The 115,343-nt window shown below is 63.3% G+C and carries 92 protein-coding genes and 4 pseudogenes (1 of these 96 cut by a window edge); 28 read left to right on the top strand and 68 right to left on the bottom strand.

Features of this window, described 5'->3' with window-relative positions:
• Positions 1–74 precede the first annotated feature (74 nt).
• From AB4Y44_RS09490 to AB4Y44_RS09470, 5 genes and pseudogenes are all read left to right on the top strand, one after another.
• The gene (locus tag AB4Y44_RS09490; RefSeq protein ID WP_368699316.1) at positions 75–1,658 is read left to right on the top strand and encodes a tetratricopeptide repeat protein; all 1,584 of its coding nucleotides are present in this window, start codon (positions 75–77) and stop codon (positions 1,656–1,658) included.
• A gap of 233 nt (positions 1,659–1,891) precedes the next feature.
• On the top strand, positions 1,892–2,092 hold the full coding sequence (locus tag AB4Y44_RS09485; protein WP_368699315.1) for a hypothetical protein: 201 nt from the start codon (positions 1,892–1,894) through the stop codon (positions 2,090–2,092).
• A gap of 43 nt (positions 2,093–2,135) precedes the next feature.
• Positions 2,136–2,384 carry a hypothetical protein gene (locus AB4Y44_RS09480; protein ID WP_368699314.1) on the top strand — a complete coding sequence of 83 codons (249 nt, stop codon included), beginning with the start codon at positions 2,136–2,138 and terminating at the stop codon, positions 2,382–2,384.
• Positions 2,385–2,488: 104 nt separating this feature from the next.
• Positions 2,489–2,794: a DUF4148 domain-containing protein gene (locus AB4Y44_RS09475; protein ID WP_342920733.1), complete on the top strand. Its 306-nt coding sequence runs from the start codon at positions 2,489–2,491 to the stop codon at positions 2,792–2,794.
• A 321-nt stretch (positions 2,795–3,115) separates the two neighbouring features.
• A pseudogene (locus AB4Y44_RS09470) lies at positions 3,116–3,457 on the top strand (septal ring lytic transglycosylase RlpA family protein); the annotation flags it as partial.
• Between the two features lie 80 nt (positions 3,458–3,537).
• Here AB4Y44_RS09470 and AB4Y44_RS09465 read toward each other — a convergent pair.
• The 3 genes and pseudogenes from AB4Y44_RS09465 to AB4Y44_RS09455 all read right to left on the bottom strand — a co-directional run bounded on the left by AB4Y44_RS09465 (position 3,538) and on the right by AB4Y44_RS09455 (position 5,408).
• Positions 3,538–3,996, bottom strand: a complete 459-nt coding sequence (locus AB4Y44_RS09465; protein WP_368699331.1) for an MFS transporter — start codon at positions 3,994–3,996, stop codon at positions 3,538–3,540.
• Positions 3,997–4,102: 106 nt separating this feature from the next.
• Positions 4,103–4,399: pseudogene (locus AB4Y44_RS09460) on the bottom strand (FAD-dependent oxidoreductase); the annotation flags it as partial.
• A 31-nt stretch (positions 4,400–4,430) separates the two neighbouring features.
• The gene (locus AB4Y44_RS09455; RefSeq protein WP_368699313.1) at positions 4,431–5,408 is read right to left on the bottom strand and encodes a LysR family transcriptional regulator; all 978 of its coding nucleotides are present in this window, start codon (positions 5,406–5,408) and stop codon (positions 4,431–4,433) included.
• A 1,051-nt stretch (positions 5,409–6,459) separates the two neighbouring features.
• Between AB4Y44_RS09455 and AB4Y44_RS09450 the strand changes: the two genes are divergently transcribed.
• From AB4Y44_RS09450 to AB4Y44_RS09435, 4 genes are all read left to right on the top strand, one after another.
• The gene (locus tag AB4Y44_RS09450) at positions 6,460–7,746 is read left to right on the top strand and encodes an efflux RND transporter periplasmic adaptor subunit (protein WP_368699312.1); all 1,287 of its coding nucleotides are present in this window, start codon (positions 6,460–6,462) and stop codon (positions 7,744–7,746) included.
• Between the two features lie 11 nt (positions 7,747–7,757).
• Complete coding sequence (locus AB4Y44_RS09445; RefSeq protein WP_342920737.1) at positions 7,758–10,976, top strand: multidrug efflux RND transporter permease subunit; 3,219 nt, start codon at positions 7,758–7,760, stop codon at positions 10,974–10,976.
• Between the two features lies 1 nt (position 10,977).
• Entirely contained in the window at positions 10,978–12,471 is a 1,494-nt protein-coding gene (locus tag AB4Y44_RS09440) for an efflux transporter outer membrane subunit (RefSeq protein WP_368699311.1), read from the top strand.
• Between the two features lie 77 nt (positions 12,472–12,548).
• Entirely contained in the window at positions 12,549–15,275 is a 2,727-nt protein-coding gene (locus AB4Y44_RS09435) for a glucosidase (RefSeq protein ID WP_368699310.1), read from the top strand.
• Between the two features lie 214 nt (positions 15,276–15,489).
• On the opposite strand, the gene AB4Y44_RS09430 is transcribed toward AB4Y44_RS09435, so the two are convergent.
• Both AB4Y44_RS09430 and bktB read right to left on the bottom strand, forming a co-directional pair.
• A complete protein-coding gene (locus tag AB4Y44_RS09430) occupies positions 15,490–16,341 on the bottom strand; it encodes a 3-hydroxybutyryl-CoA dehydrogenase (RefSeq protein WP_342920740.1) in 852 nt (283 codons plus the stop codon).
• 34 nt (positions 16,342–16,375) lie between these two features.
• Positions 16,376–17,563 (bottom strand): beta-ketothiolase BktB, encoded by a 1,188-nt coding sequence (gene bktB, locus AB4Y44_RS09425; RefSeq protein WP_368699309.1) that lies wholly within the window; start codon positions 17,561–17,563, stop codon positions 16,376–16,378.
• Between the two features lie 321 nt (positions 17,564–17,884).
• On the opposite strand from bktB, the gene AB4Y44_RS09420 reads away from it, so the two are divergent.
• Positions 17,885–18,487: a phosphatase PAP2 family protein gene (locus tag AB4Y44_RS09420; RefSeq protein ID WP_342920742.1), complete on the top strand. Its 603-nt coding sequence runs from the start codon at positions 17,885–17,887 to the stop codon at positions 18,485–18,487.
• Positions 18,488–18,552: 65 nt separating this feature from the next.
• Here AB4Y44_RS09420 and AB4Y44_RS09415 read toward each other — a convergent pair whose 3' ends face one another.
• Both AB4Y44_RS09415 and AB4Y44_RS09410 read right to left on the bottom strand, forming a co-directional pair.
• Positions 18,553–18,996, bottom strand: coding sequence for a hypothetical protein (locus tag AB4Y44_RS09415; RefSeq protein WP_368699308.1), 444 nt, complete (start codon positions 18,994–18,996; stop codon positions 18,553–18,555).
• A gap of 14 nt (positions 18,997–19,010) precedes the next feature.
• Positions 19,011–19,159: pseudogene (locus AB4Y44_RS09410) on the bottom strand (carbonic anhydrase); the annotation flags it as partial.
• 280 nt (positions 19,160–19,439) lie between these two features.
• Here AB4Y44_RS09410 and AB4Y44_RS09405 point away from each other — a divergent pair.
• On the top strand, positions 19,440–21,146 hold the full coding sequence (locus AB4Y44_RS09405) for a phage integrase family protein (RefSeq protein WP_368699307.1): 1,707 nt from the start codon (positions 19,440–19,442) through the stop codon (positions 21,144–21,146).
• 316 nt (positions 21,147–21,462) lie between these two features.
• On the opposite strand, the gene bfr is transcribed toward AB4Y44_RS09405, so the two are convergent.
• Entirely contained in the window at positions 21,463–21,939 is a 477-nt protein-coding gene (bfr, locus tag AB4Y44_RS09400) for a bacterioferritin (protein ID WP_342920745.1), read from the bottom strand.
• Positions 21,940–22,226: 287 nt separating this feature from the next.
• On the opposite strand from bfr, the gene chrA reads away from it, so the two are divergent.
• The gene (chrA, locus tag AB4Y44_RS09395; RefSeq protein WP_368699306.1) at positions 22,227–23,450 is read left to right on the top strand and encodes a chromate efflux transporter; all 1,224 of its coding nucleotides are present in this window, start codon (positions 22,227–22,229) and stop codon (positions 23,448–23,450) included.
• 15 nt (positions 23,451–23,465) lie between these two features.
• Here the strand turns inward: chrA and AB4Y44_RS09390 are convergent, their stop codons facing one another.
• The 10 genes from AB4Y44_RS09390 to AB4Y44_RS09345 all read right to left on the bottom strand — a co-directional run bounded on the left by AB4Y44_RS09390 (position 23,466) and on the right by AB4Y44_RS09345 (position 33,770).
• Positions 23,466–24,086 carry a DAK2 domain-containing protein gene (locus AB4Y44_RS09390; protein ID WP_342920747.1) on the bottom strand — a complete coding sequence of 207 codons (621 nt, stop codon included), beginning with the start codon at positions 24,084–24,086 and terminating at the stop codon, positions 23,466–23,468.
• Complete coding sequence (locus tag AB4Y44_RS09385) at positions 24,083–25,111, bottom strand: dihydroxyacetone kinase subunit DhaK (RefSeq protein ID WP_368699305.1); 1,029 nt, start codon at positions 25,109–25,111, stop codon at positions 24,083–24,085. Before AB4Y44_RS09385 ends, AB4Y44_RS09390 begins: the two co-directional genes overlap by 4 nt.
• A 59-nt stretch (positions 25,112–25,170) precedes the next feature.
• A complete protein-coding gene (locus tag AB4Y44_RS09380) occupies positions 25,171–26,175 on the bottom strand; it encodes an ABC transporter permease (RefSeq protein ID WP_368699304.1) in 1,005 nt (334 codons plus the stop codon).
• Positions 26,172–27,710, bottom strand: a complete 1,539-nt coding sequence (locus tag AB4Y44_RS09375) for a sugar ABC transporter ATP-binding protein (RefSeq protein WP_368699330.1) — start codon at positions 27,708–27,710, stop codon at positions 26,172–26,174. Before AB4Y44_RS09375 ends, AB4Y44_RS09380 begins: the two co-directional genes overlap by 4 nt.
• Before the next feature lie 82 nt (positions 27,711–27,792).
• The gene (locus AB4Y44_RS09370) at positions 27,793–28,908 is read right to left on the bottom strand and encodes a sugar ABC transporter substrate-binding protein (RefSeq protein WP_342920750.1); all 1,116 of its coding nucleotides are present in this window, start codon (positions 28,906–28,908) and stop codon (positions 27,793–27,795) included.
• A 126-nt stretch (positions 28,909–29,034) separates the two neighbouring features.
• Positions 29,035–29,670, bottom strand: coding sequence for a class II aldolase/adducin family protein (locus AB4Y44_RS09365; RefSeq protein ID WP_368687115.1), 636 nt, complete (start codon positions 29,668–29,670; stop codon positions 29,035–29,037).
• Between the two features lie 71 nt (positions 29,671–29,741).
• Positions 29,742–30,818: an S-methyl-5-thioribose-1-phosphate isomerase gene (mtnA, locus tag AB4Y44_RS09360; protein WP_368699303.1), complete on the bottom strand. Its 1,077-nt coding sequence runs from the start codon at positions 30,816–30,818 to the stop codon at positions 29,742–29,744.
• Positions 30,819–30,878: 60 nt separating this feature from the next.
• A complete protein-coding gene (gene mtnK / locus AB4Y44_RS09355) occupies positions 30,879–32,138 on the bottom strand; it encodes an S-methyl-5-thioribose kinase (RefSeq protein WP_368699302.1) in 1,260 nt (419 codons plus the stop codon).
• Positions 32,139–32,174: 36 nt separating this feature from the next.
• On the bottom strand, positions 32,175–32,864 hold the full coding sequence (locus AB4Y44_RS09350) for a GntR family transcriptional regulator (protein ID WP_342920753.1): 690 nt from the start codon (positions 32,862–32,864) through the stop codon (positions 32,175–32,177).
• A gap of 138 nt (positions 32,865–33,002) precedes the next feature.
• Positions 33,003–33,770, bottom strand: a complete 768-nt coding sequence (locus tag AB4Y44_RS09345; RefSeq protein WP_368699301.1) for a MarC family protein — start codon at positions 33,768–33,770, stop codon at positions 33,003–33,005.
• Between the two features lie 101 nt (positions 33,771–33,871).
• Between AB4Y44_RS09345 and AB4Y44_RS09340 the strand changes: the two genes are divergently transcribed.
• Positions 33,872–34,951, top strand: coding sequence for a serine hydrolase (locus AB4Y44_RS09340; RefSeq protein WP_368699300.1), 1,080 nt, complete (start codon positions 33,872–33,874; stop codon positions 34,949–34,951).
• Between the two features lie 20 nt (positions 34,952–34,971).
• On the opposite strand, the gene AB4Y44_RS09335 is transcribed toward AB4Y44_RS09340, so the two are convergent.
• The 15 genes from AB4Y44_RS09335 to AB4Y44_RS09265 form a co-directional block, all read right to left on the bottom strand.
• Positions 34,972–35,589, bottom strand: coding sequence for a histidine phosphatase family protein (locus tag AB4Y44_RS09335; protein WP_368699299.1), 618 nt, complete (start codon positions 35,587–35,589; stop codon positions 34,972–34,974).
• A 183-nt stretch (positions 35,590–35,772) separates the two neighbouring features.
• Positions 35,773–36,894 (bottom strand): porin, encoded by a 1,122-nt coding sequence (locus AB4Y44_RS09330; protein ID WP_368699298.1) that lies wholly within the window; start codon positions 36,892–36,894, stop codon positions 35,773–35,775.
• Between the two features lie 112 nt (positions 36,895–37,006).
• Positions 37,007–38,290: an MFS transporter gene (locus tag AB4Y44_RS09325; protein ID WP_368699297.1), complete on the bottom strand. Its 1,284-nt coding sequence runs from the start codon at positions 38,288–38,290 to the stop codon at positions 37,007–37,009.
• A 91-nt stretch (positions 38,291–38,381) separates the two neighbouring features.
• Positions 38,382–40,037 carry a GMC family oxidoreductase gene (locus tag AB4Y44_RS09320; RefSeq protein ID WP_368699296.1) on the bottom strand — a complete coding sequence of 552 codons (1,656 nt, stop codon included), beginning with the start codon at positions 40,035–40,037 and terminating at the stop codon, positions 38,382–38,384.
• Entirely contained in the window at positions 40,034–41,464 is a 1,431-nt protein-coding gene (locus AB4Y44_RS09315; protein WP_368699295.1) for an aldehyde dehydrogenase family protein, read from the bottom strand. Before AB4Y44_RS09315 ends, AB4Y44_RS09320 begins: the two co-directional genes overlap by 4 nt.
• 48 nt (positions 41,465–41,512) lie before the next feature.
• Positions 41,513–42,409, bottom strand: a complete 897-nt coding sequence (locus AB4Y44_RS09310; protein ID WP_342920760.1) for a TauD/TfdA family dioxygenase — start codon at positions 42,407–42,409, stop codon at positions 41,513–41,515.
• A 183-nt stretch (positions 42,410–42,592) separates the two neighbouring features.
• Positions 42,593–43,381 carry an enoyl-CoA hydratase/isomerase family protein gene (locus AB4Y44_RS09305; RefSeq protein ID WP_342920761.1) on the bottom strand — a complete coding sequence of 263 codons (789 nt, stop codon included), beginning with the start codon at positions 43,379–43,381 and terminating at the stop codon, positions 42,593–42,595.
• A 63-nt stretch (positions 43,382–43,444) separates the two neighbouring features.
• Complete coding sequence (locus AB4Y44_RS09300) at positions 43,445–44,578, bottom strand: acyl-CoA dehydrogenase family protein (protein ID WP_368699294.1); 1,134 nt, start codon at positions 44,576–44,578, stop codon at positions 43,445–43,447.
• A gap of 9 nt (positions 44,579–44,587) precedes the next feature.
• On the bottom strand, positions 44,588–45,784 hold the full coding sequence (locus tag AB4Y44_RS09295; protein WP_368699293.1) for an acyl-CoA dehydrogenase family protein: 1,197 nt from the start codon (positions 45,782–45,784) through the stop codon (positions 44,588–44,590).
• A 22-nt stretch (positions 45,785–45,806) separates the two neighbouring features.
• Positions 45,807–46,955, bottom strand: coding sequence for an acyl-CoA dehydrogenase family protein (locus AB4Y44_RS09290; RefSeq protein WP_342920764.1), 1,149 nt, complete (start codon positions 46,953–46,955; stop codon positions 45,807–45,809).
• Positions 46,956–46,983: 28 nt separating this feature from the next.
• The gene (locus AB4Y44_RS09285; protein ID WP_342920765.1) at positions 46,984–47,814 is read right to left on the bottom strand and encodes an SDR family oxidoreductase; all 831 of its coding nucleotides are present in this window, start codon (positions 47,812–47,814) and stop codon (positions 46,984–46,986) included.
• A gap of 32 nt (positions 47,815–47,846) precedes the next feature.
• Complete coding sequence (locus tag AB4Y44_RS09280; protein ID WP_368699292.1) at positions 47,847–48,263, bottom strand: MaoC family dehydratase; 417 nt, start codon at positions 48,261–48,263, stop codon at positions 47,847–47,849.
• Between the two features lie 25 nt (positions 48,264–48,288).
• Entirely contained in the window at positions 48,289–48,735 is a 447-nt protein-coding gene (locus AB4Y44_RS09275) for a MaoC family dehydratase N-terminal domain-containing protein (protein WP_342920767.1), read from the bottom strand.
• 14 nt (positions 48,736–48,749) lie between these two features.
• The gene (locus AB4Y44_RS09270) at positions 48,750–49,934 is read right to left on the bottom strand and encodes a lipid-transfer protein (protein ID WP_368699291.1); all 1,185 of its coding nucleotides are present in this window, start codon (positions 49,932–49,934) and stop codon (positions 48,750–48,752) included.
• Between the two features lie 59 nt (positions 49,935–49,993).
• Positions 49,994–51,550: a long-chain-fatty-acid--CoA ligase gene (locus tag AB4Y44_RS09265; RefSeq protein WP_368699290.1), complete on the bottom strand. Its 1,557-nt coding sequence runs from the start codon at positions 51,548–51,550 to the stop codon at positions 49,994–49,996.
• A gap of 364 nt (positions 51,551–51,914) precedes the next feature.
• Between AB4Y44_RS09265 and AB4Y44_RS09260 the strand changes: the two genes are divergently transcribed.
• Both AB4Y44_RS09260 and AB4Y44_RS09255 read left to right on the top strand, forming a co-directional pair.
• Positions 51,915–54,656 carry a LuxR C-terminal-related transcriptional regulator gene (locus AB4Y44_RS09260; protein ID WP_368699289.1) on the top strand — a complete coding sequence of 914 codons (2,742 nt, stop codon included), beginning with the start codon at positions 51,915–51,917 and terminating at the stop codon, positions 54,654–54,656.
• 16 nt (positions 54,657–54,672) lie between these two features.
• A complete protein-coding gene (locus AB4Y44_RS09255) occupies positions 54,673–55,143 on the top strand; it encodes a PaaI family thioesterase (RefSeq protein WP_342920771.1) in 471 nt (156 codons plus the stop codon).
• Positions 55,144–55,223: 80 nt separating this feature from the next.
• On the opposite strand, the gene AB4Y44_RS09250 is transcribed toward AB4Y44_RS09255, so the two are convergent.
• From AB4Y44_RS09250 to cyoA, 5 genes are all read right to left on the bottom strand, one after another.
• Entirely contained in the window at positions 55,224–55,421 is a 198-nt protein-coding gene (locus AB4Y44_RS09250; RefSeq protein ID WP_342920772.1) for a CsbD family protein, read from the bottom strand.
• A gap of 106 nt (positions 55,422–55,527) precedes the next feature.
• A complete protein-coding gene (cyoD, locus tag AB4Y44_RS09245) occupies positions 55,528–55,902 on the bottom strand; it encodes a cytochrome o ubiquinol oxidase subunit IV (protein ID WP_368699288.1) in 375 nt (124 codons plus the stop codon).
• Positions 55,899–56,510: a cytochrome o ubiquinol oxidase subunit III gene (gene cyoC / locus AB4Y44_RS09240; RefSeq protein WP_368699287.1), complete on the bottom strand. Its 612-nt coding sequence runs from the start codon at positions 56,508–56,510 to the stop codon at positions 55,899–55,901. Before cyoC ends, cyoD begins: the two co-directional genes overlap by 4 nt.
• 3 nt (positions 56,511–56,513) lie before the next feature.
• Positions 56,514–58,523, bottom strand: a complete 2,010-nt coding sequence (cyoB, locus tag AB4Y44_RS09235; protein ID WP_342920775.1) for a cytochrome o ubiquinol oxidase subunit I — start codon at positions 58,521–58,523, stop codon at positions 56,514–56,516.
• A 7-nt stretch (positions 58,524–58,530) separates the two neighbouring features.
• A complete protein-coding gene (cyoA, locus tag AB4Y44_RS09230) occupies positions 58,531–59,553 on the bottom strand; it encodes a ubiquinol oxidase subunit II (protein WP_368699286.1) in 1,023 nt (340 codons plus the stop codon).
• 172 nt (positions 59,554–59,725) lie between these two features.
• On the opposite strand from cyoA, the gene AB4Y44_RS09225 reads away from it, so the two are divergent.
• The 3 genes from AB4Y44_RS09225 to AB4Y44_RS09215 all read left to right on the top strand — a co-directional run bounded on the left by AB4Y44_RS09225 (position 59,726) and on the right by AB4Y44_RS09215 (position 63,098).
• On the top strand, positions 59,726–61,120 hold the full coding sequence (locus AB4Y44_RS09225) for a PLP-dependent aminotransferase family protein (protein WP_368699285.1): 1,395 nt from the start codon (positions 59,726–59,728) through the stop codon (positions 61,118–61,120).
• A 195-nt stretch (positions 61,121–61,315) separates the two neighbouring features.
• Positions 61,316–62,212, top strand: a complete 897-nt coding sequence (locus AB4Y44_RS09220) for a fructose bisphosphate aldolase (RefSeq protein ID WP_368699284.1) — start codon at positions 61,316–61,318, stop codon at positions 62,210–62,212.
• Between the two features lie 148 nt (positions 62,213–62,360).
• Complete coding sequence (locus AB4Y44_RS09215; RefSeq protein ID WP_342920779.1) at positions 62,361–63,098, top strand: transglycosylase SLT domain-containing protein; 738 nt, start codon at positions 62,361–62,363, stop codon at positions 63,096–63,098.
• Positions 63,099–63,314: 216 nt separating this feature from the next.
• Here the strand turns inward: AB4Y44_RS09215 and AB4Y44_RS09210 are convergent, their stop codons facing one another.
• Positions 63,315–64,271, bottom strand: a complete 957-nt coding sequence (locus tag AB4Y44_RS09210) for a ProQ/FINO family protein (RefSeq protein WP_368699283.1) — start codon at positions 64,269–64,271, stop codon at positions 63,315–63,317.
• Positions 64,272–64,482: 211 nt separating this feature from the next.
• On the opposite strand from AB4Y44_RS09210, the gene AB4Y44_RS09205 reads away from it, so the two are divergent.
• A complete protein-coding gene (locus tag AB4Y44_RS09205) occupies positions 64,483–65,259 on the top strand; it encodes an SDR family oxidoreductase (RefSeq protein WP_368699282.1) in 777 nt (258 codons plus the stop codon).
• Positions 65,260–65,292: 33 nt separating this feature from the next.
• Here AB4Y44_RS09205 and AB4Y44_RS09200 read toward each other — a convergent pair whose 3' ends face one another.
• The 8 genes and pseudogenes from AB4Y44_RS09200 to AB4Y44_RS09165 all read right to left on the bottom strand — a co-directional run.
• Complete coding sequence (locus AB4Y44_RS09200) at positions 65,293–66,381, bottom strand: OpgC domain-containing protein (RefSeq protein WP_342920782.1); 1,089 nt, start codon at positions 66,379–66,381, stop codon at positions 65,293–65,295.
• A gap of 1,711 nt (positions 66,382–68,092) precedes the next feature.
• Positions 68,093–68,560: a hypothetical protein gene (locus tag AB4Y44_RS09195; protein WP_368699281.1), complete on the bottom strand. Its 468-nt coding sequence runs from the start codon at positions 68,558–68,560 to the stop codon at positions 68,093–68,095.
• A 237-nt stretch (positions 68,561–68,797) separates the two neighbouring features.
• Positions 68,798–69,031, bottom strand: coding sequence for a hypothetical protein (locus AB4Y44_RS09190; protein WP_342920785.1), 234 nt, complete (start codon positions 69,029–69,031; stop codon positions 68,798–68,800).
• 132 nt (positions 69,032–69,163) lie between these two features.
• Positions 69,164–70,405 carry a helix-turn-helix domain-containing protein gene (locus AB4Y44_RS09185; RefSeq protein WP_342920786.1) on the bottom strand — a complete coding sequence of 414 codons (1,242 nt, stop codon included), beginning with the start codon at positions 70,403–70,405 and terminating at the stop codon, positions 69,164–69,166.
• A gap of 53 nt (positions 70,406–70,458) precedes the next feature.
• A complete protein-coding gene (locus AB4Y44_RS09180) occupies positions 70,459–72,012 on the bottom strand; it encodes a PAS domain-containing protein (protein ID WP_368699280.1) in 1,554 nt (517 codons plus the stop codon).
• Positions 72,009–72,461, bottom strand: coding sequence for a response regulator (locus AB4Y44_RS09175; protein ID WP_342920788.1), 453 nt, complete (start codon positions 72,459–72,461; stop codon positions 72,009–72,011). The genes AB4Y44_RS09180 and AB4Y44_RS09175 overlap by 4 nt, the downstream gene beginning before the upstream one ends.
• A 28-nt stretch (positions 72,462–72,489) precedes the next feature.
• Positions 72,490–73,959, bottom strand: a complete 1,470-nt coding sequence (locus AB4Y44_RS09170; RefSeq protein WP_342920903.1) for a PAS domain S-box protein — start codon at positions 73,957–73,959, stop codon at positions 72,490–72,492.
• Positions 73,942–74,334: pseudogene (locus AB4Y44_RS09165) on the bottom strand (PAS domain S-box protein); the annotation flags it as partial. The pseudogene AB4Y44_RS09165 and the gene AB4Y44_RS09170, both read right to left, overlap by 18 nt.
• A gap of 428 nt (positions 74,335–74,762) precedes the next feature.
• Between AB4Y44_RS09165 and AB4Y44_RS09160 the strand changes: the two are divergent.
• Positions 74,763–75,152 (top strand): response regulator, encoded by a 390-nt coding sequence (locus AB4Y44_RS09160; protein WP_342920789.1) that lies wholly within the window; start codon positions 74,763–74,765, stop codon positions 75,150–75,152.
• Positions 75,153–75,213: 61 nt separating this feature from the next.
• Here AB4Y44_RS09160 and AB4Y44_RS09155 read toward each other — a convergent pair whose 3' ends face one another.
• Positions 75,214–75,831 (bottom strand): response regulator, encoded by a 618-nt coding sequence (locus tag AB4Y44_RS09155; RefSeq protein ID WP_342920904.1) that lies wholly within the window; start codon positions 75,829–75,831, stop codon positions 75,214–75,216.
• 588 nt (positions 75,832–76,419) lie between these two features.
• Between AB4Y44_RS09155 and AB4Y44_RS09150 the strand changes: the two genes are divergently transcribed.
• The 3 genes from AB4Y44_RS09150 to AB4Y44_RS09140 all read left to right on the top strand — a co-directional run bounded on the left by AB4Y44_RS09150 (position 76,420) and on the right by AB4Y44_RS09140 (position 79,961).
• A complete protein-coding gene (locus AB4Y44_RS09150; protein ID WP_342920790.1) occupies positions 76,420–76,608 on the top strand; it encodes a hypothetical protein in 189 nt (62 codons plus the stop codon).
• A gap of 157 nt (positions 76,609–76,765) precedes the next feature.
• On the top strand, positions 76,766–78,457 hold the full coding sequence (aspT, locus tag AB4Y44_RS09145) for an aspartate-alanine antiporter (protein WP_342920791.1): 1,692 nt from the start codon (positions 76,766–76,768) through the stop codon (positions 78,455–78,457).
• A 124-nt stretch (positions 78,458–78,581) separates the two neighbouring features.
• A complete protein-coding gene (locus AB4Y44_RS09140) occupies positions 78,582–79,961 on the top strand; it encodes a glutamate decarboxylase (protein ID WP_342920792.1) in 1,380 nt (459 codons plus the stop codon).
• A gap of 82 nt (positions 79,962–80,043) precedes the next feature.
• On the opposite strand, the gene AB4Y44_RS09135 is transcribed toward AB4Y44_RS09140, so the two are convergent.
• From AB4Y44_RS09135 to AB4Y44_RS09100, 8 genes are all read right to left on the bottom strand, one after another.
• Positions 80,044–81,531: an MdtP family multidrug efflux transporter outer membrane subunit gene (locus tag AB4Y44_RS09135; RefSeq protein WP_368699279.1), complete on the bottom strand. Its 1,488-nt coding sequence runs from the start codon at positions 81,529–81,531 to the stop codon at positions 80,044–80,046.
• The gene (locus AB4Y44_RS09130) at positions 81,528–83,654 is read right to left on the bottom strand and encodes an FUSC family protein (RefSeq protein ID WP_368699278.1); all 2,127 of its coding nucleotides are present in this window, start codon (positions 83,652–83,654) and stop codon (positions 81,528–81,530) included. The genes AB4Y44_RS09135 and AB4Y44_RS09130 overlap by 4 nt, the downstream gene beginning before the upstream one ends.
• A 9-nt stretch (positions 83,655–83,663) precedes the next feature.
• Complete coding sequence (gene mdtN, locus AB4Y44_RS09125) at positions 83,664–84,722, bottom strand: multidrug transporter subunit MdtN (protein ID WP_342920795.1); 1,059 nt, start codon at positions 84,720–84,722, stop codon at positions 83,664–83,666.
• 19 nt (positions 84,723–84,741) lie between these two features.
• Positions 84,742–85,029: a YtcA family lipoprotein gene (locus tag AB4Y44_RS09120; protein WP_342920796.1), complete on the bottom strand. Its 288-nt coding sequence runs from the start codon at positions 85,027–85,029 to the stop codon at positions 84,742–84,744.
• Positions 85,030–85,458: 429 nt separating this feature from the next.
• Entirely contained in the window at positions 85,459–85,899 is a 441-nt protein-coding gene (locus tag AB4Y44_RS09115; RefSeq protein WP_342920797.1) for a hypothetical protein, read from the bottom strand.
• Between the two features lie 241 nt (positions 85,900–86,140).
• A complete protein-coding gene (locus AB4Y44_RS09110) occupies positions 86,141–87,094 on the bottom strand; it encodes a 3-hydroxyacyl-CoA dehydrogenase NAD-binding domain-containing protein (protein ID WP_342920798.1) in 954 nt (317 codons plus the stop codon).
• A gap of 307 nt (positions 87,095–87,401) precedes the next feature.
• Positions 87,402–90,002, bottom strand: a complete 2,601-nt coding sequence (locus AB4Y44_RS09105) for an ATP-binding protein (RefSeq protein ID WP_342920799.1) — start codon at positions 90,000–90,002, stop codon at positions 87,402–87,404.
• A 33-nt stretch (positions 90,003–90,035) separates the two neighbouring features.
• A complete protein-coding gene (locus AB4Y44_RS09100; RefSeq protein ID WP_342920800.1) occupies positions 90,036–90,698 on the bottom strand; it encodes a response regulator in 663 nt (220 codons plus the stop codon).
• A 567-nt stretch (positions 90,699–91,265) separates the two neighbouring features.
• Here AB4Y44_RS09100 and AB4Y44_RS09095 point away from each other — a divergent pair.
• A complete protein-coding gene (locus tag AB4Y44_RS09095; RefSeq protein ID WP_368699277.1) occupies positions 91,266–96,815 on the top strand; it encodes an AAA family ATPase in 5,550 nt (1,849 codons plus the stop codon).
• Here AB4Y44_RS09095 and AB4Y44_RS09090 read toward each other — a convergent pair.
• The 9 genes from AB4Y44_RS09090 to AB4Y44_RS09050 all read right to left on the bottom strand — a co-directional run bounded on the left by AB4Y44_RS09090 (position 96,806) and on the right by AB4Y44_RS09050 (position 107,687).
• Positions 96,806–98,257, bottom strand: a complete 1,452-nt coding sequence (locus AB4Y44_RS09090) for a DUF2252 domain-containing protein (RefSeq protein ID WP_368699276.1) — start codon at positions 98,255–98,257, stop codon at positions 96,806–96,808. The two genes, AB4Y44_RS09095 and AB4Y44_RS09090, sit on opposite strands and share 10 nt — an antisense overlap.
• Before the next feature lie 65 nt (positions 98,258–98,322).
• Positions 98,323–100,074, bottom strand: coding sequence for a SulP family inorganic anion transporter (locus tag AB4Y44_RS09085; RefSeq protein WP_368699275.1), 1,752 nt, complete (start codon positions 100,072–100,074; stop codon positions 98,323–98,325).
• Positions 100,071–100,871: an NAD(P)-binding protein gene (locus AB4Y44_RS09080; RefSeq protein WP_342920804.1), complete on the bottom strand. Its 801-nt coding sequence runs from the start codon at positions 100,869–100,871 to the stop codon at positions 100,071–100,073. The genes AB4Y44_RS09085 and AB4Y44_RS09080 overlap by 4 nt, the downstream gene beginning before the upstream one ends.
• A gap of 59 nt (positions 100,872–100,930) precedes the next feature.
• The gene (locus AB4Y44_RS09075; RefSeq protein ID WP_368699329.1) at positions 100,931–102,484 is read right to left on the bottom strand and encodes a phospholipase D family protein; all 1,554 of its coding nucleotides are present in this window, start codon (positions 102,482–102,484) and stop codon (positions 100,931–100,933) included.
• A gap of 38 nt (positions 102,485–102,522) precedes the next feature.
• Complete coding sequence (locus tag AB4Y44_RS09070) at positions 102,523–103,455, bottom strand: 3-hydroxyacyl-CoA dehydrogenase NAD-binding domain-containing protein (protein ID WP_342920805.1); 933 nt, start codon at positions 103,453–103,455, stop codon at positions 102,523–102,525.
• An 18-nt stretch (positions 103,456–103,473) separates the two neighbouring features.
• Positions 103,474–104,676 carry an acyl-CoA dehydrogenase family protein gene (locus AB4Y44_RS09065; RefSeq protein WP_368699274.1) on the bottom strand — a complete coding sequence of 401 codons (1,203 nt, stop codon included), beginning with the start codon at positions 104,674–104,676 and terminating at the stop codon, positions 103,474–103,476.
• 21 nt (positions 104,677–104,697) lie between these two features.
• On the bottom strand, positions 104,698–105,447 hold the full coding sequence (locus AB4Y44_RS09060; RefSeq protein ID WP_342920807.1) for an acetoacetate decarboxylase: 750 nt from the start codon (positions 105,445–105,447) through the stop codon (positions 104,698–104,700).
• A gap of 47 nt (positions 105,448–105,494) precedes the next feature.
• Complete coding sequence (locus tag AB4Y44_RS09055; protein ID WP_368699273.1) at positions 105,495–106,724, bottom strand: CaiB/BaiF CoA transferase family protein; 1,230 nt, start codon at positions 106,722–106,724, stop codon at positions 105,495–105,497.
• 90 nt (positions 106,725–106,814) lie between these two features.
• A complete protein-coding gene (locus AB4Y44_RS09050; RefSeq protein WP_342920809.1) occupies positions 106,815–107,687 on the bottom strand; it encodes an enoyl-CoA hydratase-related protein in 873 nt (290 codons plus the stop codon).
• A gap of 257 nt (positions 107,688–107,944) precedes the next feature.
• Between AB4Y44_RS09050 and AB4Y44_RS09045 the strand changes: the two genes are divergently transcribed.
• Together AB4Y44_RS09045 and AB4Y44_RS09040 are read left to right on the top strand one after the other, a co-directional pair.
• Entirely contained in the window at positions 107,945–108,316 is a 372-nt protein-coding gene (locus AB4Y44_RS09045; protein ID WP_342920810.1) for a response regulator, read from the top strand.
• 134 nt (positions 108,317–108,450) lie between these two features.
• Complete coding sequence (locus AB4Y44_RS09040) at positions 108,451–109,470, top strand: AraC family transcriptional regulator (protein ID WP_342920811.1); 1,020 nt, start codon at positions 108,451–108,453, stop codon at positions 109,468–109,470.
• On the opposite strand, the gene AB4Y44_RS09035 is transcribed toward AB4Y44_RS09040, so the two are convergent.
• Positions 109,464–110,171, bottom strand: coding sequence for a response regulator (locus AB4Y44_RS09035; protein WP_342920812.1), 708 nt, complete (start codon positions 110,169–110,171; stop codon positions 109,464–109,466). The genes AB4Y44_RS09040 and AB4Y44_RS09035 overlap by 7 nt on opposite strands.
• Positions 110,172–110,616: 445 nt before the next feature.
• Between AB4Y44_RS09035 and AB4Y44_RS09030 the strand changes: the two genes are divergently transcribed.
• Positions 110,617–111,561, top strand: coding sequence for a LysR family transcriptional regulator (locus AB4Y44_RS09030; RefSeq protein WP_342920813.1), 945 nt, complete (start codon positions 110,617–110,619; stop codon positions 111,559–111,561).
• Between the two features lie 60 nt (positions 111,562–111,621).
• On the opposite strand, the gene AB4Y44_RS09025 is transcribed toward AB4Y44_RS09030, so the two are convergent.
• Complete coding sequence (locus AB4Y44_RS09025) at positions 111,622–111,864, bottom strand: hypothetical protein (protein ID WP_342920814.1); 243 nt, start codon at positions 111,862–111,864, stop codon at positions 111,622–111,624.
• 466 nt (positions 111,865–112,330) lie between these two features.
• On the opposite strand from AB4Y44_RS09025, the gene AB4Y44_RS09020 reads away from it, so the two are divergent.
• Positions 112,331–114,658, top strand: coding sequence for a nitric-oxide reductase large subunit (locus AB4Y44_RS09020; RefSeq protein WP_368699272.1), 2,328 nt, complete (start codon positions 112,331–112,333; stop codon positions 114,656–114,658).
• Positions 114,659–115,037: 379 nt separating this feature from the next.
• On the opposite strand, the gene AB4Y44_RS09015 is transcribed toward AB4Y44_RS09020, so the two are convergent.
• Positions 115,038–115,343, bottom strand: partial view of a hypothetical protein gene (locus AB4Y44_RS09015; protein ID WP_342920816.1) — the 3' portion only. Its footprint extends 132 nt past the window's final position; only the last 306 of its 438 coding nucleotides appear in the window; the start codon falls outside the window, past its right edge — the gene reads right to left on this strand; it ends in the stop codon at positions 115,038–115,040.

Genomic DNA, 115,343 nt, shown 5'->3' with positions numbered 1-115,343 from the left:
GCGGGCGCGGCTGAGGTAAAATGCCGGCTTGAGTCCTCACCCCATGCATTCGGGCGCGAGCGCCCCGCGTTCCCATGACTGACACCATCGTCGCGCTGCTCGCCCAGGCGAAGCAGCATTTCACCGCCGGCCGCATCGACGCCGCAGAGCTCGACCTGCAATCGATCCTGCAAGCGCATCCCAATCACGCGGGTGCGCTGGAAGCAATGTCCTTTGTCTACGCCACGCGCGAGGATTACGCGGGCGCCGCCGAATACGCGTGGCGCGCGGCACAGCCGGCCGCAACGGTTCCAGAGCAGTTGCAGCAGGCCGCCCGCATTTGCCAGCTCGCGCAACGTCACAGCCAGGCCGTCGCACTCTACGAACGCCTGCTGGCGCTCGCGCCTGATCACGTCGAAGCGCTGCATGGCGCGGCCATGTCGCTTATCCAGCTGGAGGAGGCCGAGGCCGCGCTCGCGTATCTCGCGCGCCTCGCGCGCCGTTATCCGCTTTCGGCAGAAGTGCACTACAACCGCGGCACGCTGCTCGGCGAGCTGGGCCGTTACGACGAGGAACTCGACGCGTATCGGCGGGCAATCGAACTCAAGCCGAATTTCGTCGCCGCGTACGTGAACCTGGGCGTCGCGTTGCGCGACCTGCATCGCTTCGACGACGCGCTGCGCCACTTCAAGAAGGCGCTGTCGATCGACACGAACGACGCGGGTGCGCGCACCAATCGCGCGCAGACCAATCTGCTGCTCGGCGAATTCGAGCACGGCTGGCGCGAATACGAATGGCGCTGGCGCGACGGCACGATGACGCACGATTTCCCCGACGCGACGCAATGGAAGGGCCAGCCGCTCGCGGGCAAGACCGTGCTCGTGCACGCGGAACAAGGTCTCGGCGACACGCTGCAGTTCGTGCGCTTCGTCGACCGCCTGCATGCGAAGGGCGCGAACGTGATCGTGCGCGTGCAGGACGTACTGCTGCCGTTGTTGCAGAACGTAGCGGGTGCGTCGAACGTCATCGGCGATTCGTCGGAACTGCCTGCGTTCGACTACCACGTGCCGATGTTGAGCCTGCCGCACGCACTCGCGCTGCGCGAAGCAGATTTCGTGACTTCGGGCGCGTATCTCGACGCGGACGCCGACGCTGCCGCGCGCGCGTCGTGGTCCGATGTGATCGGCCCCGATCAGAATGGCGACCGGCGGCTGCGTGTGGGGCTGGTCTGGTCGGGCAGCACGACGCATGTGAACGATCGCAATCGCTCGATGCCGCTTGCGGAACTCCTGCCGCTGTTCGACGCCGATGTGCGCTTCGTGTCGCTTCAAAAAGAGCTGCGCGAGCGCGACCGCGCGTGCATGGACGAACTCGTGCAGCGCGGCCGGCTGATCGACGCCGGCGCGCGCCTGACGACGGTTTCGGCAACTGCTGCGCTCGTCGCGCAACTCGATCTCGTGATCGCCGTCGATACGGCTGTCGCGCATCTTGCGGGCGCGCTCGGCAAGCCCATGTGGATTGCACTCCCGTTCACACCGGACTGGCGCTGGCAGCTGAATCGCGACGACAGCCCGTGGTACGCCGATGCGCGTCTGTTCCGCCAAACGCGCCGCGGCGAATGGGCCGACGTGGTGAGCGCATTGCGCACGGCGCTCGATGCGCGGATCGCCGGGCGTTAGACAACCGACGAACGATCACAACAGACCGGCTGACGCGCGAAGCGGCCAGCCTGTTGGCAATTGCCCAACATCCCCCGGCCAGGTGATGGTCTCGCCCAGACTCGCATCATCGCGATGCGCGCGGGGAAGGGCGCCGCGCAGAGCGCTCCCGTATGGCATGACATCTGCATAGCGTGCTGCAAGCGGCTTGCCGCTTGCCGTTCCTGCAACCGTCCTGCTCGAGGAGACCCATCATGACCACGCTCACCATCCGCGATCTTCAAAAGTTGGTGGAACTCGATCACCGGGAAATGGCCAGGTTCCAGGGCGGCCGGATCAAAATCCTCGGTCAGCACCCCGGCTCGCTGCTCACATCCGCCGATGGCGACCCCGTCGGCGTGTATGTCGACGGCGTGCTGGAGAACTCCGTCGGCGACGGCTACTACCACGGTTGAGTGTCCAACGGCACATGAAGCGCAGAGGCGCTGGGAGGCTGACGTGGACCCAACCTGGCTGGGCACGACTGCCGGCACGATCGTGCTTGCGATCGCTGTGGCCGGCGTGGCGGCGCACTACCTCCGTGAGCGCCGCCGCGCCGATTTTCTGCGCAATTTCGATCACCACGCATGGTGGCAGCGGACCCACGGTGCCGCCTGCGCTTCGGGTGGATTCGACACAGGCCGCTGGGCAGTGCAAACAAAAACGTGGCGGACACAACAAGCGGGGATTCAAGCCTCCGTCAAGTAATGGGGGCCGCCGGGGGCGCAGGAAAAATTGCGAGAGCGTATAGAGCCTGCGCACCGGTTCAAGCTTTTCGCACCCTACGTGGCAATCGTTAGAGGAATCTCATCATGAAATCTCTTGGTCAAACCTTCGTTATCCTTACCGTCATGGCTGCGCCGGTCGTCTCGTTCGCACAATCGAACAGCGCCGTAACGCCTGAGCAGGTCCGTGCCGAACTGGTTCAGCTCGAACAGGCCGGCTACCGCCCAGGCGACGGCGACAACACCAACTATCCGGCCGATATCCAGGCGGCCGAAGCACGCGTGGCCGCGCAGAACGGCGCGAGCGGTTACGGCGGGATGGCAGGCAGTACGACGGCGTCCGGCGCACCCGCCGCCGGTGACAGCATGAAGCCGATTTACTTCGGTCAGTAAGTCGAGGAGTTGACGAGCCCTTCCTCCGCATCGAGGGGGCTCGTTTCGGGGGACCTGCCACGAAATGAGGGCCGGACTTATCTGCCCATTGCATGAAACCCGAAAAGTTGCCAGGATTTTATGTCGGCCGGGAACGCGGTATGCTAGCCACCTTTGAAAACGTTGAGCCATCGCTCATTGACTGACATGTGGTTCATGACGCCATCACTGCGCTATTTGAGCGTTTTCGCAATCTGTGCGTTATTCACAGCGTGCGGACAGATGGCGCCCCGGCAAGCCGCGTGCCGGGGTGAATCCTGCCATATGCGGCACGAGGTGGTGCAATCCGGCGAGGCATCCTGGTACGCGGAGAAGTTCCAGGGGCATGAGACCGCAAACGGAGAACGCTTCAATACCGGCGCATTCACGGCTGCCCATCGAACCTTGCCGCTCGGCAGCTATGTGCGCGTCAGATCGGTGGCAACCGGGAAGTCGGTCGTGGTGCGCATCAATGATCGCGGCCCCTACGTGAAAGGCCGGATCATCGATCTCTCTTATGCCGCGGCGAAAGCGCTGGGGCTGACCGACGCACGGTCGATGCAAGTGCAGATCGAACGGGTAGGCAACGCGTCGAGCGCACAGACGGAATCCGACGGCGACGGAATCCTGACGACAGCAAGGTGACGTGAGGGGGCCGCGTCACGGCATGCTCCAGTCGCCACATGCTCGACTTCACCCCCTTCAACCTGGAAGAGCCCGCTGCCTCACCCGGTGGTTTGCGCGGCGCTTGCACTGCCCCGCCTGAAATGGCCCGGCTTCAGCGCCACAACGGCCACGAGACTGAGCGCGATGCCGATCATCACATAGAGCACCGGCGCCAGCGGCGAGCCCGTGAGCATGATGAGCCAGGTCACGAACGTCTGCGCAAAGCCGCCAAAGATCAGAACGACGACGTTATTGACCACTGCGAGCGGGGTCGCGCGCGTGCGCTTGGGGAACATCTCGGCCAGCGTCGTGCAGTAGACGCCGAGGAAGGTCGCACTCACCACGCCGATCACGATCTGCGCGACGAGGAGCCGGGAGACGGACGGCGCCGCCACGATCCAGGCATAGAGCGGATAGATCGCCACCAGGTAGGCGCCCAGCGAGCCGACCAACAGCGTCTTGCGGTCGTAGCGGTCGGATAGCGCGCCCGCGATCGGCGTGACGATGGCCGCGATCATTTGCACCATGAAGCTTTCCGAAACGGGCAGCTTGAGCACCTGCTTCGCATAGGTGACGGTGTAGCCGAACGTGACGTAGAACGTCCATCGCCGATGCGCCCGGCGTGATCGCGGTAACCCGGTGTTCGTTGCGCACGTCGATGTCGAGCACATCGCGATGCCAGCGCAGATAGTCCATCCATTGCAGGCGCGGGATCTTGTCGAGCGCGTCCCACGCCTGCCCGCCGAACTGCGCTTCGAACCACGCGCGGAACGTGAGCGAGGGCAGGCCCAAGGCAGGGCCCGTCAGCTGCTTCGGAGAACGTAATGTTTCCATGCGCGCGGTGGTAGCCCATGGACCTTCGAAACCGCGTGGCGACTGATCGTAGATGACGGCGTCGATGCCGAGATGGCCGAGCGCGGCGAGACCTGCGGACGATGGGTGGTCGGATTCATTACGGCAACGATTCCTTGGTGGCGGGCAGATCGCCATACAGCGACTGCAGGACTTGGGCGTGTTCGGCGCTCGCGCGCAGCGCGAAATCGGGCAGCACGGCGCGGGCTGCGTCGGCGAGCGCATCGATGAGCGTCACAGCCGAGGGGGGCAGCGCAATGGCATCGCGCGAGATCACGCCGAAGAAATACGGAATGTCGGCGTCGATCGGGCGGATCGCGACGCCGGCCAGCGGCATGCCGTAGGCCGTGACCGGTTCTAGCACCGAGATGCCGAGACCGGCGCGAACCGCGGTCAGCGCGTTCATCGACGAATTCGTCTCGATGAGTCCCGCTGGGGAAACATCTGCTTGTGCGAACGCATGATCGAGCCGGCGGCGCAGGCGATACGGGTTCTGCATCGTGACGATGCGCCGGCCCTCGCAGGCCGACAGCTTCAGCCGCTCGGAGCGGGCTAGCGGATCGTCGTCGCGCAGCGCAGCAACGCACGCGGATTGCCCGATCCAGTGCACGACCACGCCGCGATGTTCGAGCGGCAGGCTCGCCACGCCGATATCGGCCGCGCCGGTGAGGACATCGTGCACGACCTGTTCGGGGGGCAGGCTGCGCAGCTGGACCGTCTGCGCGGTGGCAGCGAGATCGGTGCGCGCGAGCGCGACGGGCACAAGGCCGGAGGCGAGGGCGGAAGTCGCCGCGATGCGCAGCGGCCGGTTTTCGCCGCGGCCGATTTCGCCGGCACGCTTGCGTATCTGTTGCACGCCCGTCAGCACGTGCTCGACGTCCTCGTAGAGCAGGATGCCTTGCTCGGTCGGCGTGACGCGTGGGCCGTTGCGCGTGAACAGCGCATAGCCGACCTCCGTTTCGAGCTCCTGGATCAGCCGCGTGATCGCTGGCTGCGAGCGCCCCAGCAAGCGTCCGGCGGCGGTGACGCTGCCGGACGTGATCACTGCGGCGAAGGCTTCGAGCTGGCGTAGTTCCATCTTCCGGTTGATGTTGGGATGCACAAGAATGCGTAATTCGCATTCTGATGTGGTAAGAATGCGCTTTTCAAATAATTGATCTTGATATCGTGGTTCCGGTAGAGGGGTTTCCCCTAGCGCCACGGTTCCTGTCGTAACGTGGGCGGCAAGACTCGGGCACCCGTTCTCAACGTGTGCCCGGAGGAAGAGGCTGTGGTATCGCCATGAAGATCGTGTTGCTAGTGGCATGCTTAATGATCAGTTCAAGCGCATTTGCGGAATGCGCGACCAACAACCGTGGACAAACAGTCTGTGGTAATGGCTCTTCCGCGGGCGGTTACAACAGGAATACGGGTACCGCCTGGACATCTCAGACGAATCAGAATGGTGTCCGGACGACCCAGAACAATCGGGGCGGCGAGGCGAAGACGGCGAACGGAAAAGGCGTCGTGCGTGGGCCCGGCGGCACGACCTGTTATCGCACAGCGAGTAGTCACGGTTGCAATTGACAGCGACCGGCCACGCTCCCCGCGTGGCTTTCAACTTCAACGGTTGAGCAAAAGTCCCATAGCCGGTTCTCGCCGGCCCTGACGTGGGCATACCGCGTGGCGGTTGCCCTGGCAACCGCTGCGTCCCTGCCGTGCACAGCAAAAGGCGTGCTCGGCGGAATATCGGACCAAAGTCTCATTGTTTTTGCCCTGGACGGCTACCACACTTGACGACTACGAGCGCCGTGACAGGACGGCGCCGATACCAACGCGCCGGGCAGCGCGGGTGGCGCTTCGAGCGCGCCGTATGCGCGGCACCCCAGCCAGCGACCCAAAGATCATTCCGGTCTTCGCGCGAATCATCCGGGCACGTTGTATCGAAGAAGTCATAACCGGCGTGGGCAATCGTCCGGGAGCGGCAAGTCGGCTGGCCCCGTCATGCTTCAGCCGGCGCCGTGTCCAGCGCAGTGTGCAGATCCTTGCTGATCCAATTCGCGAACAGTGGGAGCGGGCAACGCAGAGGTGACCATGGCGCGCGCGTACCGGGGCGATGCGCAGGTCCGGCGCGTTGCGGGAGGCCATTCATGAGCGGACCGTTCTTTCCCGAGCATCGACCGTTACCCCGGGTTGCGGCACGCCGGGACCGCCTGCCGCTAATCTTCGTCGTCATTGCGCTGACGCTCTTCGCCGGCTGCAAGAAGGCATCGGGGCCGCCAGCGCTCGGCGCACCGGAAGTCACGGTGATGACGGTCACGGCTCAGGACACCCCGGTTCAGCTCGAGTTCACCGCACAGACGCAGAGTTCACGTGAAGTCGAAATTCGTGCGCGCGTGGACGGCTTTCTCGACCGGCGGACGTACTCCGAAGGCGACAAGGTGAAGGCCGGCCAGACGATGTTCCTGATGGATCCGAAGCCGTTTCAGGCCGCGCTGCAGACGGCGCGGGGCGAGCTTGCGCAGCAGCAGGCGCGGCTCACGGTAGCGCAGCAGAATCTTGCCCGCGTCAAGCCGCTCGCCGCGCAACAGGCATTGAGCCAGAAGGATCTCGACGACGCGATTGGCAACGAGAAGCAGGCCCAGGCCGCGGTGATTTCCGCCCAAGGTCAGGTCGAGACCGCGGAACTCAACCTCGGCTACACGACAATCAAGTCGCCGCTGGATGGCCTCGCGAGCTATGCAAGACAGCAGGACGGCAGCTATCTGATCGCCAATTCATCTGGTCTCCTTACGTTTGTCTATCAGCTCGATCCGATCTGGGTGAACTTCAGCATTTCCGAAAACGAAATGCTCCACTTTCAGGACGAGATTTCGGCGGGCAAGCTGATCTTCCCGCCGAATAGCGAATTCGTCGTGGTAGTGCTACTTGCGGACGGCACGGAATTTCCGCAGCACGGCACCATCAGTTTTGCGAATCCGGCGTTCAGCACCGACACGGGCACGTTCCTCGTACGGGCCTCGCTTGCGAACCCGAAGGGCACGTTGCGGCCGGGGCAGTTCGTGCGCGCGCGCGTGACGGGCGCCACGCGGCCGAATGCCATTCTCGTACCGCAACGGGCGGTGCTGCAGGGCGCGAAGAGCCACTTCGTATGGGTCGTGGACAATGAGTCGAAGGCGAAGCAGCGCGTGGTGGAAGTTGGCGACTGGAGCGGTGACAACTGGTTCATTAACGATGGCCTGAAGGCCGGCGAGCGCATCGTGGTAGACGGCGCGATCCGCGTCGTGCCCGACGTACCGCTCAAGATTGCCGGAACGCTCCCTTCGACGCAGACCGGCGGCAAGGCGGTCGTCGAGAAAGGCGGGGCGTCAGCGCCGCAGGTGAGTGCGGCCACGCGCGCGACGGCGCCTGCCGCAAGCAGCGGCGCGTCGCAGTAAGGGGCGACTCGATGAACATCTCGCACTTCTGCATCGACCGGCCCATCTTCGCGTCCGTCATCTCGATCGTGATCACGCTCGGCGGCGCATTGACGTTGTTCTCTCTTCCTATCGCGCAGTATCCAGACGTCACGCCGCCGCAGATCACGGTCTCCGCGACCTACCCGGGGGCCAGCGCGGACGTCGTGTCGAACAACGTGGCGGCGCCGATCGAGCAACAAGTCAACGGCGCGGACAACATGATCTACATGTATTCGTCCGGTTCGTCTACGGGCAACTACACGCTCAACGTCTTCTTCGGGATCGGCACCAATCCGGAACTTGCCCAGGTCGACGTGCAGAACCGCGTAAACCTCGCGCTGCCGCAACTGCCGCAGCAGGTGCAGTCGCAGGGTGTCCAGGTCCAGAAGAAGTCGAACGCTTTCATGATGGTGATCGCGATCTACTCCCCGGACGACCGCTTCGATCCGACCTATATCGCGAACTACGCAAACGTCTATGTGCTCGACACGCTCAAGCGGATTCCAGGCGCGAACCAGTCGTCGATATTTGGCACTCCAGATTATGCGATGCGGATCTGGTTGAAGCCCGATCGCATGGCGCAACTCGGCATCACCGCCGGCGACGTGCAAAACGCCGTGCGCGCCCAGAACCAGCAATTCGCTGTCGGCACGGTCGGCCAGGCGCCAACCGGCAACCCGGTCGAGCAGTCGTTTGCGGTGACGACAACCGGGCGGCTCGCGACGGCCGCCGAATTCGACAACATCATCATCCGCGCAGCGAGCAACGGCGCGGCGATCGTCCGCCTGAAAGACATTGGCCGGTCCGAACTGGGTCAAAAGAGCTATTCGAATCGCACCACCTACCAGGGCAAGCCCGCGACGATCATCGCGGTCTACCAGCAACCGGGTGCGAACGCGCTCGACGTTTCGAAGCAGGTACACGAGACGCTCGCGCAACTCAAGACGTCGTTTCCTGAGGGGCTCGACTATCAGATCGCGTTGGACACGACGGATTTCACGCGTGCTTCGATCGCAGACGTGATTCATACGTTCTTCGAAGCGCTCGTGCTGGTGGTGATCGTGGTGTACGTGTTCCTGCAGAGCCTGCGCGCGACGCTCATTCCGGTGCTGGCCGTACCGGTGTCGATCGTCGGCACGGCGATGGGGATGGCGGCACTGGGCTTTTCGATCAATATGCTGACCTTGTTCGGCATGGTGCTCGCAATCGGCATCGTCGTGGACGACGCGATTGTCGTGATCGAGAACGTCGAGCGCAACATGACCGTATTCAAGCTGAGTCCGAAAGACGCGGCCAAGCGGGCGATGGACGAGGTGTCGGGCCCGGTCATCGCGATCGTGCTCGTCATGTGCGCCGTGTTCGTCCCGGTTGCGTTCCTGGGCGGGATCACCGGACAGTTGTACAAGCAGTTCGCAATCACGATCGCGATCTCGGTGGTGTTCTCGGGCATCGTGGCGCTCACGCTGTCTCCGGCACTGGCCGCCATTCTGCTCAAGCCCACGCACCATGAGAAAAAGGGCTTCTTCCGGTGGTTCGACAACCAGTTCGCGCGGATGACCGCCGGCTACGGGCGCGCCGTGCAGTTCATCATCCGGCGTTACGTGTTGGGCCTGCTTGTTTTCGGCGCCGTGATCGTGCTTGCGGTCCTCATGGGCAAGTCGATCCCCGGCGCTTTCCTGCCACCCGAGGACCAGGGTTATCTGCTTGGCGCGATCATCATGCCGGACGCCGCGAGTCTCGACCGCACCGCTGCCGTGGGCGACAAGGTCACCGACCATTTCATGAAGCAGCCCGCGGTCAGCAGCATCACGATCGTGAGCGGCTACAGCTTGCTCGACAGCCAGAACAAGAACAACGCGGGCACATTCTTCGTCGGACTGAAGGGGTTCGACGAGCGGTACAAGTTCTCGAACATCAGGGAGCAAAACGCACGTGCCGTGCTGATTAACGCATACAAAACGCTCTCGAAGATTCAGGAGGGCATCGTCGTACCGGTGAATCCGCCGTCCATTCCAGGTCTCGGTACGACGGGCGGCAGCGAAATGTGGATCGAAAGCCACGGAGACGGCTCCATCCAGCAGCTCGCGGGCGTCGTGCAGGACTTCATGACGAAGGCGAGGGCGCGCCCCGAACTGACCGGCGTGACCACGACGTTCAACGCAAGCTCGCAGCAGTTGCTCGTGAACGTGGACCGCGACCAGGCGGAGACGCTCGGCGTGCCGGTCGAAGAGGTCTACAGCGCGATGCAGACGATGTTCGGCTCGCTTTACGTGTCGCAGTTCAACAAGGACGCGCGGCTATGGCAGGTGATCGTTCAGGCGGATCCACGCTACCGGCTCACGCCCGCCGACCTCGACCAGATCTACGTGCGCAGCCGCTCGAACAACATGGTGCCGATCAAGGCCGTGATGACTTACAAGTACGTCACGGGACCCGACCTGATCACGCGCTTCAACAACTTCCCGGCGGTGAAAATTACCGCGAACGCGGCCCCGGGCTACAGTTCGGGCCAGGTGATCGATACCCTGAAGGAACTCGCCGCGCAGATGCCGCCGGGCTACGCCGTCGGATGGAGCGGCGAGGCGTTCGAGGAGATCAAGTCGGGCTCGACCGGGGGGCTCGTGTTCGTGTTCGGGATCATCATGGTGTTCCTGATCCTCGCGGCGCAATACGAGAAGTGGTCGCTGCCACTCGGCGTGCTCATGGCGGTGCCATTCGCGCTGTTCGGCGCGCTGCTCGCGATCCTGCTGCGCGGCCTGAACAACGACGTGTACTTCCAGATCGGGCTGACCATGCTGATCGCGCTCGCCGCGAAGAACGCGATCCTGATCTTCGAGTTCGCGGTCCTGAACCGGGAAACCGGCAAGACGCCGTACGACGCCGCGCTCGTCGCCGCGGAAGAGCGCCTGCGGCCGATCGTGATGACGTCGCTTGCGTTCATCCTCGGCTGTGTGCCGCTAGCCATTGCGCTTGGCGCTTCGCAAAACAGCCGCCATTCTATCGGCACCGGCGTGATCGGCGGGATGCTCGGTGCGACCGCGATCGCCGTGTTCTTCATTCCGATGTTCTACTGGGGGATCGAGACGCTTGGCTCGCGCAAGGGCGGCGGCAAGGAAACGCCCAAGCCGGATAGCGAAGCGCCGCCACCAGCCTCGGGCGGCGCTGGCTCGCCGACCGTCACGCCGTCCGCGCGGCACGAGGGCGACTGACATGCGTGCCGCAGCCTTCACGCGCGTCGCCGCGCCAGTCCTGCTCATCGGCTTGCTGAACGGCTGTCTGCTCGGCCCCAATTACGAGCGGCCGAAATTGGACGTGCCGGCAACGTACCGGTTTGCGTACCCGGATGTGGCCGACGTCGCCAACACGACGTGGTGGGAGCAGTTCGAAGACCCGGTGCTGAACGACCTGGTGAAGACCGCGCTGGAAAACAACCTCAACGTGAAACAGGCGGCCGCGCGTGTCGACGAATTCATGGGACAGTTCGTGAGCACGCGCTCGGCACTGTTCCCGCAGGCGAGTGCCAATTTCAGCGCGGCGCGCGAGCGCGCATCGCAGAACGGGCCGACGCCGATACCGCCCGGCGTCTCGCCGGTCTTCAACGAGTTCCAGCCGAATCTGTCTGCCTTCTGGACCATCGATCTGTTTGGCCAGGTGCGGCGTGAAACCGAGGCGGCACGTGCCAACGTGAACGCGGCCGAACAGAGCCGCCGCGCGACGATCCTGACGCTCGTCGCGTCGGTCGCAACGTCCTATATCACGCTGCGCAGTCTCGACGCGCAGCTCGAAATCGCGAAGAGCACAACGGAAAGCCGCGCCGATTCCGTGCATGTGTTCACGCTGCGCCAGCAGTTCGGGCAGACCTCGGATATGGAGCTTGCGCAGAGCCAGTCCGACTATGCGGCGACGAAGGCGACCATCCCGCAATTCGAGCAGCAGATCGCTCAGCAGGAAGACGCGATTGCGGTACTGCTCGGCAGCAATCCCGAGCCGATCCTGCGCGGGCGCGCACTGGTGGATCTGTCGACGCCGGCCGTGCCTGCGGGCATGCCGTCGGACCTGCTCGAACGCCGCCCGGACCTGCTGCAGGCCGAGCAGAATCTGGTTGCGCAAAATGCGCTGATCGGTGCGGCGCGCGCGCTGTATTTCCCACAGATCTCGCTCACGGGGCTCTTCGGATCAGTGAGTACGCAGTTCTCCAGTCTTTTCACCGGACCTGCTCGGGTATGGGCGTTCGCCGGCTCGGCAACGATGCCGCTCTTTACGGGCGGCAACATCTACGGTCAGAACAAGCAGGCCGACGCGCGTCAGCAGGAGGCGCTGTTCGCCTACGAAAATGCGATAAAGATCGCGTTCCAGCAGGTTGACGACGCGCTGATCTCGACGCAAAAGTCGCGTGAGCAGCTCGAGATTCAGAACGATCAGGTCGCGTCGCTGCGCAAGTATCTGCGGCTCGCGCGGCTGCGCTACGAGGGGGGGTATACGAGCTACCTGGAGGTGCTCGATGCCGAGCGCAATCTGTTCAACGCGGAACTGCAGCAGACGCAGACCCGGGCCGCGACGCTGACGAACCTCGTCAACCTCTACATGGCGATGGGCGGCGGGTGGGTCGTGCAGGCCGAGCAGATGAGCGTGCCGCAACCGGCGAGCGGACCGCCTCCCGCACAGCCCGCAACGGCGGAACCCGTTGCACAGGTGCCGCAATGACCCTCGGGGGGCTTGATGCGAGCGCCGGCCCATCGCTACGGTAATTCACGACCATCTCGCGGATCGGGAGGCGAGGCATGTGCCCTGCAAACGTCGACGCAGCGGAGGAAAGGCGTCTGAACGAGTCGCGTACCGCGCAGCTGCCGTGGAAGAAGTGGGGCCCGTATCTCAGTGAGCGCCAGTGGGGGACGGTCCGCGAGGACTATAGCGGCGACGGCGACGCCTGGCATTATTTCACCCATGATCAATCGCGCTCGCGTGCCTACCGATGGGGAGAGGATGGCATCGGCGGTCTCTGCGACGACAAGCAACGGTTGTGTTTCGCGCTTGCCCTCTGGAACGAACACGATCCCATCCTGAAGGAGCGTCTCTTCGGTCTGACCAATAGCGAAGGCAATCATGGCGAGGACGTGAAGGAATACTACTTCTATGTCGACAGCACGCCCACGCACTCGTACATGAAGTATCTGTACAAATATCCGCAGCGGGAATTTCCCTATCGGGATCTGGTCGAGACAAACGGAAAGCGTTCGCGCGGTGAGCTCGAGTACGAACTGCTCGATACAGGCGTATTCGATGACGACCGGTATTTCGACGTGTTCGTCGAATACGCGAAGGCGGCCCCAGAAGACATCTTCATACGCGTAACCGTGCACAACCGGGCAAGGGAAGAGGCGCGGCTTCGCGTTCTGCCAACGCTGTGGTTTCGCAATACCTGGTCGTGGGGCTACGACGAATACAGGCCTTCGCTCTGCGAAGCGGACTCAGGCGTCATTCGCGCGACGCATCAGGAACTGGGCGAGTACTGGCTCTATTGCGACGGGGCAACGGAACTGCTCTTCACGGAAAACGAAAGCAACGCACGGCGTCTGTGGAACCAACCCAACGCTTCCCCTTATGTGAAGGACGCGTTCCACGCGTATGTCATTGACGGGCAGGGCGACGCCGTGAATCCGGCGAAAGCGGGAACCAAAGCTGCGGCCCATTACATATGCGAGGTATCCGCGGGCGGCACTGCGACCATCAGGCTGCGCCTGAGCACTGTCAAGCTCGACAACGCCTTCGATGACTTCGAGAGGACTTTCGACGTTCGCGTGACCGAAGCGGACGCGTTCTACGAACGTATAGCGCCAACGGTACTGACCGACGATGAGCGACGCGTACACCGGCAGGCATTGGCAGGCATGTTGTGGAGCAAGCAGTATTACTACTTCGATCTCGAGCGGTGGTTGCGCGAGCACCAGAGCCATCCATTGCTCGAAGCGAGCGGCCACGCGGTGCGCAATACTCAGTGGTTCCATATGCTGAATGCCGACGTGATCTCCATGCCGGACAAATGGGAGTACCCCTGGTTCGCAGCATGGGATCTGGCTTTTCATACGATCGCACTGGCTCCAGTCGATTTCGATTTTGCCAAGGAGCAGCTGCTGTTGATGCTGCGCATCCTGTATCTTCACCCAAGCGGGCAGATCCCGGCCTACGAGTGGAACTTCAGTGACGTGAATCCCCCCGTGCATGCCGCTGCCACGCTCTGGCTCTACAAGTATGAGAAAGCGTTGGGACGCGCCGATCCGCGCTTTCTCGAGCGCTCGTTCCAGGGCTTGATGCTCAATTTCAACTGGTGGGTCAACCGTAAGGACCCCTCGGGTCGAAGCGTCTTCGCCGGTGGCTTTCTCGGGCTCGACAACATTGGCGTGTTCGATCGCAGCGCTCAGCTTCCCACAGGCGGTTCGCTCGAGCAGGCGGACGGCACCGCGTGGATGGCGTTTTATTGCCAGAGCATGCTGGAGATGGCTATCATCCTGGCCGAGCACGACCCCATGTACGAAGAGATCGCCTTCAAGTTCGTCCAGCATTTCATGTGGATTGCCTACGCAATGAACCGGCTCGGAGACCAACCGGACGACATGTGGGACGAGCAGGACGGATTCTTCTATGACCTGTTGCGACTGCCCGACGGTCAGACGATGCGCTTGAAAGTGAGGTCGATGGTCGGCTTGCTGCCGCTGTGCGCGTCGACGGTTTTCGAAGCCGATTCAGTCTCGCGCTGCCCGAGACTCATGGAGCTGATCGCACAATTTCGAAGCCGTTACCCGGAGTTGCTTGCGCACGTGGCACCAACCGATGCTGGCTTTATCGGCCATAGAGAGCGCAGACTCCTGTCGATCCTGAATACGCGGAAACTGGAGCGTGTGCTCGGATATCTGCTCGACGAGAACGAATTCCTGGGACCGTACGGCATCCGTTCGCTGTCTCGCTACCATCTCGACCACCCGTACACACTCGAGGTGGGCGGACAGGAATACAAGGTCCAGTATCTGCCTGCGGAGTCGAATACCGGCATGTTCGGCGGCAACTCGAACTGGAGGGGGCCGGTGTGGATGCCGGTGAATCTTCTGATCGTCAGGGCGCTGACGAATCTATACGGCTTTTTCGGCGACGAGTTCAAGGTTCAATGCCCGACGGGATCCGGGCAGATGATGACGCTGTTCGAGGTGGCGCAGGAGATCGTCCGACGTCTGACGGCTACGTTTCTTCGCGGCGAGGATGGTCGGCGCCCGGTTTATGGCGGGACAGGCAAGTTCCAGGACGACCCGCATTGGCGTGACCTGATCCTGTTCTACGAGTATTTCCACGGCGACAACGGCGCGGGGCTCGGTGCAAGTCACCAGACCGGTTGGACCGGGCTCGTCGCGCCGCTCCTGGATATGTTCAGGCGCATGGACGCACAGACCGTTCTGGCAAGCGATCGCTGGCGTGTGATGGCGGGTGTCGTTGGCCAGCAAATGGATGAGGGGCGCTGAGGGAGGCGGATCGCGCTGACCGTGGTGCTGGAGATGTGGTTATCTTTTATTTAACATAATGCTATCTATTTACGATGGCTATTGGATTTAACATAATGCAAATTATCGCAGTTTTTATGATGTTCGCAAACATCAGAATCCACCGCATCACATCTCGACAATCACCTTCAACGCCCGCGGGCTGACCGCCCGCGGAACCTCCGCCGCAATCCTTCTAGCTGTAACTAAAGACGCCGCGCCCAGTCTTGCGGCCCAGACGTCCGGCGGCCACCAGTTCACGAAGCAGCGGGCACGCGCGGTATTTCGAATCGCCGAAGTCCTTGTAAAAGACGTCCATGACCGAAAGCACCACGTCGAGCCCAACGAGGTCGGCAAGCGCCAGCGGCCCAATCGGCTGATTCGCGCCGAGACGCATGCCGGTATCGATATCCTCGGCTGGCGCGACGCCTTCGGCGAGCAGGAAGAAAGCCTCGTTGATCATCGGCACGAGAATGCGGTTGACCACGAACCCCGGCGAATTGCGCACGCTGATCGGCGACTTGCCGAGCCGCAGCGTCAGTTCGTGGACCATCTCCGCTGCGGCGCTACCGGTTTCGAGGCCCCGGATGATCTCAACGAGCGGCATCAACGGCACCGGATTGAAGAAGTGCATGCCGACGAGGCGCGACGGGTCGGCAAGCGCGGCGCCAAGCGTGGTGATCGAGATTGAGGACGTATTGGAAGCGAGAATGGCGTCGGGACGCGCGACCGCTTCAATCTGCTTCAAGATGCGCAGCTTCAGATCGAGGTTTTCGGTGGCGGCTTCGATGATCAGCCCGGCAGCACCGAGCCGCTGATAGTCGGTGCACGTCTCGATGCGCGCGAGCGCGGCATCGCTCGCCGCCGCGTCCAGCTTGTCTTTCGCGATGAGCCGGTCGAGGCTTCCCTTCAGCGCGGTGAGCCCCCTGTCGAGCGCGGCCTCGCTGACGTCGACCACGACCACGCGCAGGCCAGCGAGCGCGGCGACCTGCGCGATGCCGGAACCCATCGTCCCGGCGCCCACGATTCCCAATGTGTCGATTTGCATGGCTTTATGTGGCGCGCCCGAAGGCGCACACAATTTACTGGACATTTTCGAAAATGGCGGCGATCCCCTGCCCGCCCCCGATGCACATCGTGACGAGCGCGTAACGGCCACCAACGCGCTTGAGTTCGTGCAGCGCCTTCACGGCGATCAGTGCGCCAGTCGCGCCAATGGGATGGCCGAGCGAAATGCCCGAGCCGTTGGGGTTCACCTTTTCAGGGTCCAGACCCAACTCCTGCGTGACCGCGCATGCCTGGGCGGCAAAGGCCTCGTTCGACTCGATCACATCGAGGTCCGCGACGGACAGCCCCGCGCGCTGCAACGCAAGACGCGTAGCCGGCACCGGGCCGATACCCATGTAAAGCGGATCGACACCCGCGTGTGCATATGCCACGAGTTTCGCCATCGGCGCGAGACCGCGTGCCTCGGCCGCTGCGCGCGACATCAGCAGGACGGCCGCGCCTGCGTCGTTGATGCCGGAAGCGTTGCCCGCCGTGACCGTACCGTTCTCCTTCGCGAATACGGGCTTGAGCTTCGCGAAGTCGTCGATCGTTGCATCGTGACGCAAATGTTCGTCGGTGTCGAAGATGGTCTCGCGCCCTTTCACCGTGCGCTTGACCGGCACGATCTGGCTGGCGAACCGGCCCTCTGCGATCGCTCGCGCCGCGCGACGATGCGACTCGAGCGCGAGGTTGTCCTGCTGCTCGCGCGTGATGCCGTAACGGCCCGCGACATTTTCGGCCGTCACGCCCATCGGCACGGTGTGGAACGGATCATTGAGCGCACCCAGCATCATGTCGATGAGGCGCGCGTCGCCCATGCGTGCGCCGAAGCGCGCCTCGGTCGTGATGTACGGTGCGCGGCTCATGTTCTCGGCGCCAGCGCCGATCGCCACGTCTGCATCGCCGAGCAGAATGGTCTGGGCAGCGGAAACGATTGCCTGCAGGCCCGAACCGCACAGCCGGTTGACGTTGAACGCAGGCGTCGATTCGGGAATGCCAGCGTTGATCGCCGCGACGCGAGACAGGTAAAAATCCCGCGGCTCGGTGGCGATCACATTGCCGAACACCACATGCCCCACGTCCTTTGCCTCGACATGGCTTCGCGCGAGCAGTTCGCGCACGACGATTGAACCGAGTTCGGTTGGCGGCACGTCTTTCAGGCGGCCGCCGAATTTGCCGATCGCGGTCCGCACACCGCCCACCACCACGACTTCCCTGCTCATATGGATTCCTCACTTATCTGTTTTGCCGCCTGTGAAGCGGCGGCGCAGCCTGTTTCTACGCCTGGTCCCGACCTGTTCAGGAAGTCGCCAGGGCGCGCCGTGGCAATCCTAGCGCCAACATGCGCCGGACAGACTGGTCAAACCGGCCGACATACTGACAAAACTGGCCATGTCATGCCGTCCACGCGGCCTGACGGTGGATTCCAGTCGCCCCTGTTAAGGTTTCGTTAAGGGGCCGGTGCGTAGAATCGCCTCTGACAACACATCCGGAACCGCCTTCCAGCGGTGACGCAAGAACGGGCGTGAAAAAAGAGGGCCCCTATGGATGCAGTCGAAACATTGAACCGAACCATTTTTCTCGCACTCAATGCCACACCCGCAACGCCGCATTGGCTCATTGCTGCGGGCACGCTGATCGCGGACTATGCGATCCTGCTGGTCCCGGCCATGCTGGCGGCACTATGGTTGACAGGTTCGGACGAGCGCCGCGCGTTGGCCGTGCGCGCCTGTTTTGCCGGCTTGCTGGCCCTCGGCATCAACCAGCTGATCGGTCTGGCGTGGTATCACCCCCGCCCTTTCGCTAGCGCAACGGGCCATACGTTTCTCGCCCATGCTCCCGATTCTTCGTTTCCTAGCGATCATGTGACGCTGCTTTCCGCAGTCTCGTTCACCTTCCTGTACGGCGGGAAGCGGGGAATCGGCTTGCTTGCCTTGATCGTCGATATTGCCGTTGCGTGGGCTCGCATCTTTGTCGGCGTGCACTGGCCCTTCGACATGATCGGCGCGGCGATCGTCGCCTGGCTGGCCTGCATGATTGGCAGCCCGATCTGGCGCCTCGCGGGCATGGCGGTGACCGGCGCGCTGATCGCGCTATACAGGAAGGTTCTCGCTGTGCCGATCAGCCTGCGGTGGCTACGGCCGTAGTGAGCCCTCGTCAAGCGCGTCTCAACGCGTGCGGCTGCCAGACTAGTCTTTTGAAGCACTCTGGTCTAAGGCTCATCGGCCCCAACCTGTTCGAGTGCATTCAGGTCATCAAAGAAATTGTCAGGCGTCCCAGCAGCGGTTTCATGGGTGCGCGGCGGAGACTTCACGACCGGCGGCGGCGTTGCGCCCATCCCTTCATCGATACGCTGCAGCAAATAAGGAAAGTACGGATTCGACGCGATGCGGAACATCGAATCGAGCGTCAGGATCAGGGTGCCGCGCTCGCCGCGCGGCGCAAGCGTGCCGAGGTGCTCATTGAAGTTTTCCGAATCGTCCGGCGCAATGCCATACAGCGGGTCCGTGATCGGGAACGGAATCGCGACATGCGACAAGGAGAAGATTTCCTGCGGATAATCGATATCCAGCGGTTTGATTCTCGTCTGCACTTCACCCGCGTAGGTGCTGCGCTCGACAGTATGCGCCGAGCCTGGCGAAGCGTTGGCAATCACCGTCGTGCGATAGTGTCCTGGTTTGCGACGTTTCCCGCGATCCTTGCATTGAAGGTGTCGCCGATTCCCATGTCGAGAATGATCTCGGCCGGCGCGCGCGCGAGTCGATACAACTGAGGACGATTGCTGCTGGATACTGGCCGCTGGCGCTCGCTCTCTTCTGCGCCGTTCGCTAACAACCTCAGATCAGCGTGAAGGCAATGTGAAGATGGTCAGTCAGAGTATAGGCGGCGCGAGAAATCGTGAAATCTGGCTGCGCCGCCGTCATGGGGAATGAGCCGAGTTCTGGCGTTCGCCTTCGGCGGCAACTACGCGACGCCAGCGTACCTGGGCCGCCACTTGCGGGAGCATCTCGCGTTTTTGCTGAAAATCCATACCGTTTGCATCTATGAAGATAATCCTTCTTATCACTATACATCTATTTCTACGCTAAACTTCGTCGCATGAAAACGCGTCACCCTCCCCTTCCCGCACCCGCTTCCGCCGAACCGGCCGGGTTCCCCGACGCCGACGAACTCGCCATGCTGCGCGCGTGGTATGCAGGCCTCGCCGTGCGGGCCGCCGTCGAGCGTTATCTCCCCTCGGCGCTCGGCGACGGGAAGTCGGCGCGTGGCGTGCTCGGGCGCATCCGGCGCAGGCTCGTCGCCCTCGCGCGCGTGGCGCATCGCGACGATCTGGCGGCGTTGTTCGAGCACCCGGTGGCGGAACGCGAGCGGCACGCCAAGGCTGTCGCGCAGGCAATCGACAGCCTGCGCACCGCCCGCCCTCCCGAACCCCAGATCGCCGACGACATCGCACAGTGGTTTGCGCCGCGTGCCGTGCGGGTGCTGTACGCGCACGGCATCACCACGCTCGCCGACCTGACCGTGCGCATCCCGCGCCGCCGCCAGTGGTGGAAAGCGGTGCCGGGCCTCGGGATGGCGAGCGCCCGCGCAATCGAGGCGTTCTTTGCGGCCTGGCCGGCACTCACGGAAAAGGCGCGCGCACTCATCGCGGCGAGCCAGCGCGGCGACATCGCACCGTGGGAGTCCCTGAAGCTGCCGCACGAAGTCGACGGCTCCGAGGGCACGTTCCGTGCACCGCGCGCGACCTGCACGCTGGACGCGTCGAACGACTATGAAGCGATCCAGACCTGGCTCGCGCTGCACGAATCGCCCGCCACGCAGCGTACCTACCGGAAGGAAGCCGAACGCCTGATCCTCTGGGCGATCGTCGAGCGTGGCCGCGCGCTCTCGTCGCTCTCGACCGAGGACGCCATCGCCTACCGCGCGTTCCTGCGCCATCCGTCTCCGCGCGGTCGCTGGGTCGGCCCCGTGCGAGCGCGCACCTCGCCGGACTGGCGGCCGTTCAACGGCAGCCTCTCGGCGCGCTCGGTCGCGCATGCGCTGTCGATCCTCGGCGCGCTGTTCCGCTGGCTCATCGAGCAGCGTTACGTGCTCGCCAATCCGTTTTCCGGCGTGAAAGTGCGCGGCGCGAGCGGCGTGCAGGCGCTCGACACTTCGCACGCATTCAGCGAAGGGGAATGGGCGCTCGTGCGCACGATCGCCGACGGCCTCGAGTGGTCGTACGGCTGGTCAGCGCCAGCGGCACAACGGCTGCGCTTCCTGCTGGATTTCGGCTACGCGACCGGCCTGCGCGCGAGCGAGCTGGTCGGGGCCACGCTCGGCCACGTCGAGACGGACGCACGCGGCGATCATTGGCTGCGCGTGACGGGCAAGGGAAAGAAGCTCGCGCGCGTCGCCTTGCCGCCGCTCGCGTGGGACGCGCTCGCGCACTATCTGGCCGAACGCGACTTGCCTGTCGTGTCCGTGCGCTGGAATCCGGCGACTCCGGTCATCGGCAGTCTCGAGGCCGACAGCGACGCCGCGATCAGCAGCGTGCGTTTGTGGGGCGTGCTGCGGCGCTTCTTCCTGCTGGCCGCCAAAGCCATCGAGGCCGATCACGCGCCGCTTGCGGAGAAGCTGCGCCGCGCGAGTCCGCACTGGATGCGCCACACGCACGCCACGCACGCGCTCGGGCGCGGCGCGGAACTGACCACGGTGCGCGACAACCTGCGGCACGCTTCTGTTTCGACCACCTCGATCTATCTGCACAGCGACGAAGTCAAGCGCGCGCGGCAGATCGCGGATGCGTTTGGCAAAGCGAAATGAATCCGCGTCCACCGGATCATTCGCAACTCGGTAGGCGACAAATACGCGTAGGCCGGCCGTCGAGTCCCGCTGCTGGCGGAGGCTTAGCGGAGATGCCGGAGTTCCATGGTGGGAAGGCAGAAAACGTCGGATGCTGATGGTAACGCATCGCATACGCTTACCGGCTACGGTGAGGAACCGGCGCAAGCCCCGCCAGGCCCGGCCGTTCGGCACTCGCCCAAGCATCGTGAACAATCATGGGCGCGGCATCGATCAGCGCCAGTCATTCACGCTGGCACCGTACGCCCGGAAGGAAACGCCCACGCCGGATTGCGTATCAGCTGGCCGAGCCCATCGCCGATTGCTGATAGTTTTCAAGGCCGATCTTGTCGATCAACCCGAGCTGGATTTCCAGCCAGTCGATGTGATCCTCGGTGTCGTCCAGGATCTCGACGAAGATTTCCCGCGACACGAAGTCCCGCACGGATTCGCAGTACGCAATGGCTTCCTTGCACTGTGCCTGCGCCGTGCGTTCGAGCTTGAGGTCGCACTCGAGCACTTCACGAACGTCTTCGCCGATCAGAAGTTTGCCAAGATCCTGCAAATTGGGCAGGCCGTCGAGCATGAGAATCCGCTCGATCAGTTTGTCGGCATGCTTCATCTCGTCGATCGATTCGTCATATTCGTGTTTGCCGAGTCCTGCGAGACCCCAGTGTCCGTAAAGTCGTGCGTGCAAAAAGTACTGATTAATCGCCGTCAGCTCGTTCTTCAGTTCCGCATTGAGATATTCAATGACTTTTGGATCGGCTTGCATCACTCCCTCCGGGGCACTGTGTCGGGACAATTACAACGAGCATAGACATTTGACGCGTGCAGCGCACGAACGAGAGCATCAATGAGAAGAGTTCAGCGTCTTATCGGCTCGATTTACGCAGAGGAATGACGCTTTAAGCGGTCCATTGGCCGTGTGTTGTTTGCGAACCACCGGATCAGCGCTGTGAAAGCATCCCGTCCTGCGCTCGTGCCAGCAGATCGGGTATGATCGCGGCAGCCTCGACCGATGTTCGCATTCCTTACGACAGAATTTCCATGGAAACAGATATGTCGACCTCAGAGCCGGACCATGCGGGCTCCGTGTTCGAAGTGCTGTGGGTTTTTCTGAAGCTGGGCCTGACATCCTTTGGCGGCCCCATTGCCCATATCGGCTACTTCCGTCGCGAGTTCGTCGACCGGCGTCGCTGGCTCGACGACGAAACCTTCACGGATCTGGTCGGTCTCTGCCAGTTTCTCCCGGGTCCCGCCAGTAGTCAGACCGGTTTTTCGATTGGGCTGCTGCGCGCCGGCTGGCCAGGGGGCCTGGCCGCCTGGTGCGGCTTCACGTTGCCATCCGTCGCGCTATTGATCGCGTTTGCCAGCATCGCGCCTGAACTCGGCGGCCCCGTGGGAAGCGGGCTGATTCACGGACTGAAACTCGTCGCCGTGGCGGTCGTCGCGCAAGCCGTCTCGGACATGGCGCGCCGCCTGTGCCCCGACCACCGCCGCGCCGGCATTGCACTCGTTGCGGTCGTGCTTCTCTCTGTCATGACGACGGCGTATGCACAGTTGATCGTCATCGTGCTGGGCGCCGCGCTCGGTATCGTGCTGTGCCGATCCACGACTTCGGGAACCATCGCCGGCACGCGTCAGCACACGCAGGAGTTTCGCGTGTCGCGTACCGCCGGTCTGGTCGCGCTCGTCCTCTTTTGCGTCCTGCTTTTCGGGCTTCCGGCGCTTGCCGCATTCGACACGACGCACACCGTCCACGTGTTCGACGCTTTCTACCGCTCAGGCGCCCTCGTGTTCGGTGGCGGTCACGTGGTGCTGCCGCTGCTGCAGCGTGAGACCGTGGCAACGGGCTGGGTCTCGCCGAACGACTTTCTTGCGGGCTACGGAGCCGCCCAGGCCGTGCCCGGCCCGCTCTTTACGTTCGCGGCTTTTCTTGGATGGATCATGAGCGGTCCATCGAGTCATGCGCTGGGCGCCTGCGTGGCGCTGGCAGGCATCTTCTTGCCAGGCCTGCTTCTCGTGCTCGCCGCACTGCCCTACTGGCAAGCGCTTCGCGCCCATCCCTCCATGGCGGCGATGCTGGCTGGCGTGAATGCAGCCGTGGTCGGGCTGCTCGCCATGGCGCTCTATTCGCCGGTGTGGACGAGCGCCGTCCAGTCGCGGATCGACTTTGCGGTTGCGGTCATCGGTTTCTTTTTGCTCACGCGCTGGAAGGTGCCGCCGCTCGTTGTCGTCGTGTTTTCGGCGGCGGCCGGCGTGGCCGAGATGCTTGTTCGTTGAGTTGAGTGGCGAAGCTCACCTTCGCCACGCTTGAAGAAACCTGAGCCACGCAGTCGCGCCAGGATCGGCGTGACCGATGCTGCGTTCCTGCACCCACGCCGCGCGCCCTTTCTTCGACTGCAACGCGGCCGTGGCGCGCACCTGGTGCTCCGCCGTGTCGATCATCGCGTCGAGCAGCGCGCGCTCGTCGCCGCCTGATTCGAACGCTTCGAGCGTATCGAGACTCGGCACGAGTGCATCGAGCACCGTCTTGTCGCCGAGCTGCGACTTGCCTCGCTCGACTATGCGCGCGGCCACCGCGCGACCCATGGCGAGCGCTTCGGCTCGGCCCGCTGCATGGCTGCCCGTCACGGTCTTCGCCGCAGCGAGCAGGCCGCCGCCCACGAGCGCGCCGAACGTTGAGGGGTTCGCCGTCGAGAACGCCTTGCCCGTGGCGATCAGCACGTCGCCCAGCGCGGCGTCGGGCGGCAGCTTCGCAATGGCATCGGCTGCTGCGAGCGAGCCCGCCTTCACCGTGACGCCCAGATCGCCATCGCCGAGCGCGGCATCGAGTTCGCGCAGTTCCTCCGCGCTGGCGGGCATCGCGTTCAACGCGTCGATGAGCCGTGCCCTGACTTCGCTGACCGAAAGACTCATCGCGCACCTCCCTCGTCCACGCGCCATCCTTCGCGCCAGAACGGCGAGCGCACCGGCGCGTCGAGCAGCGTGTCGAGTTCCTCGTCGAGTTGCGTCACGGAAATCGAGGCGCCCGCCATTTCGAGGCTCGTCACGTACTCGCCCACATAGGCGCGCGCCACGCGCAGCCCCGCAGCGGCAACGGTCTGCGCGGCGCGCCGGTACAGCAGATACAGCTCTTCGAGCGGCGTCGCGCCGAGTCCATTGACGAGCAGCGCAACGCTCGAACCGGCCGTGGCCTGCAAGTCGCCGAGGATCGCGCCCGCAAGGCGGTCGGCGATGGCGTCCGCGCTCTCCAGTTTGCCGCGGTGCGTGCCCGGCTCGCCATGAATGCCGATGCCGATCTCCATTTCGCCATCGGGCAGCGTGAAGGTCGGCTTGCCGGCCGCCGGCAGGATCGTCGGCGAAAGGCCCACGCCCATCGTGCGCGTCGCGCCGTTCGCCTTCGCGGCAATGCGCGCGACTTCGTCGAGCGTGTCGCCGCGTTCGGCCGCCGCGCCCGCGCACTTGAAGCCGAACACCATGCCCGCCACGCCGCGGCGATCCGAGGCCCGCTCGGGCGGCGCAGAAGCGACATCGTCGGCAACGAGTACGGTGCGCGTATCGATGCCGTCGGCGTCGGCCAGATCCGCAGCGAGATCGAAGTTGAACACGTCGCCGCCGTAGTTGCCGTACAGGTAGAGCACGCCCGCGCCGCCGTGCACCGCCTTGGTGGCCTCGTAGATCTGCTCCGACGACGGCGACGAAAATACGTTGCCCACCGCCACGCCGCTTGCGAGCCCCTTGCCCACGTAGCCGAGAAAGCCCGGCAGGTGCCCGGAGCCGCCGCCCGTCACGATGCCGACCTTGCCCACGTTCGGCGCGTCGGCGCGCACGAGTGCGCGGCGGTCGGCCGTGACCGGCTTGACCCAGCCCGGATGGGCGAGCAGCAAGGCGTCGATCATCTCGTCGACAAAATGATCAGGATGATTAATGATCTTTTTCACGTGTCGCGTCTCCAGTAATGGGGTGGCCTTCGCACCACCGCTCACGTTGACTTCTCCGTTCAAAGCTTGCGCCGTTGGCTCAGCGCATCGAGCAAAACGGCCGCGAGAATCACGCCGCCCTGGATGAACTGCGTCCAGAACGGATTGACGCCCAGCAGCGAGAGTCCGACATTGATCACGCCGATCAGCACCACGCCAATGAAGGTGCCGACGATCGAGCCGCGCCCGCCCGCGAGCGAGGTGCCGCCGATCACGACGCCTGCGATCACCTGCAGCTCCAGCCCGTTGGCCGCCGATGGCAACGCCGAGTTGAGCCGCCCCGCAAGCACGATGCCCGCAATGGCCGCGGTCACGCCCGCGAACATGTAGGTGAGAAAGATCACGCGGCTCACCGGAATGCCCGCGAGCCGCGCCGCTTCCTTGTTGCCGCCCACGGCGAACACCTGGTGGCCGAATTCGGTCTTGCGCAGCAATACGTGGCCAATGACGAACACGGCCAGCATCACGAGCATCGGCGCGGGCAGGCCCGCAAACGTCTTCGCGCCGAACGCGGTAAACACGGCGGGAAAGTCGAATTTCGTGCGCCCGTCCGAAATCGCGAGCGTGAGGCCGCGTCCCATCGCCATCATCGCGAGCGTGACGATGAACGGCACGAGCCGCAGCCACGCAATCCCGAAGCCGTTGAGCGCGCCCACCGCCGCGCCGGTTAAGAGCGCGATGACGAGCCCCGCCACGCCGAGCCCGACCGCGTCCGGGTTCGCGCCAGCCATGACGGTCGCGGCCACCATGCCGCTCAGCGCGACGAGCGAGCCCACGGAGAGGTCGATCCCCGACGTGATGATCACGAACGTGCCGCCCACTGCCGCGATGCCGACCACGGACACCTGCACCATGATGTTGGTGAGCGTGCTCGTGGTGAGAAATTCGGGCGACGCCAGCGAGAGCGCGATACAGATCAGCACGAGCGCCGCGATGAGCGGCCCGAGCCCGCTGCGCAGCTGGCGCAGCACGCGCTGTTGCAGGGTTTGCGTTTCTTCGCGCGGTCGAACCGTGGTGGACGTCATGCTGCAACTCCGGTGGTAGCCCATTGAATGATCGTCTCCGAGCTGGCGTGCTCGCGCGCGACTTCGCCGACGATGCTGCCGCGATACATCACGAGCACGCGGTCCGACATGCCGAGCAGCTCGGGCAGTTCTGAGCTCACGAGCACGACGGCCGCGCCCGCGCGCGCCATCGCGACGATATGCGCATAGATCTCGGTCTTCGCGCCGACGTCAATGCCGCGCGTGGGCTCGTCGAGCAGGATCACGGCTGGCGACGTCGCGCTCGCGCGCCCGAGAATTACCTTCTGCTGATTGCCGCCCGAAAGATTGCCGGTGAGCGACGTGACCGAGGGCGCGCGCACCGCGAAGCGCTCGACCGCCTCGCGCGCGAGCCGGCGCTTTCTCGCCGCGCTCACGAAGCCACCGCGCACCAGCGCCCGCAAGCTCGAAAGCGCGACGTTTTCTTCGATGCTCGCGTCGAGCACGAGCCCTTCGAGCTTGCGGTCCTCGGCGGTGTAGACAATGCCCGCACGCATGCCTTGCGCGGGCGAGTGCAGCGCGAGCCTGCGCCCGCGCAGCCGCAGTTCGCCGCCGCTGAGCGGCAGCGCGCCGCAAAGCGTCTTCAGAAGCTCGGTCCGTCCCGCGCCCGCGATGCCGCCAATGCCCACGATCTCGCCCGCGCGAATGCTGAAGCTCGCGTCGCGCAGCACGGGCGCGCTCGCCACGTTGTGCGCTTCCAGCACGACGTCGCCGTAGGGGCGCGCCTCCCACGGATAGAACGAGTCGAGATTGCGCGCGACCATCGCCTGCACGAGCGCCGGTTCGTTCCATTCCGACATGGGCCGCGCGCCGACCGTCGCGCCGTCGCGCATCACCACGGCCGAATCGGCCAGTTCGAAGACCTCTTCGAGATGGTGCGAGATGAAGATGATGCCCATGCCCGCCGCACGCAGTCGCCGCACGACGGCGTAGAGATGCTCGATGTCGTAATGCTGGAGCGCGGCCGTGGGCTCGTCCATCACGAGAATGCGCGCGTCGCGCGCGAGCGCCTTGGCGACCTCCACGAGCTGGCGCTTGTTGAGCGGCAGATCGCCCAGGCGCATGGCGGGCGGCACGCCTTCCAGCCCGACCTGGGCCAGCGCCTCGTGCGCCATGGCGTTGGCGCTGCAATGATCGACGAGGCCGTAGCGCCGCGGCATGCGGCCAAGAAAGAGGTTTTCGGCCACCGTCATGTCGTTGACGAGCGAAAGCTCCTGATAGATCACGGCCACGCCCGCGTCGATCGCGGCCTGGGTGCCGCGCGCGAGGCGCACGCCGTCGATCTCGACCGTGCCTTCGTCCGGCTCGTAAGCCCCGGAGAGCGTCTTGATGAGCGACGACTTGCCCGCGCCATTCTCGCCGACGATCGCCATCACGTGCCCCGCACGGAGCTCGAGGCTCACGCCTCGCAGCGCCTTCACGCCGGGAAAGCTCTTCACGATGCCGCTCATGCGCAACAGCGGCGGCGAGCCTGGGCTGCCGCCCGCGCTGGTGTTCTCCTGCTGCGATACGTCCATTGCCGAACCTGATTCGCGTTTCATCCGTTCATCCCGGGCGCCGGCGCACGCGTCGCGCACAGCCGGCGCTTACGACCGCCCGTTACTGCTTGACTTCGAGAGCCCACAGACCGTATTGCTTCGCGCCTTCCGAATCGATGTTGGACTTGTCGATCAGATAGGTCGGCCACGCGTAGTTCGCGGGCACGTCTTTCTTCGCCTCATAGTCGGTGATGAACGTCATCGCCTTGGCGGACATGCCGATCGGGTTCTGCGAGATCGTCGCGTCCTGCTTGCCCGCGCGGATCGCCGAAAGCGCCTGCGCCGTGCCGTCCGCGCCGATCACCATGATGTGGCCTGGGTCGCCGAGCGGCTTGTAGCGGCCCGCATTGTCGATGGCTTTTTCCGCGCCGACCGTGTTGTCGTCGTTCGCGCCGAATACCGCGTCGATCTGCGGATACTTCTGCAGAATGCTCGTCATCGCGTTGAGCGACTTCTCCTGATCGAAGCCGCCTTCCTGGCGCGCGACGACCTTGATGTCGGGATACTTCGCGATCTCTTCCGAGAAGCCCTTCTCGCGATCGGTCGCCGCCGTGGTGCCGATGAGGCCGATCAGATCGACCACGTTGCCCTTGGGCGAGCCGTAACGCTTGCTCAACTGGTCGGCGATCCACTTCGCGCCGGTGGCGCCGAGCGCTACGTTGTCCGAGGCGACGAACGAGGTCACCTTGCCGCCGTCCGAACCCCGGTCGAGCATGAAGACCGGCACGTTCATCGAATTGGCCTTCTCGACCGCCGGGATGATCGCCTTCGAATCGATCGGATTGAGCACGATCGCCTGCACGCCCTGGCTCAGCAGATTGAGCGTGTCGTTGACCTGCTGCTGCGCGTCGCCGTTCGCGTTGGTCTGCACGAGATCGAAGCCCTGCTTTTCCGCGCCGCGCTCCACACCGTTCTTCAGGCCGACGAAGAACGCGTTATTGAGCGTGGCGATCGAGAAGCCGACCTTGACCTTCGTGACGGCCGGCGCCGCCGCCGCGGCCTGCGCCGGCGCACTCGCGGCGGCGGCGTCGGACGCGGCCGCCGTGGTCGAGGGCGACTCGCTCTTCGAGCAGCCTGCCAGCATTGCCGCGGCGGCGAACATCGTCACGCCGGCCGTGGCTCCCATGCGCGCGCTGCGCGCCACCCATCTGTCGAACCCTGCTGAACTCCACGCCATCACCGTCTCCTGTCTTTGATCTGCTGGTTTTTGACTGACCTGCGAACCGCCAACCGACTGCGTAATCGTGTTTACCGTGTGTGCTGTGCATTGCAACGACTGCCTGGACGCGAGCGCGCGCGCGTATTACCTGCGCGGGCCGTAGCCCTTGAACTTCTCGATGACTTCCTCCATTTGCGCGTCGGAAAGCAGCGGCGGCTCCCCGAGCTGGCAGGCCAGCAAATACTGCCTGGCGAGCACCTCCACCTCGTTCGCCAGCCACAACGCCCGCGCGAGATCGCGGCCGAGCGCGATGACGCCGTGATGCGCGAGCAGGCACGCGAGCCGCTCGTCGAGCGCTTCGAGCGCGTGATCGGAGAGCGCCTGGCTGCCGAAGGTCGCATACGGCGCGCAGCGAATCGAATTGCCGCCCGCCGCTGCCACCATGTAGTGATGCGCGGGTATGCCGCGACTGTGAATCGCGAGCGCCGTCGCGGCCTGCGAATGCGTATGGACCACGGCGTTCACGTCAGCGCGCGCACGCAGGATGTCGCGATGAAAACGCCACTCCGACGAGGGGCGTTGTGCTTCGAAGAGCGGATCGTCGTCGCGCACGTCGAGCGGCATCCAGACGATGCGCTCACGCGTGAGCGCGGCGCTCGGCACGCCGCTCGGCGTCACCAGGAGTCCGTCATGCCAGCGCGCACTCACGTTGCCCGACGTGCCCTGATTGATGCCGAGGCGCTCCATCTCGCGCGCTGTATCGACGATCTGCTGGCGCATTTCGGTTTCCGCGCGCGCGTCGCGTGCGCGTTCCGCCGTCTCGCCCGCACGGCGGCCATCGCTCGCGCCGCTCACAGTGCCGCTCCGGTCGCGAACAGCGCGGCAAGACTGGCCTCGAAGGGCGCGCGCACGATGCCCCGCTCCGTCACGATGCCGGTCACGAGCGTATGGGGCGTGACGTCGAACGCAGGGTTGCGCACCTGAATGCCCTCGGGCGCGGTCCGTTGCCCCGCGAGATGCGTCACCTCCGCGGAGCCGCGCTCCTCGATCACGATGTCTGCGCCGCTGGCGGTGCGCAAATCCAGCGTGGACGACGGACACGCCACATAAAAGGGAATGCCGAAGTGCTTCGCCGCGATCGCCACGCCGAGCGTGCCGATCTTGTTCGCGACGTCGCCGTTCGCGGCCACGCGATCCGTGCCGACGATCACGAGGTCGATAAGCCCTTGGGCCATCAGGGTCGGCGCCATGCTGTCGGTGATCAGCGTGACGTCGAGCCCCGCCTGCTGCAGTTCGTAAGCGGTGAGCCGCGCGCCTTGCAGGAGCGGTCGCGTCTCGTCCGCATAGACGCGAAACGCCACGCCGTCGCGATGCGCGCAATAGAGCGGCGCGGTCGCCGTGCCGATGCCCGCCGTGGCCAGCGCACCGGCATTGCAGTGCGTGAGCACGCCGCTGCCGGCCGCGATCAGCGTGCGCCCGGCTGCGCCGATGCGCGCGCACAGCTCGATATCCTCTTGATGTATACGCGTCGCCTCGGCAACGAGCGTTTCATATAGCGCCGCGCCCGTCGCGCCGGACTCGGCGCGTGCGTGTGAGAGCATCCGCTCGAGCGCCCAGCGCAAATTCACCGCGGTGGGCCGCGCGCTGTCCAGATACGCGGCGTGCGCTGCGAGACGGGCGAGGAACGTATCGCGCGAATCGGTTGGTTCGTGCCGCATCGCCACACACAGGCCATAGGCGGCCGCCACGCCGATCGCCGGTGCGCCGCGAACGCGCAGCTCGTGGATCGCGCGCCAGACCGCCTCGACACTGTCCACGGCCTCGACCACGCATTCGCGCGGCAAACGTGTCTGGTCGAGCAGATAAAGGGCGTCGTCGCGCCACTCGATGGTGGGCGGAAGACTCGATTGCTGCGCCTGCAACGTCATACGTTCTCCGTCGATGCCGGTTGTCCGGGCGCTGCCGCTCATGCGGCAGCCTGTATTCGTTTAAACCGATTCGGTGAGCACCTGTGCGGCCAGCGCCGTGACCGCCTCGATCGACGCCAGCTCGCGCCGCCGTACCAGCAGCGCTTCGGCGAGCTTCAGGCAGCGCACTTCCACGCGCGCGCGCACCGCATCGTCCTTGATGCTCGTAATTTCCGCCACCTTCGCCATGCCGACGATGCGGCGGATCATCTTGCAGCCCGCGAAACCGAGCGTATCGGCGAAGAGGCGATTGATGAAATCGTCGCGGAAGACCTCCGCCGCACGCGTGCCCGCCGGGCCGCCGATATACGCGTGGCCGGTCTCGCGCTCGTGCAGCCGCCAGATCTGCGCGAACTTCTGCGCGAAGGCGTTCCACACGGCCTCCACCTGCTCGAGCAGCCAGCCCTGGTAGGCTGCCGGGTCGCGTCCTGCCTCGCGGTCGTGCCAGTCGCGCGCGTAATACGCCAGCAGCAGGTTCGCAATGAACGCGCCCGTGTCGAAGCCCATCGGCCCATAGAACGCGAACTCGGGGTCGATCACATACGTCTCGTGCTCGTTCGCCATGATCGAGCCCGTATGCAGGTCGCCGTGCACGAGCGTTTCCGCATGATTCATGAAAGCCCACTTCATCTCGCCTGCCGCGAGCCGTAGCGGCTCGTGCGTGCGCAGCCGTTCGATCGCAGCCGCGGGCAGCGCGGGGCTGTAGACATTCGAGGGATGATCTTCGAATGGAAACGTGAAGACGAGTTCCTCGGTAATCTTGCACAATTCGGTGTTGATGTCGCCGCCGACGGCCGCTTTCTTGGCATCCGGCGCAAGATAGAGATCGGAGCCGTGAAAGAGCGTGCGGGCCAGAAACGTGGAAATGTGATCGGCGAGCCGCGGATACACGATGCCGTCGATCAGCCCCCCGCGCAGCACACGATGCGAATCGAGCCGCTGCATCACCATCAGGAACTTCTCGCTATCCGCGTGGAAGACGCTCGGCACGTGCTCGGGGCACAGCGCGCCGAAGCGGCGCAACGCCGCCACTTCGCGCTCCATGCGCTCGCGCGGCAAGGGCCATGCCTCGCCCACCAGCCGCAGGTACGGCGGCGCCTGTTTCACCACGACGCTCAGGCGCGGGTCGCGCGTGCTGCTCACGAAGTAGACGTAGTTCAGATTGCCGTCGCCCACTTCGACGACCTGCAACTCCCTGTCGTCGCCAAGCCTTGCGCAAACGGCCGGAACGCCCAGCAGATAGTCGGTCAATTCGGCAGAACTGAAAGCTTCGAAGTGCATACGTTCTTCCTGTCCGGAAATGGGCCGCCGGCCCGCCTAACGTCGCTTGCGCACGAGATCGAACTTGAAAATGCTGGCGTTGTAATAGTCGTTGCTGTAGCAGACCGCGCGGCCGGTCTCGTCGAAATCCACTTCGTCGATCAGCAGGAACATGCCGATGTTCTCCTGCAGTTCCGGCAAATCCCGCGGGGTGAGAACGGTCGGCTGGATCGAACTATGGGTGTGGGAGAGCCGCACGCCCGCGCGCTCCAGCGTGCCGAACAGCGACTCGCCCAGTTCCTGCCCTTCGAGCAGCGCCTTGGGCACGATGTCGATGCAGTAAGCGGCGATCGCATCGTCGGCACGCCGCACGCGTTCGAAGCGCACGCACGGATCGCCTTCGGCGAGGCCGAGCTTTTGCGCGAGGCTGCCCGAAGCCGCGATCGTCCTCACCTGCAAGCGGCTCGTGGAAGGCACCGCACCGACACTGCGTATCATGTCCGTCACAGACATCAGATCATCCAGACCGCCTTGCAGCTTGAGCGTGATTTGTCTGACGAAGGTCCCCTTGCCGTGAACGCGCGTGAGCAGACCGTGGGAAATCATCTGCGCGACTGCCTCGCGCAAGCTGGAGCGGCCCACGCCCAACAACTCGCAAAGCTCCGGCTCCGGGGGGATTTGATCGCCCGGCTTGAGCGAGCGCTCGCGGATCATTTCCAGCAGCGAATCCTGGATTCGCTCGCACATCGACTGATCGACGCTCAGGCGCATGGCTTCCGCAAGATTGCGTGGTTGGCTACATTGGGCTCCAATCTACATCAGACGTCTGATGTTATGGGCTCGTGGTTTTCCCTTTCATGCGGCGCAACATGGCGACGGCTGCGGTTATTTAACGCTCACCGAAAGCGGCACCGACTCGAGCAGATCCTCGATCCCGAGCCACAGGATCTGCAGGCCGATGCACAGCAGCACGAAGGCGAGCAGGCGCATGAGCACCTCGGTCCCGACCGGCCCGAGCCGCCTGCCGACATGGCCCGCGAAACGCACACAGAGATAGATGCAGCAGCAAAGAACGATCAAGGCGAGCAGCACGCCGACGACATTGACGAGTTGCACGTGACCGCGCGGCCGGCCCGTGCCCAGCGCAATCGCGACCGCGATCGAACCCGGCCCGACGGTAACCGGCAGCGTGAGCGGATAAAACGCCATGGCGCGCAGCGTCGCCTGGCGCGCCGAATCCGGCGGCGTCTGCGATTGTGCCGCCTCCGCGCCATCGGGCGATTTGTGCAGCAGGTTCCAGCCGGCAAAAGCGATGACCAGCCCGCCCGCCACCCGCAACACCGGGATCGATATGCCGAAGAACGAGAGCACGCCCCGAGCAGAATAAACAGGCTGTTGATGGCAATGATCCGCGCGAGAAAGGCGCGTTCGCTGGCCGTCGCATGCGGCAGCATGCTCAGTACGATGAACCCCGCCGCGGGCGGATTGATAACGGGAAAGAGTCCTGCGAAGACGAGCAGGAAGGTGTCGGAGAGTTGATTGAGCATCCCTGTTCCCCCTTGGCATCACGGAGTATACGGACCCGCTCGCCGCCCGTTCAATACGACGATGGTCCCACTGGGTGACGATTATGGAACCGGAATGGAACTTCATCGGCCGATGCGGCTCGAACAATGCCGCCAGAATCTCGACGCGCGCCGCGCAGACCCAACGTACAAGCCCATCTGTCGATGCCTTTCGCTTCCCGACTTCGATTGCTGCCCAGCCTGCTCGCCCTGATCGTCGCGGGCCTCGCGGCCGGCGCGGCTCCGGTCTGCGCCCATGCAGTTGCTCATCACACCGCGGCAGAAAGAACCGTTCACGCCACGCCCAAAAAGAAAAAGAAAGTCGCGCACAAGGCCAAGCCCGCGCACCGTTCGATGCCCGCTGATGCGCCCTCCACCAAGCTCTCCGGGACGAAGCGCCGCACCAAACGCGCGAAGCCCAGACACGGCCCGCCGCGGGCGCCGCATCACGCCGCGCACGCGGGCGCCAAAAGCGCGCACGCCCCTCGCCTGCTCGCCCGCTGCGGCTTTACACCGGCATCGCGCAAGCAGCTCTTTTCGCATGCGATCTACGTCGTCGACGAAAACACCCACACGCCGCTCTACGCGCGCCATGCCGACACGGTGGCGCCCATCGCATCGGTGTCGAAGCTCATGACGGCCATCGTCTGGCTCGATAGCGCGCATGCGCCGCTGCAACAGCGGCTTTCGGTCACGACCGCCGATCTCGACACGCTCAAGTTCACGCATTCGCGCCTCGGCGTGGGAGCCTCGCTCACCCGCGCGAACATGCTGCACGTTGCGCTGATGTCCTCGGAAAACCGTGCGGCTTCGGCGCTCAGCCGCGACTATCCGGGCGGCCAGCCTGCGTTCATCGCGGCCATGAACGCGAAAGCGCAGCGTCTTGGCATGAAGCACACGCATTTCGTCAACGCGACGGGGCTGTCGCCGCAGAACGTCTCAACCGCGCGCGAGCTGGCGAGCCTCGTGCGTGCAGCCAATGGCTACCCGCTGATTCGCCGCTATTCGATCGACCATCAGGAACGCGTGACCACGGGCCGCGGGCAGTTGCAGTATGTGAACAGCAATCGGCTGGTGCGCTACGGGCAGGTGCGCGCGAGCGTGCAGAAAACCGGCTTCATCAACGAGTCCGGCCACAATATGGTGATGCGCGTGATGGTGCACGGCCGGCGGCCCGTGATCGTCACGATGCTAGGGAGCGCGACGCCCGAGGGTTCGCGCCTGGACGGCGTGCGAATCGCGCACTGGCTGTCGTGCTCTTTGCGCTGAGCGTGCGTGACAGCGCGTCTTCACATCAACGCCCTGCGCTCGCCGAGCGCATTCCAGCGGCGGATGGCGCGGCTTTCGTGGTCGAAGCCGAGAATGCTGACCGAAGCCGTGTCGAGATACAGATGCTCGCCGAGCGCCGCCGAACCGGAAGCCCAGCAGCCCCCCAACGCGCGCAGGAAATGCGCGTGCGAAAAAAGCGCCACGCGGCCCCGCATCGCCAGCAGCCCCTCGATCACTGCCGCGGCGCGCGCCTGAACCCGCGCGAGATCCTCGCCATGCGCAATGGGCGAATGCCACACGCTCCAGTCGGGTTCGGTCTTGCGGATATCCGCTGTCTTGAGGCCTTCGTAAATCCCGTAGTCCCACTCGTGCAAGTCGGCCGAAATCGTCATCTCGTCGCCGAGTCCCGCAAGCTGGCACGTCTCGATGGCGCGCGCCATCGGGCTGCACAGCACCGCGTCGAAGCGCTGTGCGGCGAGCGACGGCGCCAGCGAGCGCGCCTGCTCGCGCCCGTGCCCGGTGAGCGCGATATCGGTGCGGCCGGTGTGCTGCCCGGAGAGGCTCCATTCCGTTTCACCATGACGGATCAACCAGACTTCGCGCAGTCCGGAGGACACACTGGCAGGATTGGCAGACATCGGGAACTCCACGTTCGTGCCCCGCGCGGGACACGCGGGATGTCCCCAGCATACCTGTTTTGGGGGCATCTGGCCGTGCCGCTACCCTGTTGTTCCACATGGCAAAATGAAGGCATATCGAAAGCGACGAGGCTGTCATGCCGCACCGCCTCGTCATTCATTTGCAGTCCGTAGTAACCGGCTTCAGAAAAGATGCGAGATACCGAGTACGGCAAGCGTTTGCGACGATTGCGGGGCCGTGACCGAAATGCCGGGCCAGCTCATCGTCGCCTGGCCGTGGTTCTTCAGATACCCCGCGCGTGCGTACAGGCTCGTGCGCTTCGATATCTGCCGATCGTAGCCAAGCTCGATGCCGAGCGTTTCGTCGTTGACGCCGTGTATGTTGCGCTGAATACCGGCGATCTGGATCGCGTCGAACGAGGTGGCCTGAATCGTCGCGCCAACCTCCGTCACGTTATACGCATGCGCGGAGCCGAGCGCGGCCGCGAGAGAATGCGTGGGCGGTGTCTTCGGCCTCGCATAGGAATAATTCGCCTGCAGGTTGACAATGCCGATACGGTAGGCGAGCGCCGCCGTGTAATGCTCCGTGCCCACGAGCGTAAGGGCGGCCGGCAGGCCCGGCACGGTTTCCGTGCCTGCATGTTCGTTCATGTAGGCCAGGCCGACGAAGAGGCCATAGCCGGTATAGGTCGCGGAAACGTCGAGAATGTTGCCCGTGGTCGCCGGCACCGGCTGCGTGACGGTCGCAGCGAATCCATACATGGCGTTGAGCTGGAACCCGGCCAGTTTCGGCGAGACATACAGGATCGAGTTGCTCGTGCGGCCCGCGGCGTACTGCGTGGAGAGCGTATTGCGATCGGTCGCGAGCACGGCGGCCGATAGCGGCGAAAGCACCTCGTTGGCGCGAAACGGATCGCTCGGGTAGACGGCCCGGAAGCTCGGCTGGTACTGCCTGCCGAACGTGAGCGCGCCGTAGTCGCCGTGTGCCACGCCGACCCACGCCTGGCGATAGAACAAGGCGGTCGTGTCCGCAAAACCCGCGCCGTTGTTGATGTTGTAGCCGTTTTCAAGCGCGAAATTGGCCTTGAACCCGTTGCCCAGGTCTTCGGAACCCTTCAGGCCGAACATCGAGCCCGTCGAACCGCCGCTGCGCTGGGAAACCGACGCAGTGCCGCCGTTGTTCAGGTACTGGAAGAACGTGTCGGCCACACCGTAGAGCGTCACACTCGTCTGGGCGCAAGCGGCGCTCGCGGCCATTGCGAACATCGCGCCCATCACACCCTGGCTAATCAGCTTCAAACGCATGCATGTCTCCTCTTCTGTTGTCGGTATCCGCTCGTTGGCGGAATGGATCGCACTGCGAATTACCAAAGAACCCGTCCCAATAAAGCTTCCGGTTGAATCGGGTACACGAACCTCAGCGCGTCTCGCGGCCCTCCTTTGCGGGCTGCAGCCACAGAAAGCCCGCCATGCCCGCTACGGCAAGCAGCGCGCCCATTGCGCCGAAACCCGCTTCGTAGCCGCGTGGGCCCGCCGTCGAAGCGACGAGGTGTCCCATGAGCGCCGGCGCGAACAAGCCGGCCGTCGTCGCGAGCGCATGAACGGTCGAGAGCATGGCTGCGCGGTTCGCGCCCGGCACGACTTCGGCCACGAGTTGCGGCCCGAACGTGAACGCCTGCGTGGCGAATGCGCAGGCCAGGCCCACCAGCGCCACCTTCGCGAGCGGCGGCCACGATGCAAACGAGACGCACAGCAAGATCCCGCCGACCGTGCAGCACGCGCTCACGAGCACGCCTCGCGCGATGCGCGTCGAGACGCTGCGCCTGAGCAGCGCGTGCGAGAGCGTGGCCAGCGCGAACCCCACCGGCACCTGCAAAAGCACCTGCAGACCGAACAGCCACCCTGCACGCGCGGGGGGCATGCCCAGCCCGAGGCGGAAATACACGGGCATCCACGTGATGCCGCAGGCGACGACCGCATAGCCCGCGAACGACTGGAACAGGACGGTCAGCACCGTGGCGCTGCCGAAGTGCGAGCGCAACACACGCCAGCCGGGCGTGACGGCGCGCGGGGCGGCCGCTGCCCGAACGCGCATCCGTGGCGCCCCCGCGAATCGCACCGCGAGCCATAGCGCGACCCACGCCACGCCGGCTACGCCGAGTGCGAGGAACGTGGCGCGCCAGTGCCAGCGCTGCTCGACATAGGTCAACGCGGGCCCGGCCAGCACGAGCCCCGCCGTCGCGCCGAGCTGCACGATCAGCGTAGGCAGGCTGCGCCGCCGGTCGTCGAAGGCCTCATAGGTCACGTGCATCGCGAGCGGCAACGCGGGGCCCTCGCCCGCGCCCAGCACGATGCGGCACAGCACGAGCGTCGCGAAGCTGGCTGGCCAGATCATCGGCAACTGCGCGGCCACCCAGACGAGCGCAAGCCCGGCGAGCAGCCACGTGGGATCGAGGCGGCCCGCGATCCAGCCGACGCCGATGGCCGACACGGCGAACAGCACAAAAAATGCGCTGCCGACGATGCCAAGCTGCGCCGGGCTCAATCCCATGTCCCGCATCATCGGCACCGCGACGAGCCCGACCACGGCTTTATCGGCGAAATTGAGCGCCATGAACAGAAACAGCGCGGCGACCGTGGCCCAGCCGTTACGCGCACGCGCAGCGTGCGTGGCGGCCACGGTTTGTTCGATCTGAAGCATGAGTCTTGACCTCGGGGTTCTAACGCGGCGCGTTTCGATTCGTTATCCAAATCAACCAGAAAGAAACTGAAAGCGTAACGACAGGCGCCGTCTACATGCCGGTGCGCATCAGGTCCGCCGCCTTTTCCGCGATCATGATTGCAGCGGCATTGGTATTTCCGCCCACGAGTGTCGGCATGATCGACGCGTCCACGACGCGCAGCCCCGTCACCCCGCGCACGCGCAACTGCGGATCGACGACCGATTGCGCATCGGCGCCCATGCGGCAGGTCCCCACCGGGTGATAGACCGTGTCGGCGTTGCGGCGCACGAACGCGCGGATCGCCTCGTCGCCCTCCGTCTCCCGCGCGATGTCGTCCGTGAACAATTCGCGGCCGCCATGGCGCGCGAGCGCGTGCTGCGCGAAGATCCGGCGCATCAGCTTCACGCCCGCGACCATGCCTTCCATATCGCGTTCGTCGGCGAGAAAACGCGGATCGATCGACGGGGCATCGTGCACGTGAGGCGAGCGCAATGTCACCGCGCCGCGGCTGTGCGGGCGCAGCACGCAGGCATGGCACGAGTAGCCATGTCCGCGCGGCGGCTTGCCTTCGCCGCGGTTGCCGAGCATCGCGGGCACGAAATGCAGTTGCAGGTCGGGTGCCGCGAGGCCCGGCGCACTCCGCACGAATGCGCCCGCCTCGGCGAGGTTCGACGTGACCATGCCGGTGCGCTCGCGCCGGTAGCGGTGAATCTCGCGCGCGAGCCGCATCAGGCCCGGCACGGAGCGCCCGAACAGCTCGGTCGACGCGACCTGCTTGTTCACGATGATGTCCAGATGGTCCTGCAGATTCTGGCCCACCTGCGGCGCGTCATACACGACCTCGATGCCGAATGCGCGCAGATGCGCCGCCGGTCCGACGCCCGAGGCCATGAGCAGTTGCGGGGAATGAAACGCTCCGGCGCTCGCCACGATCTCGCGGCGCACTCGCACGGTTTGCGCAACGCCGTCACGCCATATCTCGACCGCCGCGGCGCGCGCCCCTTCGAACACGATGCGCTGCGCCCGCGCCCCGGTCAGCACCGTGAGCCATTCGCGGCCGCCGTTGTGCGCCGTATCGCCGCGATAGCCGCCGTGCAGCCAGGCGCGCGCCGTGTTCCAGCGTTCGCCGTCACGTTGTGTGACCTGATAGAGGCCGACGCCCTCCTGGTCCACGCCATTGAAGTCGGGGTTCGGCTTCAGGCCCGCCTGCAATGCTGCTGCGATAAAGTGCTGCGAGAATGGATTAGGCGAGCGCAATTCGCTCACATGCAACGGGCCGCGCGAACCGTGAAAGCGATCGTCGTCACGGCCGGCGCAACGCTCGTTCGACTCGCTGCGGCGGAAATACGGCAGCACGTCTTCGTAGCCCCAGCCGGTACAGCCCGCTTTCGCCCACGCGTCGAAGTCCACGCGATGCCCGCGAATGTAGACCATGCCGTTGATCGACGAACTGCCGCCGAGACCCCGCCCTCGCGGCTGATACGAGCGGCGCCCGAGCAGGCCGGCTTGCGGCTCGGTATGAAACGCGTAGTTGCGTGGCCCTTCGCGCGGCACCGTGGCCGCGATACCGAGCGGCGCCCACACCGTATAGTGGTGATCGCTCGGTCCTGCTTCGATGAGCGCGACGCTCGCGCCGGCGCTTTCGGCAAGACGCGCGGCGATCGCGCAGCCCGCCGACCCCGCACCGATCACGACGTAGTCGAATTCCTGTGCGGGTCGGTTCATGCCGCGCAGCCCGTGATCTGCTTGTATTCGAGGAACTCGGCGAGACCATACGCGCCGTGCTCCCGACCATTGCCGGACGCCTTCATGCCGCCGAACGGCGCCGCGAGATCCATCTTGGCGCCGTTGATCTGCACGCTGCCCGCGCGAAGCCGTGCCGCCACGCGCCGAACGCGCGCCGCGTCGCCGGACCACACGTAGGCGGCGAGGCCATACGGCGTGTCGTTCGCGATCGCGACGGCCTCTTCCTCCGTATCGAACGGAAGGATCGCGAGCACCGGACCGAAGATCTCTTCACGCGCGATCGTCATGTCATTGCGCACGTCGGCGAACACGGTGGGCCGCGCGAAGAAACCGCGTGACAGGTGAGCGGGCCTGCCCTCGCCGCCCGCCACGAGACGCGCCCCCTCTTCGATGCCGATCGCGATCATCCGCAGGACTTTCTCGTACTGGGCTCGATTGGAAATCGGGCCGAGGATCGTGTCCGCCGCGGCCGGATCGCCGACCTTCAGCGCGTTGACCGCCGCGCAGGCGACTTCGATGGCCGCATCGTACTGGCTGCGTTGTACGAGCAGGCGCGTGGGCGCGATACAGGTTTGCCCCGAATTCAGCATGCAGGCCAGCACGCTCGCCTTCACCGCGGTCGGCAGATCGGCGTCTTCGAAGATGAGGCTGGGCGACTTGCCGCCCAGTTCCTGCGCCACGCGCTTGACCGTGCCCGCCGCGCTCGAGGCGACCTGCGCGCCCGCTCGCGTCGAGCCCGTGATCGACACCATGTCAATGTCGGGATGGCCGGACAGTGCCGCGCCCACTGTCGCGCCGTCGCCGTAGACCAGGTTGAATACGCCGGGCGGCACGCCCGCCTCGTCGACTATCTCTGCGAACAGACGCGCGTCGAGCGGTGCGATCTCCGAAGGCTTGAGCACGACCGTGCAGCCCGCCGCAAGCGCCGGCGCGACCTTGGCCGCGATCTGGTTGAGCGGCCAGTTCCACGGCGTGATGAGCGCGACCACGCCCACGGCTTCGCGCACGATCCCGGTCGTGCCGCGCCGCTCGGTGAATTCGAACGACTCCAGTGCGGCGCGCACGCTTTGCAGTTGTGCGAGGCCCACGCGCGCCTGAAGTTCGTGGCTCAACTTGATCGGCGCGCCAATTTCAGCGCTCACCGCACGCGCGAGTTCGTCATAGCGCGCGGTATAGCGCTCGATGATGCGCGTGAGGAGCGCCACGCGGCTCGCCACGCTCGTGGCCGACCACGCGGGCCACGCGGCGCGGGCCGCGGCAACGGAGCGCTCGACATCGGCGTGCGTGCCGAGGAGCACGGTTCCCGTCACCGCCTCCGTAACAGGACAGACCATCTCATGAACACTCGCCCCTGGCGCGGGCGCGACCCACTGGCCACCTATGTAGTACTGATCGATCTTGTGCACGTCTAACGGTTCCTGTCGATTGGGATGCGCAGTGAATTACCCGAGGCATCAGAACGGCTTGTCGCCGATGATCGTTGCGCGCATCATGCGCCGCACGGCCGGGAAATAGTCCTGGATCGCGTAGTGCTGGGTCGAGCGGTTGTCCCAGAACGCAATGGTGTTGGGCGCCCACCGCAGCCGAACCTGGTACTCGGGAATGGCGGCCTGGCGAAACAAATACTGGAGCAACTCGAGTTCGCCGTAGCGGAAATCGAAGCCCACGCGAAACGTGCCCGTGCTCAGAAAGTTGGCGAGATGGGTCGTGAAGCCTTCGTTCACGTACAGGATCTTTTCGCCGCTTTCCGGATGCGTGCGCACCACAGGATGAATCACGGCGGGGAATTTCACGCGATTTGCCGCGCGTTCCTCGGCCGACATGCGCGAGCCGAATGACGGCATGATGTCGTGCACGGCTTCGAGGTCGGCGATTTGCTCCTTCACGGCCTGCGGCAGATCCGCATAGGCCTTCGCCATGTTCACCCAGATCGTGTCGCCGCCGCTGCGCGGGCATTCCACGCAACGCAGCATCGACGCCATCGAGGGAATCTCGCGCCAGGACACGTCCGAGTGATAGATGTTCTCGCGTGCCTTCGCGGCCTGCGTGCCGCCCAGCAGGACAAGTTCGGGATGATCGGCGTGATGCTGGAACACGGGATGCACTTCGAGCTGACCGAACCGCCGGGCAAGTGCCACGTGCTGTACGGGCGTAATGTCCTGATCCCGGAAGAACAGCACCTTGTGCTGCACAAGCGCGTCGCGCAGCGCAGCGACAGTGGCGTCGTCCAGCGTGTCGCGCAGGTCGATGCCGCTCACTTCCGCACCGATGGCCGGCGAAACCGTGTCCAGCGTAAAGTGGGCGTGCGCAGGGGGCGGGCTCGCCTCGGGCGTGGCGATCGCGTTCGTCATGTCTTGTCTCCGTTGTTGGGTGCCGGCGTCGGGGCCGGCTCTTTCCGATAGGTGTTAACTTAGGGCTGACACAAATCGCTGTCGTGGTTCTAAAGCAGGAAGTGGCAGGCAGCGTGGGTGTGTGTCGCGGTGCTTCGAACGGAGCAAGGGTTTGCCCGCAGGCTCCTCCATTCGATCGTGCGCTCAGCCTTCGCGGTCGTTGCGTGGCCAGCGGAACAACGGCGCTTCCTTGCGCGCGAAGCGTGCCGCCGCCTCGCGCAGGTACGGGGAGGTCAACGCAATGGCCTGGACGCCTGCCTCCGCGTCGAGGAGCGCACCGAAGTCGCGTTCGAACGTCTGGGCGAGCAAACGCTTGGTCATCGCAAACGCATCCGGCGACTGCACGCTCATGGCAAGCGCTAGTTCGTGCGCTCGCGCGCCCAGCGCTTCGCCTGGTACCACCTCCAGCACGATGCCCAACGCGTGCGCTTCGCGCGCCGCAAGCTCGCGGGCCGAGTAAACGAGTTCGCGCGTGCGTTGCGTGCCGATGATGCGCGGCAGCGTATGCAACGCGCCCAGATCGGGCACGAGCCCCATCCGCGCAAAAGCGAGGCAAAAGCGCGCCCGCTCGCTCGCGACGATGAAGTCGGCCATCAACGCAATACTGAAACCCGCGCCGTACGCCACGCCATCCACCGCTGCGATCACCGGCTTGTCGAACGTCGCCAACGCGGCGCATGGCCGCTGGCTCTCGATCATGCGGCGGCGCACTGCGGCCGTATCGGCGGGGCCTTGCATCGCGCTCACGTCGCCGCCAGAGCAGAAATCGCTGCCTGCGCCGGTCAGGATCACCGCGCGCACCATGGTGTCGCAGCGCAATGCTTCGATGGCATCCGCGAACGCGGCGAGCGCCGCAGCGCTCATGGCGTTCTTGCGCTCGGCGTTGCCGAGTGTCAGCGTGGCTACGCCATTTTCAATGGTAGTACTGATCATTTATGGGGGAGTCGAACATTCGAAGAGGAACCGCCCCGCGTCATGCGGGGCGGCGTGTGAGGCTCAGTCGTCCATCGCCTCGACATAGCTCGCGAGATGATGGTCGATGTCGCCGAGGAGCGGATCGAACATCGTCAGGCGCTTGAAATAGTCGCCCACTTCCAGCTCGTCGGTCATGCCCATCCCACCGTGCAGCTGCACCGCCTGCTGACCAACGAAGCGCCCCGCCTCGGCGACGGTCACTTTTGCGGCGGCGAGCATGCGGCGGCGCTTGCGCGCATCGGGCTCGCCCAGTGCCTGCGCGGCGACGTAGGCCATGGAAAGCGCGAGCTCCTTGTGCATGAGCATGTCCGCCATGCGATGCTGAAGCGACTGGAACGCGGCGAGCGGCTGGCCGAACTGGCGGCGCGTGCGCAAATACTCGGCGGTGATCTCGATCAGGCGCTCCATCGCGCCCGCCGCTTCCGCGCACAGCGCCGCGATCCCGCAATCCACACCGTGCCCGAGTGCAACCACGCCTGCGCCGGGCGCGCCGATCAGGGCTTCCGCGCCCACTGCGACCGCCTCGAGCGATACGTCGGCGGCGCGCTGGCCGTCCATGGTCGGATAGCCGGCCACCCTCACGCCCCGGCTCTCGCGCGGAACAAGGAAGAGCGCGATGTCACCGGTGACCGCGTCACCCACGCGTGCGCTGACGATGTACGCATCCGCAGCCTCGCCATGCCAGACCAGCGCTTTCGCGCCATCGAGCACGTAGCCGCGCCCAACGGGCGTCGCGCGTGTGCCGACCGCATCGAGCCGGTAGCGCGACGCGGTTTCCGCGAAGGCCGGCACGACGACCTGCTGCCCCGTGGCGATCGCGCCCAGCCAGTGGTCCTGCTGCGCGGCGCTGCCGTATGCCGCGAGTATCGCGGTCGCCATGACGCTGCACGGGACGACCGGTTCGAGCACCAGCGCACACCCCAGTTCGCGTTGCACCACGAGCCGGCTCGCCGCGCCTTCGCCGAAGCCGCCGTATTCGGCGGGCGCCGTGAGGCCGAGCACGCCCATTTCCGCAAGCCGCGTCCAGATGGCGCGATCGAAGCTCGCGCCCTCGCGCGCGCGCCGGCGCCGTTGCGCGAACGTGTATTCGCTTTCGACGAAACGGCGCAGGCTATCCGCGAGCATTTGCTGCTCTTCGCTATACGTGAAGTCCATGTGCGTGTCCTAAAAGCCGATGATCATCCTGGCGATGATGTTCTTCTGCACCTCGGTCGCGCCGCCGTAAATCGAGGTCTTGCGCATGTCGAAATAGGTGGACGCAGCGGGCGCCGCCCATTGCGGCCCGCTCACGGGGGCATGCGCCCCGGGTTCGAGCCATTGCGGCGCGTACGGCCAGCCGTGCGGCCCGGCCACTTCCTGCTGAAGCATGGCGATGTCCTGCTGCAGTTCCGAGCCGCGAATCTTCACGATCGATGCCTCGGGGCCGGGCCCGCGCCCGCCGTCTGCCGTCGCCACGCGCAGCAGCAGCATTTCCAGCGCCATGAGGTTCATTTCGAGGCGGGCGATCTTGTCGCGCATGCGCGCGTCGTCGAGCATGCGGCCGCCCTTGCCGTCCGCGGCCTGTGCCGCGTAATGCTTCACCTGCCGCAACTCGCGATAGCAATGGCCGATGCCCGCAATCGCCGTGCGCTCGTGCCCGAGCAGATACTTCGCGTAAGTCCAGCCGCGATTCTCCTCGCCCACGAGATTTTCCACAGGCACTTCCACGTCCTCGAACCATGTCTCGTTCACGTCGTGACCGCCGTCGAGCGTGACGATCGGCCGGACGGTGACGCCCGGTGATTTCATGTCGATCAGCAACATCGAAATGCCTTCTTGCGGCTTCGCGTCGGAATCCGTTCTCACGAGGCAGAAGATCCAGTCCGCGAAATGCGCCATCGTGGTCCACGTTTTCTGGCCGTTCACGATGTACTTGTCGCCCTTGCGCACCGCGCGCGTTTTCAGCGAGGCGAGATCGGAGCCCGAACCGGGCTCGGAATAGCCCTGGCACCAGAAGTCGTCGACGTTCGGAATGCGCGGCAGGAAGCGCGCCTGCATCTGCGGGCTCGCGTACTTCATGATCACCGGGCCGATCATCGTGAGGCCGAACGGCAACAGACGCGGCGCGCCCGCGCCGAGCGTCTCGATCTCGAAGATCAGGCGCTGCAGCGCGTTCCAGCCCGTACCGCCGAATGACTTGGGCCAGGTGGGCGCACCCCAGCCATGCGCATTGAGGATGCGGTGCCAGCGCACGTAGTCGTCCTTCTCCACCCGCTGATGCGCGAGCACTTTCTCGCGGATATCGCCAGGCAGGTTCTCCCGCACGAACGCCCGCACTTCTTCGCGGAACGCCTGTTCCGCTTCGGTATAACGCAAATCCATCTGGTGCTCCCAAGTAGCGACGTCACAGCGCGCGGGCGATCAGTTCCTTCATGATTTCGTTGGAGCCGCCGAAGATCTTGCTCACGCGCGCATTCACGTAGAGCCGCGCGATCGGATACTCCATCATGTAGCCGTAGCCGCCGTGCAGTTGCAGGCATTCGTCGATGATTTCGCAGCTACGTTGCGTGCACCACCATTTCGCCATCGCGGCCGTTTCGGCGTCGAGTTCGCCGCGCAGCACCTTCGCCATGCAGTCGTCGATGAAGGTGCGCGCGATGGTCGCGTGGGTCTTGCACTCGGCGAGCTTGAAACGCGTGTTCTGCATGTCCAGCAGGCTCATGCCGAACACCTTGCGCTCGCGCACGTAGGCCGTGGTGACATCGAGTGCCTTTTCCATCGCGCTCAGCGCGCCGAGCGCGATGATCATGCGTTCCTGCGGCAGCTGCTGCATCAGCTGATAGAAGCCCTTACCCTCTTCCGTGCCGAGCAGGTTGGCGCACGGCACGCGCACGTCGTCGAAGAACAGCTCGGCGGTGTCCTGGCCTTTCTGCCCCATCTTTTCGAGTACGCGACCGCGCCGGAAGCCGGGCAGATCGCCCGTTTCCACGACGACGATCGACACGCCTTTCGCGCCCTGCGCGGGGGCCGTCTTGACGACCACGCAGATCAGGTCGGCGAGCAGGCCGTTCGAAATAAAGGTCTTCGAACCGTTGATGACATAGTGATCGCCGTCACGCACGGCACGCGTCTTGATGCTCTTGAGGTCCGATCCCGCGCCCGGCTCGGACATCGCGATCGCCGCCACGCGCTCGCCGCTCGCCATTTTCGGCAGCCACCTGTGCTTTTGCTCCTCGGTGCCGTAGCGCAGGATATAGTGCGCGACGATGCCGCTATGCACGTTCGTGCCGAGGCTCGACACCATCGCGCGCGACTGCTCGAGCGCGATGATGGCCTCGTGCGCGAAGGTGCCGCCACCGCCGCCGTATTCCTCGGGAATGCTCGCGCAGAGCATGCCGAACTCGCCGGCCTTGCGCCACACCTCGCGGTCCACGTGCTGCTGCTTCCACCAGCGCTCCTCGTGTGGCACGAGTTCGCGCTCGATGAACTTGCGGATCGAGTCCTGGAACAGCACGAGATCGTCCGTGATCCACGGACTGCGGTATTCAGCCATGTTCGACTCCTTCCTCGCGAGCCACGTATTACGGACGGCCGCCGCCGACCACCAGCACCTGCCCCGTCACGTAGTTCGATTCGGGAATGCACATGAGATACACCGCGCCCGCCGCTTCCTCCGGCGTGCCGCCGCGGCCGATGGGAATCATCGCCTCGATGTTCTTCATGAGCTGCGCGTTGACGCCCACCTTGATGGACTGGCCCGCGATGTCGATGGTCGAGCTGTTGCCCTCGCCCGCCACCGCCTCGGTGAGCCGCGTCTTGATGAGGCCGAACGCCACGCTGTTCACGTTGACCTTGTAGCGGCCCCACTCTTTCGCGAGCGCCTTCGTGAGGCCGTTGATCGCGGCTTTCGCGGCCGAATAGTTCGCCTGGCCCGCGTTGCCCATCACGCCCGAAACGGACGAGATGTTCACGACTTTGCGGAACACTTCCTGGCCCGCATCGCCTTCGGCCTTCGCGCTTTCGCGGAAGTAGTCGGCGGCGGCGCGAAGGATACGGAACGGCGCGCTCACGTGCACGTCAATGATGGCGTTCCACTGCTCGTCGCTCATCTTCTGGATCACGTTGTCCCACGTGTAGCCCGCGTTGTTGACGATGATGTCGAGACGCCCGAATTCCTTGAGCGCCGTGCCGACGAAGCGCGTGCCGAAGTCCGCGTCCGTCACGCTGCCCGTGCACGCCACGGCCTTGCCGCCCGCGGCGACGATCTCGGCCACCACGCTCTGCGCGGGTTCGGCGTCCAGATCGTTCACCACGACTGCCGCGCCTTCGCCCGCGAGCTTCAGTGCGATTTCCCGGCCGATGCCGCGGCCCGAACCCGATACGATGGCGACCTTGCCAACCAGCTTGCTCATCTTCTGTCTACTCCGTGTATGTGATGGATCGTTCAGGCGTCGAGCGCGATGAGCGCCTCGCCTGAGAGCTTGATTTCGCCGTGTGCGTCGCGCGTGGTGAGCGCGACTTTGACGGTGCGTGCTGTCTCGTCACGCTCGGTGACGACGCCGCTGCAGGTAATGGCATCGCCCACGTGCGTAATCGCCGCGAAGCGCACCGAGAACTCGCGGATGGCCTGCTGCGGCACCCAGTTCGTGAGGAGCCGCCCCAGATACGCCATGGACAGCATGCCGTGCGCGAACACGTCGGGCATGCCGGCGCGGCGCGCGAAGTCCTGATCGACGTGAATCGGGTTGTGGTCGCCGGACGCGCCCGCGTAAAGCGCGAGCGTGAGGCGCGTGAGCGGCGCCGCAACGAACGGCGGCAACGCACTGCCTACGGCCAGGTCGTTCAAACGAATCGATTGCATGTTGGCTCCTGCTTCTGCTTTTCTATCAACCGTTGCGCACGACGATCACGCTGCGCAGGTCTGCAACGGGCGCGTCGTCTTGCGCGTTTGTCACGCGCGTTTCGCGCACGACGAATTCGAGCGCGCCGCCCTTCTTGTCATAGATGTCCGCGATGCGCGTTTCGAACGCGAGGCGTTCGCCCGCAAACGCCATGCGGTGATAGCGGAAGCGCTGCTCGCCGTGCAGCACGCGGCCGATGTCGATATTCAGGCGCTCGACGGTCGCGCGCGGATTGGGCGATTCCATTTCGAGGCAGAACAGGAACGTCGGCGGCACGGGCAGCGCGGGATATCCGGCTTCTCTCGCGGCTTCGTCGTCGACGTAACGACTGTCCGTCTGGCCGGTCGCCTTCGCGAAGAAGCGCAGGCGGCCAGCCTCGACGAGTGCCGTGTGGCGCGAGATCAGTGCGCCGATATGGCTTTTGTCAATCATCGTCGGGCCTCGCGTTACAGGCGCTCGTAGAGCGTGACCACGCACGCGCCGCCGAGTCCGAGGTTGTGCTGGAGGCCGAAGCGTGCGCCGGCGACCTGGCGGTCCTGCGCCTGTCCGCGCAGTTGCCACACGAGTTCGGTGCATTGTGCAAGACCTGTTGCGCCCAACGGATGACCCTTCGAAAGCAGGCCGCCCGAGGGGTTCGTGACGACACGGCCGCCGTAGGTGTTGTCGCCATCGAGAATGAACTTCTCAGCCGTGCCTTCGGGCGTGAGGCCGAGCCCTTCGTAGGTGATCAATTCGTTTGCCGTGAAGCAGTCGTGCAGTTCGACCACCTGAATATCTTCGGGGCCGACGCCCGCCTTTTCATACACCTGTTGCGCGGCGGCACGCGTCATGTCGTAACCCACCACCTTGCGCATGTCGCCTTCGTCGAACGTGCTGTTGCGGTCCGTCGTCATCGCCTGGGCCTTGATGACCACGCGCGTGTCGAGTCCGTGCTTCTTCGCGAACCCTTCCGAGCACACGATCGCCGCCGCCGCACCGCACGTGGGCGGGCAGCACTGCAGGCGCGTGAGCGGATCGAAGACGACGGGCGAAGCCATCACCTCTTCGAGCGTCACCGTGTTGCGAAACACGGCAAAGGGATTGCGCGCAGCGTGCTGGCGCGCTTTCACGGAAATACGCCCGAACGTTTCCGGCTTGATGTCGTATTCCTTCATGTAGGCACGGCCGCCGCCGCCGAAGAATTGCGCCGCGCGCGGCGCGGTTTCGTCGAAGCCCTGCACCTCGAGCATGGTCTTGACGAAGCGCTCCATCGGCGTCGGGCGATCGGTGTACGCACCCTTGAGCGCGCCGGGCACCATCTGCTCGAAGCCGAGTGCAATGGCACATTCCACGGCCCCGCTTTCCACGGCCTGGCGCGCGAGGAAGAGCGCGGTGGACCCGGTCGCGCAGTTGTTGTTGACGTTCACGACCGGAATGCCGGTGAGCCCCACACCATAAATGGCGGCCTGCCCGGAGGTCGAATCGCCGAACACGTAGCCGACGTAGGCCTGCTCGACGAGCGCATAGTCGATGCGCGCATCGGCGAGCGCTGCCTTCGCGGCATTGGCGCCCATCGTTGCGTAGTCGTCGCTCGCGCCGGGCTTGGTGAACGGAATCATGCCGACGCCGGCTACCACAACCTTGTTGCTCATTTTGGATACCTGATTAAGTAAGATTGCAAGTTGACGATGACGATGCCCGCCCGTGCGGATCAGCCCACCTGGCGGGATTGGCTCTGCCAGTACGGCGCGCGCAGATCGCGCTTGAGAATCTTGCCGGCGGCCGACAGCGGCAGCGCCTCGCGGAACTCGATGCTCTTCGGGCACTTGTAGCCGGCGATGAACTGGCGGCAGTGCTCGCGCAGCGCGGCTTCGTCCACATCGCTGCCGCTGCGCGCGACGACCACGGCGTGTACGGCTTCACCCCAGCGGGCATCGGGGATGCCGATCACGGCGCATTGCGCAACGGCGGGATGGCGCGAGAGCACGTTCTCGACTTCGGCCGAATAGACGTTCTCGCCGCCCGTCACGATCATGTCCTTCATGCGGTCGACGATGAAGAGGTAGCCGTTTTCGTCCATATAGGCGCCGTCGCCGGTATGCAGCCAGCCGTCGCGCAGCGCCTGGCGCGTTTCTTCGGGCTTGTTCCAGTAGCCGAGCATGACGTTCGCGCCGCGCACGGCGATCTCGCCCACGGTATTGCGCGGCACTTCCACGCCCGTGGCATCGACGATCTTCACGGTCACGCCGTAGCCCGCACGCCCAGCCGAGCGGTAAAGACCGCTCGCGCGCCCTTCGGGGCCGTGATTCGCGGGCGGATTGACCGACACCACGGGCGAAGCCTCCGTGAGACCGTAAGCGTGAAAGAATTCGATGCCGGGCAGCGCGGCGAGCGCGGCGTCGAGCACGCCCGCGGCGATCGGCGACGCGCCGTAATAGATGCGCTTGAGCGACGACAGATCGCGCCGCTTGAAGTCGGGGTGCTCCAGCACGGCCTGCAGCATGGTCGGCACGAGCAGGATTTCGTCCACGCGGTCGCGCTCGATCGCTTCGAGCACCGCGCGCGGCTCGAAAGTGGGCAACACCACGTGCGTATCGCCGGCCACGAAATGGCCCACCGCGCGCGCCATCGCCGCCGTGTGGAAAAGCGGCGCCGCATGCAGCGAAATGGCGTGCGCGTAGGCGCGGAACTCCGCCATGCGCGAAGTCGCCGACGACCACAGGTTCAGGTGCGACTGCATCACGCCCTTGGGCCGGCCCGTCGTGCCGCCCGTGTACATGATGGTCGCGAGATCGTTGCCGCCGCGAAATGCGTCGGCCACAGGCTGCGCTTCGGCGATCAGCGCCTCGTAAGCGAGCATGCCGGACGGTACGTCACGCTCGCCGGTGTAGACGAGCGTCGGGCGATGCGCAGCGCTCGCCGCGATGTCCCCGGCGAGCGGCAGGAAGTGGTCGTCCACCAGCAGGATGCGCGTGTCGCAGTCGTCGAGCGAATAGACGATCTCGGGCACGCTCCAGCGGATATTCACGGGGTTGAGCACGCCGCCGCCCCACCACACGCCGAGCATGTATTCGAGATAGCGGTCGGAATTGAGCGCGAGCATGCCTACGCGGTCGCCTGCGCCCATGCCGAGCGACTGGAGCGCGCCGGCTAGCCGCGCCACGCGTTCGCCCAGCTGCGCGAAAGTACGCGAGCGTCCGCCGAAGCGGATCGCGACTTCCGCCGGGTGTTGCTGCACGCAGCGGTGCAGGCCTTGTGTGAGGTACATGGTGTCTCCGGGCTTCTTTATGTCGTTCTGGCTGCGCCGGGTGATCGTCGGTCGATTGCCGGTTGGTCGATCGTGGCGCGGATGCCGTGAAGTCAGTATCACTTTAGGCGCACGCCGGCCCGCTGTCCTGAACCGAAGGGAGGATTTTAGGATGGGCAAGCGAATCGTTCGAAAGGAGTACGACGTCGGCCAGCCGCTGTGGAACAATAGCCTGACGGTTGCACAAGCAACGCAAAAACAGGGCGCGACCATTCGCCCCAGCAATAACGACCCGAGTGAGACAGGTCCGCCGCCCGGCCAACCCGCGCGGCCGGCGGGCCCGCCTGGCGCGCCGCCGCGCGCGCCGCAGAAGGAAACAGCGCCTGTGAACATCGTCGATGCCCACGCCGCAAGCGGCCATCAGAATCCCCCCCGCGGGATCGTCGCGTCGAAGCTGACGCCGCCCGCAGACAGCCCTTCACATCTGTTGCGCACGCAACTGATCGAAGCGATTGCAGGCGCCCACACGGCGCGGCTCGTGCTGATCCGCGCATCGGCGGGCTTCGGCAAGACCACGCTCTTGCAGCAATACGCCGCGCACTGCCGCGCCCACCGCCGCGAGGTGGCCTGGCTGCGCCTCGACGCCGCCGACAACGACTTCGCGCGCTTCCTGCTGCATCTCGACGCCGCGTTGCCCGGCACACGCACGCCGCGCGCGCTCACGCTCGACCCGGACACCTTCGCGTCGAGCCTGATCGAGCGCGTCGCGGCGCACGGCAAGCCGCTCGCCATTCTGCTCGACGACTTCGAGTCGCTCCAGAGCCCCGCAGTGCTCGCCTTCATGCAGGACCTGATCGCCGCCCTGCCGCCTGGCAACCCGCTCGTGGCCGCCTCGCGGGTGACGCCCGAGCTCGGCGTCGGGCGCATCCGCGCGCGTGGCGAACTGCTCGACATCAATCCCGCCGCGCTGCGCTTCTCGCTCGCGGAGGCGAGCGCGTTCATCCGCGAGAAATGCGCGCTGCCGCTGCGCGAGGCCGATATCGCCACGCTGCATCGCTGCACCGAAGGCTGGGCCACGGCCATTTATCTGGCCACGCTCTCGCTGCGCACGCGCACCGACCATGCGGCCTTCGTCGCCTCGTTTTCGGGCACGAACCTCGAACTCGCGGAATATCTCGCCGAGGACATCCTCGCCCGGCAATCCGAAGCATGCCGCTCGTTTCTGCTGGAGACGAGCGCGCTGCCGCAGTTCTGCGCCGCGCTTTGCGACGCCGCCACCGGCCGCAACGACAGCCGCGAGATGTTGGACTATCTGGAGCGCGCGAATCTCTTTCTCGTGCCGCTCGACGGCGAGCGCAGCTGGTATCGCTATCACCGGCTGTTCGCGAGCTTCCTGCAGCACCGGTTGCGTGCCGCGCAACCGGAACGTGAACGCGAAGTGCACGGCGCGGCCGCGCACTGGTATCTCGATGCGCAACGCCCCATCCCCGCCATCGACCATCTGCTCGACGCGGGCGACGAGGGCGGCGCGCTCGCCGAAATCGCGCGCCATTCGCGGGCATTGCTCGGCAGCGGCCGGCTGCGCCTGCTGATGCGCTGGCTCGACCGCATCGGCGCCGCGCGGCTCGCCACGCGGCCCGACGTCGGTCTCACATATGCGTGGGTGCTGCTCTTGAACCGCCGCTATGCGGACGCCATGCGTACGACACAAAGCATTGTCGAAAGCAGCGTCGGGCAGCCCAACCAGGAGAGCGTCGCCTTCGTGGCGGAAGCGATTCGCGGCGTGCTGCTCGCACTCACCGACCAGGTCGAGGCATGCGCGCAAACGAGCGCCACCCTGCTCGATCGCCTGCCCGACCGCGCGAACTTCTCGTTCTACAGCCTCACGAATTCGCTCGCCTTCAGCTACGTCTGCACCGATCGCTACGACGAGGCGCGAGGCGTGCTCTCGCGCGCGCTGCGGCGTGCCCACGATCATCCCTATGTCGTGATGCGCACGATGGCGGAAACCATCGAAGGGATCATCGATCTGGTGCAGGGACGGCTTGGTACGGCGCTGGCGCGGCTCGAAATTTCGGCAGCCAACGCCACGGCGAACCGCACCGTGGATTCGGGTGGCGGCCGCACCAGCGTGGACGGCGTGCGCTCGCTTGCGCTCTACGAGAAAAACGCGCTCGGGGAAATGGCGCATCTGCTCGCCGACGCGCTGCGGCGCGCCAAACGCGTAGGCGTGACCGACGGGCTGATCGCCACGCATGTGCTCTCGGCGCGCGTGGCGCTCATCGAAGGCAATGTCGAGCAGTGGTTACGCCTGCTCGCCGAACTCGAACAGTTGGGCCGCGCCGTCAAATCGGACCGAGCCGTGAGCGCCGCGTGGCTCGAGCGCACGCGCGTCGCGACGCTCGAAGGCCGCTTCGACGCCGCCGAGCAAGCGCTGCGCGCGGCTACGCTGCACGCAGACTGGGCGCGCCCCGGGGTTTCCTATCACGCGAGCGAGATCGACGAGCCGGTGATCGCGCGCTGCCGCCTCGATATCGCGCAGGGACGCTACGCCACCGCGTGCGCGGCGCTGAGCGAGGCACTGGAACAGGCGATCGCGCGGCGGCGTCATTGGCGCGCGCTGAAGTTGCGCGTCTTGCTCGCACTCGCGCTCGACGGCAACGGCGAGCGCACGGCCGCCTTCGACACGCTCACGGAAGCGCTGCGCATGGCGAGCCACGAAGGCTTCGTGCGCGCGTTCCTCGATGAAGGTGAAGCATTGATGCGCCTGCTTGGCGCCTGGGCCGAGCGCGGCCCCACGCAGATCGGCTCGCTTGGCGTGGTGCCCGCGTTCGTCGCGCAGCTGCTCGGCGGCGTGGCGCCCTCCCACGCGCGCATGGCGGACTCGACGACAGTCGGCGCCGATCTGCCCTACGCCGCAGACTCTCCCGCCGACGCGCTCACGGCGCGCGAACTGGACGTGCTAAGGATGCTTTCGGCAGGCCACCGCAACCGCGTGATTGCGGAGAAACTGTTCGTCTCCGAGCTGACGGTGAAGTCGCATCTTCGCAAGATCAACGCCAAACTCGGCGCGGGCAATCGTACGCAGGCAGTCGCCATCGGCCGCGCGAAAGGACTGATTCCCTGATTGTGGAACCCGGACAATGAACAAACGCCTGCAAGCGAACGAGATATCGCTGGAAGTTGCGAACGCAACTATCAAAAACGACGACGCCCCGCCGCCCGGCTTCGTGGCGTTGCCGTTCCGCACGGGCTATATGGGCCAGTTCGGCACGCTTTACTTCGACGAAGCCCGCGGCGTGATCGGCACGCGCGTGAGCGAGCGCCATTTGAACAATCTGGATATCGCGCACGGCGGCATGCTGGCCACGCTCGCCGACACGGCCATCGGCGCGGCCATGATACGCGCGGCGGGACGCGAACGTCCGGCGGTCACGGCGCATCTGGGCCTCGATTACCTCGGTTCCGTGCGTCCCGGCGACTGGCTGGAAGCGCACGTTGCGCTCGACAAAATGGGCGCGCGCCTGCGCTTTGCCACATGCCGCCTGATGGTGGATGAGCGCTGCGTGCTCAAAGCCAACGCGACCTTCGCGGTGCTGAACCCGCCGGCCTGAGCGCCGAGCTCGCCGCATGCGGATAGCATGACGCCGCCGCCTCTTTCGAGGCGGCGGCGCTGTCGGTTAGCCATCGTTTATCAGTGATGGCGCTTCACTTCCTTCGCCATATCCTTTGCGGCCTCCTTCATGTCACCAACGTTCTTGCGTGCCTGACCAGCTTCCTGCTGGAGGTCCCCCTTCACTTCGCGCGCCGGGTTGTCGGTTGCGCGGCCCACGGCCTCGTTGACCTTGCCCTTCATCTTTTCAGCCGTGCCCTTCACCTGGTCCTTGTTCATGGTCACACTCCACGTAAAAGCGACGGTGTGTCGCGACGCTTCGTATAGCGCATGCACTGTGCCCAAGGTGCCCGGCGCGCAGTATTGAGGGACGCAACCTGATGTCTCAGTCGTGCGCCATGGCGCGGTCGATCGAGATCTGCGTGGGCATCATGTTGACGTTCGCATTGTGCATGACCCACAGCGAAAGCCCGACGATCACCGCAATCAGAAACGCCGTGCAGATGAAGATGCTCGTGTTGGCGCGCTGGCTGCGCGACGCACCGATATGCAGGAAATACACGAGTTGCACGACGAGCTGCGCGATGCAGAGCACGACGATGGCCGCGAGCCCGAAGCCCGGCGAAACGACTCGAAACATCACCACGCCGAACGACGCGAGCGTCAGCACGAGCGAGAGCACGGTGCCGATCATGTAGCCCTTGAAACTGCCGTGCGACGCGTCATGCACGGCGTGTTGAGTGGCATGGGACTGGCTCACAGGAAACCTCGCAGGTAAACGAACGTAAATACACAGATCCACACGAGATCGAGAAAGTGCCAGAAGAGGCTCAGGCAGGCGAGACGGCGGCGGATCGTGCCCGTCAGACCGAACTTGAAGGTCTGGTGCATCATGATCGCGATCCACAACAGACCCGCCGTGACGTGCAGCCCGTGCGTGCCGACCAGCGTGAAGTACGCCGAAAGGTACGCGCTCGTGCCGGGCCCCGCCCCATCGGCGATGAGCTTGGCGAACTCGTTCACTTCCATCGCGACGAAGCCCGCGCCGAACAGGAACGTGATCGCGAGCCACACGATCACCTGGCCGCGCCGCTGCGCGTAGAGATTCAGCATGGCCATGCCGAAGGTGACGCTGCTCGCAAGCAGCAGCAGCGTTTCGCCCAGCACGTAGGGCAGTTCGAACAGATCCCTTGCGCCCGGACCGCCTGCCGTCGCATTCGCGAGGACGCCGAAGGTGGCGAAGAGCGTCGCGAAGATGAGGCAGTCGCTCATCAGGTAGATCCAGAAGCCCAGCGTGGTCCTGGTGCTGTCGTCGTGATCGTGACCATGAGCATGACCATGGCCGTGAGTAGTAGCAGCGTGAGCCATGGTTTATGCCATCTCCTCGATGTGCTCGGATTGATCGAAACGCTGGATGCCGAGTTGCCTGAAGCGCGCATTCTCGATGCGCTCGACCTCGGCGGCCGGAACCCAGTAATCCACGTCCTGGTTGTAGGTGCGCGCGATGAACGTGGCGATCATGCCGATGAGGCCCACCGCCGCGAACAGCCACATGTGCCACACGATCGCAAAGCCGAACAGCAGGCTAAATGCGGCGATGATGAAGCCCGCGCCGGTGTTGCGCGGCATATGGATGTCCTCGTACTTCGCCGGCTGCACGTAGGCGCGGCCCGCTTCCTTGTTGTCCCAGTGCTGCTCCATCGAAGTGATCTCCGGCAGCACGGCGAAGTTGTAGAACGGCGCAGGCGAAGCGGTCGACCACTCGAGGCTGCGGCCGTCCCACGGATCGCCGGTCACGTCGCGGTTGGCTTCGCGGTCGCGCAGGCTCACCACGATCTGCACGATGAACGAGAGAATGCCGAGGCCGACGAACACCGCGCCCACGAGCGCCACCACGAGCCACGGATGCCACTCGGCTACTTCATAGTGATTCATGCGGCGCGTCATGCCTTCGAAGCCGAGGATGTAGAGCGGCGTGAACGCGAGCCAGTAGCCGATCAGCCAGCACCAGAACGACACCTTGCCCCAGAACTCGTTGAGCGTGAAACCAAACACTTTGGGGAACCAGAAGCTCACGCCCGCAAGACAGCCGAACACCACCCCGCCGATAATCACGTTATGGAAGTGCGCAACGAGAAAGAGTGAGTTGTGCAACACGAAGTCCGCGCCCGGCACGGCCAGCAGCACGCCGGTCATGCCGCCCACGGCAAATGTCACCATGAAGCCGATGGTCCAGAGCGTGGCGCTGTGATAGCGGATGCGGCCGCGATACATCGTGAAGAGCCAATTGAAGAGCTTTACGCCCGTCGGGATCGAAATGACCGTGGTCATGATGCCGAAGAACGCATTGACGTTCGCGCCCGAGCCCATCGTGAAGAAGTGGTGCAGCCACACGAAGAACGAGAGGATGCCGATCGACGACGTGGCGTAGACCATCGACTTGTAGCCGAACAGCGGCTTGCCCGAGAACGTCGCGATGATCTCCGAGAACGCACCGAACGCAGGCAGGATGAGGATGTACACCTCCGGGTGACCCCAGACCCAGATCAGGTTGATGTACATCATCGCGTTGCCGCCCAACTCGTTCGTGAAGAAGTGCATGTCGAAGTAGCGGTCCATCGTGAGCAGCGCGAGCGTGGCGGTGAGCACCGGGAACACCGCGACGATCAGGATGTTGGTGATGAACGCCGTCCACACGAACACCGGCATCTGCATCATCTTCATGCCCGGCGCGCGCATGCGCAGGATCGTGACGATGAAGTTGATGCCCGAGAGCGTCGTGCCGAGACCCGATAGCTGCAGCGACCATATGTAGTAATCCATACCAACGGTCGGGCTATAGCCAAGCTCCGAAAGCGGCGGATACGCCACCCAGCCCGTGGCAGCGAAATCGCCCACGAACATGGAGACCATCACGAGGATCGCGCCCACCACCGAAAGCCAGAAGGAAAGCGAGTTGACGAACGGATAGGCCACGTCGCGCGCGCCGATCTGCAACGGCACGACCACGTTCATCAAGCCGAGAATGAGCGGCGTCGCCACGAAGAAGATCATGATGACGCCGTGCGCCGTGAAGATCTGGTCGTAGTGATGCGGCGGCAGATAGCCCGCGGCGTCGCCATACGCGAGCGCCTGTTGCGCGCGCATCATGATCGCGTCGGCGAAACCGCGCAGCAGCATGATGACGGCAAGAATGATGTACATGACGCCAATGCGCTTGTGATCGACAGAGGTGATCCATTCGCGCCACAGATAGCCCCACTTGCCCGCGATCGTGATCGCGGCGAGCAGGGCGAGGCCGCCGAGCGCCACGACGGCGCCCGTGCCCATGATGATCGGCTCGTGCCAGGGAACGGCGTCGAGCGTGAGTTTTCCGAACATGGTGTGATTACTCCGCTGCCAGGATGGCACTACGGTTGAGCGTGAGCGCCGGGGCGCCTGTGCCAGGGACTGCGCTGGGGACCGTGGGGACCGTGCCGCAAATCGGATTGCCGTGCACGTCGCGCATGTATTTGCCGACCACGCCGTCGAACAGGCCCGGCGCGACGTTCGAATAGAGCGTCACCGGGGTCTTTTCGCCGGGCAAGGCGAGCTGTTCGTAGGCGGCGCGGCTGAGCATCGTGGGCGACGCCTTCGCCTGCGCGATCCAGGCGTCGAAGTCGGCGCGGCTCTTGGCCAGCGTTTCGAAATGCATATCGGAGAAGCCCGGGCCGCTGAACGCCGCCGAGCGGCCCGCATAGATGCCGGGTTCGTTCGCGATGAGGTGCAGCTTCGTCTGCATGGCCGGCATCGCGTACACCTGGCTGCCCAGTTGCGGGATGAAGAACGAGTTCATCAGCGACTCGGCCGTGAGGTTGAACTCAACGGGCGTATCCACGGGAATCGCGAGCTGGTTCACGGAGGCCACGCCGTAATCCGGGTAGATGAAGAGCCACTTCCAGTTGAGCGCGACCACGTCCACTCGCACCGGCTTCGTTTGCGATTCGATTGGGCGATACGGGTCGAGCGAGTGCGTCGTGCGCCAGATCAGCACGGCGAGCGTGAGCACGATCACGCAGGGGATCGTCCACACCACCACTTCGATGGCCGTGGAATGCGACCAGCGCGGCGCATAAGTCGCGTTCGTGTTGGACGCGCGGTAGCGCCACGCGAACCACAGCGTGAGCACGATCACGGGAATCACGACCAGCAGCATCAAGCCGAGTGCGATCAGGATCAGGTTCTTTTCCTGCACCCCGATGTCGCCCTTCGGGGCGAGCAGCGCCATGTCGCAGCCGCTGAGCAGCACGAGCGGCGCGCCCGCGGCGACGAGCGCGGCGCGGCGCAGGAAGCGGGTAATCAGGGGTGGACGTGATGAAGAAGGCGGGCCGGCCGTAGCGGCCCGCCCCGAGCGAGGGTCTGGATTGCGCATGTCTGGTTCCAAGGTTGACGTTCGCGCAAACCCATCCATACGTGCTCACTCTGCTGCCGCACGAGCGGCCTCGGAGGGCCGCCGCAGAAGCCATACATAGCCTATATGTATGGATTTACGCGCTTCATGCACGCATGCTAGAGTAAGACATGACGCATACATCCGCGACAGAATGACACACGACCAACCTGCTGAAAGCGCCGGAGAGATCAATGCATGGGCCACGGCGATGCAGTCCGGCAACGGCCCGCGCTACCTGCGGCTCGCCGATTTCATCGAAGCCGCGGTGGCGCAAGGCACACTGCGCCCCGGCGAGCGCGTGCCCGCGCAGCGCAGTCTCGCCACCCTGCTTGCGGTCGATCTGACCACCGTCACGCGCGGCTTCAACGAAGCCCGGCGGCGCGGGCTGATCGAGGCGCGCGGGCCGCTGGGCACCTTCATCGCCGCGCCGCGCGCCGAGCTGCTCCAGCGCGTGGACCTCAGCATGAACATCCCGCCTGCGCCCGCCGACCTCGACATGAACGCGCTGCTGCGCGAAGGCATGGCGCGCGTGCTGGTGCGCAGCGACGCCGATCTGCTCATGACTTACCACATGGGCGGCGGCGGCCGCGCCGACTGGCAGGCGGGCGCGAAGTGGCTGCAGCCCATGCTCGGCCACGTCGCGCCCGATCGCGTGGTGGTCTGTCCCGGCGCGCAGGCGGCGCTTGCCGCGCTGATTCTCGCCTTCACGCAGCCAGGCGAGGTCATCCTCGCCGAGCCGCTGCTCTATCCGGGCCTGCCGCACGCGGCCGCGCAACTGGGCCGCCGCATCGCCCCTGTTGCCGTCGACGCCCACGGCATGCGCCCCGACGCGCTCGAAGCGGCTTGCCGCGAACACGCCGCGCGGCTCATCTACGTGAACCCCACGTTGCAGAACCCGACGACGGCGACCATGCCGGAGGCCCGCCGGCTGGAAATCCTGAAGGTCGCGCAGCGCTGCGGCGCGCTGATCGTCGAAGACGATCCTTACTGGCGTTTCGCGCCCGATGCGCCCGCGCCGCTTGCCCGGCTCGCGCCCGCTCAGGTCTGCTATCTCGCGACGCTTTCCAAGACGCTCTCGCCCGGCCTGCGCACGGCTTATCTCGCGCTGCCCGACGAAGAGGCGCGCACGCGCCTCGTGTCCGCGCTGCGCACATTCTCGCTGATGGCCGCGCCGCTCACCAACGGGCTCGCCACACACTGGATCGAGGAAGGCGTGGCCGAGCAGATCTTCGCGGATGTAAAGGCCGAAGCGCGCGAGCGTCAGCGCATCGCGGCGCACACGCTGGGATCGTCGGCGGGCGCGGGCATTCACCTCTGGTACGCGCTGCCGCGCTACTGGCAGGCGCGCGAACTGGCCGCGGCCGCAAGCACCGAAGGCCTCGCCGTGGCGCCCTCCACGGCGTTCCAGCAAGGCCCGGAAACGGCGAACGCGATCCGCATTTCGCTGGGCGCGACGGGCGGGCGCGAACAATTGCAGGCCGCGCTGCGCAAGCTCTCGACGCTGCTCGCGAACGACCGCAGCGCGCAGGCGCAAGTCATCGTGTGACAGCGCTTGCCACGATCCCCCTGGCACCGCAATTGCTAAGGTTTATCGTTTCCCTGCTTCAGCGCGGCTGCGCGGCCATGCCCACATAATGGCAAAGACGCGGCGCAGCGGCGCAAGTACACTCGTCGCAGCAGGCGGCGACCGGATTCGAGTAACCGCGCCCGCAAGGGCGCCCCAAATACGGGAGATACGACGATGGCAAACGAGCAAATGCTGGCGCAGATGCGCGACAAACCGGGCTTCATTGCCGCGCTGGACCAGAGCGGCGGTTCGACGCCTGGCGCGCTGCGGCAGTACGGCATCCCTGAAAGCGCATATAGCGGCGACGCCGAAATGTTCCGCCTGATCCACGAAATGCGGGTGCGCATCGTCAGTGCCCCCGCATTCACTGGCGAAAAGGTGATTGGCGCGATCCTCTTCGAGGCGACCATGGACGGCCAGGCGCAAGGCAAGCCCGTGCCCGATTTCCTCTGGAACGAACGCGGTGTCGTTCCGTTCCTCAAGGTCGACAAGGGGCTGGAGGCCGAGTCCGACGGTGTGCGCCTCATGAAGCCGATTCCGGGCCTCGACGCCCTGCTCGAACGAGCCGTGAAGGCCGGCATTTTCGGCACCAAGATGCGCTCGGTGATCGAGCATGCCTCGCCTTCCGGCATCGCTTCCATCGCCGCGCAGCAGTTCGCGTTCGGCGCGCAGATTTCCGCGCACGGACTCGTGCCGATTCTCGAGCCCGAAGTCTCGATCAAGGCCCCCGATAAGGCCAAGGCCGAGAAGCTGTTGCGCGACGAACTGCTCAAGGGGCTCGACGCGCTGCCCGCCTCGCAGAACGTGATGATCAAGCTCACGATTCCCGATACGCCGGACTTCTATCTGCCGCTCATCGAACATCCGCGCGTGGTGCGCGTGGTGGCGCTCTCCGGCGGCTATTCGCGCACTGACGCGTGCGAGCGTCTCGCCAAAAACCATCGCATGATTGCCAGCTTTTCGCGCGCGCTCATCAACGACCTCACGCAGTCGATGAGCGACGCCGAGTTCGACGCCGCGCTCGCCGCGAGCATCGACGAAATCTGGAAGGCCTCGGTGCAGAAGGACTGAACCCGGCGTGAACCCTGCCTCAAGCCGCGCCGGGCGCCACGCCCGGCCCCGGCACCGGTCTGGGACGTGAAAACGGGATGACATGCAGCCGGCCTCATTAATCGGGGCCGGTTATACTTGCGCCTTCTTTTTCTCCTATGCACCGGCCATGAGGCAGTTACTCTGCCTGCTCGTCCTGTTGCCGGGCCTCGTGCAAACCGCGGCCGCGCAGGCGCAGCAGCAGGCGCCCGCTAGCGACATCGTCAGCGCATCGGCTGCGAGCGAGGTTGCTCCCGCAAGTTCCAGCGCCATGTCCGGCGCGGTTTCGAAATACCTCACGCAAAAGTTCGGTATCGCGAAAGAGAAAGCCGCGCAAATCTCGCAAGCCGTCACGGGCGCCGCCGAGAAGTATTCGCTGCCACCTGCGGTACTGCTCGCCATCATCTCGATCGAGTCGCGCTTTCGCGAGAAGGCGCACGGCGCGAATGGCGCGACCGGACTCATGCAGGTCGTGCCGTCGGCGCATCGCAATCTCCTGCACAACAAGGATCTCACCGACCCCGAGGTCAACATCGACGTGGGCTCGTCGATCCTCTATGGTTATCAGCGCGCGGCCGGCGGCGACCTCAACGCGGCGATGAAGAACTATGGCGGCTCGAAGGCCTATGCGGAAAAGATCCGCACGCGCGCCGTGGAGTTCAGCCGGGTGCTCGACACCGCTAGCGCGGCTGCTGCGAGCGACGCGCCTGCGAGCGTCGGACTGGCGGCTTCGGCGGCTTCCGCCTTTGCGGCTGCGGCGGCAACGGCCGCGATCGGCGCCTCCGCGCCTGCCGGTGCCCCCTCCGCGACATCGGCGGCTTCCGCGCAGGCCGCCATGCAAAACGCCGCGTCGGCCAACGCGCGCTAACACCGTTTCCTGCTTCGCTCAGGCTGCCCTGCGTGGGATCGGCGGCCATGCGATGCGCATCGAAAGCATCCGGGATCACGATGCGAAGGCCGGCGCGCGCGCCGAAGGTTGCGCGCGCATCGATCGACAGCGCGCCCGCCAGACGTGCGAACGCCCCTCTCGCGGCAATGCCGTGAGAGGGGCGCTTCTCGAAAGGGAAACTTCCGGCGCGCGGGCTCAGGCGCCGCTTGCGGGCGTCTCGCCGTTTTCCGGCTGCTGGACCGCGGCTTCCGGCACGTTGGACGGGGCTTGCGGCTCGACGCCCGGGGCTTCGGGCTGGGGCGCGGGTTCGGTCTTCGCCTCGGCCTTGGCGTCGGGCTGTGCCTTGGCCTCGGGCTGGGTCTTGCCCTCTTCGCGCGCCTTGGCTTGCGCCTCGGCCTTGGCCTTCTGACGCGCAAGCGCCGCATTCGCGCGGCCGATGTGCGACGGATCGATGCCCGGGCCTTCCGAGGCCGTGCCGTCGAGTTCGTAGCGCGAGCCGCCTGCGGCCACACGCTCGTGATAGCGCGGATGATTCACATGGCGCTTGAGCACGGCGACGATCATCGCGCGCTCGTACTCGGGATGACGCGCGACGAGATCCTCGGCCACGCCGATCTTGAGCGGCAAACGGTCGCGGAACGCCGGGTAGTGCTTCGCGAACACGTTCCAGACCGTGTTGAGCTGGCGGTTGCGCTCGATGCGCGCCTTTTCGGCCTCGCTCAGATTCGCGGCCGGCTGCTGCTGGGGACGCGCCGGACGGCGGCGTTGCTGCTGCCCGGAACGCTCGCCCGCCTCAGGCCCGCGGGCCGGCTTCGGCTGCTGCGGCCGGCGCGGCTGCTGCGCACGCTGCCCCTGCTCGCCTTGATTCTGCTCCTGCGCTCGCGCGCCCTGAGGCCGGCCGTGGCGCGAGCGCGCACGCTCGTCCTTGCCGCCGGCTGCGCCAGCAGTTGTCGAACCCTCTTTCGGCGCACGTGGGCCCTTCGGGGCGTGCGAGCCGCCATGGCTCTTCGTGCCCTTGTGAGCGGCCTTGCCTTGCGATTTTTGCGCCTGTTCTTCGGCCGGCTGGCCTGAGCCGCCCCCCATGCTCTTCTTGATCTCAAGAAGACCTTCCTTGAAGCTCAGGGTACGGCGTTGTTGCGATGCGGCTTTCACGTCCAGATCTCTTCCATATGGAACCGGACGCTATGATACCGAAAACACGGCCGATCCAACCGGGCAATCAATTGTTGCGGCCGGTTTCGCGTCCGCCATCGTGTGCCGCGCCACACCGCGAATCCACGCGGCGCGCGGCAAAATCCCCCGAATTTCATGCATCCACACCTTGCGCACGCAAGGATCGCATCCTTTTTTTCATTACGACACCATGACGATTTCGACATCCGCCCCCCGTTCCACCCTGCGCGCCATCGTGACTGGCCATACGCGCGGGCTGGGTGCGGCGCTCGCGCAATCGCTGCTGCAGCGGGACATCGAGGTGCTCGGCCTCGGCCGTGGCGCGCATGCGGAACTGGCTTCCCGCCATCCGGAACGGTTCGCCCAGGCCGTCGTGGACCTCGCCGATCCCGCCGCACTCGAGCGCTGGCTGGCAGGCGACACGCTCGATGCGTTCGCGCTCGGCGCGCAGTGCGTGCTGCTCTTCAACAACGCGGGCACCGTCGAGCCGATTGCGCCGCTCGGCGCGCAGGACCCGCTCGCCATCGCTCGCGCCGTGACGCTCAACGTGGCAGCGCCGCTGATGCTCGCGAATGCGCTCGCCGCCACGCCTGCGCTCGACGCGAACGCGTCGCGCCGCATCGTGCATATTTCGAGCGGCGCCGCGCGCAACGCGTATGCGGGCTGGAGCGTGTATTGCGCGACCAAGGCCGCGCTCGACCACCACGCGCGCGCCGTCGCCCTCGACGCGCCCGCCGGCGTGCGCGTTTGCAGCATCGCGCCGGGCGTGATCGACACCGGCATGCAGGAGGCGATCCGTGCGACGCGCGTCGACCAGTTCCCGATGCGCGAGCGCTTCGAACAGCTCAAGCAGAACGGTTTGCTGTCCACGCCCGAAGCGGCCGCGCAACAATTGATCGACTATGCATTGAGCGAGGCATTCGGAACGGTGCCCGTCACGGACGTGCGCGAACTCGGCAAGGCGTGAGCGTGTCGTGCATTGAATCGTCGCCGTCGCGCCTCACGTAAGCGCGACGCGCGGCCGTACCGCTTTCAGGCGCCGCACGCCACCCGCAAGCACGAGCAATGCGCCGACCGCGAGCACATCGCCCGCGAGCCGTGCGGGCAAGGAAGCGGTGACGTGTGTTGCACGCAGCAGCGTGTCGATGACATTCGAAGCCACCGCGCCCCCCACGAAACAGACGAGGCCCTGCTGCCCCACGGTGACGACAGCCGGCAGCCGTTGCGCAAGCCATGCTATCCAGCCCTTGCGCACCGCCTGCGCGGCGAGCCAGGCCACGGCGGCAAAGTTCACGATGCGCACGCTCGCGAGATTCTGTTTCATGTAGCCAGGCTGAGGGTCCAGATCGGCGAACAACTGGATGAACGCGAACGTGACGACGAGCACCAGCGCGAACGCCGTCAAGGCGCGGCCCGTCCACGAGATCTGGAACGCGCGCGACACCGGATAGATGCGGCACAGCAGGCCCAGCATGAACATGGCCTGCCAGGCAAACGGGTTGAACGGCCAGATGGCTCCGGGCGCGGTCGGCAGATAACCCACGAGCCAGCACCCGCCGAACCACAGCACGAAACTGCCCACGAGCACGAGATCGGGCGAGCGGCGCGCAAGCGGCATCACGAATGGCAGGATCATCACGAGCATGATGTACATGGGCAGCACGCCGGCCAGATAGGGCTGGTCGCGAAACACCGCGATATTGGCGAGCATCGTGAACGGCTGCGCGGCGAAGCGCAGATAACCCGACTCTGCGACCAGCGGCGAATCCACCCGCAGCATCACCGCGGCGGCGCCCGACAGCAGCATGAGCGCAGCGGTGCACAGGTAGGCGGCGTAGATCTCGCGCCCGCGACGCCAGAAGCGCCGGTTGGCCGCGCCCTCGCCCTTGCGTCCGGCAATGGCGAGCCAACTCGCCGCGCATACATAGCCGCTCACGAACACGAAAACTTCCGCGGAGTCGCAGAATGCGAAGTTGTGCAGCATCGCATGCGAAAGCACGCTGGAAGGAATGTGATCGAGCGCGATGGAAATCAATGCGAAACCCCGGAAAAAGTCGATTTCGCTCGATCGCTTCGCTATCTGACTCATTGGTGACGACTCCCGTTCGTGTCGAAGATTACGATTGATGGGGTGCGCGACTTCGATTCGATGAAGCTGTCAGCTTCAGGAGTCTTTTTGTAAGGATGCCTGATCGATTCGTCGCCGCACTCGCAACGCATGAAAGGGTTCCGTAAAAGGCTGCGCCGGAGCGCCGGCTCACCATGCGACTTTAATGCCAGCTCGACGCGAAATCGGCCTGCGTAATCCATGGTAAGCATTTCGCCCGCGTCACGCTTGCACGCAGTCGCGCGCGCACGCCCGGACGGTGCGCGCCATGCACATCGAATCAGCGGCCGCCCGTTTCTGGTGCCACATCCTGTGGCTTCACGTCTGGACCGTCGCGGCATTTCTGCCATCGCGCCTGGAAAGGCGCGCGAAAGCCTGCAGTTTCCCTTTGCTCGCGTCATGGCGAGTTGACGCCGGCGCACCCCGAGGGTTCCGGGAATATTCAGAAGTTTCGCCGCTGGTGGCAAAAAAAAGAACGGTCAGAAGCACGCCCCACCGAAACAGAGTTTTGAAGTCAGCACGAAAGTGTCAAAATGGCCACGCATCGAACGATGCGCAGATAGAACAGAAAAGAAAAAGTGTCAGGAAAATAGCGCGAGTGGAAGAAATCTTGCGGAGCAGTTCACGAAGCCAGACAAATCCCGCAGATCCGCCCAGCGAGTCTTCACCGCCGCTCATGCCCGCTTCACAGGCACTGTCGCTATCACGACAACAAATCGTCGCCGCGTGGCTTGCACGTCCCCCCGCGATCGATGCGGGCGATAAGCCCGCCTCCTCAAGTCCTCGGCGGCCGAATCTGTCTGGCAATACAGTCATGCATGCGGGAACATAGGTCTTCGATGATTATTACCTAAGGCTTTCACGCTAGTCTCGCCATAAGTGCTTCTAACCCATGCGGCGTAGGCGTTGTACTGTCGTATCAGAGTTGAGCCCCGCGAGATATTGGACCTCGCCGTTTGATTTGCCTGCCAGAATCTGGCGGCGGATACCGTGCTCGTTTTTTTACCCTGCACCACGGCGCACGCGCTCATCTCCCACGAGTGCTTGGATGTTCCGCGATGAAGTCGTGTTTGACATCGCGATCAATTCTTAGGATGACATACGAAAGTTCGCTAATTATATTTATGTTTAAATTCCTGGGGGGCATGTCCGCGATTCGGTCGCGTCGGCCCCAGTCGCCCTGGAACTACGTCAGTTGAACCTCTCGAGACAACAGATGCTCGTGCGACGCGAGTCCGTGGTCGGGGCGCACGGCGTTACGCTCCCGCAATCGTGCGAATCTTCATGGTGCCGAGCAACCGGCTGACCAAACTCAAGACACTGCTCGCGACCGCCGACGCACCACGAGCAACGGCTGAATTCATCTACACGTTCAGTCTATTCAGGGGGTCGCGAGACCTTTTGGATGTTCCGTGCCGCGCGATCGCCGGACGCACTTTGCGCGTGGTCCACAATCGCAACCGGCCTGTGGTTACTTACCGCGTTCAGGCGAAACTGTCGCGGTATCCGCCATCCTTTACGTCGTTCTGTTTCCCCATGACACGTCCTCGTGCGGTCACGCCCTGCGATAAAAAACAGGAAGCCTGGCTTCCCCAGCTTCCCGTCGTGCGTTTCACGGGCTCTCCGGCGAATGACTAACGCTGACACGTTTAAGTCTCCACAGCGCGCCACCTCTTTCGCTTCCTCGGCATGTTCAATAGCGACGCATAGTGCTCATACCACAACCCAGCCTTCTATTGAAGCAGTGCCGCTTGCTCATAGCCGAGCGCGCGATGTGATTCCCACTGTACGTCGTCAAAGAACTGGTTTGCCGTCGTCTCGTTTGGGAAACTGGCTTGTTCGTCCTTGTATTGCCGCCCGTCGTGAGGTGCGCTTTCAGTGAGTTTCGGTTTGATGATGAGTAGATGCCCCACACGTCGGGCACACCTTCCACGGTGGATGGAAAGTGGGTGCGCAGCCATACGGCAAAACACCCGGCCTTGCTCCTGAATTCATCAAAAGACCGGGCGATCAACTCGGTCTTCAAACCGAACGCGCCTGGTTTCAAACGCGCATAACGTGGCTCGCGGCACTCTATGCCGAACTCCACCCTTACCATGCGAACCAGGTTTGCGACGTCGTCGAAGCTGTATTCCGGGTCGCAGCCGTAGTCGAGCAGCATGATGAATCTCTGCTGTCTGCGCAACAACTCATAAGCGTCGGTGTTCTCGAAGTGCCCACCTTCTGAAAGATATCAACGTCTCGCACGTGGCCCGTCAAAGCGCCCGATTAGTTCGCGTAACAAACAAAACTGTGTCCCGAAAAGCTTCCCGGTAAACACGCGATGCGAATTCTCTTTCGTCGGCAGGGGAATCCGGGCGCGGGCGTAGTGCCTAACAATACGAGAGCACCGACGTTCTCAATCGAGTGGGCGTTTTCGCCTGCTTGACTCTGCTCGCCGGACGAGATCAGTCAGGAGCCACTTCGCAACCAGTTCCGGCCTGTCCATCCCAAGCGAAGCGAATTTGACCTCGCCTTCATAATAGACAATGACCAATGCCGCGCTGATCATGCCGACGGTGGCGTCGTAACGCGCAATCTGGTCGTCGGGCGCGGTGCGGGAGGGCGAATGGGCAACGGGGAAATGGATCAACGTGAGTTACTCGAACCATGAGTCGAGTCAGCATTTTCTGACCTGAGGCTGCCACCGGCAATCCGAACTTAAACTTTCGTATCGTGATCTCCCAACCCACGACGTGATGACAGCGGCCTGCAAGCTGAGGACTCACATCGTCGCCCGGCGCAGCTTCAGGGCGATATCAAGCTTCTCGATCCAGCCGACGTCGTCGAGGCTCGCCCCAAGCAGCGCTTCAATGCGTTCCATCCTGTAGTTCAGCGTGTTGGGATGAATGCCAAGTGCGGCCGCCGACTGGCCGCGCCGCTGTCCCTGTTCGAAATAAGTCTGCAGCGTCGCGACCAGCTCAGGCTCGTTGGCTAGCTGTTCGAGCAGCGAAACGAGATAGCGCCGCGCATTCGCTGCATGACGCGCGCTTTCTTCGATGAGGATGCTCGAATACATTGCGACCTGCGGCCGGCCCTGACTTTTTGGCGTGAAGTCCAATGCCCTGATCGCTTCGTCAACCGTGGCCGCCCAGCCCGACGCGCCTTCGTTCATCAGGCCAACGCCGATGCGACGAAGCTCCGGCACCGCACCCGCCAAGGTACTGGCCCGTTCCGCCGTCAGGCGATCGATCCGATTGATCGAATCGCCTCGCAGGCACGGAGCCCACAGAATCAGCCGGCCACGATGCCACGCCCGCACCAGATCGCCTGGCGCGGCAGCAAGATGACGCGCTGACGCAAGTGCGATGCGATCGAGTTCTCGTTCACGTTCGTACGACGTGTGTTCGGGTAGATCGACGTCGATGGCAAGCCCCACACGTGGAGCGGTGGAATCGAGTCCCAGCGCTTCCACTGTTTCCCGAAAGCCGTCGTGATCTTCTGGCGTATAAAAGACAATGTTGTAAAGCTGATGACGCAACGCCTCACGCCAGCGTGCTTGCTGATACTGCTCTTCGAGATAGCTTTGCGCGATGCTCTGCGCCATGACGTCAAAAAAGTCGAAGAGATACGGCGAGATGACGAACAGCAGTTCTTCAATGAGGCTTCTATCGTCTTCACCCAGCGCAATGTAAGTGCGCCAGATCTCACGCGATCCAATCCGGAAGGCCCGCAGCACGGATTGCAGCGGCACGCGCTGGTGAACGCGCCGGCGGCCGAATTCCTGAAAGCGATCCATGTCCTCCGCCGACGGCGGCTTATGCGTCAGAAGCGACTGGAACCATAAACCAGCCGTCAATTCGATCGACGCTGCAATATCCTGCCTGACTGACGGCATTAGGTCTTTATAGCCCTCGACGTCCATCAGAGTCTCGTATACGCATTCGTTCACGGCCGTCGGGTTGGCTGAAAGAAGCGCCGTGCGTTCGCGCAAGCTCTCGCTGATCGTTGGGATGCTGACTATCATGGTTGGATTGTTCCCTGGGATGAACCGGCAACCGGCAAAAACGAGGATTCCGGCTATTGTGCAACATTCGCTTCGATTGGCAGTGTGAAACGGAACACCGAGCCGTGAGGCTCACGAGGCGTGACCCATAGTCGTCCGCCATGGGCTTCGACAATCGATCGGCTAATGGAGAGTCCCATGCCCATTCCGTTCGGTTTGGTGGTGTAGAACGAGCGGAATAATTGCTCTGTACTCCCCGGTGGAAGCCCCGGACCGGTGTCCCACACCTCGACTATCACATCGTTCGAGTCACTCCGCTCAGAGACGATCGTCAGTTCGCGCTGTCTGTCACGCACTGCGCTCATCGCCTCCGAAGCATTCATGACAAGATTGACGATCACCTGCTGCATCTTGACCCGGTCCCCGAGCACAGGCGGCAGGTTTGCGGAAAGGCATGTCTGCAACCGCACGCTGTTTCTCTGCAACTCGGCGTTGATCAGGGCCAGCACTTCGACAATGGCCTCGTTGATATCTACCGGGTCCTCGCGCGGCGGCGCCTGCTTGACGAGCGATCGCACGTGGCCGACGACCTCCACCACCCTGTTGCCTTGCTTGAGAATGTGATTCAGCGATTGCCGTGCCTCCTCCAGCTCCGGAGGCTGGGCATCCAGCCAGCGCAATCCCGCCGTAGCATGCATGACGACCGCGGACACAGGCTGCTTGACCTCGTGCGCAATCGAGGCCGCCATTTCGCCGAGCATCAAGACGCGGTTCAGGCGCGCCATATCGGCCTGGGTCTGCTGCAACGCGTCCGCCGCCCGTTCACGTGAATCGCGCTGTGCCTCTTCGGCGAGTTTTCGCTCGGTCACGTCGATGATCCAGCCCACCATCCGATAGGGCTGGCCGGAATTGTTCCAGAGCGCCTGTCCGCGAGACTGAACCCATCGGTATTCCCCCGACATGGTGCGGATACGATATTCGACGTCGTAGGCGTTCTTGTGCTCCAGATGCGCAGTGAGACAGGCTGTCACCCGATCGATGTCTTCTGGATGAATGGCCTCCTGATGCACGCTCGCTTCATTGGGCAGTTCATTTTCCGCATAGCCCATGATTGCCTTGAAATGAGGCGAAAAGTACATTGCGCCCGTCTGCGGATTCCAGTCCCACAAGCCTGCCGTCGCGCCCCTCACCGCGAGCTGAAAGCGTTCCTCGCTCGCCCTTAGCTCGACCGCGACGCGGTGGCGTTCGATTGCGTAACGGATCGCGCGGCTCAGTTCCGAAGCGCGGATATCCTTCTTGAGGAGATAGTCCTGTGCACCGTGCTGGATGGACAGCAGACCGACCGAATTATCATCCAGCCCGGTGAGAACCAGCACCGGCATGTCGGGCACCATCTGCTGGAATTTCCTGAAGGTGTCGAGCCCCCCTTTTGCGTCCGGCAGCCCCAGGTCGAGGATCACCACGTCGAAATGCGCGGTTCGCACGCGCGCGACGCCCTCCGCCATGGATTCGGTGCGCACCACGTGGTACTTGAACTCCACCACGTCCTCGAGCACCCTGTCGATCAACAGTGCGTCAGTCGCGCTGTCCTCGATCAGGAGGATATGTATTTCATGATCGATGTTCACGATTTAAAGGGGGGTAGCGTCACGACGCCAAGCCAGAAGTCGTTGATGCTGCGCACGACTTGAACGAACTTCTCGAAGTCCACGGGCTTGGTGATGTAGCAGTTCGCGTGCAGGCCATATGACTTCGCTACGTCCTCCTCGGCTTTGGAGGTGGTCAGCACGACGACCGGAATGTTCATCAATTCCGGATCGGTTTTCAGCTCTTGTAGCACTTCCTGGCCGCTCTTTCGCGGAAGGTTGAGATCCAGGATGATCAGGCCGGGACGGGGTGCGTTTGCATGTTTTCCTTCGCGTTTGAGGAACTCGATTGCCTCCACGCCGTCCTCCGCAATGTGTAGCGGATTGAGCACCTTGTAGTATTCCAGCGCCTCGCGCGTCATCATCACATCCGTGGGGCTATCCTCCACCATCAGGATATGAAACATCTGCTCGCTATTTTCGGAAAGCATCGTAGTCTCCTCTCTTTCGTGTTCGGCTTCAGATTGTGTTCTTGACGCCCAGCGTGAAAAAGAACGTCGCGCCCTCCTCCGGAGCAGACTCGACCCAGATCTGGCCGCCGTGCTGTTCGACGATCCGCTTGCAAAGCGCCAGGCCAATCCCGGTGCCTGGATACTCTGCGCGCGTGTGCAGGCGTTGAAAGACCAGAAAAATCCGTTCGAAGTATTGCGGATCGATGCCGATTCCGTTGTCCTTGACCCAGAATAGCCACCCCTCGCCCTGACGCTTCGCACCCACGTCGATCCGTACAGGGCGTGACTTGTCACGGAACTTGACGGCGTTGCCGATGAGATTCTGGAACAGAAGCGTAAGGTGCGTCGGAATCGCCACCAGGGTAGGCAACGTTTCCTTCCTCACCTCGGCGCCGCTTTCCTCCATCATGACGCTCAGGCTCTTGAGCGCCTGATCGAGTATCTGCGCGCAGTCAGTCAACTGGCGGGCGTCATCGGAGCGGCCAACCCTGGAATAGGCGAGCAGATCGTTAATGAGCGCCTGCATCCGCGTCGCGCCGTCGACCGCGTGTGTAATGAATTCATCGGCGCGGTTATCCAGTTGCCCCTTGTATCGCATCTGCAGCATCTGCAAGGGGCCGGCGACTGCTCGCAGGGGTTCCTGCAGGTCGTGCGAAGCCAGGTAGGCAAATTGTTCGAGGTCCTTGTTCGAGCGGGCCAATTCGTCGGTTTTTCTAAGCAACTCATCTTCCGCGTGCTTGCGCGCCGTGATGTCGACCACGGCTGCGAGGACAAATTTCCCTTCGTCGGTCGACAGCGGATTCAGGCCGATCTCGACGGGAAATTCCGAGCCGTCCTTGCGCAACCCGTAGAGGTCACGGCCGGCTCCCATGGGGCGGCTCGTCAGATTGCTGTAGAACGACGCGCGATACTCCGGGTGGTGCGCACGGAAACGTTCCGGGACGAGCGCTTCGATGCTTTGCCCGATCAACTCGTTGCGCGGGTAGCCAAAGAGCTTCTCCGTTTGCGCGTTCACGAGAACGATCCGGCCATCGTGGTCCACCATCACCATTGCGCTAGGCGCCGCTTCCACCACCTGCCGGAAGCGCTCCTCCAGACGCCTGCGCTCGGTAATGTCGACGACGGCGGCCAGCACGAACGTGCCTTCGTCGGTCGAGACGGGATTGAGGCCGATTTCGACGGGAAACTCCGAACTGTCCTTGCGCCGCGCGTATAGATCCCTGCCCGCCCCCATCGGACGGGTCTTCAGGTCGCTATAGAACGCGTCACGATAGTCCGGGTGGCGCGAGCGGAAACGTTCGGGAACGAGTACTTCGATGCTCTGGCCAACCAGTTCATTGCGCGGATAGCCGAATAGTTTTTCAGTCTGCGCATTCACGAGGACGATCCGGCCATCGCGATCGAGCATCACCATCGCGTTAGGCGCCGCTTCCACGACCTGCCGGAAACGTTCCTCCTGCCTCCTGCGCTCGGTGATGTCGACGACGGCCGCGAGGACGAACGTGCCTTCGTCGGTTGAGACTGGATTGAGTCCTATTTCAACGGGGAATTCGGAGCCGTCATTACGCATTGCGTAGAGATCGCGGCCGGTCCCCATCGGGCGGCTCCGCATGTCGGTGTAGTATGCGCTCCGGAAACCCGGATGACCGGATCGGAAACGCTCGGGCACGAGCGCTTCGATACCTCTCGCCATCAATTCTTCGCGCGCATAACCGAACAGCTTCTCCGCCTGCGCATTCACGAGAACGATCTTGCCGGCACGGTCCACCATCACCATGGCGTTGGGAGCCGCCTCCACGACTTGCCGAAAGAGCTCGTTAGTCAGGCCGCTCAGTTCTTTGCGTTGCTCCATCTGACCTCCTGGCAAGAATTCTCGTTTTCAAGGTTGGAGCGTACGGCCGGCGGTGCACTGCCCTGGACCGCACCACCCGATCGTCAGACCGACTTCGCGAGTCGAGGCCTCGCGGGTTCCGTGTAGTTCTCGTTTCGCGACAGGGCATGGTTTTTATACTAGCAAACGCGTCGCACGCTGCAAGGATGCTGCCTTCCCAACGTGCCTTACGACTCATTTCCGCTACGGCTTCACAGACGTGAAAAGCGGCAACACTCGGAGCACGCGTACCCTCAGAAGACAAGTATTCGGCAAATGCCTGGCACTCCATCACGTGCGCTACATACATCCGTATTATTCCGGTTCCGGCATGCACGTACTATTCTTCGCAATGCGCTGTCGATCTCATCCGCACACCTTCCTTCTTCTCGACGATCGGGGTCCTTCTCGTGGATACGTCTGAGGTAGTTACGATCGTTGACGACGATGAGGCAGTCCGTATCGCGACTGCGAACCTCGTTCGTTCGTTGGGCTGGAACGTACGCACCTTCGCATCTGCCGAGGAGTTCCTCGAATCCGGACACGTGGAAGACACCGCCTGCCTGATTTCCGACGTACGAATGCCCGGCATGTCCGGTGTCGCGCTGCACGCCCGGCTTCGTAGCCAGGGAAATGCACCACCCACCATTTTTATCACCGCGTTTCCAACTCCCGACCTGCACGCCGAAGTCATTGAAAATGGCGCACTGGTCTTGCTCGAGAAACCCGTTGCAGCCGACGACGTGGTGCGCTGGCTCGGCCTCGCGTTGAAGGAGCCGCCGCCGCAAGGCAATCTGTAATCGCCCGCTGGCGCACCCGTCCCCGCACGATTCTGCCAGGACGTCGGTAACAGGGCAACGATCAGGAAGGTCCGTCCACTTGCGGTTTGAGGCCAAGTGCTTCCGCCTTTCTGACAAGATCCGGAACGGAGTGCGCAGCCAGTTTTCTCATTGCGTGTCCTCGATGAATCTTGACGGTGACTTCGCTGAGTTTCATCTGCGCAGCGATTTGCTTGTTCATCAGGCCCGAGATGACATAGCGGACGACCTCCTGTTCGCGAATGGTCAACGAAGCAAAGGCAGTGCGCAGCGCGACAAGTGCCTGTTCGGCCCGCACACGCTCTCCGTCGCGCGCCAGTGCGTCGGTAACGGCGTCGAGAATTTCCTGGTCCCGAAACGGCTTGGCGAGAAAATCGAAGGCACCGGCTTTCATGGCTCTGACCGACATCGCAACGTCGGCGTATCCGGTCATGAAAACAATCGGCATCCGGATTTCGCTTTTCGCAAGCTCCTTCTGAAATGCAAGCCCCGTTTCGCCTTGCAGCCTCACATCGAGAATCAGGCAGCTCGGCACAGCCTTCTTCGGGAACGCCAGAAACTCGCGGCAGGCTGAGAAAGTCTCCACATGCAATCCGGCCGAGCGCAGGAGAGCGTTAAGTGCGATTCGCACCGCTTCATCGTCGTCGATTACGTACACCATCGACGGCGGACCATCAGACGCGCCCTTCGTCGAAGTCAAGCCAGATCCTGAACTCAACGGCTTCTCCTAATTTCAGGTCTTTCGTTCGGCCCCTCTCGGCCGATTGTTGCCGCCCTATTCTGATTGCGGCCAAATGGGGCATCGGAGATTTAGAAGCTTTTTGAAAGCTTGCGCGGGCGAGTCGAACGACGCCCGACAAATAGCGACGAGTGAAAAATACCGCAGCGGCTGCGTATCGGCAAACGTGCATGTGGTTGCCCGATTAAGGCGTTGGTCCAGGACGACTATATCTTCGTATAGCCAACGCGAGTAGTGCGTATTCACTCGCCCTCAGCGAACGACTTCGCGCTTCCTGACGACCTCCTTCGCACCACTCCCGCCGTTTCCCTGGCGGCGCCAGCATCCAGATGACCCGAGCATACCCCTGTATGAACCGCTCACGCGAATGAAGAACCACGCCACCCGTTCGTACGATGGTTTTTCTCTCCTTGCACGCGTACCTTTGGTGTCATCGACGGAAAGAACTTGAGCTTCCACCACCGCACAGTCGATGACCTCATGATATCCAGTAACTATCAGGAGTCCACGATGTTCAGTACGCTACATACATGGATTTCTGTGGGCAGCAACGCGTATGTCGAGTACACGTTCGTCCCGTGGCTCAACAAGAGCGTCTATCGCAAAACCGTCGATCTCAACGTGATCTGTGTTCAGCAGGTCAGCCATGCCGCCCACGATCCGCATGTGGCATCTGAGGCCGGGCAGCGGCTTCTATGACGCCCCCGTGACAAGTGACGCAGAAGTCGGCGGAGAACGTGATCACCGCCACCGCAATCGAAGTGAGCGCACAAATGTTCTCGATATTTTACTTAGGAATGCAACATTGTTTTCTTTTCATTGACTTCTTGAAGCACATGCTACGGAGGATCACAAAATGAACTGGCTGGTATTAACGCTGCGCAGCCATCCTGAGATAGCGATCTTTATGTCGCTAGGGATCGGATATTGGGTGGGGGGAAAGAGTTATCGGGGCTTCAGTCTCGGCGCCGTCACCTCGACGTTGCTTGCCGCCATCGCCATCGGACAGCTAGGCATTCCCATCTCCGCTAACGTCAAGTCGATATTCTTTTTGATGTTCCTCTTTGCCGTAGGTTACGGAGTCGGACCGCAGTTCGTCAGAGGCATCGCCAAGGATGGCATTCCTCAGGCGCTCTTCTCGGTTGTCCAGTGCGTCCTGTGTCTTGCCGCTCCCATTGCCGCCGCCAAAATCGCTGGTTACGGCGTCGGTTCCGCCGCCGGCCTACTCGCTGGCTCACAGACCATTTCGGCGTCGATGGGGCTGGCGACGGACGCCATCGGCCGTCTCGGACTACCGGCCTCGCAAACGAAGGCGTTGCTCGATGCCATGCCGACCGCCTATGCCGTGAGCTATATTTTTGGCACGGTCGGCTCCGCCATCATCCTCGCCCAACTCGGCCCGAAGCTCCTGCGGATCGATCTCGTCAAGGCCTGCAAGGAATACGAAGCCAGCCTCGGCGGTACACAGCAGATCGTCAGCGCGGGTAGCGCGTGGCACCAATACGAACTGCGCGCGTTTCGCATTGCGAGCGAGAGCCCTTTCGTCGGTCTGACCGTCCGCCAGGTCGAAGCCCTGGAGGCCGAGGGCATGCGTCTGTTTATCGAACGTATCCGACGCGGTACCGCAATCGAGGAAGCAAGGCTCGACTATGTCCTGGCAACGGGTGACGTCGTGGCCGTCGCCGGGCGCCGCGACCAGCTCGTCTCCACGCTGGGCACGAACGGAGCCGAGATCGACGACGCCGAACTCCTCGCGGTTCCTGCCGAGGGAGTCGATGTCTATGTCTCCGCAAAGGACGTCGACGGCCAGACGCTCCAGCAACTGTCCACGCTTCCCGCAGCGCGAGGCGTCTTCATCCGCAAGATCAAGCGCGGCCCGACCGAGACGCCGATCCCCGTGCTTCCGAGCACGCAGCTTCACCGCGGCGACACGATCACGCTTGTGGGCCGGACCCAGGACACGACCGCAGCAGCCAAAGCACTGGGCACGCTCGACCGGGCGACCAATGCGGCAGACGTTGCCTTTGTCGGGCTCGCGATCACGATCGGTGCGCTTGTTGGCGCGATCACCATCAATATCGGTGCCGTTCCGCTGACACTCTCCACGGCGGGCGGCGCATTGATCGCCGGCATCGTGTTCGGTTGGCTCCGTGCCATCCACCCGACGTTCGGACGTGTCCCCGAGCCGACAATCTGGTTCATGAACTCAGTAGGACTGAATGTGTTCATTGCCGTGGTAGGTATTACGGCCGGACCGGGTTTCGTGCTCGGCCTGAAGCAACTCGGCGTCAGCCTCTTTCTGTGGGGCATCTTGGCGACCGCAGTCCCGCTGATTCTAGGCATGTTCATCGCGAAGTACGTGTTCAGGTTCCATCCCGCAATCGTGCTGGGTTGTTGCGCCGGCGCCCGCACGACAACGGCAGCCTTGGGGATGATTTGCGACGCCGCGAGAAGCCAGGTTCCAGGGCTTGGTTACACCGTCACCTATGCGGTCGGCAATACGCTGCTGACGATCTGGGGCATGGTCGTCGTCATGATACTCAAGTAGTACCCACAGCCCCGTGCGCATTCAATGAAGCGCGCGCGGCGTGTCCTGTCACGCCGTTCCAGCAATTGCATTACCCGGCATAGCGCATCTTGCCGATGGCATGTTCAACCCCAGGAGATAGTCAATGGCTACGCCAATTGCAGCAGTGTCGTCGTATGAAGAGTTCAATATCAACGTTCCGGAAAACGAGTTTCCACAACACGGCATCGCTGCGCGGGCAGCAGAGGCACTCGTCCTCAGTCAGGAATGGACCGACACGAACCCGATGCTGAACATGTCGTCGTTCGTCACGACCTTTGCCGAGCCTGAAGCGGTCGAGATCGCCAAGCGAAACATGTTCAAGAACTATATCGACCACGACATGTATCCGCAGCTTTTCGCCATGGAAACGCGCATGGTGAGATGGCTGCACCAGCTCTGGAATGGACCGGAGGGCGTCGAACCGTACGGCACCGCAACGGTCGGCTCATCGGAAGCGTGCATGCTCGCCGGTCTCGCCCACAAATGGAACTGGCGCCAGAAGCGGGAACGGGACGGCAAGGACGCCACACGCCCCAATATGGTAACGGGCGGCAACGTCCAGATCGTCTGGAAGAAGTTCCTGCGCTATTTCGACGTCGAACCGCGGATCGTTCCGCTCAAGCCCGGTAACTATCGGCTAACGGCGGACGAACTGGAGAAGTACGTAGACGAAAATACGATCGCTGTCGTTGCCATCGCCGGGCAGACCTTCACCGGCGAGGACGACGACATCCAGGGGATTCACGACTGGCTCGACGCTTATGAAGCAAGGACTGGCATTTCGATTCCGATGCATATCGACGGCGCGTCGGGCGGCTTCGTCAACCCGTTCCTCTATCCGGACTATCGCTGGGACTTCCGGCTGCCTCGCGTTCAGTCGATCAACGCTTCGGGGCACAAGTACGGGCTCACGCCGCCGGGACTGGGCTGGGTGATCTTCCGTGAACGCAGCGTGTTCAACGAGGATCTGGTGTTCTACGTGAACTACCTCGGCGGCGAAATGCCGACGGCCACGCTGAACTTCAGCCGCAACGCCTTCCAGATCGCCGTTCAGTACTATCAGTTCCTGCGCCTGGGTTTCGACGGGTATCAGCGGATCATGCGCCAGACGTTGGACAACGCCATCGCCTTGCGTCAGACACTCGTCGACAGCGGCTATTTCACCATCATGAACGAGGAGCAGCGCATTCCGGTAGTGGCCGTCACGCTCGACAAGAGCGTCACGAAGTTCAACGAATTCGATGTGTCCAACAAGGTCCGTGAAAAGGGCTGGGTGCTTTCCGCGTATTCGATGCCGGCCAATGCCGAGGAAGTCAAGAGCCTGCGCGTGGTGGTCCGCCCGCACATCAATCACAATGTGGCGCAGATGCTGGCGCGTGACATCGTCAATGCGTGCAAGTACCTCGAGACTCACGGCGGCAGCGCGACCGCGCCGAAGCTGCACCAGCACCTGCCGGAGAACAGGTCGCCGGCCAAGTGCTGACTTGTCCGACCTTTCACTGATTGCTTACCTTTGGCGCCCCGGGCTCGGTTTCCTCGGGGCGCACTGCACTGACACCAGGGCCTCAACGAGGCTTCAGTTCGACGGGCGCATCGGCGCGATAGCCACCGCCCAGTGCCTTCGTCAACGCGACCTCCTGACTGAGCACCTGCCCGTTCAGCGCGAGCAGTGCGACCTGCTCGGCAATCACCGGCTGGCGCGCCTCGAGCGCCGCGAGCTGGCTGGTCAGTCCGCGCTGCCAGGATGCTTCGACACTGTCTCTCGTGAACGTCACCGATTCGATGCGCTGTTTTTGCAAATCGGTTTCGGCGTCGAGCGCCTGCAAACGGCTACCCGTCAGCGCGACATCGCGAACCGCATTGAGGACGGCCTGGTTGTACTGCTCGATCAACAGGTTGCTCCCCTGGCGCGCGCCGCTCAAGTTCGCATTGAGCATGCCGCCATCGAAGATCGGCAGGTACAGGCCCGGAATCAGGTTGATCTGGCGGCTTGCGTGCGTGAACAGATCGGCGAGATGCAAGGCGTTGTAGCCGAAAAACGCCTTGATGTCGAAACTCGGATAGAAGGCGGCCTTGGCCGAGTCGATCCGGTCGAAAGACGACTGCACATACCAGCGCATGGCCTGCAAGTCGGGGCGCCGGGCGAGAAGCTCATAGGAGAGCGTCGCCGGCAAGGCAGCCTGCGAGGCCGGCAGTGCAACGGGCCTGATCTCCGGCAAGCCGTCGGGCCCCGCGCCAGCCAGCGCCCGCAACGATTCCCGAAACTGCTTGATCTGCGCCTGCGTGGATACGATCTGCCGTTCGATGGCCAACTGCTGCGCACGGGCCTCTTCGAACTGCGTACGGGGCTCGAGGCCACGCGCCGCGCGCGCCTCATGCGCCTGCACCGAAAACTGCGCGATCTCGTGTGATTCGTTCAATAGATCGACAAGCTGGTAATTCGTCTGGATACCAAAATAGATCTGCGCGACATCGGTCGATATTTCGAGTTCAACCGCCGATGTCTCGGCAAGCCTCGCGTTCGTCACGCCAATCGAAGCCGCAATCTGCGCGCGCTGCTTTCCCCAAATGTCGACGTTCAGGCTCGCGCCCAGTCCGACGACGCCCTCCGTGTACCACGGGCCCGTGAGACCCAACGCCGGCTCGTTCTGCGCGAACGGCCCGAGAAAACCGTTCGCCGAGACATGCTCGCGATCGAGCAAGGCAATCGCACTGACTTGCAGGCTCGATCCCGTCCTGACAAGGTCCACGTCAGACTTCGCCTGCGCCACGCGAGTGCGCGCGATCACCATCGTCGGGGCATTGGCGAGCGCCTGGTCGATCAGCGCGTCGAGCTGCGCGTCGTTGTAGCGCGTCCACCAGCGGGCGGCGGGCCAGCCGTCGCGCGCGAGATGAATATCGTTCGCGAGACTGATCTGCGTGGGCGGTATCTCGGTATACGGCGGGCTGTCATGGCGAATTAGCGCGCAGCCCGGCAGCATAGACGCCATCCACGCGATGCACAGGCAGCGTCGGCGCCACGACACGCCTCGCCGATGCGCCCGCGCGTTCATGATCGCAAGGCCTGTGACGATGGCGTCGCGGCGGGCTCCTGGAGGCCGGCGTCAGCAGCCCATTCCGGCAACCCCGCGACCTGGCGCACCAGGTCGTCCGCGGCCTCGATGAGTGGTCCGCCGGTCGCGAGCGCCGGTTCGCCGGCTTGCGCGACGATCTCGATGCGTCGCGGTGCGCGGGCTACCGGTGGATTCGCCGCCAGTTCCTCCGCATATCGCGCAAGCTCGGCTGATGCCTGGTCCCGGGCCGAACGCACGGCTTCGGCGGTTCCTGGGTCGGACAATTCGGCCTGCGCCGACAGCGTACGCAGCGCATCGCCCGCCAGCATGATCTCGCGCCCCTGTGCGAGAACGGTTTGCGCGCGCAGCGTCAGTTGCGGCTGGTCGGTTTCCCGCCAGTCGGGCTCGAGTGCGACACGGGAGAGCGTCGCCTCACAATCGGCCAGCACGGCCCACGCCTGCAATTGGCGCTGCGCATAGGGTAATTCGTCGTGACCGGTCACGCCGGTTTGCGGCGGGCGCAATTGAGCTGCGATCGCTCGCAGCATGGTGGCGAGCTTCTGCCGCAGCAGATCGCCCTCGCCTTCCCGCCAGAACGACATCTGCACGAAGGTCGCCACGCCAACGCCCAGCAGGATGCCCACCATGCGGTCGCGGATTTCCGTGAGATTGATGACTGGGCCGAATCGCGCGAGCAATGCCAGCGAAAAGGTGAACACCAGCTGAATGCCGGCGTAGCCGATTCGCTCCGAGCCGGCCGCAATCCACGCCCCGAACGCGATGACGGGCAGCGTCATCAGCATCAGACCTGTTATTTCGTCGAGGCGCGGTACGACGAACACGACCATGAACAACGCGAGCGCACTGCCGATCGCGGCCCCGGCGAGCCGCAGCAATGCACGTTGTGCCGATGCGCCGAGGCTTGGCAGCGCGACGATCAGGCAGGTCAGCATGATCGTATGGGCGCCTTGCCAATCTGCGGCGTTGTAGAACACGTAACAGATCAACACCGCGAGCAGCGTCTTCAGTGAGAAGCGTGCATAGGCCGGGTTGGTCCACGCGTCGGACGCGACCATCGGTTCGCTCGGAGCGGAAGCGCCTGGCGTCGCGCTGCTCGCGAGGAGATCGGCGTAGGCGTGCAGCGCCCGCTGCAATTCCGCGGCTGCAGGAATCGTGTCGGCGGCGTTGCGTTCAACGACGGTGGCGGTGCTCACGTAACGATACGGCTCGCCCAGTGCCACCGATTCGTCGAGCGCGCGGACGTTCGCTTGCAGTTCGCGCAGCATCTTCAGTTGTGCCGCCGACGCGCCTCGCCACTCTTGCGGCAGCTCGCTGGCCGCGCGATAAAGACGCGATACCGTCGCGATACATGCAAGCTGCGTCGCCTGATGCTCGCGATAGCGGGCGTCGCGCATCGTCGCGAATCGCAGCAGTTTTTGCAGCGTCAGCGCGCCTTGCTGGACGTCCGCCGACGTGAGGGGCGTAAGCGGCACATTGCTCGCGCCGCCCTCGATCAGCTGCACGAGCCGGACATCGAGCGCCTCGAGTTGCCGATGAATCTCCGCCTTGAGTTGCAACTGCGGTTCCGCGGGCAACAGCAGCGTATTGACCAGCAGCGTCAGCGCGATTGGATAGTTGACGGCCACCCACACCCACAATACTGCGCGGATCAGCAGGTCGGCCTGGTCGGTCCGATCGACGAAGCTCTGCACGTAGATGACGACAATGGCGACAATGAAGAACACCACACCGATCTTCAGCACGCGAATGAGGTACGCGCTGCAAAAGAACACCAGACTCGCAATGACGATGCGCAGCAACGGATAGTCGTACGTGAACTTCAGCAGCAGGATCGACAGGCCGATGCCGAGCGTGGACCCCAGAATGAACATGATGCCGACGAGCCGCGTGAACACCACGTTCGACTGCGTGACGTAAAACACCACCAGCAGCGACAACGCAAGTTCGGGCACTTCGAGCGCCATCGACACGACGATCACGATCGCGCTCGTCAGCATGCAGCGCAGCGTCACGTTCATCCGCCCGGGGAACGTCGCTAGCTCCTGTTTCAGGAACGCGCCGGCATCGCGCAGCGTGTCGGGCAGGTAGTCGGCAGCGGCCATCCGTGCTCCTCAATGGCCTTCGCCGTGATTGCCGCGACCAGGCCGCAACACGGCCACGGCTGACGTGCCGACGCGAAACAGCTCCGGGTTCGGATTGCCCACGAGGATCTTCACCGGGAAGCGCTGCGACACGTGCACCCAGTTCAGCGTGCGTTCGATGTGCGGCAAACCGCCTGGCAGGGCAAGGCCGGCCTCCTCCGAAGCGATGCCGTAGCCGATCGAGTCGACTACGCCGTGAAAGCGCTGCCCCGTGTCGCTCATCAGGTAGACGATGGCGGCCGTGCCTGCGCGCACTCCCTTGAGTTCGGTCTCGCGAAAGTTCGCGACCACATACCAATGGCGCGTGTCGATCAACGTGAAGACCGGTTTGAGTGTGGAGGCGAACTGCCCCGTCGATGTCTTCAGCGAGACGACGCGTCCGTCGAATGGTGCGCGCACCGTTGCATATTCGAGGTGCAGTTCGGCAATCGCGATCTCTGCCATGATGACAGCACGCTGCGCGACCAGCGCGTCCACTCCGCTCACCGCCGCTGCCGCCTGCTGGGCCTGTAACTGCGCGGCGCTGAGTTCGGCCTCGGTTGCGCGCTGCGCCGTGCGTGCGCGGTCGACATCTTCTGCCGACACATAGCCGTGCGAGAGCAGCGGCTCCATCCTGTGTAAGGTGTCCGACGCCTGATTCGCCGCGGCACGGGAGCGTTCGACCGCCGCGCGCACCGACTGCGCGTTGTACTGCTGCGCGTTCACTGTGCGCTGGGTCAACTCGATCTGCCGATCGAGCGCGACGAGCGATGCCTTGCCTCGAGCCAGTGCATCCTCGTACGGACGCGGATCGATGCGGAACAGCAAATCCCCCTGCTTTACCGCCTGGTTGTCGCGCACCGCCAGTTCGACGATGCGGCCGTTGACCTCGGGCACGACGTCGATCGTATCCGCGTAGACATAGGCATCGTCGGTGCGAGGCGAGCGGTCCAGCAGCCGGATCACGAAGACGAGCAGCAACAGCGTCGCCACGACCAGGAGAACTGCCGGCCATGCCTTCTTCCTGGTCTTGCTCACACCTGTCGCCATTAGCTCACCTGAAGCGGAATCAATATTGGAACAACGCCAGCCAGAGGGCGAGTGACAGGAACGCGACCAGCGTGGGATACACCACGGCAGCGGGCGCAAGCAGGTGGTTCGCTGCGAAGCGCTTCAGAACCAGATAGATGACGACCGTCAGCACGACGCCCGCGATGATGCAAAACAGCCAGTCGGGAAAGTAAGCGCCGAGCACGTTGAGCGAGGGCGAATAGTTTGCGCACCCTGACATGAATGCCGTTGCCGTCACGGCTGCGCCGATTGTGCACGTCGGAACGCCGCCCGTGATGAGTGGCATGTGTCACTCCAAAGTTATCGATTCCGCTCACATTCACGTTACGCTTCACAGCCGCCGTGGCACGTGCGCCCCGGATTTTGTCCCGGGGTGACGCGCCACGATATCCAGTGTCCTCATTGCGCCGCTTTCGTTACGGACGTTTGCGCGCCGTCCTGCACGGGATCACACGCGTCATCGTCGCGCGCGCGAGCGAGCGGAAGGTGGATCGATGCGTCTTCGTCGCCCACTGCCTGCACATCGCCCGGTCGCCATGCAGTGCGATATATCTCGACGACATAGTCGCGGGCGTCGCACTGCTCGTTGAACAATCGTTCATAGAACCCTCGGTGTCGTTCGTGCGCCGACATATCCAGAACCCAGCACACTGCCAGCACAAGCAACGCCCATACGAATCGCTCGGTAAGTCTCATTCCAAACGCCCCTGACCTGTCAGAGCGACGTGGCCCGCGTGCCATTCTCGTGGGGCGGTGCACAGGCGAAAACCAGAAAAACGAGCTTGCCGCCGCAGTCGACCAGCGAGATCAGCGGGATCCACATCGCATCGGCGAACGCAAGCGGAAGCCTGGAGCCGAGTGCCAGAATGCTGACGCCGCAGAGAAACGCGAAAATTTCGCGAGCGAAGCGGACATTCATGACCACGGCGAGTCCAGCGATAACCACGATAAGGTTGGCGGCAATGGCGGAAGCAAAGTCCGAGTTGCCGTTTCCCGTGACGAAGTCCAGCGCCGTCTCAACCAGCGACCACCAGCAGATCAGAAGCGTCGCGATCATCAGAGCGTGACCCGCGGGCGGCTGGACGCCACCGTGCACGACGTGCTCCGAAGTCGCATGGATTAGGAATTCAAAGTCATTTTCGGCTTGCCTGAACATTTCCCGCCTCTTCGCGTCGCACCTTCGTTCTCGAACCGGCGCCAGTGAGCGGGGCATCGAAAGCGAGCCGCGAAACTGTACCGTCCACGCTTGCAAGGTAGCCCGGCAACGCGAAGAAATCTATTGTACGAACGGGTCGGTGGTCCTGACTCGCTGTTTGCCCGACTCATCCTTTGGTATAGGGGCCGGCGCAGAACACGAACGAACGGAGGAAACAGCGCTTATCGGGCACACGCATTTTTCATGAGGTGCTTGCCTCAGAGTCCGCACCCTGGCGCAGTTTCAGCAGGTCAAGCAACATGCGCTCGCATTGCGCCGTGAGGTCGCCAACAGACTGGCCCGCTGCCTCGCGCCGCGCACCGTCGATGATCGCCTGCTGCATATTCGGCGTCAGTTCGGGCGACCCCAGCGATTTCCACCACGCGGTCATCGGTCCGGTGAACTGATCGAGGAAATTCTCGATGCCGCCTTTTCCGCCGCCGAGATGAAACAGCATGGTCGGCCCCATCAATCCCCATCGCAGTCCGGGGCCATGACACACTGCGGTATCGGCATCCGCCACGCTCACCACGCCCTCCGCCACGAGATGCACCATCTCCCGCCACAACGCTGCCTGTAGCCGGTTTGCCACCAGACCCGGCACCTCCTTGCGAACACGGATGGTGCGCTTGCCAAGCGAGGTATAGAAGGCCGTGACCTTGTTGACGGTCTCCTCTGATGTCTCTTCGCCTGCAACGACTTCGACGAGCGGAATGAGATGCGGAAGATTGAACGGATGCCCGATCACGCAGCGTTGTGGATGGGATTTGCAACCCGCCTGGATGTTGCTCATCGTGAGGCCGGAGGAACTCGAAGCGATGGGTACGTCCGGTGGAAGGAGAATGTCCAGCCCTTCGTACATCGCGCGCTTCAAGTCGATCCGTTCGGGACCACTCTCCTGGACGAAACCAACGTCCGCCACGGCGCCCGGCAAGTCGCGCGTGAAGGTGAGACGAGAGCGCGACGCTCGGGGCGCGAGACCAAGCGCTTCGAGCGCCGGCCACGCCGCGTCGACATAGTGCTTCAAGCGCTGCCCGGCGTCCGGCCCCTGATCGAAGGCGACGACGTCGAGTCCTTTCGCGAGAAAGAATGCGGTCCAACTCGCGCCGATCACTCCCGTGCCAATCACCGCAACGCGGTTGATTTGCTTCGTCACTGAGACGTTCCTTATAGTCAGATGCGCAATACATGGCGTCACGAACGCGAGGGACCCCGTTGTCGCTCGCACGCCATGCTGGCGCCCAGCCTGGGTATTCAGGCAGAAGTTAATTCAATCTAGCAATGTCATGACGGCAAAACATTGGAGAATCCAACGAGAGTCTTTGTGCATTTCGACAATCGCGTCCCGCCGAGGCCGAACGGCTGCGAATGGACAAGCAGGAAGGGAAAATTGAACGGTCGTACGGCGCATCATCACGTCTGGCGAAGCGCCGGCACGAACCCGTTATTAATGTCAACGGACCCTAGGGGGCACAGTTCGGCAGCACGAACTGAAAGACTGCGCCATGCGGCGCATTCGGCCTTGCCCACAGATGTCCGCCATGGGCCTCGACGATCGACTTGCATATCGATAGTCCCATGCCCATACCGACGAGCTTCGTCGTAAAAAATGGCTCGAACAGCCGGTCGGACGTCGCCGGATCGAGCCCTGCGCCGGTGTCTTGCACGGCAACGCGGATACCGCCCATTTCCGCGGCCTGTGACGTGATCGTGAGCGCTTTCGGGTCGGGAGTCGCCGCGGCCATCGCTTCGATCCCGTTCATGATCAGGTTGAGCAGCACCTGCTGCAGTTGCACCGGGTCGCCGAATACGAATCCGATGTCCGGCGCCAGGTCGGTGCGAAGCGCCACGCCCTGCTCCTGCAGTTCGACCCGGGTCAGTGCCAGCACGTCCGCGATGGCGTGGTTGATGTCGACCTTCGTCAGTTGCGGCCCCGACTTCGATACGAGCGCGCGCAATCCGCGGATCACGTCGCTCGCGCGGTGTGCGTCGTGAACGATGCGGGCCATCGCGCCGCGCATGCTTTCGAGATCGGGATTCTCGCGGTTGAGCCAGTTCATGCATGCGGTGCCGTTGGCGGAGATCGCACCCAGCGGCTGATTGATTTCGTGGGCAATCGAAGCGACCAGCTGGCCCATGGTCGTCAGCCGGGCGATGCGCGAAAGTTCCGTTTGTGCATCCCGGAGCGCTTCCTCCGCACGCTTGCGCTCCGTGATGTCCATCACGGTGCCAATGAACTCCAGGGCCCCGGAGGCCGTGATTTCGGGCTGACCCACCACCTGCAGGTACCTGACGGCTCCGCCCGGGAGTTCGATGTGATGCTCATGCCGGAATCGCCGTCTTTCGCGTACGGCGCTTTCGAGCACCCGCTCGAACGACGTTCGTTCTTCAGGACGGATGCGCCCCAGGAACGACTCATACGACGCCTGCGCCTTCGTATCGAACCCAAAAATGCGCCGCAACTCTTCCGAAGAGGAAACATCACCGGTATCAGGCCGCCACCGCCAACTGCCCGTGTGGCTTATCTTTTGTGCCTCGTTCAGCGATGCCTCGCTCGCTCTGAGCGCCTCTTCGGCATCGCGCCGATCTGCGTTTTCGTGAACCAGCTCGGCATAGAGACGCGCGTTTTCCAGCGAGATCGCCGCCTGCGACGAAAGGAGTTCCAGCACCGCGATCCGGGCGGGCGGAAAAGCATGCGAGGCGAGACTGTTCTCGAGGTACAGCATGCCGATCAGCTCAGCCTGCTTGATCAGCGGCAGGCACAGGACGGACCGCACGGGTTTGTGCTTGAAGTAATCGTCGGCAGCCCGGGTGCCTCGCGTTCGCACGTCGTCGAGAATGGCGCGGTGCTTGCTGCGCGCGACCTGATCGAGGATCGATACCGGCGCCTTCCCCGACGTGACCGGCGCCCGCACGATGTGCACCCGGACGGCCCCGCGAACGACACTCGCCTCGGCTTCGGCCCGGAGTTTCCCTTCCCGAGGGAAAACCAGCAGCCCATAGTCCGCGCCAGCATGCTCGACGGCCAGCACCATCAGCGTTTCGATCAGCTTGTCGCTGACGATCTCGCTCGCGATGGCTTGAGACATCCTGACGACGGTGCCAAGATCGATCTGCTCGGTCGAAGCCTCTATTGTCGGCAGCATGGCGGCCGGCGCACGCTCGCGCAATTCAGGGTGCCGCACTTCGAACTCGGCAGCGGGCGCGACACCGGAGCCGCGCTGAACAGAATCGAGCGTTTCGATCTGGCCGGCGGCCTCCCATGCTACGAGGCACTTTTTAAGGTCGGCCTCCACCCCAGCGGCCGTTTGATAGCGCTCTTCGGCGGTCTTTGCCAGAAGCTTCATCAACACGGTCGAAATCTGCAGCGGCGCCCCAGTCGGACTATCGCTGGGCGAAATGGGCTGGCGCGCGACGTGGCAATGGATCAGTTCAATCGGATCCATCGTGACGAATGGCGGCGCACCGGTCAGGATTTCGTAGAGCGTGACGCCCAACGCGTAGAGATCGCTGCGCGAATCGATCGAGCGGTTCATCCGACCCGTCTGCTCGGGCGCCATGTATGCGAGCGTGCCAACGATGATTTCGGGCGGGTCGGGCAGCCGATGCTCACGCGGAAGCCGCGAAGCGATGCCGAACCCGGTCAGCCATGCGTGGCCGCGGACCATGTCCACCACGACATTCGCGGGCTTGATGTCGAGGTGCATCAGCCCTCGCTCATGCATGCGGTGAAGCGCCTGGGCAAGCGCGATGCCGACGCGCAGAAAGCTCGGGACGTCCAGCGGATGACCGATGAGTCGATCAAGCGGCTCGCCGCCCGGGTCCTCGAGCACCAGCGTCGTACGGCCTTCGGAGGTCGTCAGCCCGATCGGTCTCGCCGCCCAGTCGGAGTCCAGCTCGGACTCGAGTGCATATTCATGCTCGAGACGTTTGATCAGCGCTGCCCGTCCGGACGCAGCCGGCGTGACGAGCAGAACGGGGTTCAGCCCATCGCGTGTGCCGCGGCTCAGCGTGTATTCGCCGGTCCGCAGTGTCGTCAACTGATAAGCAGAGAGATCTACCATGTAGAGCGTACCCTGGGCTGAAGAGGTCGTCGCTCAGGCTTCTGGCTCGACCCCCAAGGCCGCCGCCATCCTGACAAGCTCCGCCACGGAGCGTGCCGCCATCTTTTTCATGACCTGCGCCCTATGGATCTTAACCGTCACTTCCCTGACGTCCATCTCGGAGGCGATCTGCTTGTTCAGCAAACCCGCGATGACGTAACCCATGACCTCTCGCTCGCGCAACGAAAGTGATTCGTAAGCATTGCGAAGTGCCGTCAGTGAATGTTCGGCGGCGAGCCGTTCATGGTCGCGCGCCAGTGCATGGACGACGGCATCCAGCATGTCCTGCTCGCGAAACGGCTTGGTGAAAAAGTCCAGTGCCCCGGCTTTCATTGCCCTGACCGACATCGGTACATCGCCGTATCCGGTCATGAACAGCACCGGCATGCGCAGGTCGCTTCTGGCGCCTTCCTGCTGGAAGGCAAGGCCGCTCTCGCCACGCAATCTGACGTCGAGAATCAGGCAGGAAGGGATGTCTGTCTTGGGGAACGCAAGAAATTCCCGCGGCGAGGCAAAGGTCTCGACGTGCAGGCCAAAGGAATCCAGCAGGTTCGTCAGCGCGATGCGCATTGACTCATCGTCGTCGATGACATACACGACCGATGGTCCGCCCCCGCCTATGCCCGCGATCGAAGTTGAAACCGGTCTCGAACTCATCTTCTTTCTCCATTATGGGAACGCTGCCTGGTGAGTCCGCTACAACGAACCGGATGCCATACTGCGTCATCCGAAAACGACCGGCATCGCAGGACGCATCGGTCCTGCGATGTTCGAGGTTGTGTCGCCTGGCAAGAAAATTTTGCTTCAACGCCCGGGATCTTATCGAATGAATACTCGCCACAGCAATTGTTAAGTATAGTGCAGTCCCAAAAAACGAAGGAAAGCGCGGGCCGCCCCACGTTCCATCGCGACAATGAATTCTTTAGCCGCTTAACACCGTTTAATGTCCCGCGCCCGAAGTGTATCGCGGCGATGGGCGAGCGTTCGAACAATCAGTTATGCGCTATTTAAACCTCACAGTTGGCCTTAAAGGTGCTAAACCCAAAGGCAACGCTTTCGCCGGGAGTACGATTGCAGTATGACCAACATGACTGACGAAAGCCCGCCGGTCGTGTTGGATCATCCGCAGCCCTATAGTCATACGATCCCAGGATAGGCGCAGAGGCCTGGGTAGACACTTCCGATTCCAGCGAGGCCAGACCACCTGACACGGGAGAAAGCGAGTTGAGTGTTTCATTCAGTTCGTTTGATATCGATGCGAGCGATCCCATTCAGTTCGCGTGGGAAGACGGCGAATGCGCGTTCTACCGGGGATGGCGACTCAGTGCGGATGGCAGGCGCGAGTCCGTGCTGCTGGTGCGGCCTGCGGACGCCCATCCCAGTCAGGCCGTCGTCGATCGTCTCGCGCACGAATACGCGCTGGCCGACGATCTCGATGAAACCGCAGCGGTGCGGCCGCTCCAGCTGGTACGCGAAAACGGCCTCCCGACGCTCGTGCTGGCGGATCCCGGAGGCGAACCGCTCGAGCGCCTCGCCTCGCCAATCGATACGGGAGACTTTCTTCGGCTCGCCATCGCAATCGTCGCTGCGCTAGGCAAGCTCCACGCCCGAGGTCTCGTACACAAGGACCTCAAGCCAGCTCACATTGTCGTGAATTGTGCAGCCGGCGCGGCAAGGTTGACGGGCTTCGGCATCGCGACGCTATTGCCGCGCGAGCCGCAAACACCCAGCCCCCCGGAGTTCATCGAGGGAACCCTCGCTTACATGGCTCCGGAGCAAACCGGGCGCATGAACCGTTCCGTCGATTCGCGCAGCGACCTTTACTCATTGGGTGTGACCTACTACAGGATGTTGACGGGCGTCTTGCCGTTCACTGCGTCCGATCCAATGGAATGGGTGCACTGCCATATCGCGCGTCAGCCGGTGCCCCCGGCGGAGCATGAGCCGACGGTACCAGGCCCCGTTTCGACGATCGTCATGAAACTGCTCGAAAAGACCGCTGAAGACAGGTACCAGACTGCATTCGGCATCGAGCACGATTTGCGCCGCTGCCTGGCACAGTGGGAAACCGGGGGACGTATTGACGATTTCCCGCTCGGTACGCGTGACACACCCGACCGGCTGCTGATTCCCGAGAAGCTCTATGGGCGCACGCGCGAACTCGACATCTTGCTCCACGCGTTCGAACGCGTGAGCGGCGGCGGGAACGTGGAGATGGTGCTCGTCACCGGTCATTCGGGCATCGGCAAGTCGGCTCTCGTTCAGGCGCTGCATAAGGAGTTGGGTACCTCGCGCTGCCTTTTCGCCGTTGGGAAATGCGATCAATACAAACGAGACATCCCTAATTCGACGCTGGCGCAGGTTCTGCAAAGCCTGATCCGCCCGCTACTCGCAAGCGGGGAAGCCGAATTGAGCCGCTGGCGCGCCGCGCTGAACGCAGCGCTGGACCCAGGCGGTGCCTTGATCGTCAATCTGGTACCTGCGCTCGCCGCCATCACTGGCGAGCAACCGGGTGTCCCCGAACTTCCCGCAGAAGACGCACGACGCCGTTTTCAGCTCGTGTTCAAGCGCGTCATCGACGTCTTCGCCACGCCCGAGCACCCGCTCGTACTGTTTCTGGACGATCTTCAGTGGCTCGACCCGGCTACGCTCGACCTGCTTGATTTTCTGTTGACGCGATCGGACTTGCCACATCTCCTGTTGATCGGCGCTTGCCGCGACAACGAAGTCGATGCGATTCATCCTCTCACCGGCAGGCTCGCCGCAATCCGCGAGGCGGGAGCGGCCATGCAGGAGATCCGGCTTGAACCGCTCGTGCCTGACGTGGTCGAGGAATTGATCGCCGACTCGGTGCGTTGTGCACCGGAGCGCGCAGCGCCGCTCGCGCGCCTGCTGCAGGGGAAGACGAGCGGCAACCCGTTCTTCACGCTCCAGTTTCTCGGCGCGCTCGTCGATGAAGGACTGCTTTGCTTCGATCACGCGAACGGCCGCTGGTCATGGGGCCTGCAGCAACTCTACGCGAGGGATCACACCGACAACGTGGCCGAGTTCATGGCCGGGAAGCTGAACCGCCTGCCCGCCAGAACCACGAAGACCCTCCAGATGCTCGCATGCCTCGGCAACGTTGCGGAGACGGCCACACTTGCAACGGTATGCGAAACCTCGGAGCGAACGGTTAGCGCCAATCTGTGGGAGGCGGTCCGCCGAGAGTGGGTCATCCGCCAGGAAGGCGCTTACCGGTTTGCTCACGACCGGATACAGGAGGCCGCCTATTCGCTGATTCCAGTTGGCGGCCGGGCAGAAGTGCACCTGCGCATCGCACGGCTGCTCGCGGCACGCCTACCGCCTGCCAAACGGGATGAGTCAGTGTTCGAGATTGTCAGTCAGTTCGACCGTGCGACAGAGTTGATCGTTACGCCGCAAGAGCGTCAGCAAGTTGCCGAGTTGAACCTCCTCGCCGGCAAGCATGCCATCGTGTCGGCGGCCTACGCGTCTGCACTCAACTACCTGAAGGCAGGCGCGGCGCTGCTGATGGGCGACGGGTGGGCGGACCAGCACGAACTCGCCTTTTCGCTCGCCATTCAGCGAGCAAAATGCGAGATTCTCACGGGTGATCTCCAGTCCGCCGAAGATCGCCTCGCGGCATTGTCGACGCGGGCGGCAGATACCGTCGAACGGGCCGCGGTCGCGAGCCTGCAAGCCGATGTGTACGTCTTGCGTGGTGAGGGTGAGCGCACCGTCGCCGTCGGGCTCGATTATCTACGGCATGAGGGCGTAGACTGGCCCGCGCATCCAACCGATGAGCAGGTCCAAACCGAATACGCGCAGATCTGGTCGTCGCTAGGCAGCCGTACGATCGAGGAGCTCATTGACTTGCCGGTAATGAGCGACCCTGTTTGTCTCGCCTTTCTCGAAGTCCTGACCCGATTCTTTCCCGCCGCACTGTTTACGGACATCAATCTCTATTCTCTGGTGGTCTGCCGAGCAGTCAATCTCAGCCTCAAGTGGGGTAATTGCGATGCGTCGTGCGCCGCTTATGTACGGCTTGGTCTGATAGCCGGCTTCCACTTCAGCGACTATCCGGCGGGCTTCCAGTTCGCGCGGCTTGGCTACGAACTCGTCGAACAGCGCGCGATGAAGCGATTCGAGGTGAGAACGTATGAAACGTTCGGTGTCGTCGCGCAATGGACGAACCCTGTTCGTGCGGCCCGTGACCCGCTGCATCGCGCCTTCGACGTGGCCTGCAAGATCGGCGATTGCACCTATGCCGCGTTCTGTTGTGCCCACCTGAACACCAACCTCCTGCTTGCAGGCGATCCGCTTGCCGAGGTGCAACGCGGCGCCGAACACGGACTCGAATTCGCGCAGTCGGTTCGGTTCGGATTCGCCGCGGATCTCATCACGCCACAGCTTCAGCTTGCCAAAACGCTGCGCGGCCTGACGCACAAATTTGGATCGTTCGATGACGACCAGTTCAACGAACGCCAGTTCGAACTGATTCTCTCCAGCACTTCTGTACTGGCGCCGACAGCATGCTGGTACTGGATCAGGAAAATTCAGGCGCGCTTCCTGGCGGGCGACTACGAGATCGCCCTCGAGATCGCGTCGATTGCTCAGCCTGTTCTGACAAAGCATTTAGGATCACTGGAAATTGCGGAGTATCACTTTTTCGATGCCCTCTCGCACGCCGCGGCCTGCGATTGCGGATCATCGCGCGAGCATAAGCGGCGGCATCTGGACGCGATGGCCGTCGACTACCCGAAGCTTCAGGTCTGGGCCGAGAATTGCCCGGAAAATTTCGAGAACCGAAGAGCGTTGGTGGCAGCGGAAATGGCCCGTTTGGAAGGCGCGGACCTGGAAGACGTCATGCACCTTTACGAACTCGCGATCCGCACGGCTCACGAGAGCGGGTTCGTCCATAACGAGGCGCTCGCCTGCGAGCTTGCCGCACGGTTCTACGCAGCGCGCGGGTTCGAAGCCATCGCGCGTCTGCATATACGCGAGGCGCGTTGCGGCTATGTTCGCTGGGGCGCCGACGCCAAGGTGCGGCAGCTCGATGAGCGATTCCCGCAGCTCCTGGAGGACGAATCGGACGCGCGCCCGACTATCACGATCGGCGCACCTGCCGAAAATCTGGATATGACTGCTGTCATCAAGGTCTCGCAGGCCGTATTCGGCGAGGTCGTACCTGAGCGGCTGATCGATACGCTATTGCGTCATGCGATCGAGTATGCCGGTGCCGGGCGCGGTCTCCTGATCACGCCGGGCGACGATGCGCTGCGGGTGGAGGCCGAAGCCCTCGCCGGCTGCGACAGGGTCGTCGCGCAGCCAGGAGCCGGCGCCGCTTTGCCGGAATCGGTCGTTCATTACGTCGCGCGAACCCGCGAAAGTGTGATCCTCAACGATGCGTCGGTCCAGAACCTCTTCTCTGCCGACCCATATATCACCCGGATTCGCGCAAGGTCGATGCTTTGCCTGCCGCTGATCAACGGCGCCAAACTGGTCGGTGTGCTCTACCTCGAGAACAATCTCGCGTCGCACGTATTTACCTCGGCGCGCATCGCCATGCTGAAATTGCTGGCATCGCAGGCCGCCATTTCTTTGGAAAACTCCCGGCTGTATCTCGACTTGGCCGAACGCGAGGCCAGGATCCGGCGCCTCGTCGAGGCCAATATCATCGGGATCTTCATCTGGCGATCCGACGGGCAGATTCTCGATGCCAACGATGCCTTTCTCCGGATGGTGGGCTACGACCGCGACGACATCGTCGCGGGCCGGGTCAAGCGAGCGTACTTGAGCGCACCCGAGTGGCGCGAGCGCGATTTACGCACCATCATCGAGCTGAAGACGGCCGGGATCGTCCAGCCCTTCGAAAAGGAATACACCCGCAAGGATGGCCGACGCGTGCCCATCCTGATCGGCTTTGCCGCTTTCGGCGAACAGTCCGATCAGGGCGTGGCATTCGTCGTCGATCTGACCGAGCAAAAGCGCGCCGAGACCGAAACGCGCGAGGCCGAACAACGCTATCGCGAGATGCAGGCATCGCTTGCGCATGCAAACCGGCTCGCAACCGTCGGTCAGCTCACCGCGTCGATTGCCCACGAAATCAAGCAGCCGATAGCCGCGTCGGCCGTCAACGCGCAGGCCGCCATGCGCTGGCTGCGCGCCGAGCCGCCCAAGCTCAAAGAGGCCCAACAGGCGCTCGATCGTGTCGTCGCCGATGCCATGCGCGCGGGCGATGTTCTCTGCCGGATACGCGACCTCGTGACGAAGGCCGCTCAACACAAAGAACTGCTGCGTATCAACGAGGCCATCGTCGAGGTCGTCGAACTGATCCGGGGCGAACTGACGAAAGAGGACGTATCGGTAGAACTGACATTGGCGGATGACTTGCCGCTCATCCGTGGAGACCGCGTTCAGTTGCAACAGGTGATGCTCAACCTGATACTCAATGGCGTAGAAGCGATGACGGGCGCCGGTGCCGGGCCACGCGAACTGCGGATTGGCACGACGCCCGACGATTCAGGCGGCGTGCGCATCACGGTGCGGGATTCGGGGCCCGGCATCGCATCGGAGAATATCGAGCGCATCTTCGACCCGTTCTACACCACGAAGTCTGACGGAATGGGCATGGGGCTTTCGATCTGCCGCTCGATCGTGGAAGTCCACCACGGACGCATGTGGGCGGACGCCAACACTTCTCGCGGCACTGTATTTCAAGTTGTGCTTCCAGGCGATGAAGCGGGCAATGACGCGGACGATATCTACACTTGAACCTCAATACGCCCGGCCTTGACTGCCGCCTTCAACACCGACCAGTCCTTCTCGTTCTGATCGGCATACGCGAGGGCGAACCGCTCGATGGCTTCGTCGAATGCATCCGACTTGCCGGCATATCCCACGAGCAGCGCCGGATCGCCCGCTTTCGCCATGGAATGCGCCAGTGCGTGAGCGCAGGACGCCGCATATTCGCTGAGGTCTTCGACATCGAACGTCGTGAAGTCGAATGCGCCCTTCATGTCGCGGAGTTGCCGCACGTAGAAGTCGTTGCCCGTATGCTGCATCTTCGACCAGCCGAGAAAAATATCGCTGGCCGACTGCAACAGGCGCTGCCCGTTCACCACGCGCTGGCCGTGATTCGGGTACCGGCTCGGCGGTAAATAGCCCTCCAGCGCCGAAGCCCGTGCCTCCTTCAATTGCAGAAATAGCGGACACTCGCCGTCGGCCATGAAAAGCGCCTCGTAACAGCGCGTGCCGACCGAGCCGATCCCGACGACGCGAATGGCCACATCCACCAGTTCATATCGATCGAAGAGCGCGCGCCTGTCGTCGGGAAGCGTCAGCCGGTAGTCGGCGAAGAAACGCCGCACCATCGAATCGTACTGCTTCTGGTCGTGCGGACTTTCCAGCGGGACGTGATACACGAGCGGCGGCACGTCCTTGATGCGCAGCTTGCCGTTGACCGTCTCGGTCGAATGATTCATCACGGAGCGCGACGACTGCAGCCGGGCCGCGTCAATCACGGCGCGTTCCTTCTTTCGTTCCTGGTCCGTATCGGCGATAGCCAGCATGCTCTCGGCCTGGAACTGGTAGTACCAGACGTCGAGCGTGTCCATGCGGCTGAACTCGGTCATTCGTTGCCGGAACGTCTCGCATAAGCGGTGCACGACGCCACGCTGGTCTCGTGTCGCGAAGCCGCGCTCGCGCGCTGCGATCACGAACGAGGCCGCCAGCCTGCGCACGTCCCAGTCGAAGGGCCCAGGCAGTGTTTCGTCGAAGTCGTTCGGCCCGAAGAGAATGCGCCGCTCCGGGCTGGCGAACAGACCGAAATTGGCCAGATGCGCATCGCCGCCGAGTTGGACGTTCACACTGGAATGCGGCAGCTTCGACAGGTCGAAGGCCATGAGCGGCGCGGCGCCGCGATAGAACGCGAACGGACTCTGCACCATGCGCCCGTAGCGGATGGGAATCAGTTCCGTCACGCGCCCCACGTTGGACGCTTCGAGCAGCGCGAGCGGATCCCGATCCTCGATCTTGCAGTCAGCGAGCCTCTCGCGCGGCATCGTCTTTCGCGCCGCCTTGCCCCGCTCGATTCTCATGGCGAGCGATCCGCGGCCCGCGAACATCGTGGACGGATCGCCTGGTGTCGCCACGGTCTTCGAATCGACGTGTTCCGCGGCAGGCTCGTTTTGCTTCGCGGCAACGGTATTGAGCATCTCGCCCTCCTTTCAATTGACCGTCAAGGCGGCCTTCTCACACCTTACTTCCCACATCCCCTGCCTCAATCCGGCTTCGTGTCCGAGGGAGATTCGGGTCCCGGTGCCAATGGCTGGGGCGATGGCGACAAATCACGCAGGGCCACTACGGCCGCGTCCACCGTAGCAAAGATCTCGCGATGCGCACCGTGCGCACGCAGTGCCTTGTATCGTTCGATCTGATGCCGCACGCCTGTGGCAAGCGCGACGGCGGCGATACCCACGCCCCGCTTGTCGAGTTCCTCGCCGAGTTGGACCAAGGTCTTGCCGGCCGTGTAATCGATGTTGTACATCTCGGTGGCATCGACCACAATCCAGCGCGGTGTTGGGCTCGCTTCGTTGACGACTTTGAGCACTTCCTCAGTGAAGCGACCGGCGTTCGCATAGAACATGTCCGCTTCGAACCGGTAAACGACAATACCGGGCGCCGCGAGCAGATTGGGCGTAACAGGATGCGCGATCCACCGGTCTGCGGGGCCGCGCGTCAGCACACGCGTGCGCAGGCGGTAGCTATGCCGCGCATGCGCAATCAGCGACAGCACGACGGCGGCGAGAATGCCGTGCATCACGTCGACGAACACGACCACGCCCGCGGCGAGCAACGCCACGACGAACTCGTCCTTCTGCATGTGATACAGCTCGACCATCCCCTTTATGTCGATCAGCTTCACGCCGATCATGAAGACGATGGCCGACAGCACGGCGCCAGGCAGAAAACTGAGCGGCTTCGTGAGAAACAGCAGCACGAGCAGCACGATTGCGGCGGTCGTGAGATGGGCGATCTGCGTGCGGCCGCCCGCTTCGTCCACCATCTCGGTCTTGGTCGGACTGCCATTCACGACGAATGTGCCAGTGAACGCGGCCGCGGCGTTTGCGGCGGCGAGGCCGATGATGTCGGCGTTGTCGTCGCCCTTCTCGTTGTAGCGGTTGGCATACGCGCGCGCCGTCGCCGCGCTCTGCGCAATAATGACGATGAAGCACGATGCCGCAGTGGCGAGCACCTGGTTGATCTCATTCATATGCACCGGCGGCAGGAACAACGACGGCAATCCGCCCGGCACATCGCCCGTAACCGCGATGCCGCGCGAGGCGAAATTGAATACCGCGCTCGCCACGATGGAGCCGATAACGGCGATCAGCGCGCCAGGCGCACGCGGCACAAACCGCTTGCAGCCGACGATCACCACGAGCACGGCGATCGCCAGCGCAGCGGTCGGCACATTGATACCACCGATGCGCTGAAACACGGTCACGATCTGCATGATCGGGCCGTGCCCCTGTTTCGCGAGTCCGAGCAGTCCGGCGAACTCGCCTGCCGCGACCTGCACGCCGACGCCGGTCAGGAAGCCGATCAGCGCACTTCTGGAAAGAAAGTCAGCGAGAAAACCCAGCCGGAAAACGCGCGCGATCACGAGCATCACCCCGACCGTCAGTGCGACGGTGCTGGTCAGGCCGATGTATTCCTTGCTGCCCAGCGCGGCGACGGCGGTCAACATACCGGCAAGGATGGCGGCTGTCGCCGAGTCTGCGGCGACCACCAGTTGACGCGACGCGCCAAAGAAGGCGAATGCGACCAGCGGCAGCAGGATCGTGTAGAGGCCGGTGACCGTGGGCGTGCCCGCAATCTTCGTGTAACCCATCACCTCGGGAATGCCGAGCGCCGCCAGCGTGATCCCGGCGACGATATCATGCGGCAACTGTGCGGAGTTGATGGGCAAGAGGCCCTGCAGGAAGGGCATGCGATGCAGCCGCGGTTCCATCGAAGCAGCAGATTTCATGTTGTCGCCTCCACTCGGTTTGTGAGCTTGCCGACCAGTGCATCCACGATAATCTCATCGACGATGACCACATTGGATGCACCCGCGTTCTCTAACAGCCCTTTTCTCAGGGGATTTTCACCCGGCACGGCAATCGGGAGCGAGGGATTGAGCGTGTGCGCGAGCAACGTGATGGCCAGGTTATTGTTGCTGTCGGGTGTCGTGACAACGAGCGCCTTGGCGCTATCGAGGCGCGCGCCTTTGAGCACTTCGTCAAATGCGTCGGGCGACCCGAGCACGACCATATGGTCATGATCCGCCGCGCGTTCGGCCTGCGCCTGATCGCCCACGAGAATCAGCACCGTCTGCCCCGCATCGCGCAATCGATCGGCAACCAGTATCCCGAGGGAGTGATATCCAACCACGACCGTGTGATTGGCGAGCTGTTCGAGCTTGCGTTCCATGATTCTGTTCTCCCGATACGCCATCACGTCGTCGCCGGATAGCATGCCGGTCAGCTTCGACACCGCGAAGCCGCCTATCACGAGCGTCGCGAGCATGGCCAGCAGCATGAAGATCTTTTGACTCTCGTTAAACTCGGCAAAGTCGCCGACTGTCGTGACGAGATTGACTCCGTCCCAAATGGCGTTGAATAGCTTGTTCGAAAACGGATTACTGGAACTGTCCAGCATGACCAGTCCGGTAGCGGCGCCGCCTAGCAGCAGGAAGAGCAGACCCACAGTATGGCGCGCGCGACGACGCCACTCCCGAATGCGGATACGCCCAAGGCGCGGCTCATCGACACGGAAGATCCACATGGCTACCTCGTACGGTGATACACCCCTCGCGCCCGGCTGCAAGCTGTGCACCATTACATTCATAGCTGCGATTCGATCGGCAGCAGACCCATGAACCAGATGCTCGTACGTCGTCCAAAAGAGACATCCGGCTCTGAGTCCAGTTCCGTTACCGTGCCGTTTTCGGCAGTGTCGATCCAGACGATCCGTTTCGAGCCGTTCGCGTCGGTGCGCAGTTCCACTCGCCACGCAACCTCGTTCAGGTGCGGCTCAACGTCGTCGACCACCTGGCCGGCAATTGCCGGGCTATTGCAGAGCACGCCGATCTCCGTGTTGAGGTGACTCGAGCGCGGATCGAGATTCATCGACCCGATGAAAACGCTTTGCCTGTCGAACACGTAAGTTTTCGCATGCAGCGAGGCCCTTGATGAGCCAAATATCTTTCGTTGCGACTTCACGTGGACCGAGCCAACGGGTTTCAGCTCATACAGCTGTACGCCGGCCTTGAGGAGATCCTCTCGATAGTGCTCGTATCCGGCATTGACCGCAACGACGTCGGTTGCTGCGAGCGAATTGGTCAGCACCGTGACGCGCACGCCGCGAGCGGTCAGATCGCTGATCCATGCCACGCCCTCTTTGCCCGGCACGAAGTATGGCGAAATGATCAGCATCTCGTGTGTGGGTTTGAGGTTCAGGGTCGCGAACTTCGTCATGAGGTGGCCTTTCGGATCGTTCGGATCGCGCGTGACCTTGGCCGGGTCGTCGTAAAGGAGCGTGGCTTGCCCCCACGCAAAGTCGGTGCTGCCAGGGTCGAGCACAGCGGCCATCCGCGCTCTCGCTTGCACGACGTATGCGGAGTCGTGCACCGAATTGATGTAGTTGTCCAGTTTCGCGCGGTAGGTGGCCAATGCGGACGGATCCGCCGCGTGCCCCATCAGTTGCTCGATGGAATAACTCGATTCGGAATTCCAGAATTGATCGAAGGCGTTAGACACCTGGTGGACAACCGGACCATGCACCAGTACATCCAGATCCCCGAAAGCCACCACGCTCGAGGCCCCGAAGTATTCGTCGCCGATGTTGCGCCCGCCAAGAATGGCGGCTTCGTTGTCCGCAATCATTGCCTTGTTGTGCATGCGCCGGTCGACACGCGAGAATTCGAGTGCGGTCGCAATCGACTTGAAGTTGCGGCTCGCGACCGGATTGAATAGCCGTATCTGCACATTCGGGTGCGAGTTGAGCGTGAGCAGTACCTGGTCGTCTGCGTTCGTGCCCAGGTCGTCGAGCAGGACACGAACGCGTACGCCCCGGTCTGCGGCCTTGAGCAACGCTGCCGCCAGTTCACGGCCAACCAGATCGTCGTGCCAGATGTAGTACTGCAGATCGAGCGAACGGTCGGCGTTTCCGGCGAACATAACGCGGGCCACTATCGCATCGGTCGGGTCTTGCAGCAGGTGAAACGCCGTGTCGCCCGGATGCTTCTGCTCTTCTGGCACGAAGAGCGTGCCGAGCCGTGTGCTTTCGGTGTGTTGGAGCGCAAAAGTCTGTGGTTGGTTCGTCTGTGGTGGCAAACCGGCACACGCGGCCACCACGAAGACAAGCGCAATTACGATGAGACGCTGCACGCTTTTCATCTTCTCACCCTCACAGATCCGCGCCTTGGTGAAAGGCGTCACTCCTTGTTGCGCAGCCGAAGCAGTCCCATCAGAACCTCGTCGCGATACGTTGCAAGCTCGTGCAACGAGCGCGACCGGACTTCCTCGTGTACACCCCTGATGATGGTCGCCCGCACGTCCGCCGTGAGTTCCGGTGTTCCGAGCACGTGCCACCAGGCTGTCAACGGGCCGGTGAACTGCTCGAAGAAGTGTTCGATGCCGCCCTGCCCGCCGCCGAGATGGTAGAGCAGGCTCGGCCCCATGATCCCCCAACGCAGGCCTGGGCCCCACGAAACCGCCACGTCGGCATCGCCAACGCTGACGACACCTTCCGCAATCAGATACACCACTTCGCGAAAGAGGGCCGCCTGCAGGCGATTGGCGACGTGGCCCGGAACCTCCTTGTGCAGGCGGATGGTGCGCTTGCCGAGGCCGCGATAGAACGCGCTGACGCGCTCGATGGTCTCTTCGGAGGTCTTCGCGCCACCCACGATCTCGACCAGCGGTATCAGATGCGGCGGGTTGAACGGATGGCCGATTACGCAGCGTTCAGGATGGTTCGGGCAGGCGGATTGAATCTCGCTCATCGTCAGGCCCGACGAACTCGACGCGATGATCGCCTCCGGCGCCAACGCTTCATCGAGCCGCCGGTAGAGGTCCTTCTTGAAGTCGATGCGCTCCGGCCCGTTCTCCTGAACCAGATCGCTCCCGGCGATGGCTTCTTCGAAGTTGGCCGTGAACTGAAGATTCGAAGGCGATGCGCCGGGCGCGAGCCCCAGTTGCTCGAGCGCCGGCCAGGCGGCCGCGATGAACTCGTCGAGCTTCTGCTTTGCGTCGGGGGCGATGTCGGTCGCGACCACATCCAGACCTTTGGCGAGAAACAGCGCTGCCCAGCTTGCGCCGATGACTCCGGTTCCGACGATCGTCACGCGCTCGATTGTGTTGCTCATGGTACGGACTCCGTGACGTTAGACGAACGCGCTGAAGCCGCTGACCGCCTTGCCGACGATCAGCGAATTCATCTCACGCGTTCCTTCATAGGAATAGAGGGCTTCCGAGTCGGCCATGAAGCGCGCGACGTTGTAGTCGAGCACGATGCCGTTGCCGCCCAGTACTTCGCGGGCCCAGCCGACCGTCTCGCGCATGCGGACCGTACAGAATGCCTTGGCGAGCGAGGCATGCTCGTCCTTTAGCTTGCCCTGGTCCTGCAGTTGCGCGAGGCGCACGACCATGCACTGCGAAGCCGTGATATTGCCGAGCATCTTCGCGAGCAGGTCCTGGACCATCTGGAACGAGGCGATCGGCTTGCCGAACTGTTCGCGCGTCTGCGCATACTTCAGCGCGTGTTCATATGCGCCCATGCTGCAGCCCACCGACTCCCACGCCACATACTGGCGGGTCAGGCGCAGCACGCGCGCCGTATCGCGGAATGTCGAGTCGCCCTGCAAGCGGTTCTCTTCCGGCACACGGCAGTTATCGAGTGTGATGACCCCGTTTTGCACGACCCGCAGCGCGACCTTGCGCTCGATCTTCGAAACCGAGAAACCCGGCGTCGTCTTGTTTTCCACGATGAATCCTTTTACCTGGTTGTCGTCGACGTCACGAGCCCAGATGATGGACAAATCGCACCACGGCGAATTGCCGATCCAGCGCTTCTGGCCGTTGAGGACCCAGGTATCGCCTTCGCGCTTCGCGGTCGTGAGCAGCCCGCCGCCGGCGCCCGAGCCGACAAGCGGCTCGGTCAGGCCAAAGCAGCCGACCTTCTCGAGACGGGCCATGGGCGGAAGCCACTTCTGCTTCTGCTCTTCCGAGCCGCCGAGGTAAATGGAACCCATGGCGAGGCCGCTGTGCACACCGTAGAACGTGGCGATCGAGGCGTCGACACGCGCAATTTCCATGGCTATGAAGCCGTCGAGCAGCACGCTGCCGCCGGGGCAGCCGTAGCCCTCGAAACCAATGCCAACGATATTCAGATCCTGAATGCCGGGGATCAGCTCGAACGGGAATTTGTCGTCGGCCCAGTACTGGTTGATGACGGGCGCCACGGTCCCTTCCATGAAGCTGCGCACCTTCTTGAGGAGCGCCCGCTCGTCGTCGCTCAAGACCTGGTGGATCATGTAGAAGTCGCTATCGGGCGCCGGCAGCGCGTGAGGAAACTTTGTCTCTGGCATGGTGAGTCTCGCTGATGGTGATCAGGACTGCGTATGGGACAGATAGTCGTAGACCACTTCGGCCTTGCCGAGTGACAGGTCGGTCAGCAGATGCACGGCCGACAGCACTTCGAGCACCGGCAGCTTGGCGACGGGCGCGAAACAGTGCGGATGCAGTTCCAGCGAGGCAGGGCCTGTCCATGCACCCTTTACAGTCAGATCCTCGATGTAATACCTGACGATTTCACACACGCGCGCCGTGCAGTCCACGTGCGGCAGAATCTTCAGCAGATAGCCAGGCGCCTCGAGGGTCTTCCTGACCGAGGCCAGATCGAGCGCCTTGTACTTGTAGGCCATCGTGGCCGTGGCAACGCGCACGCCGTTGTAGTCGAGCGTGCCAACGAGCGCGTCGTTGCGCACCTCGAGCTTCGGTTGCGCGAGCACCTTGGGAAAGCCCAGCAATTCGCGACCGGAGGCGATGCCGGCCTCGCTGTCGAGATACATCGCATGCGTGAAGCCGCCGGCAACGCCATTGAGCGTAACGGGTATCACCTGGCCGGATTCGGTGTAGGAGCCAAGCCCGCTCGAATCGGGCATGTTGATGAACTCGTACTTGACGATCGGCTCCACAGGCCTGAGCGGAGCCGGGACCACTCGCGCAAGCGCCTCCGGGTCGGTGCGATACGTGATGATCACGAACTCGCGATCGACGAACCGGTATGGCACCTTTGGATAGGCGGGGCTCGTCAGTGGCATCGCGTAGGCCGATGCGCGCACTTCGTCTTCAGTCATGGAATGCTCCATAGTTGCCGTGCGGGGTGAAAGCGAGACGGCCACGCTCACGACGCGCCCTTGAATCGTGCGACCGTACCCGCATCGTTCAGGCGTGCGATATCGGCTTCGCCAAACCCCAGTTCCTGCAGGATTTGCGCACCGTGTTCGCCGAGTTGCGGGGCCGCCGTGGGCTTCACTTTCGGCGAGCCGAGCACCTGAAACGGGCTGCTGACGGTGCGGGCTTCCTTCCCGCCGGGCTGCGCGAGCGGTACGACGATCCCGTTGGCCGGCAATTGCGGGTCATCGATGATTTCTCTCGCGACCTGAACGACACCGAAGATCACGCGGCCGGCATCGAGCACCTGCTTCCAGTAAGCGAGCGGCCGGCTCGCGAACATCGGGTCGAGAATCTCGACCAGTTGTGCGGAGTTGGCGATGCGGTTCTCGTCGACGAAGCGCGGGTCCTCCAGCAGGTCGGGCTTGCCGATCGCCTTGCAGAAGCCCGGCCAGTCCTTGCGCTGCGCCGCAACGAGCAGAATCCAGCGCTTGTCGGCGGTCTGGTAAGGATTGAGCAGCGCATTGGGCGGCGACTTGCGGTCGTGCTGTGCGAAGAAGTGGCCGCCGTTCAGGCCGCCTTCGACCCACGCGCCCGCGGCCCAGATGCCGTTGGCGATCAGCGAGGTCGAGACATGGCTGCCCTTGCCGATCGTGGCGCGCACATAGAGCGCGGTAACGATCGCCGCATAGAGCGTCGTGGCCGTCGCGTGATCGCCAATGCCCGGGATCGGCAGCGTCGGCGGACTGCCGGCGTCATGCGTGACTTCCATCAGGCCGGAGCGCGCCCAATATGCGGTGACGTCGAATCCGGGCGTGTCGGCCTCCGGGCCTTCGGAGCCGTATCCCGTGACGTCGGCGTAGATGAGCTTGTCGTTGAGCGGCGCGAAGTCCTCGTAAGTGCAGCCGAGCGAAGCCTTGACGCGCGGCGGGAAGTTCACGACGACCACGTCGGCCCAGCGCACCAGGCGATGCAGCACTTCTTTGGCGTCGGGCTTCTTCAGGTCGATCGCAATGCCGCGCTTGTTGCGGTTCGTCAGTTGCCATGCGTAGTTGACGTCGCTCGTCGGGTTCGGCGGCATCGCCGAAAAGTAGCGGTAGACGTCCCCGGTGCCCGGCGGCTCGACCTTGATCACGTCGGCGCCGAAGTCGGCAAGGATCGTCGTCGCGGCAGGGCCCGCAATGTAGCTCGCAAGGTCGAGCACCTTCAGACCGGAGAAGATGTGATTGCCGACGTTCATCGAGTCACCTCCATGATTTTGATCTGCCCGCTTCCCATAGCTTGCGCGCGCGGCGCAGCCAATCGCGAAGGGAGTGGCGAGAGCCGCGTTTTATCGACCTGTGAACTTCGGAGGCCGTTTTTCCAGGAACGCTTTCGTGCCTTCCGTCTTGTCGTCGGTGGAGGCACATACCCCGAACAAGGCCGCTTCGAGCGCAAGCCCCTCGGAGAGCGAGCCATCGAGACCGCGGTTGACGGCCGCGATCGCATGGCGCACCGAAAGCGGCGCATTCGCGTTGATCCTCGCGAGGATCTCTTGCGCGCGGTCGATCAATTTCGATGGCTCGACGATTTCGCTCACGAGCCCGATGCGCAGTGCTTCTTCTGCCGGAATCATTTCGCCCGTGAGGATGAGTTGCAGGGCAACGCTCTTGCCGACCACGCGAGGAAGGCGCTGCGTTCCGCCGAAGCCGGGAATGAGACCCAGCTTGATCTCGGGCTGTCCGAATCTCGCGCTAGGGGTTGCCAGCCGGATCGTGCACGCCAACGCCGTTTCACATCCACCGCCGAGCGCGAGACCATTGACTGCCGCGATGACAGGCTTGCCCAGGTTTTCCGCGAGATCGAGTAAAGCCTGCCCGGCGCGTGCTGCATGCACGGCCTCGACAGGCGTTGCGGCGGCCAGTTCGCCGATGTCCGCTCCCGCAATGAATGCACGATCGCCTGCACCGGTCACGATGACGCCGCCAATGCGCGCATCGTCCCGCGCGCATTCGAATGCAGCTTTCAATTCACGGATGGCTTTCTGGTTCAGCGCATTGAGGACCTCGGGGCGATTCAGCGTGATGACAGCGGCAGCGTTGCGCTGCTCATAGACAATCGTTTCGAACGATTGTTGTGCAAGTGTCTGTTCCATGAGTCTGTGGATTCCACACGAACTGTTCAACTCGTGGACAATTTCACCACCACCGGAATTGCCGGTCACTCACTATCTACGCACTAATCCGCCCGATTTTCCCGTACCGTGATCAACTCGACGGTGGGAGAATCGAACGGACAGCAATTCAGCGGGCGAAGTCGCGATGGTATGCACCAACGCTGCCCATACGACGTGCCAGGCGAGTCATACTTTGGTGTAAGCCGATTACACCAACGAACAATCTTCATCGCTTGGCTTGCAGCCTGGTACCGATGCACGATTGCGTAGCGTTCGCTGAGCAAAGCAAATCGAGGGATCGCTGCATGCATGCGCCTCAGGTCGTTTCCATCGTCGATGACAATGAGCCTTTCCGCTCAGCGACTGCGCGCCTCGTGCAAGCATTCGGGTGGATCGTGAGGGCATTCGATTCCGCGGAGAGATTCCTGGAGTCAGAGGACGTTCACAACACGGTATTCCTCATTTCGGACATCAAAATGCCGGGTATGTCCGGGCTGGCGATGTATAGCCGCCTCCTGGAGTTGGGATTCGCGCCTCCTGTCGTTTTCGTCACCGCGGATCCAACTACCTCTCTGCGCGCCGAAGTTCTGGCAACCGGCGCGTTTGCCTTGCTCGAAAAGCCGATGGACCCCGACGAGCTGGAGCGGTGGCTGAATCATGCCTTACGTCAGCCTTAGCCTTTCCTTGCGATCGTGTATTAAGGATTTCGCTACAACGCCGCAATCCGGTACGCAACCTCGTCGGGGCCAGCGCCTATACTTCTTGCAGCGGCGTGGCAGCCCTTTTTCCACCCAACCCAGAGGATTCGCTTATGAACGGCAGTGGAATTGCAGAGGTCGCGCGGTGGTCGACCCGTGACCTGCCCGCCCCCCAGCGCCTCGATGTCTGGGCGGATGTGCTGACCTCGGCAATGATTCCCCTGTATGTCCGGGCAAGCAATCCACGCGAGTTTGAAGCGAGCATGACTGCGGTGGCCTGCGGGCCGCTGACGGTCGTGCGGCAGTCGGGCACTCCGCACACCTGCGGCCGGGGACGCAGCGAACTGGCGCGCAGCGGCCAGCGCCAGTATCACCTGATGATGAGCCTGAATAACACCTATCACGTCTCACATCGCAACGATCTGCGCCTCGCGCCCGGCGACCTCGTACTCGTCGATTCGGACCTCAATTGCGGCATTGATCTGGTGCGTTGGTACGAATTTCTCAACATCGGCATTCCCGTCGAGTGGCTCAAACGCTGGATTCCCGACGTTGGCTCTCTTGTTGGCCGGCGCATTCCGGGTAATTCCAACTGGGGCGCCGCCCTTGCCGCCTACCTGGTCCAGCTGTTGCCTGATGCGGTTGCGAACGCGCCCATCCCGCACAGCGTGCTCGCCGACCAGGTGGGTGCCCTGCTGGCGCTCATCGCCCATGAGACGAGCGGTCAGGAGCCGCACAGCAAGCCTGCCGAGCGATCGTTGCGGGATCGTGTGAGCGACTGCCTCGTCCAGCGCTGCCACGAGCATGGTCTGACCGCCGAAGCCGTCGCTGACTCGCTCGGCATCTCGGTGCGCACACTACATCGAGCGCTGGCGGGATGCCAGCAGACCTTCGCCGATCAGCTGCTCGATGCAAGGATGAATTGCGCGCTGCGGATGCTCGAATCGAAGATATTCTCGCGGGTGACGGTGGGTGAAATTGGGCGCCGCGCTGGCTTCGCGGATGCGTCGCACTTTACCCGCGTGGTGCGCAGAAGGATGGGCGTTACACCGCAGCAATTGCGTATGCGCAGCGGCACCGATGCGAGTGGCACGGCCGCCCGAAATGCCGCTGAAAGGGATGGAGATCAATAGTTTTCCTGCGCGTCCCAAGCCTCCCATGCAGGCTTGCCTTTGGGCGTCTCTATCCCGAGCGCCGCAGTCATTCTGACGAGATCCGCGACCGAGCGCGCGGCCATTTTTCTCATGACTTGAGCACGATGAATCTTGACGGTGATTTCGCTGAGGTTCAGCTCGCTGGCGATTTCCTTGTTCATCAGGCCGTCCACGACGTACAGCATCACCTGCTGCTCCCGAGGCTTCAATGAAGTGTAGGAGGCACGTAGCGCGGCGAGCGCCCGTTGAGCCGCGAGCCGTTCGCTATCGCATGTCAGTGCATTGGTGACCGCGTCCAGCATGTCCTGCTCGCGGAAAGGTTTAGGGAGAAAGTCCACTGCACCGGCTTTCATCGCCTTCACTGACATGGCGACGTCGCCATACCCGGTCATGAAGATGATTGGCATCCGAATACCGCTCTTCACGAGTTCATCCTGGAATGCCAGCCCAGTCTCACCGTGCAACCTGACGTCCAGAATCAGGCAACTCGGTACGTCCGCCTTATGGAATGCGGAAAATTCGCGGCAGGACGGGAACGCCTGGGCGCGTAGCCCGATTGAATACAGGAGGTCAACGAGCGCAATGCGCATCGCTTCGTCGTCGTCGATCACGTATACCATCGCGACCAGATCATCCGCAGTGTCCATTTTCTTAACGGCCGAAAGCGGCTCAGTATGCATCTCTCTCTCCCGCACCGGTAGCAACTTTGATGCGGTCCAACGCAGACCCGGCGCGGCCTCAGGACAGTCACTGCACGCGCGCCCCGTAGTGGCAAATGCGACGGTCCTGTACCGTGAGAATATCTCTGCCCCCACGGCCTGGATGGTCTGAGCGTGCCATTCACGCCCGAAAATCCGGTCTGCACGCGCCACGGCAAAGGGCGACAAAGGGCGTTTCCTTCCGCCTGGTGGGAAGTCGCTGCACAGCAGCGAACCTTCATCCCGTAAGGTTATACGAACGTATGATTCACCTGGCCTATCACGTGATCTCCGCATCCAATCCCACATTTGTCACCGGATCGCCACTACGTTACCTTTTATTCGGTACTAGTCGACATGGGTGGTTCGGACTTTCGACAGTGTCCTCATCGAGGTCCTGACCGAAATCCGGAGCGGAGAAACGATTATGGATTTGTTGAAAAGCATGCGAATTTTTGAGCGTGTGGCCGATGGCGCAAGCTATACGTCGGCGGCTCGGGAACTGAACATGAGTACGGGTTCAGTCTCGCGGCTCATTTTCGACCTCGAACAGCATCTAGCCACACGGCTCTTACATCGCACGACGCGGCGGATCGCCTTGACGCCCGCCGGCAAACGCTATCTGGCGCGGTGCCACTCCATTCTCGAAGCGCTGGACGAGGCAGAAGCTGAAGCCAAATCGATTCACATCAGTCCCACAGGCTGCCTTAGGGTTCACGCCTCCCAATCGCTTGCGCAGCACTATCTGGTGCCTGCAGTGAGATCCTATCGGGAGCGGCACCCGTCCGTGCAGGTTGGACTGACGCTATCGGACTCTCCGGTCAACCTTCTCGCCGGCGAATTCGACATGGCCGTCGTGGCGACCGAGGTGCTGCGCGATTCTTCGCTCATCGGTACGCGTCTTGGCAGGTCGTACAGCGTGATGTGCGCGTCTCCAAACTATCTCGACGTGCATCCGATGATCAACCGGCTCGCCGACCTTTCGAACCATAGTCTCGTTTGTCTCGCCCCCACGTGGTCGGACAGCGTTGAATTGACGTCGCAAGGGTCAAACGGCTGCGAAACGGTTTCCCTGCAACCCGGGCTGTGCATCAGTTCGCAATCTTCGCTTGCCAATGCCCTCGAACTTGGGATGGGAGTGGGTTTGCTGCCGCTGCATGCAGCCGTTGATGCGTTCCGCGATGGACGCCTCGTGCACATACTGCCTGCCTGCCAGTTTGAACACGTTGACATCTACGCACTCTTTGCGTCGAAGATGTTTCTCGACGCCAAGGTGAGAACGTGGGTTGAACATCTAAAAGGCAGTTTTGCTGAATCCAGTAAGAACGATCAACTGGTTCTCTACAACACGAGTGATTTGCAGGTGGCGTGAGCCTGCCGCAGATAGTCGGCCCGGGGTACGCAGTGACGCGAGACGCCGTATCCGACGCAATCAAAAATCTGTCGCGTTCACACGCACCGGCGAGAGTGCGCCCCGCAGAACCTTGTCGGAAGCCACGCGCAGAATCTGTTCAGCGTTCTCGCGCACGGAAATCTCGTTGCCCTCCTGACTGCCATCGGACCGGAAGATAGCCGAGAGACATTGACCCGTGACCTGTATCTGATGCACGCGGCCTCCGATCTGGTAGCTAAAAAGCACGTCGTCTTCAATATGGAGGAGTGGGACGTCGAACATGGATATGCCTCGATCCGGTAAGTCTCAATGGAATAGTAGACGATTCCGTTCAGCGAGATGACTTGCCTGGCGCCAGAAAGTGCCCAAGCCTGATGTTGCCCCACGTGTGCGCCTGAATCGTACCGGCGCAACCGCACTGAAACGTGCAACGCGATTTTCTAACCCAGAACGACTCCCAACATACACATGTATGACCCCACTACCCTTCTGGGGACCTACGCGAGCCGTTGGTACGATTTTCTTGTTTTCGCAATTGCGACATGATGGTATCCGCTCCGCGTGCTGCACGGCGCTCGCGGCGCTGGAGGTCAATTGCCTGTCACCTGCATTTGCACTCCTCATCACTTGTACTCCAGATCTATCCAATCCGCCACTTGGCAGCCGCTAAGGATTGATACTCGGAAAACGCAAACGAGTATTCGATCGCCGAAGACTGCGCTCGGGCATTTCGCGAAGGAATGGAACCATGAATGCAAAGCCGCTCACTGCGGGCAATCGCTGTCCGCAAGATCGCACGAGCCGGGTCCTGATCTGGGTTTTCATCGTCGTCACCGCGCTCTGCTGGGTGGGAATGATCCTGGCAACGCGCGCCACCTATCAGCAGGTAGCGCCTCTGCCGCAGCAGATGGTCGCACCCAACGGCGCACCGGTGATGAACTACGCCGACATCGTCGCGGGCAAGTCAGGATTTCAGCAAGCGGATCTCATGGATTTCGGCAGCCTGTATGGCATGGGGTCCTACTTTGGTGAAGACTTCACCGCGAAGTACCTCGTCGAGCTGGCGAAGGAGGTGCGAAACTATCTGGCGTTATCTCGCTACGGTAAATCGTTTGATGCCGCGACGGTCGATGAGCAGGCAAGCGTCACGCGCACGATGCAGGCGCAACTTCAGGGCATCGATCTGAGTCAGCAGCAGATTGTGCTTCCGGACAGCGTCGCACAGGCGATTCAGACGTTGCGGCCACGCATCAGCGCAGCGCTGCTCCGCGACAATTTTGCGCAAGGCTATACGGGGGCACGTTCACTCGACGCGACCTCAGCAACGCAAACCGCGAGCTTCATCCTGTATTCGTCGCTCACGACCGTCGCGCGCCGCCCGGGCAAGGACTATTCATGGACAGTCAACTGGCCACCCGAGCCGCTGGTCGGCAACTCGCCCACTGCTGCCACGTTCCAGTGGACGTGGATTTCGTTCACGATGATATTTTTCGCGATCGGCGCGATCCTGATGATCTTTCGCCTCTGGATCGAGCCCAAGGCCTCGAATGAAACGTTCGATCCGGTGCTGCGAGGCTTCAAGGAACCCACGCCAAGTCAACGTGCGCTCTGGAAGTATTTCCTGGTGGTGGCCGCTGTCCTGCTGGTACAGATCCTCGCGGGTTCGATCATGGCGCACTACTACACCGATCGCACCAGCTTCTACGGCATCGAGGTGGATAAATGGCTGCCGTTTGCCGCACTGCGCAGCGTCCACCTGCAGGCCCCGATCGTCTGGATCGGCGTTAGCTGGATCGCTGGGGGCCTCTTCCTCGCGCCGTTGATCGGCAAGCGCGAACCTGCCGGGCAGCGGGGGTTGGTCAATCTCATTTTCTGGGTACTCCTGGTGATCGTGGCTGGGGCGCTGATCGGCGATTACCTCGGTGTGATGGGCGTGATCGAGGCACACTGGTTCTGGTTCGGCAACCAGGGACTGTCTTATCTGGAGCTGGGCCGCTTCTGGCAAGTTCTCTTCTTTGCCGGCCTCGTCGTATGGTGTGTGGTATTGCTGCGTGCGTTCTGGCCCACACTCAAGACGCTGTTCAAGCAAAGCGGCGGATCGCTCTACGGCCTTTTCCGGATCGAGCATCTTCTTTGGGGCGCCACGCTGAGCGTCACGGTGCTCTACGTGTTTGGCATGATTCCGTTCGGCTCACCCAACCCCTCTTTCTCGATCACCGACTTCTGGCGCTGGTGGGTAGTGCACCTCTGGGTCGAGCTTGCCTTCGAGTTATTCGCGGCAGCGGTAACAGGCTATTTCCTCATGGCGCTCGAACTGGTGTCGCGGCAGATGGTGGAACGCGCCGTGCTGTTCGAATGGATCCTCATTATGGTCGGCGGTGTGCTCGGTACTGGCCATCATATGTACTGGGCAGGCGAACCGAGTCTCTGGGTGAGCTTTGGCAGCATGTTCTCGTTCCTCGAGGTCTTGCCGCTCTTCCTGCTGGTGCTGGAAGCCATCGAGCAGCAGCGTCACATCCAGCACGAAAAGGATTTCCCGTATCGGCTTGCCTATCTCTACATTCTCGGCTCCGCATTCTGGAATTTCGTCGGCGCAGGGGTGTTCGGCGGCGGCACGCTCAATGCGCCGCTGGTCAACTATTACGAGCATGGCACCTTCCTCACGTTGAACCACGCGCATACGTCGATGTTCGGAGCCTTCGGGCTGCTCGCGATTGGTCTGATCTACATGGTCTTGCGCTATCTGAACGGCCATCGCGAATGGAGCGATCGCTGCGGTGTGTGGGCATTCTGGCTCTACAACACCGGCCTCGTGATGTGGATCGTGATGAACTTCTACCCGGTTGGCTGGCCGCAACTGCTAGCGGCTTACACGCACGGCTATGCGTATGCGCGAAGCCTCGAGTTCTACAGCACCACCACCTTCTGGCAGTGGATGCGCATGCCAGGTGACATCGTGTTCGCTGCGGGCGCTTTGTTAATGGCTTGGGACTTTATTGTCAAGATTCTCGCGCAGCGCGGAGCCAACATTGCCGATGCGCCGTCTGCGACCGTCGCATCTGAGCAGTCGCTGTGAGCAACCTTCACTTTTTGGGTATCACCCGGAGCGGTCTGCAAAGGCCGCTCGTGTGCTTGTCGCTTGCCGCCTGTGTCCTATCAGTGGCGGCCTGCGCGAGCACATCGGGTGTCACCGCTACCGACAAGCCGAATGTGTTTACCGTCACCGCGAGTACACGCGGCGCCCGACTGTCGTGGGCGGGCGCATATCGAAAGGCTGTGAGCACCGCTAGTGACTACTGCGCACAACGTGGCATGCAGGTTAGCGCCAGTTTCGATCTCATCCGAAGCGGGCGCGAGTTGCAAGAACAAGGAACGGAGTTGACCTTCGAGTGTCACCCGTCATTCTGACTTTCAAGCCGGAATGATTCACGGGGCATGAGGTGCTTGAAGACGAGCTACTGTTCACAAACGACCGCTGTCATGACGAGCGGCATGACTTCCCTCACTGTCGCCGGACTTCCGGCTTCACGAACGCGGTCGCTAACCGCCTCTTTGCCTGCCATTACGACGACACCATAGACCCGATGGGGCGTTTCACCTGCGCTGATTTTCTGGGTGAACATCTCGTCGTTCGGGGAGAAACCAAAGACAGCCCGCACTTTGAACCCTAGCGCAGTCAAATTCTGGTTCGGCTTGAGTCGATACGCGTTGACCGAGTTGGCCGACACTTTCATGGGTATCGGATCGATCGCCTTTTCGTT

The sequence above is a fragment of the Paraburkholderia sp. BR10937 genome, assembly GCF_040965695.1.
Taxonomy (GTDB): Bacteria; Pseudomonadota; Gammaproteobacteria; order Burkholderiales; family Burkholderiaceae; genus Paraburkholderia.
The sequence above is the reverse complement of the archived record's forward strand: the minus strand, read 5'-3'. Positions and strand labels throughout refer to the sequence as shown.

Excerpts from the sequence above, each read along its gene's own strand:
- AB4Y44_RS09490 (WP_368699316.1), top strand. The coding sequence starts at position 75 with ATGACTGACACCATCGTCGCGCTGCTCGCCCAGGCGAAGCAGCATTTC.
- AB4Y44_RS09485 (WP_368699315.1), top strand. The coding sequence starts at position 1,892 with ATGACCACGCTCACCATCCGCGATCTTCAAAAGTTGGTGGAACTCGAT.
- AB4Y44_RS09475 (WP_342920733.1), top strand. The coding sequence starts at position 2,489 with ATGAAATCTCTTGGTCAAACCTTCGTTATCCTTACCGTCATGGCTGCG.
- AB4Y44_RS09465 (WP_368699331.1), bottom strand. The coding sequence starts at position 3,996 with ATGATCGCGGCCATCGTCACGCCGATCGCGGGCGCGCTATCCGACCGC.
- AB4Y44_RS09455 (WP_368699313.1), bottom strand. The coding sequence starts at position 5,408 with ATGGAACTACGCCAGCTCGAAGCCTTCGCCGCAGTGATCACGTCCGGC.
- AB4Y44_RS09450 (WP_368699312.1), top strand. The coding sequence starts at position 6,460 with ATGAGCGGACCGTTCTTTCCCGAGCATCGACCGTTACCCCGGGTTGCG.
- AB4Y44_RS09445 (WP_342920737.1), top strand. The coding sequence starts at position 7,758 with ATGAACATCTCGCACTTCTGCATCGACCGGCCCATCTTCGCGTCCGTC.
- AB4Y44_RS09440 (WP_368699311.1), top strand. The coding sequence starts at position 10,978 with ATGCGTGCCGCAGCCTTCACGCGCGTCGCCGCGCCAGTCCTGCTCATC.
- AB4Y44_RS09435 (WP_368699310.1), top strand. The coding sequence starts at position 12,549 with ATGTGCCCTGCAAACGTCGACGCAGCGGAGGAAAGGCGTCTGAACGAG.
- AB4Y44_RS09430 (WP_342920740.1), bottom strand. The coding sequence starts at position 16,341 with ATGCAAATCGACACATTGGGAATCGTGGGCGCCGGGACGATGGGTTCC.
- bktB (WP_368699309.1), bottom strand. The coding sequence starts at position 17,563 with ATGAGCAGGGAAGTCGTGGTGGTGGGCGGTGTGCGGACCGCGATCGGC.
- AB4Y44_RS09420 (WP_342920742.1), top strand. The coding sequence starts at position 17,885 with ATGGATGCAGTCGAAACATTGAACCGAACCATTTTTCTCGCACTCAAT.
- AB4Y44_RS09405 (WP_368699307.1), top strand. The coding sequence starts at position 19,440 with ATGAAAACGCGTCACCCTCCCCTTCCCGCACCCGCTTCCGCCGAACCG.
- bfr (WP_342920745.1), bottom strand. The coding sequence starts at position 21,939 with ATGCAAGCCGATCCAAAAGTCATTGAATATCTCAATGCGGAACTGAAG.
- chrA (WP_368699306.1), top strand. The coding sequence starts at position 22,227 with ATGTCGACCTCAGAGCCGGACCATGCGGGCTCCGTGTTCGAAGTGCTG.
- AB4Y44_RS09390 (WP_342920747.1), bottom strand. The coding sequence starts at position 24,086 with ATGAGTCTTTCGGTCAGCGAAGTCAGGGCACGGCTCATCGACGCGTTG.
- AB4Y44_RS09380 (WP_368699304.1), bottom strand. The coding sequence starts at position 26,175 with ATGACGTCCACCACGGTTCGACCGCGCGAAGAAACGCAAACCCTGCAA.
- AB4Y44_RS09375 (WP_368699330.1), bottom strand. The coding sequence starts at position 27,710 with ATGGACGTATCGCAGCAGGAGAACACCAGCGCGGGCGGCAGCCCAGGC.
- AB4Y44_RS09370 (WP_342920750.1), bottom strand. The coding sequence starts at position 28,908 with ATGGCGTGGAGTTCAGCAGGGTTCGACAGATGGGTGGCGCGCAGCGCG.
- AB4Y44_RS09365 (WP_368687115.1), bottom strand. The coding sequence starts at position 29,670 with ATGCGCCAGCAGATCGTCGATACAGCGCGCGAGATGGAGCGCCTCGGC.
- mtnA (WP_368699303.1), bottom strand. The coding sequence starts at position 30,818 with ATGACGTTGCAGGCGCAGCAATCGAGTCTTCCGCCCACCATCGAGTGG.
- mtnK (WP_368699302.1), bottom strand. The coding sequence starts at position 32,138 with ATGCACTTCGAAGCTTTCAGTTCTGCCGAATTGACCGACTATCTGCTG.
- AB4Y44_RS09350 (WP_342920753.1), bottom strand. The coding sequence starts at position 32,864 with ATGTGCGAGCGAATCCAGGATTCGCTGCTGGAAATGATCCGCGAGCGC.
- AB4Y44_RS09345 (WP_368699301.1), bottom strand. The coding sequence starts at position 33,770 with ATGAAGTTCCATTCCGGTTCCATAATCGTCACCCAGTGGGACCATCGT.
- AB4Y44_RS09335 (WP_368699299.1), bottom strand. The coding sequence starts at position 35,589 with ATGTCTGCCAATCCTGCCAGTGTGTCCTCCGGACTGCGCGAAGTCTGG.
- AB4Y44_RS09330 (WP_368699298.1), bottom strand. The coding sequence starts at position 36,894 with ATGCGTTTGAAGCTGATTAGCCAGGGTGTGATGGGCGCGATGTTCGCA.
- AB4Y44_RS09325 (WP_368699297.1), bottom strand. The coding sequence starts at position 38,290 with ATGCTTCAGATCGAACAAACCGTGGCCGCCACGCACGCTGCGCGTGCG.
- AB4Y44_RS09320 (WP_368699296.1), bottom strand. The coding sequence starts at position 40,037 with ATGAACCGACCCGCACAGGAATTCGACTACGTCGTGATCGGTGCGGGG.
- AB4Y44_RS09310 (WP_342920760.1), bottom strand. The coding sequence starts at position 42,409 with ATGACGAACGCGATCGCCACGCCCGAGGCGAGCCCGCCCCCTGCGCAC.
- AB4Y44_RS09305 (WP_342920761.1), bottom strand. The coding sequence starts at position 43,381 with ATGATCAGTACTACCATTGAAAATGGCGTAGCCACGCTGACACTCGGC.
- AB4Y44_RS09300 (WP_368699294.1), bottom strand. The coding sequence starts at position 44,578 with ATGGACTTCACGTATAGCGAAGAGCAGCAAATGCTCGCGGATAGCCTG.
- AB4Y44_RS09295 (WP_368699293.1), bottom strand. The coding sequence starts at position 45,784 with ATGGATTTGCGTTATACCGAAGCGGAACAGGCGTTCCGCGAAGAAGTG.
- AB4Y44_RS09290 (WP_342920764.1), bottom strand. The coding sequence starts at position 46,955 with ATGGCTGAATACCGCAGTCCGTGGATCACGGACGATCTCGTGCTGTTC.
- AB4Y44_RS09285 (WP_342920765.1), bottom strand. The coding sequence starts at position 47,814 with ATGAGCAAGCTGGTTGGCAAGGTCGCCATCGTATCGGGTTCGGGCCGC.
- AB4Y44_RS09280 (WP_368699292.1), bottom strand. The coding sequence starts at position 48,263 with ATGCAATCGATTCGTTTGAACGACCTGGCCGTAGGCAGTGCGTTGCCG.
- AB4Y44_RS09275 (WP_342920767.1), bottom strand. The coding sequence starts at position 48,735 with ATGATTGACAAAAGCCATATCGGCGCACTGATCTCGCGCCACACGGCA.
- AB4Y44_RS09270 (WP_368699291.1), bottom strand. The coding sequence starts at position 49,934 with ATGAGCAACAAGGTTGTGGTAGCCGGCGTCGGCATGATTCCGTTCACC.
- AB4Y44_RS09265 (WP_368699290.1), bottom strand. The coding sequence starts at position 51,550 with ATGTACCTCACACAAGGCCTGCACCGCTGCGTGCAGCAACACCCGGCG.
- AB4Y44_RS09255 (WP_342920771.1), top strand. The coding sequence starts at position 54,673 with ATGAACAAACGCCTGCAAGCGAACGAGATATCGCTGGAAGTTGCGAAC.
- AB4Y44_RS09250 (WP_342920772.1), bottom strand. The coding sequence starts at position 55,421 with ATGAACAAGGACCAGGTGAAGGGCACGGCTGAAAAGATGAAGGGCAAG.
- cyoC (WP_368699287.1), bottom strand. The coding sequence starts at position 56,510 with ATGGCTCACGCTGCTACTACTCACGGCCATGGTCATGCTCATGGTCAC.
- cyoB (WP_342920775.1), bottom strand. The coding sequence starts at position 58,523 with ATGTTCGGAAAACTCACGCTCGACGCCGTTCCCTGGCACGAGCCGATC.
- cyoA (WP_368699286.1), bottom strand. The coding sequence starts at position 59,553 with ATGCGCAATCCAGACCCTCGCTCGGGGCGGGCCGCTACGGCCGGCCCG.
- AB4Y44_RS09225 (WP_368699285.1), top strand. The coding sequence starts at position 59,726 with ATGACACACGACCAACCTGCTGAAAGCGCCGGAGAGATCAATGCATGG.
- AB4Y44_RS09220 (WP_368699284.1), top strand. The coding sequence starts at position 61,316 with ATGGCAAACGAGCAAATGCTGGCGCAGATGCGCGACAAACCGGGCTTC.
- AB4Y44_RS09215 (WP_342920779.1), top strand. The coding sequence starts at position 62,361 with ATGAGGCAGTTACTCTGCCTGCTCGTCCTGTTGCCGGGCCTCGTGCAA.
- AB4Y44_RS09205 (WP_368699282.1), top strand. The coding sequence starts at position 64,483 with ATGACGATTTCGACATCCGCCCCCCGTTCCACCCTGCGCGCCATCGTG.
- AB4Y44_RS09200 (WP_342920782.1), bottom strand. The coding sequence starts at position 66,381 with ATGAGTCAGATAGCGAAGCGATCGAGCGAAATCGACTTTTTCCGGGGT.
- AB4Y44_RS09195 (WP_368699281.1), bottom strand. The coding sequence starts at position 68,560 with ATGCTGCTCGACTACGGCTGCGACCCGGAATACAGCTTCGACGACGTC.
- AB4Y44_RS09185 (WP_342920786.1), bottom strand. The coding sequence starts at position 70,405 with ATGATAGTCAGCATCCCAACGATCAGCGAGAGCTTGCGCGAACGCACG.
- AB4Y44_RS09175 (WP_342920788.1), bottom strand. The coding sequence starts at position 72,461 with ATGCTTTCCGAAAATAGCGAGCAGATGTTTCATATCCTGATGGTGGAG.
- AB4Y44_RS09155 (WP_342920904.1), bottom strand. The coding sequence starts at position 75,831 with ATGGTGTACGTAATCGACGACGATGAAGCGGTGCGAATCGCACTTAAC.
- AB4Y44_RS09150 (WP_342920790.1), top strand. The coding sequence starts at position 76,420 with ATGTTCAGTACGCTACATACATGGATTTCTGTGGGCAGCAACGCGTAT.
- aspT (WP_342920791.1), top strand. The coding sequence starts at position 76,766 with ATGAACTGGCTGGTATTAACGCTGCGCAGCCATCCTGAGATAGCGATC.
- AB4Y44_RS09140 (WP_342920792.1), top strand. The coding sequence starts at position 78,582 with ATGGCTACGCCAATTGCAGCAGTGTCGTCGTATGAAGAGTTCAATATC.
- AB4Y44_RS09135 (WP_368699279.1), bottom strand. The coding sequence starts at position 81,531 with ATGAACGCGCGGGCGCATCGGCGAGGCGTGTCGTGGCGCCGACGCTGC.
- AB4Y44_RS09130 (WP_368699278.1), bottom strand. The coding sequence starts at position 83,654 with ATGGCCGCTGCCGACTACCTGCCCGACACGCTGCGCGATGCCGGCGCG.
- mdtN (WP_342920795.1), bottom strand. The coding sequence starts at position 84,722 with ATGGCGACAGGTGTGAGCAAGACCAGGAAGAAGGCATGGCCGGCAGTT.
- AB4Y44_RS09120 (WP_342920796.1), bottom strand. The coding sequence starts at position 85,029 with ATGCCACTCATCACGGGCGGCGTTCCGACGTGCACAATCGGCGCAGCC.
- AB4Y44_RS09115 (WP_342920797.1), bottom strand. The coding sequence starts at position 85,899 with ATGTTCAGGCAAGCCGAAAATGACTTTGAATTCCTAATCCATGCGACT.
- AB4Y44_RS09105 (WP_342920799.1), bottom strand. The coding sequence starts at position 90,002 with ATGGTAGATCTCTCTGCTTATCAGTTGACGACACTGCGGACCGGCGAA.
- AB4Y44_RS09100 (WP_342920800.1), bottom strand. The coding sequence starts at position 90,698 with ATGAGTTCGAGACCGGTTTCAACTTCGATCGCGGGCATAGGCGGGGGC.
- AB4Y44_RS09090 (WP_368699276.1), bottom strand. The coding sequence starts at position 98,257 with ATGCTCAATACCGTTGCCGCGAAGCAAAACGAGCCTGCCGCGGAACAC.
- AB4Y44_RS09085 (WP_368699275.1), bottom strand. The coding sequence starts at position 100,074 with ATGAAATCTGCTGCTTCGATGGAACCGCGGCTGCATCGCATGCCCTTC.
- AB4Y44_RS09080 (WP_342920804.1), bottom strand. The coding sequence starts at position 100,871 with ATGTGGATCTTCCGTGTCGATGAGCCGCGCCTTGGGCGTATCCGCATT.
- AB4Y44_RS09075 (WP_368699329.1), bottom strand. The coding sequence starts at position 102,484 with ATGAAAAGCGTGCAGCGTCTCATCGTAATTGCGCTTGTCTTCGTGGTG.
- AB4Y44_RS09070 (WP_342920805.1), bottom strand. The coding sequence starts at position 103,455 with ATGAGCAACACAATCGAGCGCGTGACGATCGTCGGAACCGGAGTCATC.
- AB4Y44_RS09065 (WP_368699274.1), bottom strand. The coding sequence starts at position 104,676 with ATGCCAGAGACAAAGTTTCCTCACGCGCTGCCGGCGCCCGATAGCGAC.
- AB4Y44_RS09060 (WP_342920807.1), bottom strand. The coding sequence starts at position 105,447 with ATGACTGAAGACGAAGTGCGCGCATCGGCCTACGCGATGCCACTGACG.
- AB4Y44_RS09055 (WP_368699273.1), bottom strand. The coding sequence starts at position 106,724 with ATGAACGTCGGCAATCACATCTTCTCCGGTCTGAAGGTGCTCGACCTT.
- AB4Y44_RS09045 (WP_342920810.1), top strand. The coding sequence starts at position 107,945 with ATGCATGCGCCTCAGGTCGTTTCCATCGTCGATGACAATGAGCCTTTC.
- AB4Y44_RS09040 (WP_342920811.1), top strand. The coding sequence starts at position 108,451 with ATGAACGGCAGTGGAATTGCAGAGGTCGCGCGGTGGTCGACCCGTGAC.
- AB4Y44_RS09035 (WP_342920812.1), bottom strand. The coding sequence starts at position 110,171 with ATGCATACTGAGCCGCTTTCGGCCGTTAAGAAAATGGACACTGCGGAT.
- AB4Y44_RS09030 (WP_342920813.1), top strand. The coding sequence starts at position 110,617 with ATGGATTTGTTGAAAAGCATGCGAATTTTTGAGCGTGTGGCCGATGGC.
- AB4Y44_RS09025 (WP_342920814.1), bottom strand. The coding sequence starts at position 111,864 with ATGTTCGACGTCCCACTCCTCCATATTGAAGACGACGTGCTTTTTAGC.
- AB4Y44_RS09020 (WP_368699272.1), top strand. The coding sequence starts at position 112,331 with ATGAATGCAAAGCCGCTCACTGCGGGCAATCGCTGTCCGCAAGATCGC.